Genomic DNA, 115343 nt, shown 5'->3' with positions numbered 1-115343 from the left:
CCGGCAGCGCCCCGGAATCGCATCCCGCCGTCATGATCCTGAACGGGTCCGGCGGCGGCATCAACGAACCGCGCGCGGCCCTGTACGCCTCGCGCGGTTACGCCGCCTTCGCGCTGGCGTACTTCAAGGCGCCGGGCCTGTCGGACTACATTTCCAACACACCGCTCGAATACTTCCAGACCGGCCTGCGTTGGCTGCGCAAGAAGGTCCAGCCCAAACACGACTTCGTCGCCATCAGCGGCCAGTCGCGCGGCGGCGAACTGGTGCTGCTGTTGGGCGCCACCTTCCCCAAGGAAGTGTCGGCGGTCGTGGCGTACGTGCCCGGCGCCGTCGTGCACAGCGGCCAGAATGCGTGCGACCCCAAGATCGGACGCGAAGGCCCCACGTGGCTGCTGGGCGGCAAGCCCATTCCCCACGTCTGGGAAAACAACCGCACCGCCACCTGGGCCCCGTTCGATGAAGGCCCCGCGCCGCATCGGCATGAGAAGGCCATCCTGACGGCCTTGCAAGACCCCGACGCCGTCGCCCGCGCCCGCATCCGCGTGGAAGACATCGAAGGCCCGGTCATGCTGCTGTCCGGCACCGACGACGGCTCGTGGCCGTCGAGTCTGTACTCGAAGATGGTGCAGGACAAGCTGGTCGACGTGCAGCACCCGTATCCGGTCAAGTGGCTGGATTACGAGAACGGCGGTCACTCGATCCTGTTCCCCTACGTGCCCACCACGCAGCTCGTGTATGCCCACCCGGTGTCGGGAAAGATCAGCACCAGCGGCGGCAATCCCAAGGACAACGCCCGCGCCGACCAGGAGTCCTGGGAAGGCGTGACGTCGTTCCTGGACGCAGCGGTAAAGGCCAAGGGCGCGGCGGGTGGGAAGCCGGCTTCGGCCGCGGACGATGCCGCAGGCATCGCGTCCAGCACGCCGCGCAACGCCGGCTGAAAGATACTTTCGGAGAATTCATCAATGGCACAACAACCCATCGTCTACGACATCACCAAAGACCTCGTCGACCAGCTCGTGGGCCTGACGCACGGCACGCAGACCTTTGACGTGCGCCACAAGCGCGACAAGGTCGCCGCCGCCACCCAAGGCAGCTACGACGCCCTGTTCGACCCGGCCCTGCCCGGCCTGTCGCTGGCCGACCGGCTGCTGGTCGCGCTGTATGCAACGCGCATCACCCCGTCGCCGCTGCTTGCTGCGCACTACCGCGCCCGCGCCGTGGAAGCTGGCGCTGCGGCGGCAGACATCGCCGTCGCCGAATCGGGCAAACCGGCTGATGCCGCCAACCCGCAACTGGCCGCCGTGCTGGAGTTCACGCGCAAGCTGATCGAAAAGCCTGTTGAAGGCGACGAGGCGGCGCTGAAGACGCTGCCGGCTGCGGGAGTTTCGACGCCTGCTGTTGTCACCTTGTCGCAGCTGATCGCGTTCCTGTCGTATCAGACGCGGCTGGTGGCTGGGTTGGTGGCGATGAAGGCGGCTGAAGGTCAAAGCGCCGGTTCTGCCGCCGCCGATGCGACCACCGTGGTCAACCCCGGCAACACCGAACCCGGCGACGTCATCAAGGCGCACGGCTTCACCAACGAAGTCCTGGAATGGAAGGCCTGGCTCGACGTCGTCAACGTCGACACCGCCACGTCCGAACAGATCGCCGTCCTGGAAGAAAGCCACCCCAAGGCCAAGGTCTCGGACTACTACCTGTTCCTGGTCCACCAGCCGGAAATCCTGCGCCAACGCTCCACGGCCTTCAACGCCATCATGTACGCCCCGGGCGGCATGTCGCGCGCCGAACGCGAACTGGGCGCCACCGTCGTGTCGCGCGTGAACGGCTGCGTGTACTGCGCGTCGGTGCATGCGCAGCGGTTCGAGCAACTGGCCAAGCGCAATGATGTGATTGGACAGGTGTTCGAGGATCCGATCACCGCTGGCACGACCAAGCGTGAGCAGGCCATCGGCAAGTTCTCGATCCAGATCACCGAGGCGCAGGCTGACGTGAATGCGGCCAGCATCCAGGCGTTGAAGGACGTTGGGCTGAATGATGGCGAGATCCTGGATCTGCTGCATTCGGACGCGATCTTTGCGTGGGCGAATCGGTTGATGCTGAATCTGGGTGAGCCGGTCCTCGTGACGGTCTGAGGCGCACCGTGGATCTGGGTGTCAGACACCGCCGGTAGGCGTCTGACACCCTGCGCTGACCCAGGTGTCTGCTGCGCTGACCTAGGTGTCTGACACCCCCACGAGACCGCCGTCGCATTGCGAGTCCATTCCCGGGGTGTCAGACACCGACCCACACCGCCTTCAAGGAGTGTCAGACACCGCCCCTAAGACGCCGCCGATGCAAAAGACAAGCACAGCCAACAACTAAAACAAATGCTTGATCCCCAAGGTCCCGCTCACAGCGCGCACCCCTGACGCGCTACCCAAGCCCCGTTCCGTGCTCACCTGAACATTCACGAACGTGGTCGAACCTGCTTGCCGTTCGTAGCCCACCCCAAGGCCCAGGCGCGAGCCCTCCAGCTCATTGTCAAAAGCGATATCGCCCTGCGTTAGCGACTCATACACGCTGCGGGATTTTCCCAGCGTGTGCCGATAGCTCAGTTTCAGCCAGCCCTGACTTGGCGTACCAGCTTGCCCACCCCACGCCTTTGACACCCTCAGGCTCACCCGCGAATGCAGTGCATTCACCGCCGGTAGCGTCACCCGTCCGATGCCATCATCGCCATGCCGAAGCCTGACGTGCTGGTACATCAGTTGCGCCTGGGGTTCGATGCGCAGCCCGCTGGACTCGTCGCCCATTGAGAAGGCCTTGCCCACTTCGCCCGACAGCGCGCCGCCCCACCCGGACGTTCGCATCGACACGCCTTCCGGACCGCTCGATTCGGTCTTGACGCCGTACCGGCTGAGCTGCGTCACGAAATCGGCATAGCCGCCCTTGCCATCCATCAGCGTGTAATAGGCGCCCAATCCATACATCGTCTGATCGCTGTGTCCGGCATCGACCGTCGAACGCGTCGACTCCCGATAATGGTCCACTGCATTTCGCGACGCCATTACCGTACCGAACACACCCACACTACGACGGCCGACGCCTTTATTGACCACGAACAGATCCGTTCCGGCCTGCACGCCGCCCAGCGTGGAATGCGAGGCGACCTGCGATTGCAGAACGCCTCGTTCGGCGCCGTCCCGGCTTTCAACGCCGCCCAGCGTCCTGGCCCAGACGTACGGATACACCTTTCGGGCCAGCGTTTCCGTGGCGCCCATCCGCTGGTTCAGTGTGCCCACGGACAGTTCGGATTGCCGCAACGATTGATTGCCCAATTGGGAATAGATGGACACCTCGGGACGAACTTCGCTGAGCAGATACCAGTTGTCGGCCAGTTCCGCCGCGCCGCTTCGCGCGCCGTGCGCCAGGTAATACTGGAACGCCCCGCCACGCGGCCGTTTCCCGCCCGTGAGTTGAAACGCGCCGTCGGTGCTGGCGCCAGCCTCGACCACCAACAATCCGTTTCCGGATAGCGGGTCCCCGTAGCCGCCAGGGGCATTGATGGACAGATTGGTCATCCCGGTGGCGCCGTTATGCAAGGTCACGTAATCCGAGAGCCCGTTGGTGGTGGCGATGGTGTGCAACTGCACCTCGCCCCCCGCGCCCAACAGATGGTTGGCCGTGAATGTCCGTCCGACGGCGTCGTTCTCCCAGACGGCAGGCGGGGCGAAGGCCGCGCTACCCGCAAGATGAAGCGCATTGACCGTACTGAAGTTGTTGGCGAGCGCAGGATTCGTGGCATCGGTCGCGACATTCCATCTGCTCGACGCATCAACCACCACGTTCGGACCGGCGATCCACCCGTCGAGCGTTGCCCCGTTGGCCAGGACCAGATGCGCATCGTCAGCGCCAACGACACGGGCACGCGCATGTTCCGCCTGCCCCAACGACGTTCCGTCGATCACCAACGCGCCCTGCTCAACCCGCGTGATGCCGGTATAGGAAAGCGGCCCCGTAAGCGTGGTCGTGCCCGACCCCACCTGCCACAACTCGCCGGTGCCGGAGATGGCGTGGGACATCGTGATGGGGTCCGCACGGTCTATGGCCAGAACCGCGTGGTTCTCGATCGCACCCGCGCCCAGCGTCCCCACGTTCTGTCCCGCACCCATCTGCAAGACGCCATCGTCAATGATCGTCGAGCCGAAATAGGCATTGTCGGCAGCCAGAATCAACGTCCCGGCGCCGGTTTTGGTCAGCGTGCCGGGCCCGCTGATGGATCCCTGCAATACCGATTCCGTGCCTTGCACCGTCCGGATCACGCCGTCCTTGCCAAGCAGCATGGCGCGCTGTGAGTTGATGTCGGCGTTCAGTTGCAGCCCACCCCCATTGAACGTCAACGTCGCATCTGCGTCGCCCAGGCTGGCGTCATCCGCGATCGCAAGCCACCCGCCGGACAACGTCCACGGCGTCAACGCCTGAGCCGGCGCGCCGGTCAGGGCCCACGTGCCAGCCGATGTCTTCTCGAATGCATTGAATCCCAGGTATTGCGCCTGCGCGCCGGTTCCGATCTTGCTGACATCGAACGCCAGCGCCGCGCCCCCATCCAGGACCAGCGTGTTCTTGCCGCCAGATTGTGTGGCATCGACAAGGCCGATGATCTGGCTGCCCTCCTGGAGCACCAACGTCGAATCGCTGGCGGTCGTCGCGTACTTGATGGCGGTGTTCTGGTTGACCGGTGCCTGCGAAATGGTCCCGGAATTGATGATCACGGAATTGGCGCCAGTGACGTAGACGCCAAGACCGCTGGAGCCCCCGGCGCCGCCGGCGCCGCCAGCGTGGTCGCCACGGGGGGCGCCAATGAAGTGGTTCGACCACCCCCATTGGCCGTCGCCACCAGCTCCGCCGGCCTCCCCACCTCTGCCACCATAGCCATTAATACCCACGAGGCACAACTCACATTCGGGCACTGTGATAGCAGTACCTCCAAACCCATCGACCCCCCCTTCGTATCCCGCGCCACCGTGGCCGCCAGGCTCGTTACTGCCTGCCGAGCTCCCTCCCCCTCCTCCCCCTCCCCCCCTGCCCCCGCCTTCGCCTCCCGCGCCGTCGCCGCCGCGGCCGCCGTCATTGACCGCGCTATGGGCCGTGCTAAGGCTAAAGGCTCCCCCGCCTCCGCCGCCGCCGGCCCCGCCACCTCCCCCTTTGCCGCCGCTGATGGTCCAACCTGCATTCCGCAGCACCACGCCCTCACCAGAGATGACGATGCCATGCCCTCCGTCTCCGCCTGCGCCACCTCGTCCGCCCACAGAATTGCCTTGACCGCCTTCACCGCCTCCACCACCCCCGCCGCCGCCGCCGGGTGCGCCTATGACGTCATCGTAGGTGATGTACGAGGACGAGAGATCCAGCGCCGCGTAGCCGTCCCCGCCGTCACCGCCATGTCCGCCGTTTGCCGCGCCGCCCGCACCGCCAACCCCGGCCTCCCCGACGATCACGCCCACGGCGGCGGGGTGATGCGACACGCCAACGGAAAGCAGCGTCAACCCCCAACACAACTTAAGTGCCACTTGCCGCGCCTTGCGTTTTTGCGTCAGCGCCAGATCCGCATGTCGCAATGCGGCGGGGACATCGGTTTGCATCATGATTTCATCCTGGGTGGCGGATCGGCACGCAATCCCAGGCGATCCGGCCTGACGCGGATGCACCGCGCCGACGGGTTCGACCGTTAGGTGCATTCAAGGCGTGAGCGTGCGTTGACGGATCCAATTGATCACGTTGCGCGACGAGGACTACGGACCCGGCCGCAAATGGATCAACCCCGTGTCTAGTCGGCGGAACTGATTGTCAGCAGCCACCGCGGTCTCACGACAGAGCACAATTACCCCGGGTCGCGCGGCTTTCGTGCCGGATCAATACCCGACATGAAATCGGACGAATCTCGCCGGACACAGCCGATGTCGGACGCTCAGCAGTCGGTGTCTGACACCCGCATAAGCTCGCGTGAACACCCTCGCCTGCCCATACGGGTGTCAGACACGCGGAGGGTTACACTGTCCCTTCCCGCTCCATTACGCGCCCCGCTACAGCGGGGCGCTTTGCCTTTCCCCATGTCCGAAAAAACTCACGACATCCGCCCGGGCCAGTCGATCGAACTGCTCAAGGCCCTGCACATCCTGACCCGCGACGGCAAGATGAACCAGGACAGCCGCCGCAAGCTCAAGCAGGTCTACCACCTGTTCCAGTTCATCGAGCCGCTGCTCAAGGATGTCCAAGCGCAACGCGGCGCCGTCACCCTCGCCGACCATGGCGCGGGCAAGTCGTATCTGGGATTCATCCTGTATGACCTGTTCTTCAAGGAGCAGCCCGAGGCGCTGAAGAACGGCTCGCATATCTACGGCATCGAAACGCGGGAAGAACTGGTGAAGTCGTCAGAGGAACTGGCCAAGCGGCTGGGCTTTGGCGGCATGTCGTTCTTGAATCTGTCGGTCGCAGAGTCCATCACCTCGGACAAGCTGCCCGCATCGATCGACGTCGTCACCGCTCTGCACGCCTGCAACACCGCTACCGACGACGCGATTCATTTTGCGTTGGAAAAAAAGGCCAAATACATCGTGGTCGTACCCTGCTGCCAGGCCGAAGTGGCGTCGGTGCTGCGAAAGAACAAGGCGAAGGCGTTGGCCGATCCGCTAGCCGAGATCTGGCGTCATCCGTTGCATACGCGCGAGTTTGGTAGCCAGATTACGAATGTGCTGCGGTGCCTGCAGCTTGAGGCGCATGGGTATCAGGTCAGCGTGACCGAACTGGTCGGCTGGGAGCATTCGATGAAGAATGAGCTGATCATTGCGCAACACAAGAATCTGCCGACTCGCAAGCCGGCTGAGCGATTGACGGAGATGTTGGAGCGGATTGGGTTGCAGGAGTTGAAGGATCGGTTTTTTGTACGGGAAGTGACAGACTAAAGCACTGTTTGAACGCGGCGGGACCGCCCTCATCGGAAACCGGAAATGCCGAGCATTAAGTCCTCGACCCGTTTCGTTCGCGTGAATTCTCTAGCCCTCGCCTTTCCTGCCAGGATACGGTCCGACGCGAATCGCATCGCCGCGCTTCTTCAACCGACCTTGACCGAAAGTCAAGGAATTCCGGTCAATGTGCAGGGCGAAGCGGTCGTCATTCCTTATCGAATCGGGCAAAGTTTCGATGAAAGGCTCTTCCGTGAACTGAACCACACACAGGCGCTGATGTACGCATGCATGCTTTCTCGGAGTCATGACGGAACAGTGCGAGAGCGACAGATCGAACGCTTGGTCAGGACCAATGAGCCGTGGGCTGCTCCATTCATCGCGCAGTTGAGTGGCGAATACGTGGTTGAGATTCTGGACACTATCGAGCGCAACTTGGGATTTATAGATCGAGAGATCTACGGTGACTTCTTTTCCCGCAACCCAGCGTATCTGGACTGGACCGAGCAAAGAATGGTCAGTTACTGGAACTGCAATTACCGTTGGCTGCGCAAAAATGAAGATGACTACGTCGGATTCAGACTATTCAAGCTGTTTCGCGACTGGCAGTTTTCTTACAGCGGGATTGATACAAAGTCACCACTGGGACCCGCTCGTACGGTCTAGTCAGCGACTGGCGGGAACGCCACCGGCAATCGAGGTCGTCGGCAGCACAGATGGGGGCCCACAAATAAATGCCTCCCGGCGTCTTCTCTTCACGGAACTGTTACGAGAAGGTCCACGTTCATAACCATCTGCATGGCAACGCCTTCGTAGAGACTCTGCTGTAGCGACGCCCACCGTTCCCCGGCGGGCGTCCTTGTCAGGCGCTTCGCCTGCCAGCCATCTATTAATTTCGTCCTCGCCCCAGATACTCTTTGCGACGGACACATGATCGCCCGCACCAAACGTCGAACCAAAGCCGCAGGTGGCCATCACTGCGTCAAAAACTTTGGAAGGCTTCAAGCTTTGGAACTCATGACGCGTGTAGACCTGGTCATAAATCCGGGATTGGATTTCGCTTGGCACCTGTAAGCGGGGCGCCATTGGCCTCGGGATCTTGGCATCTTCACGGCGGGTTCCGGCTTGACGATCTGCTGTCGCATCTTGGTATATGAACGCGCGAGCTGAGCAGAAATCAACAAGTTGCCGAAGTCCTGCCTCTTCGTCTGTCCAACCCGCTGCAGTCAGTTGATGCGACACCTCGCGAGATCTTTCGCAGCTTGCTTCGCCAAGCCCGTGCAAGCACTCCGCCTGTGAGCGGTTCATTGCTTGCAAAAGCAGCCGAGCCGACTCAGTGAAAGCCGGGCTGGCACTCGCCAAGTGGGATAGGCCGAACAGCACACAGGCTGAAAAAACAACGGGAAGTTTCATTGCAGTGATCGTTGACTCTGAGCGCCCGCGCTCATGACGAAGTTCTTCGATGGAACACACCAATGGCCTCAGGACACTGGGACGAATGTTTAGAAGTTATTCATGGCACGCTGCGGCAGAGCATATGCACCAGAATCACCACTCTAATAAATCAGCCAGAACCACGAGCGCTTTTCATCAAAATTCGCTGAGTATGTTTTGACTGGTTTTTGACAATAAGTTCTGCGCGATGTATGCGTGCTGCAGCCATAAGCGCCATCCAAGCGAACGGACCAAACCCTACCAGACAAAAGCTCAGCGCAACAACCACTTGGCCGGGCTCAGTTCCGAATAATGTCGGAGTTAACGCCGGCGATATTGCAAGAATTGCAAGAACAAGATAAACAAGAAAATAGCTTCCCTTTCTCCAATTTCTCGACCACGAATTCTTATACTTCCCTCTAAAACCCAACTGTAGATTTCCGGCACTTTGCAGGTGTTCCAGGTAATGTCTACCCAAGACGTAATCGCGTATCGCTCGATCAGGCTTCTGAAGCGACAAAAGGTATTCAATTTCAGATGCTGCCAAGCTACGATCACCTGCAATCGCTTGATAGCCCTTTTCTTTCAGGAAAGGATGAATTCTCGGATTTTCTTCAAGCGCATCCATGAATTCTTTCGCGAACCTGTATTCTTCGCGCAACCTTCCACGCCCACCAATCGAAAGCTCAATAATTACTTTCGCCGCCCCCACAACCGCAGCCACGGCAGCGGCCAATTTAAAAACAGTGTCAATTTCCATAAGTCAGGATCAAGCAGCACATATTATCTAGCAACGTTATTTCCAAAATCCCAGAACAATAGCCGCACCGACGATGTTTGGCCGCAGAATACGTTCGATTTCTGCGCCCAATTGGCAAATAAAGAGTCGCCCTCCCTAAATGTTAATTTCGCAAAGGTGATAAACGAAATTGAATCTCGAAGCAACTCATGATCAGGCCAAAAGAGCCCCGCCGAGCGACCCGCTCACATAAAGCTGTGCGACTTTTTGCAAAAGCCAGCAGCCTCAGCCTTGACGGCGGTCTCCTCAGTAGAGTTGACGAAGTCGACCAGTCTGAAACGGCAGGTTGAACCGTCCTGAATCCTCACCACCTCATAATTATGTCCTGGCTCCGGAGTGAAACTCCGGGCAAGAAAGCACTGTTCCCGTGCATACGCCGTAACGCGACCATTTCCGATGAAATCCAGCGTTAGCGGCTTACCCGCAGTTACCCGCACCTCGGTGTTGTAGAAATTCGATTTGGATATTGCCGTCGTCCATTTGCTGTCTGGCATCCGCATATCTTCGTCGTTCCTGTGGGCAAATCCGTCCTGGGCGGCTATGACTCCTGCACCGGGGATATACCAGTTGATGCAGTCGCTTTCAGGAACACCGCGCACCATCCCGTTCGTGATCACGCGCAAATTGGCTGTCTCGCCATCGGCCGGGCTTTCAAACTTGGTTGAAAACGACTTCACCGCTGCAATGTTCCCGCATCCCGCAAGCGCGATTACGGCAACAACACTGGCAATTCTGAAGCTCACAACCTATCTCCTGCTTTATGAGGGAAGACATCGCTTGGATACGCCTCCTATCGCGGGGACGGGAATGAAGCGACTGCTTATGACAATATATATCACTAGCATACCAAATGATACGATTCTAATCGCCTGATCTAGCGCAAGGAGGCGCTCGGTAACGCACATACCAGCCGCTGGAAGTCGGAAACGAACAGGCTCGCACTCTATCGGCTTCCAGTCGTATACAGAGTTTGATGAGTCTCCATCGACACACAAGCGAATCATGGAAAGGCTGAGTTCACCGGGTTGACTCCCCTAGCCAGCTTTGACGGTCCCACGCAACTGCCAATGGTCGACCACTCCTTTCGCGGGGATTCAGACACTCACATAAGCTCGCGTGAACACCCTCTCTGCGCATACGGGGGGTTAGACACTGGCAGGGTTACACTCCCCGCTCACACACTTCACGCGCCCCGCCACAACGGGGCGCGGTTTTCTTGCTGCAAGTTGCATAACAGTCAAAAAGGACTGCCTGCTGCATGAGTTTTCCCCACTACCTCGATAGGCTCCGTGCAATTTGCGACGCGCACGGGCATACGCTAAACCTCGAACCGGGTGCTCCGGAATCGCAGCTGAAAGCCGTGGAGTCGGAACTCGGCTTTCCCATCGCCGCGGACCTCAGGCAGGCTTGGCTACGGGCGAATGGGGCCGAGCGCGATGTCCCGGTATTCATGCGGCCGGGTTATCTGACGGCCTACGATTTTTTGAAGCTTGAAGCGGCAATGACCAAGCGAGCCGGTATGGCGGGTCGAGCGCCGCGATATGCGGGATACGATGAGCCGGAGCCGAGAGATGAGCGCATCAGGGAAGGCTGGTTTCACGAAGGCTGGCTCCCGTTCGCCAGCTTTGGCGGCGCAACGCTGCTGCTGATGGTCGACCATTCGCCGAGCGAGGCCGGCACCGCGGGCCAGATCATCGCATTCACCCATGACCCGGACCAAATCACGTGGGTGGCGCCGAGCTTTGAGGCGCTACTGGTGGCGTCAATCGCCGAGATCGAGGCCGACCCCGAAGAGTTTCTGGGGGAGTATTAAGACGGTGCATCAATGAGCCCCGACGAGACCGCGTGCGCGAAATGCTGATGATCCTTATCTTCCCCCTTGCATTCGTGTGCGTCCTGGCGATCTGGCTGGCGTGTGTTGCAAAGGGACGCTCGGTAAAAGCAGCGCCGCCCGCGCTTACCGCTGCTCTAGTGGCGTTGGTAGTTTGCTATGTCATGGGACTGCTGGTGATATCCATTGACCCATGGTTTGACGACAACGGCGTACCAGAATTCATCTCCTGGAAATATCGGTGGGCATGGGCGGCAGGACCTGCGGGGTGGCTCGCAATTGTCATCCTGCCTGCGGTTCTCGGACTTCGGGCAGCCTTCCTTTCGCGCGCTCGGCGTCAGGAAAGTCCCCGGTAACCAGCGCGGAGCAAACGTCTCCGTGCGTCTCTCATCGCAAGACGGATCGTTCTTTCCTGTCAGGCTGTTTGGGGCTGCACGCCGTCGGATCGGCTGCGGCTCTCCGCCAAATCGTTCAATTGGTCTTGAACCATGCCCATGGCAATGGGCGGAAACACGACACACCACATGTTGAACCGTTTCATGGATCGACGGCTGGACGGATCGCTTTGGGACAAGGCATCTCGTAAAGCTCTGCCCAGCGACCACAAGAGGAGAGGTGTAGACACCGGCGCCAGCAGGAAAAACAGCGCGGCAGCACGCGGGGTGAATAGTTTCGACGACGGGTGGACGAAAGCCATCTCGCCAAAAATCCGGTAGAACCAGCGGGTTGATGCGATCAAGCCCACGGCGAATGCGGCGGTCAGGCCAACTAGGACTAAGAAGAGCACCGGAAGGCCGAGTGCGATGAGAAAAATTTGTGGTGGCCAAATACTTCCTAAGACCATCCCGACACCCGCGGCCGACCAAAGCAAAATGCCAACCCACTTTACGCCTTTACCGCGACGATGTTCGGGCTTGAGCGGACGGTATCGCGCTTTCGGGGGAGCATCAAATCCAGTTCGAACTGTTATCAGCAGGACCAGTGCAATCCCCATTGCGATTGCGCTAACCAATACCCCATAGCCGGCGGAATTTAATTTGTAGACGAAATTCGTCTGACTGAGGCCTGCATAATAATGAATCATTTCACAAACCGACACCACGGCAAAGGCGCTTCCAAATGCATAGCGATCGACCGCTACGCTCGCAACCATTAGCGTAAGAGCAAATAAGAAAGCCGTTCTCACCATGCTCCCACTGAACTTCATGAGAGACAAAGTCAGAGCTTCGAGAAGGTTGTTAACCGGCGCATCCACGCTCAGCCAAACAGCCAGATAGCCGGCCACGCATATCGCGGACAGCAGGATCATGCGCGGTATCGTTCTGGTGCTCACGATCAGCATGCCGACCAGGAAACCGGAGATGGTTCCGGCTTGTGCCAACTGTTCCGCTGAGTCGGACGAGAAAAGCATTGCATAAGGGAAAGGTCGGAACCGAGGCGTCGATTCCATGAATACTCCGAACGCAAACGCCGTAAGCATCCAAACGCCAATTAATGCCCAAAAACGATATGCACTGGCGAGGTCCGCGAACGTCCAGCGAACGGAAACAGATTCTGATTGCATGAATGGCACAGGGTTGTTGTAAGAAGATGCCTGTATGAAACCACTGCGCCAGACACTGCGGAAATAAGGCACTTTCGAAAATGCTCGACGCTACCTTCAGATTGGGATGTCGGCGACGCGTGCTATTTGCCACTCGCGCCCCCCGATTGACAGCGGGGCGCGGGCTTTACGACAGAGGAAACCTGTTGCTAGGTGGCTTGTGGTGAAGATTCGGAATCAGAGTCGGCTTGGCCCTCTGCCAATTCATTCATCTGCTCCTGCACCATGCCCATGGCGACCGGCGGAAACAGGACGCACCACGCATTGAACCATCCCATGGATCGGCGGTTCGAAGAAGGTCGCTGCGCTCTGGCCTCACGAAGAACAACGCCCAGCGTCAACAGAAGGATGGGAGTGGCGAGCGGAACCAACAGGAAAAACACCAGCGCCGCTCTCGACGTGAACAGTTTCGAAGATTGGTAGATATACGCCACCTCGCCATGGATGCAGTAGATCCAGTAAGCTGACGCAACTAACCCAATCACCAATGCAACCGACAGTGGCGTGCTCCAGTATAAGAATGGGTTCAGGGGTATTGGCGCCAACACGCCCAGCCAGGTCACCGCACCAATGGCGAGCCAGGGCAAGGCAGTGAGCACCGATACGGTAGCCCCAACCCGCGTTTGCGGTTTGCGCGGCCGGTGCCGGATCGCGGGTGCTTCGTCGAACAGGCGGCAACGCGCCGATGCCAGAAATAACAACGCGAGCGTCAACGCCGCAATGCCCACCAGCATCGCAGTGCCATCGTTACCAATCGTGCTGACGATGCGCAAAGCGGCATGGGTAATTCCCGAGTCGTTAAACCTTTCGAATACGGTCAACAGAGCGAATGCGGCAGCAAACGCGAACCGGTCGGTCATCATCCCTGCAAGATAGACTGCTATTGAAAAGGCGAGAGCCGACCTGACGACTTGCCCGAAAAAAAGCAAAGCCATGCCCGCCCCGACTCCCAAACTCGGCAAGGCTAGCCAAGCAGCAACATGGCAGACCACACATACAGCAACCAGCGCAGCTAGACATTTTGTTGTCTTGGTGCGCACAAGCAACATGCCGAGCAGAAGTCCGAAGGCGTTTCCACTAAACCAAATGTGAAAATAGAAATCTTGCGGAATAAACGTCGCATCTTTGAATGATGGGATTGAAGGCAACGTGTAGATGAACATCGCCACCCCAAACGCCGCAGCAATGAGAGCGCCGACCAGTGCCCAAAATCGATATGTACTGGCAAGATCCGCGAACGTCCAGCGCATGGCAACAGGTTCTGACTGCATAAGTACCACCAAATTCGAAATTGAGAAAATGCCAAAAAAAAGGCCGTGACTTTCGCCACGGCCCTAGATAACGGCTAATCGCGTCACCCTACCTATGCCCCAACTTTCAACGCCAATTAGCCGCCGCTGTTTTATCCAAATTACTGGCCGCAGACCATCATGAACTCTGAAACTGCCGTTCTACAGCGAGCGCTCGCTGGAAACGGAATATGGATTTAGCAGCGATTCAACCTGCAGCACATCGAATGCTGCAGGCGTATGAAACCACCGCACCAAACATTACGGAAATAAGACTACTTCGAATCTCTTGAAAAAATTAACTGACTGGGCGTTAAAAGCGATCAGCTTCGGGCGATACACCGCTCGGTGCGAGCTTCAGAATGAGAGCATTTGGAAATTCTGGCCACCGCCCTGCCACGCAAATGATGCAGGAAAGACAGGCACCGGTTATCCGTTGACGCCGGCGCGTTCCAAGACGTCCCAAGAAGCTCCACCGCCCGCGCAGAGCAAGTGACCGTTGCCCCTGATCACTTAATTCCCGCTGCGTTCCTGCCGTAACCCATTCGGGCCAGCCGTGCCACCTCCCAGTCGGTGAGAGACAGCTGTTACTAAAGAGACCCGAAGCCGCTCCAGGTTCCAGGGAGTGTTCGGTCAACAAGAACCCGGGAAGCCGTTGTGTCAGATCGTGAACCCAAGCTCTACCCCGTAAACACCTTCCCGCGTCTCGCCATCGTGGCCGCTCTAGCAGCCGCCACGACGCCGGGCGCCAACACATGGGCTGCCCGGGACTGGTTCGACCCGCTCACGTGGAGCGGCGCCGTGCCGAGCGCCAGCGTCGATGCGTCTGTGCGCGGTAGCGAGGTAGTCATCCTCAACGGCGCGGGCATAGCGCGGAATGTGCACATCGCACAATCCCAGCTAGGCCTGCTCGACATCGCAGGCGCTGCGGCGCGGCTGGATACGGGCCAGATCCTTACCGGCTACAACGGCGGCGACGGCACACTGACTGTTCGCGATGGCGCTCACCTGGAAGCGACGAACATGGAGGCAGCCTCAACGGTCGGCTCCACGGCCCGGCTCGAGTTCGCGAACCGCGCCACGGTGAAGTCGACAGATTTCAGTCTGGCTGGCTCGGGGCTGGCAATCCTTTCGATCAGCGGCGCGTCCACGCTGTCGACCACCACGGCCGCCCTGGGCGAGTGGGGTTCGGGAGACGCGACCGTCACAATCGCCGGCCTTGGGTCTTCATGGACAAACACGGGCAACATGTACATCGGCGGGTACTCCCTGGCGAAGATGATCGTGTCCGGTGGCGGCGCACTCTACACCGATGCCGGCGTCACACTTGCCAGTAACCATTCAAACGCAAATGCAACCGTCAAACTGACAGGTGCCGGTAGCGAATGGCGTTCCGCTGGCGGCATTGTCGTGGGCGACATTGGAAAGGCAAGCGTCAGCGTGACGGACGGGGCCCGCTTATCGGCCCCCCGCGTTGTAATCGCGAAGTCGTACGGCTCGACGGGCACGCTTGTAGTCGGCGCGGACGATGCAACGCCCGCGAAGGGCGGTTTTCTGGACGTGGGTGCCATTGAGTTTGGCGCCGGCACCGGCAAAGTGCTCTTCAATTTCACCGGCCCTGCCGTCACGTATGCGGGCACGTTTTCGGGCGCCGGCGAAGTGCGCGTGACCGCCGGCGACGTGGTGTTGAACGGAAACAGCACCCGCAACGTGAACCCGCTGCTCAACGCGCGCACGTTCGTGGACGGCGGATCGCTAACCGTGAACGGCGTGCTTCCCGGCGCCGTCGCAGTGGCCAGCGGCGCGCGGCTGGGCGGCGGCGGCACGGTCGGCGCAACCATGTTGTCGAGCGACGCCATTCTCGCCCCCGGCGGCCTGCGCACGCTCACCGTCGACGGCGGCCTAACTTTCTCGCCCAGCTCCGTCCTGCAGGTAATGGTCGCGCCGGACGGCAAGAGCGACCGCGTGGTCGTCAACGGCCCCGCCATGTTGACGGGCGCCACCGTGCAGGTTGCGGCAGCACCCGGCAATTACGCCGAGTTCACGACCTACGACATTCTGCGTGCGAGTGGCACCTTCAACGGCACCCGCTTCACCGGCGTATCGGCCGACCTCGCCTACCTGGCGCCTTCGATCAGTTACGCCACCAATGACCAGGATGTCGAACTGACGTTGACACGCAAGCAGATCCCGCCCGGCACCAACCCTGTCCCGCCCACGCAGCCTGTCCAGCCCGTGCAACCGGAGCCTGGTGCCACGACTCCCCCGTCACCGTCGAACCCGATCGACGCCCAGCCTTCGCGGCCGATCCGCTTCGCCGATCTGGTCGCAGGCCGCAATGCCATCGCCATCGCCAATGCGATCGACAGCATGCCCGCGGACAACGAGGTCTACCGCCACGCGCTCAGCCTGCCCAACGGCGCACCGCAATCGTTCTTCTCCGCGCTCTCGGGCGAATCCCATGCCAGTGCCATCGGCGTATTGCAGGGAGCAGGCGGACAGGCGCGCAGCGTGCCGCTGGCGCACCTTCGCGCCAACCTCGGCGCCGGCATGCGCGCCGGCTCACCGACCGCATCCGTGGGTACGAGCGACGCGGCGCCCGCCTCGTCAGTCCTGCCTACATCCGCCGCGCAACCGGCGTGGGCCGAGCTGGTCGGCAACTGGCAGCGGCTGGGCGCCTCAAACGACACTTCGGAAGTTCGCGTGCACACGGGCGGGGTGTTCGCCGGCGCGGACGGTGCCGTCGGCGCCGGCTGGCGCCTGGGCGGCGCGCTCGGCTACACCGACAGCAGTCTGCGCACGAACGGTGTCGACAGCAAGACCGATATCTCGAGCTACAGCGCCATCGTTTACGGCGGCAAAGCCTTCGACGCCGGCGCGGGCAAGCTCAACCTGCTGCTGGGCGGCTCGTACACCTGGCACGACATCAACAGCAAACGCCGCATCGCCGTGGGCGGGCTCGATCAGACGCTAAGCGCCGACTACGGCGGCAACACCTCGCAGCTCTTCACGGAGTTGGGGTATGCCATGGCTGTGGGACAGTCGCTCTCCGTTGAGCCGTATGCGGGCTTGGCCTGGGCGAACCTTCGCAGCCGCGCGTTTCAGGAAAGCGGTGGCAGCGCCGCACTCTCGGGCGCCAGCCAGAACAACCAGACGACCACCACCACGCTGGGCGTGCGTGGCCGCCAGGTGCTGACGGTGAACACGTTCGAGGGTGTGCTCACCGCCGGCGCCGGCTGGCGCCATGCCTTTGGCGACCTGAACCCCACGACGAAGATGGCTTTCGACGCGGGCAACGCGTTCACGGTTGCCGGTACCCCGATCGCGCGCAACGCGGCGCTGCTTGAAGGCGGCTTGGAAACCTCGATGGGTCGCACCGGCACCGTTGGCCTGAGCTACGCCGGCCAGTTCGGCTCGGGCACCCAGGACCACAGCGCCACGCTGGCCGCCCGCTGGGCATTCTAGCGGCGCGGGGGCAATCCCCGCCGCCAGCGCCGGTCCGAGCCGCGCCGGCTCAGACTTCTTCAGAAGAGCGCCCGCAGCGAGGCGCTTACCGCGCGATCCGTTGCGCCGCTGCCGAACTGCCCGTCAAACGCCACACTTGCCGTGACGCGTGACGTGACATGCAGGTCCAGCCCCGCGCCGATCACCACGGCGTCCTTGCCTAGCGGCACGCCGCTGATGGTAAAGACGTCACCGCCCTGGAAAGACACACGGGACTGCGGCGTGATATCGCCGTAGGCTCGGCGCCATCCGACCAGACCGCGCAGTGTCGCATCAACAGAACCCGAGCCGATCTGCGTCGATCCTCGCAACCCCAGCGTGGAGAATGTCGTGGCGGTGTCGCCGCCGCGGCTGCGCAAAGCGGCCAAGCCACCTGTTTCAGTAAAGCCATCGGTGTGCAGATTGACGTAGGCCAGGTTGACGAAGGGCTCCAACGTCGCCCGGTCATCGCCCAGGCGATAGCCCAGTTCGGCGAAGGCCTGCGCGGTGCTGGCGCGATAGTCCGCTTTCATGCGCCCGCCCACCGCGGCCACGTTTACGTCGCGCGCGGAATCTATGTCGTGCCACGTGTAGACGCCACCCAGCCGCAAGGCAAGCCGATCCCATTGCGTGCCGCCATAGACGCCCAGATGGTAGTCGTCAGTGTCGCTGCGCGCATTCTGATCGTCGACCTTGTAGCGGCCACGGCTATAACCCGCCAGCACACCTACACGCCACGTGCCCGCAGGCACATCCACGCCCATCACGAAGCCCGCCGAATCGCGGTCGATACCGCCGGCATTGCCATTTCCGTTGGTGTGACCCCAGCCGCCCCAGGTCTGGCCCCAGGCGACTCGGCCGTTGGCGCAGGTGTCGCCGTTCGACCGGCCGTCACGCTCGCGCGGCTGGCCGGCGCCCTCGGTGCAGAAGGTATTGCGCAACCGGTCAATGGCCAGATCGCGCGAATACCGACTGTCGTACAACAGCGCTCCCTTGGCCGAGGCCAGGGCCGAGCCAGACAGCTGATCCAGCGCGCTGCGCGCCGCCTCGAAGCTGGGCGAATTGAGCAGCGCATCAGAGACCACGGTGTCCGTTGCTCCGCCGGCGGTGGCGTTCTGGTTCGGGGTCTCGACAGCGTCCTGCACGTCGCCCGTCTGCGTCACCGTCAGGTAGGCGCTGGTCGCGTCGTAGCGATCAACCAGGCTCAGAAACGGCGAAATCACCGTGTCGCCGCTGACCGCGTACGTACCGGACAATCCGTCCGTCGCGGTAAGCACCCGGTAGGACGTGCCCGCCTTGTAGAGTTCGGATCCAGATCTGACCACGGACATGGCTGCGCCGTCATCCAGCGTCGCGGTTCCGTCGACCGTGATCCGGTCCGACGCCCCGCCGCTGACCTCCACGATGTACGTAGAGTCAGCCTGCTGTTCATAGTTGCCGTTGATATGCAGCGTACCAACGGAATTGCCTGGGGCAATGGCGCCGCCAGACTGCACGGTGGTCGCCCCGACGGTGCCGTTTCCGCCCAATGTGGCGCTCGCGCCCACGGTGACTGCGGAGTTGGCGAAGGCGCCGTTGATGATCAGTGCGCCAGCTTGCACGCGCGTCGCGCCCGACATGGCGCCGCCGCCGTTGAGCACGACGCGGCCGTTCCCTTGCTTGGTCAGCGTGCCGAAGCCGTCAATGACTCGGCCATCGACCACGTCCGATTCCTGTGCCAGCACCAGCGCGCCATCATTGCGGATGTCGCCGCTGCCCAGATTGGCGAACGACGCCATGACCGTTCCGCCGGCGATATCGGTGCCGCCTGCATACGTGTTGGCGCCCGTCAGCGTCAGCGTCCCCGCGCCTGTCTTGGTCAGCTTGCCTGCGCCGCTGATCGCGCCGCTGCTTTGCAGATCGGCATCGGTCTGCAGGATGCCGCCGCCCGCGCCCAGTTGGATCTCGCGGGTCGTGTCCATGATTGTCGTCGTGTGCAAGGCGCCACCATCCAACGTCACCTTGCCATCGCTCGCGCCCAGGCTGGCGTCGCTGGCTATCGACAACGCGCCATTCCGGATGGTCCAGTTCGTGGTTTCGGACGTGATGCCCGTCAGCGTCCAGGCACTTGCGCCGTCTTTTTCGAACACGCCGAAACCCTGATAGGCGGCGGCGCTGCCGGCTGCCCCGAGATCGCCGACGTTGAAGGTGGCGTCATTGCCCCCACCCAGGCGCAAGGTGTCGGCGCGGCTGAATGCCACGGCGTCACCGTTGAGCACGGACCCGGCTCGCAACTCAAGCGTGTTGACGCCGCCGACGAACGACACGGCGGCGGCTTGCACGCGGGCAGGCGCGCCGGCTCCGGACCACGCGCCGCTCAGGGCGCCCGTGATGGTGCCTGCGTTGATGACCGTGACGTTGACGCCCTTGACGCCCGCACCGCCGGCACCCGTCTGGCCGCCGACCACACGGCCTGCGCCGCCCACGCCCCCGGTGATGGTGCCGCCGCTCAGATTCTCGACGGTGCCGCCGTGCGTCAGTTGCACACCGGCGCCGCCGCCTCCGCCGCCGTTCGCCGTGATCGTGCTTCCGGCACCGCCCGCGCCACCCACGATGGCGCCGCCATTGACCACGCTTGCGCCAGCCTTGAGCAGCACACCCATCGCCCCGCCGCCTGCTCCACCGGTCAGCGTCGCGCTGCCGCCCGCGCCGCCGATCACGGAGGCGCCGGTTGCCACATTGACCTGGGAATTGGAAAAGATGCCAACGCCGCCGCCGCCGCTGCCGGCATTGCCTTGTGCGCGTCCGGCGCCGCCTCGCACCGTGACCCCGCTCAGCACGGTCACGTCCGCCGAGGCTGACACACCTACACCGCCGCCTCCGCCGCCGCCTGCAGTGCTGACGTTGTTCTGCGGATTGGCGCCCGCTCCGCCCGTCCCGCCGGTTACGTTGGTGCCGATGGTGGCGGCGCTGGCGACGGTTTGACCGGTGGTCCCGATTGTGCCGGCCATGCCGGGTCCCTGCCCCAGGCCCGTACCAGAATCGCCCGGACCTCGTGCGCCGCCAGCGGCGCCGTTGCCGGTGTCAAGGTCCACCGCCCCGCCGCCGCCAGCGGAACCGGCGTTGCTGCCGATGCCGATGCTGCCCGGGCGTCCCGTGGCCTCGGCCGCCGTGCCGTCGACACCCCCCGCGCCGCCGGCGACCTGTGTCGGACCCGCGCCCACCGGACTGCCATAACCGCCGTCGGCTCGCGCCGCCGGGGTCGCCACGACCGCACTGAATGTGGCCGCTACCAGAACCGCCAATGTCTCAGGGCGCAAACGCTTTTTCTGGTTTTGTTGTTGACGTTTGTGATGCGACATTCGCGCGCCCCTTTGTTCGACTTGTAAAGGCTGCGAAGTGTAATAGGGCAGAATTTCGGCGCTGCGAATAACCTTTCGGACCGGTCAGGCGTTCGACGCTTTACGGCGATGTGCGGTATGCATCAATCTCCGGAGCTCCGGCGCAATCGATCGGACGACTCTTTATTCAAGCGCTTTGCTTCGTCTTCCGCGTAGTCTTCCTCGCCCGACTCGTATTGCCCTTCGTAATTGCAACTGCTGCGCAGCAATCCACACTCGCCGACGACTGAACATCCCGAACTGAGCGCGGCCAAAAACAACACGACACCGCACCGGCCTAAAGTTTGAACCGACATAACGCTCCTTATCTTTGCTTCGGTTTGAGTTGGCAGAACCGATAGCTTAGAGGGGATATGCCGGCCAACCGCGCCTAGCGGTGTATCAAGTTGTCTCGAGCTTGGTCGCACGCAGCGGTTATAGATGCCGATGGCTGCAGCCCATGACCTGCCCCGTCAGTTCTCCGATCAAGCCCGCCAGTCCTTCCGCACTCTCGCGATCCAGTCCTTCGCATCGCACCATCCGGAATCCCATCGCCATGGTGTAGTGCCAATCGAGTTCAAGAATCCGGTAACTGCGCCCGCTTTGTTCGCAATGCCATTGGGCGGCCGGGTTCTCGTAGGCTTCGCCGATGTAGTCGACGTCCGACTCGGCGGGCATCGGCGTGTCGGGTTCGTTAGACCCCGGCATGCTCGGGGCGGACAGGTTTTCGCCAACCATCACGCGGGGATTTGGTCCATCAAAAGCCAGCAGCATGATGGGAAAGTATCTGGGATCAGCGTCGTAGTCCTCTCTGACAGCGTCGCTCAAGTAAGGCCTTGCCGCCGGGCCGAGGCAGTAGTGGACGCTGTGCCATGACGCGTCGTCCTTGTCGAAGTTGTCGTCGTTCGTGGCGCGGTAGGGAATGGTGTCGCCATGCGCCGGCAAGACATACCCCCCTTCCAGCAGCCTCGCTTCCAATGCGAGCCAATCGGGCGGCGGCAGATGGAAGTCACGGGGGAAGATGAATTGGTGGTGTTCAGACATGAGCGGGAAATCCGAAGGCCGTGAGGGTTTGGCGACGTCAATTAATGGCGGGCGCGTGTTGAAGCGCTGATGCCGGAGTATTACAGAAACAGGTGTCCGGCAGTGTGTCGATCAAGCCGCCGCGCATTGGCCCTCACTTCACCGCCGAATTCCCGCCGTCTGCAAACAACGCAGACCCCGTGACGAAACTAGACATCGAACTCGCCAGGAACAACGCGGCGGTGGCAATCTCCTCGGGCCGCGCGATCCGCTTCATGGCATGCAGGCCCGCCGCCCATTCCTTCTGCGCGGTATTTCCGGCCATTGCCGTATCCACACCGCCCGGCATCAACGCATTGGCGCGGATGCCTTTGTCGCCATAATCCGCGGCGATTCCCTTGACCAGTCCCATCAACCCCGCCTTGGCCGCGCCGTACGCTGCCATGCCGGGTAGACCCACGCTGGTGCCGACAAAACTGGAGGTGAAGATTATTGCGCCGCCACCGCGCGCCAGCATGGCGGGGATCTGATGGGCGCTGCCCAGAAAGGCTGCATTGAGATTGACGGCGATGATTGCCTGCCAGTCGGCGTAGCTGATGTCGGCCAGCGGCCCGATCGGTCCAGTGGCGCCGGCGTTGTTGAAAGCGATGTCTAAACCGCCGAAGGCCTCGTGCGCTTCGGCAATCAAGCGCTCGTGCGTGCCGGGCTGGCTGGCGTCGCCCGCAACGATGCGCACTTGACCGCCCTGCGAGCGAATCCGGGCCGCCACGTCTTCTAGCGCCGCCTCGCCTCTGGCATTCAACACCACGTTCGCACCTTCAGCACTGAACAACAACGCAGCGGCGCGGCCGATTCCTGACGACGCGCCGGTGATGATGGCGACTTTTCCTTGCAAGAGGTTCATGAGAGATCTCCGATTTGAAGGGTTTGCCGACATTCTCGGGAGGGATCCTCGGGGCAGATATCCGGTTCTTGCGTTCTCGGCGCGGGCCTCGTTCGGCATGTGGCGTGTGGGTATGCGGATGCAGCGCTGCGGCAATAGGTCGGTGTCAGACACCCGTGAGAGAGTCGCCACAAACATGCCAGGCCGTCTCAGGGGTGTCAGACACCTGGGCAAGCATGCAGGGGGGCAGACACTTGGGCAAGCATGCAGGGGGGCAGACACTTGGGCACCGGGGTGTCAGACACCTGGGCAAGCATGGGTGTCTGACCACTGGCATGCAACTGGTAACGGTGCCGGAACGCCCCCGCATCTCATATGCGGCGCGCCCATAAAAGGTAGACAATGTTTGGCGGAGCGCTACCAAGATCGCCTGCCCTAGCAAACCCCAATCACGCACCGAATTCCCGCACACCCGATCGCCGAACGAATGGAGCGAATCCATGCGCGCTTTCGTACAAAAACCCAAGGCGGCTTCCCGCAACGCGTCGACGGCAAGCCGCGCAGGCGCGGCAGCGGGTAATCGTACGACGGGGAGTGAGGCTGCCGGAAAAGCCGCGAGCCCTCAGGATCGCCAGATTACGCCGCCTGCGCACGATCTGAACGCGATCACCGTACATCCACCCGAAGCCCGCCTTGCAATCACCCGTCCCGGCGATGCGTCAGAGCAGGAAGCTCATCAGGTGGCCGAACACGTGATGCGTATGCCGCTGCCCTTGGCCGATCTGCCGCGCGGCGATCCACCGCTGGGTTACTTGCCGCCAACCCTGAAGCCGATCGACACGAGAGGCGCGGCATCGGTGGCCGAGACTCCCCTCTTGACCAACGTTCTTGCGTCCCGCGGCTATCCGCTCGACGCCAACACGCGGGAATTCATGGAATCCCGATTTCGCAGAAACTTCGGCCACGTCCAACTGCATTCGGACATACGGGCCGAGGCATCAGCCAAGGCCATCCAGGCCCGCGCATTCACCGTCGGCCATCACGTCATCATGGGCGCAGGCGAATACGCCCCAGGCACCCCGGCAGGCCGGGCCCTGTTGGCGCACGAACTCGCGCATGTGGTTCAGCAGTCGACGATAGCCACGCACGGCCGGCGACTGATCCAGCGTGAATCCAGCGGGCCAACCTACGGGAATCTGTTCAGGGACGCGCCCGCCCCGGGATCCTGGCGTGACGTGGTCAAACTCAAGGAAGTCAACGGCACATGGCGGGAGGTGGGCGGACGCCATCCGGGGACGGCAAGCGGCAAGTACGACTTTGTCGTCAAGGACGGCGAGATATTTGCGGTCAAGGCCAAGACCACGCCGGGTGCGTTCGGGCATACCGAGGCGGCTCAAGGCGGTCGGGTCAGTTGGGCAGGAGAGGTGCGATTCAACAAGAAGGGCCAGCTTCTTTCCTGGAATGACGGCTCGGGCCATTACCGGTCCTTGTCAAGCATGCGAAGCCCCGCCGTCAATGCCGGGCTGCCAAGCGAGAAGGAAATTCCGGGAACTTCAGAAAAGAAGCAACTATTCATGCAGCACGAGCAAACCGCACCTCGGCCTCGTCCCAGAGATTCGCTGCCGCAGCTCCCCGTCGAACAACCCGCCACCAAGCCGCGCGTTCCCGGTGAACAGCCCAAGGTCCCCGCCGGCCCGCCACGGATGGAGGAATTCGAACAACGCTTCGGCAAGAAGGCCGCGACTGCTCCGGCCAGCACCACCGCCGCGCTGGCCGAGGAAGCCGGTTCGGTTCTCAAGGTCCAAGGCCGCGCGGCCTCGGCGCTTAGCAAAATCGGCAGCGCCGCCGGCTGGGTGGCCGACTTTCTGATGCCCGGCCCGCAGGACGCGATCATGCTGATGGTCCAGTTTGCGATGACTTACGCCGAGGCGCGGGAAGCGGCGCGCGCGGAAGGCATGCGCACGGGTTTCGGCCACGGCCTTGCCGCCGGATTGCTGCGCTTGAGCCGCGGCTGGATACGCGACAACCTCGCGCCGAAGGTCATCAGCCGCAGCGTTGCGAGCGAGGTGGCGGCGACCACTGGGTATCGCGAGAAAGGCGTGGTTCAGGGACTGGTGGCGGGCGTTTCCTTCGCCGAGCGGCTCAATGCCGATCAGCGCACGGCCCTGCTGAAAGAAGCGACGCGTGCCATGCGGGCCAAGGGTGATGACGTGACGTTGCGCGCACGCTGGGAACGCGGCTACACCGCCTATGACATCATCGACCTGTCCGTCGCGCTGGCGCCGCGGATCGACGAAATTCTGGAGGAAGCGCGCAAGAACGAGGAACTGCGCCAGGCGGCCGAAGAGTGGGAAAAGCTGAAGAAGTATGGGCCGCTTTTGCCACTGGCGCCGTTGTTCGAGCAGTAGCCGGTGTGGCATAGTCGCTGTGCCCTGCCCGACCGCTTCCCATCCATGCCCAACTCGCCCGATCCCTTCGCCCCACCTCGCAAACAGCGTGCTGCAAAATCCAATTCGCTGCTTTGGATCCTTGAACCGCTCGAGCGCGACGCAAGCTACACGCATCGCAAGATGTTCGGCGCCGACGCCGCGTATCTGGACGGCTTGCTGTATTTGATCGTCGCGGATCGGGACGACCCGTGGAACGGGGTGATGGTCTGCACTTCGCAAGAGCGCCACGCGGCGCTGCTGGCGGACATTCCCGATCTCATCCCGCATCCGGTGCTGGGCAAGTGGCTGTATCTGCCGCAGTCGAACGAATCTTTCGAATCGACCGCGGCGACGCTGGCGGCACTGGCCGTGGCGCGCGATCCGCGCCTGGGGGTGGCGCCCAAGCCGAGGGCGCGGCGCAGCAAGGCACGCACGATCGGCCAATAGGACGCCAGACCGCCAGTGCGTCAGTTGCCCACCCGCACCACCAGCTTTCCGAAGTTCTTCCCTTCGAGCAGACCGATCAGCGCTTCGGGCGCGTTTTCCAGACCGTCGACCACGTCCTCGCGCCAGCGCAGCTTGCCCTCGCGGATCCACTGACCGGCCACGCGCAGAAACTCGTCTTCCTGCTCCTTCGGGAAGTCGAACACGATGAACCCCTTCATGGTGATGCGACGGGAAAGGATCTCGCGCATGGTGGCCGGCAGGCGGTCGGGGCCGCCGCGGTCGGACGGGCCGTCGTTGTAATTGGCGATCAGGCCGCACACCGGTACGCGGGCGAAGTCGTTCAGCAGGGGCAAGACGGCGTCCCACACATGGCCGCTGACGTTCTCAAAGTAGACGTCAATGCCGTCGGGGCAGGCCTCGGCAAGCTTCTGCGCAAAATCCGGCGCGTGGTGGTCCACCACCACGTCAAAGCCCAGTTCTTCCTTCACGAAGGCGCACTTCTCCGGTCCGCCGGCAATGCCGACGACGCGAGCGCCCTTGATGCGCGCGATCTGGCCAACGACCGAACCCACCGCGCCGCTCGCGGCCGCGACGACGACGGTTTCACCCGGTTTGGGTTGGCCGATGTTCAGCAGGCCGACATAGGCCGTGAGGCCGGGCATGCCCAGCACGCCAAGGGCCGTCGAAGGCGGCGCATTGGCAGGATCGAGCCGACGCAAGCCAGTACCGTCGGACAGCGCGTAGCGTTGCCAGCCGGCAGACGACAGCACGATGTCGCCTTCACGCCAGTCGGGGTGGCGGGAGGTATGGACGCGCGCAACGGTGCCGCCGACCATCACGTCGCCGATTTCCATGGGCGTGGCGTAGGACTTTTCGTCGCTGACGCGCCAGCGCATGTACGGGTCCAGCGACAGCGTCTGGACTTCCAGCAACACCTGGCCGTCGGCCGGTTCGGGAATGGGCGCGCGCTCGACACGGAAATCGCTGGCTTTGGGGCGGCCGACGGGCCGGGAGGCGAGGACGACGCGCAGATTTTGGGGTTGAGTCATGGTGGATAGCTCCTTGAGTTGAGTCGGACATTTCGCGACAAGGGTCATCCTAGGCACGCGGCAGAGTTACAGCTAGACTGATATCTCGTAAACCAGATTTCAGGTATTGATAATGTCAGCTGATTTCGACCCCGCCCTGCTCCGCACTTTTGTCGCCGTCTGCCGTTACGGCAGCCTGAGCCGCGCAGCGGACCAAGCCGGCCGTGCGCAGTCGGCACTCAGCACCCAGATCCGCCGGCTGGAGGAGATGGTGGGCAAGCGGCTACTGCATCGCACGGGCCGCGGCATGGCGCCCACTACCGAAGGCGAGGTGCTGCTCAGTTACGCCAACCGCATCCTGGCGCTGGGCGAGGCCGCCGCAGCGCGGCTGCGCGAACGCGCGGTGGCGGGCAGCGTGCGCATCGGGCTGTCCGAAGACGTGGCGGTGGCCGCGTTGCCGGCGGCGCTGGGCCGGCTGCGGCGTTCGTGTCCTAATCTGCATCTGGACGTTGTCATCGACGACGGCGAGCGGCTTGCCGCGCGCTGGCAGGACGGCACGCTGGACGTGGCGGTGGGCGCCTGCGTGGGCTTTGTCGATGAACCCATCGAGTCGTGGACCGTGGATCTGCATTGGGCGTGCGGCATCGACGAAACCCTGGCCCCGGACCAGCCGCTGGACGTGATCGTGTATGCCGAACCGTGCTCGTGGCGCCGGCTGGCGTTCGATGCGTTGACGGCGTCGGGGCGGGATTTCCGGGTGTCGCTGACCAGTCACAACGTGGGCGCCACGATCGCGGCCGTCGAGAACGGTCTGGGCGTGGCCTTGCTGACGACCGAGTGCCTGCGGCCCGACACCATGCGCGTGATTTCCATCGGCGACGAAGGCGCGCTGCCGCTGAGCGCGCAATTTGGCCTGTACGCGGCGCATCGTCTGAACGAAAGCGGCCAGGCCGCCGTGTCGCTGCTGCGCGAAAGCCTGCACGGATGGTCCGCGCAGGCCATGCCTCGGGAGGCGGCACTGATCCCTGCCTGACGCGGAACGAACGGATCGCGCAGATCGTGCGGAACGCGTCGGGCCCACTTTCGCGCCAGATTTGTTACTCCTCCCCCGCCCCTCCCGGTGCCACACTGTTCCCATCCCCCCCCCCCGCCCGAACACGGGCGCGGGAATTGAAGACACCAGGAGGATCACCCCATGGCCACGCCCCCCGCATCCGCCGGCAACGGCGCCCACGCCGTCATGCAGACGCCCCCGGTCGTATCCGCTGAAGACTGGGAAGCCGCCCGCCAACAAATGCTCATCAAGGAAAAGGCCCACACCCGCGCCCGAGATGCGCTCGCCGCCGAGCGCCGCCGCATGCCCTGGACGGCGGTGGACAAGGAATACGTCTTTGACGGCCCGTCGGGCAAGGTCACGCTGCGCGACCTATTCGACGGCCGCCGCCAGCTCATCGTCTACCGCGCGTTTCACGAGCCGGGCGTGTTCGGCTGGCCGGATCACGCGTGCCGAGGCTGCTCGATGGTGGCGGACCAGGTCGCGCATCTGGCACACCTGAACGCCCGCGACACGACGCTGGTCTTCGTGTCCCGCGCGCCGCAGGCGGACATTGAACGGCTGAAGGCGCGCATGGGCTGGACGATGCCGTGGTTCACGCTGACCGACGGTTTCGACGCGGACTTCGGCGTGGACGAATGGCACGGCACCAACGTGTTCTTTCGCGACGGCGACCGCATTTATCGCACCTACTTCCTGAACAACCGTGGCGACGAGCAGATGGGCGGCACGTGGAACTACCTGGACATCACGCCGCTGGGACGGCAGGAGACCTGGGAGGATTCACCAAAGGGCTATCCGCAGACGCCTCCGTACAAGTGGTGGAACTGGCACGACAGCTATGTGCAGGACGCGCCGCCGGATCAGAAATGGGTGGAAGTATCGGACGCGGGCGAGAAGGCGTTCCGGAATCACTGCGATCCAAAGTAGGTAGGAGTCGCGGCAAGTCGTGTGCGGAGACGCTGCTTTAAGACGCTGCTTTAAGATACGTGCTCGCAAATTCTGCAGCGCGCGCCATGAAAATAGACCAAGGTCCCCACAACCTCCGTCAGCGTTTCTCAAGTCAGCCAGCATGAGCAGTGAGCTGGCTGACTGGAAACGCGCCCTCCTGCCTTGCCGCATTCCCGCAATTGCCGCGCTGGTGCTAGCCGGCATCGCCATCTACTGCTTCAACGCGGCAAAAGACGTCCGTCTGCCTTATGACCCTGCGAAGCTGAACACGATCAGTCTGCGGGTGGACAAGGTGGCAAGCTGCGACACCAAGGCGAAAATTCGCGGGCGGTGGGAGTCCTACGGTGCGCTCTGCGTGTATTCAGGCGACTACCCCTACATGGTGTTCAAGTTTTTTGAAGCGACCTACAGAGTCCCGTACACCGAGGGCGAGCGCGTGGAATTCACGGTGGTGGAAAACGACGCGCAGCTAACCGACAGCACGATTGCGCTTCAGTACAACATGGCCATTCCCGTCCGGGTCTATGGCGTGCGCAAGAACGGCGAAACGCTGGTCGATGCAAAGCTGGTGCACGACGCGAACTACGCACGCAAGATGAAGTTCAACATGAACGGCTGGATCGCATTGATTCTGGCGGCCGGGGCGGCGGTCATCACGTTCAAGCGCGCCCGGAAGATCCTGAACGAAGGAATGTGGTGAATCTCAGGCGCGCTGGCTTGCATCGTTGAAGACGCGGGTCCAGGCGTACAACAACGCGATCGCGTCGTCGTCGGACACATACTGCGGCGCGGCGCGCGCCATTGCGGCAAACAGCAGCGCATCGCAAGCCGCTTGCCACATCGGCTTCAACACCTGCTCGGTCTCGCCGTCTTCCTCGATCAAGGTGAACGCGTTGCCGCCGTCCAGTTGCTCCGCGCGCTGCCGCAATTGGCTGTGGATCAGCAGAAAGCCGGAATCAACCGGCGACCGAGCCTTGTCGCCGCGTCGCGTGGCGGCCAGCGCGCCGCGCCAATCGCCCTCGTCCTCCGCAGCCGGCTCGCCGTCCTCTTGCGACCAGCGCATCCAGGCGCGACTGTAGGCCATCCAGGCATCGTCCGGCAGGTTGTCGGCCAGCGCCTGTGCGTCCGTGCGTAACAGCGTGCTGATCTGCGCGATGATCTCCAGCACCGCCTCGCCCTTCGGACCGAACAGTACCGACAACGGCAATTCTTCCAGCAATTCGATGGCACTGGCGCGCCAATAGCCCGGCTGCGCCACCAGATCGGACATGTCGCCCTGCTTCTCGACGCGCACGCGCCAAAGCTTTCCGGGCCAGCGGCTGCCGATGACGATGGAGTCAAGCGATTGGTCTACCACGATCCACGGGGGTACTGGCTTGACCAGCGCCACGCGGTCCGGAGTTCTCATCAGCTTGAATGCGGGATCGGGTAGATCGAACCAGTACCCGACAGGCATCGCTTGCCGCACCGCCGCCAGGCCGGTTTCCGTCACGTCGCCGCCGCAATGCCGGCATACGCGCGCCTCTCGCAGAATGCGTTCGCCGCAATGCAGGCAATCGATATGCGGGGAAAGGAGCGGCTGGCTGGCAAGCGGCGACCGGTTGGGAATGCGCTTGAGGAAAATGGCCGCGACCGGCGCACTGATCAGGCCGGCAAGCAACGCCCACCCGATGCCATTGCGCCCGCGATTCTTGGCCATGAAGCCAACCATGATCGCGAGTGCGATCCAGAGAAAGATGATGAGAAGCATGGCGCGATGTTAAACCGGGGGGATTCGGTCTTGCGCTGACTGGATTCGACCGGCCGGAAGAACCGGGAGCCTGAAATGAATGCCCCGGCTCAAGGCCGGGGTGGGATTAGGTCTTACATGATGGGTCTTAGGCTTGCGCCCATTGGAAGCCATCACCAACCTTGAACGGATTTTATGCTTTCCCGCCGGGCACGGTCAAACCACGGCGGCAGTTCTTCCATTCAAGGTGCGTCGACATGCCCCACACCCTGCAATACCGTCCACTACTGATCGAAGCGCTCATCAGCAACGAGCGAATCAGCAGCTATCAATGCGTATTCCATCCCAAAAGCGATGTGGAGCTTATGGGCGTATATCTATGGAACGCATTTGTTTGCGGTGCGCTATACCCCCTGATGAGCGCCGTCGAAATTTCCTTGCGCAATGCGATCGACCAGGCGCTTGTCGCCGAACTAGGGCGGTTCTGGTGGGCGGGCGGGAAGCTCCGATACCGCTCATTCGCGCCCGGCGCAGATGCGCCGCATCCCGTGCTGGCTGTGCGTGAAAACTTCGCGAAAGCGACTCGCAGCCATGCCTCCGACCTGCGCCGCCGGCATGCCGTGCGTGGCAACGTAAGGCCCCAACATCACAGCATCATCGCAAAAACGGAATTCTCGACCTGGGAGTTCCTCCTGAACGACGAGTTCATGGGCCGCGGACTCATCTGGCCCAAGCATCTGTCCGCCGTGTTCCGTGGCCCATGGCCGGTGCACCGCGCCGGAGCAATGCTGGCACACGTACATGATTTGGTGGCTACGCTGCGCGACTTTCGAAATCGCCTGTTTCACCATGAACCGGCATGGAAGCGGTACGGCGTGTCAAGCGAGGCAGATGCCCTGCAACTCTTGCGCGAAAAGATCGGCAAGGTGGAAAGCCTGCTTGCCTTGATACACCCAGAGAACCTGCGGCTGTTGCAAGCCAACGGCCTGCTGCGCGACGCGCACCGCGCCTGCTCGTCAGCCGAGATTCGCCGCTTTCAGCATCTGGCGCACGTCCATCAGGTCACCTCGCTGGACGTATTGGCTGAGCTGGCAACCCGTTGCGCGCGGGACAACGAAATCTTGACGGCACAGACCCATCTGCACTCGCAGCAACGCTTCTTGATCCGGGCACCGTAAGCGCGCGATCGATCCGGAAGCAAACACTTTTTCACGTCCTACGATCTACACCCGTCGCCTGTCCACGCAAGCCGGGGTAATCTCCCGCCAGGAGATGAATTGTTGTGCATCGCTGGTCACCCACAAAAAGGAAGCGCAAATGCTTGATATCACTTCAAAATTCCGCAGGACCGCCGTTGCCGCCGTCACGTTGGGCATGGCCGGTTTTCTTTTTGCGGGCTGCACCACGACGGACTCGCGCGCCACGGCCAGCGCCGCCGAAAAGCGCCAGGAACTGGACGCCGCCACGGCGGCCACGCTGTCCAAACTGTATGAATCCTCACCGCAATCACGGCAACTGGTGGAGCGCGCTCGCGGCGTGCTGGTGTTTCCGGCAGTGCTGAGCGCCAGCTTCATCGTGGGCGCACAACACGGTACGGGCGTGCTGCAGGTCAGCGGCCAGGACAAGGGCTACTACAGCGTCACCGGCGGATCCATCGGCCTGCAGGCGGGCGCGCAGTCCAAAGCGATGGTGCTGCTTTTCATGACGGACGACGCGCTGGCCAAGTTCCGCGCCAGCAGCGGCTGGACCGTCGGCGCCGACGCCACCGTCGCCGTGGCTAATGTGGGTGTCAATGGCAGCATCGATTCCAACACCGCGCAGCAGCCCATCGTTGGCTTCGTGATGAACAACGGCGGCCTGATGGCGGGCGTGTCGGTGGATGGCAGCAAGATTTCGCCGCTGCTGCTGTAGCGGTAGCCGCCCTGCCGGCGCGGGAGGTCCGCGCCGGCCTCAATCTTTACAAGGAGATCACGCGTGATTACCGAAGAGGACAAGAAGCACCTAGCACGCTGCGTCGAGCTGGCCCGGCAGGCCCTTGATGCCGGCGACCAGCCGTTTGGATCGGTGCTGGTGTCGGGCGACGGGCGGGTGCTGTTTGAAGACCACAACCATGTCTCCAGCGGCGACCGCACGCGGCATCCGGAATTCGAGATTGCCCGCTGGGCCGCCAACAACGTTCCAGAACCGGAGCGCGCCGCCTGCACGGTATACACGTCCGGCGAGCACTGTTCGATGTGTTCCGCGGCGCACGGCTGGGTGGGACTCGGCCGGATCGTCTACGCCGTGTCGTCGGCCCAGTACGCCGAATGGATGCGCGGATGGGGCGTACCGCCCTCGGCCGTTCGGCCCCTGCCCATCTCCGAAGTGGTCAACGGCATCGAGGCCGAAGGGCCCGTGCCGGAATTCGTCGAACAGGTGCGCGCGCTTCATGAAGAGAATGTGCGGCGCAGGGCTTGACGGTCATCGGATTGCTGTGCGGTGAAGCATTCTGTTTTCCGGCTAACGAATGGATACAGCTGCGCTAGATACCGCAATTATTTGTGCGCACGGGCGTGATAATTTGGCGCCCGTGCCGTAATCGGGGTCAGGGTCGACGACCGGTCCCATCAAGACGAAAGACGGCGCATCCCTCTCCTCTCTTGATACAGACCATGCAAACTCACGTTGCCCGCGCCTCGGGAATCAAACGCAAGTCCGGAAATCTGCTTCTCGCGTTGGGCCTGGCATTTGCCTCTGCCCCCACCTTCGCGCAACAGGATCCTGGCGCGGCCATCCTGCCCCCGCGCGCCAACTCGGGCAATCAGGCGCCGGCCCCGCAGCAAGCCCCGGCCCAGCAGGCCCCCACACAGCAAGCCCCCGTGCAGCAAGCTCCGGTGCAACGGGCACCCGCGCAACAGGCTCCTGCTCAGCAAGCGCCCGCTCAGCAAACCAGCGGCGCTCTCGCGCAGGTGCAAAAGACGCAGATCAACGACCAGGTCGCCTACGAACGGCTCCTAAACAATAGCGGCGTCACGCTGCAATGGCTGTGGTCCGCCAAGCGCGGCAAGATGAACGCCATCGACGACAACGATGTGGTTCGCCTGGAAGGCACGCAGGCCAACCATGAAGGCACCCTGAAGGTCAAAGGCGAGGTCGTCTCCATCGGCCGCGACAGCTTCGTGCTGCGCGGCACGATCCTGATCCTGGACGCGCCGGACAAGGGCCGCCGCTGCGAGCGCACCGGCGACTACGAGTTCAAGGCGACTGGCAAGCGCAAATACTGGCGCCTGCAGCAGATGGAAGCGTGCGGCGGCCTGACCGATTACGTCGATATCTACTACTGACCTTTTAGAAGCGACCCGATCCCATGCCCCCCACCGCAATCAAATGGCTCGTCAGCATCGTCTTCGGATTGCTGATCGGTAGCGCCAGCTTTGGCATCACCAATCCGCTGTTGCTTGCGGTGTTCGGCCTGTTTCCGGACACGGGGGCAGCTACTGAGCCGCTGGATTCCGGGTCGCTGGACCGCGTCACGCTGATAAGTGTGATCCTGTATGGCTTGATCGCGGTGATTGCCGCCGTGGCGCTGGCGCGGATTGCCAATCTACGCCGCCTGTTCGGCTGGGGCTGCGCGACGCTGGGCGTGATGTTGCTGCTGACAGCGGCGATCGCCATGCTGCAGATCGATCCCGCGATGCACACCGGCGGCGGCGCGGATGCGCGGGATGCCAATACGGCGTTGTTCTTTACCCTGCTGATCTTTGGCTTGCCGTATATCGGCGGCGGTCTGGTGCTGACGATCGGCGGCGCGGTGCTGATTCGGAAGAATCGGGATGCGCGGAAGTCGCTGGACTAAGAATAGCGCCCCCGCCAGATTTCGCTCTAATCGCGCACGCCCCGCATTAGGCAGCCCACGCGCCGCCATTGCGTCTCGGCCCCTTGTCGACTGTGCGGACCGGCTTTTCCCAAAAATTCAGTTTGAAATGAAGCATTTGGCGTTGAAAGTAATGACGCCTGGCACTGCGGCCCCTATTTTCGAATATAGTTAGCCCTCACGACATATAGTTACATTGCCACCCATTTCGTCACCCAGCGGCGGGATTGGCATGCGTTGAGGAGGCGGGGATGGGAAGTGTTTTAGCTGCAATTGCTGCGGTGGCGCTTGTGTGCGCCGCATTTCAAAAGATCAAGCTGATCGGCACCATCGCTATGTTGATAGGCGGCGGCATTGGGTTTGCGATCGGTTCTGCCGCAGGTTCTGGCTGGGCGATTTTCGGCGCCATTCTGGGTGGACTGATCGGAATTGCCGCAGTCGAAAGCAATAGGACGGTGCGACATGACTAAGCACCGTAGTAACAGCCCAGAAGCTGAACTGAAACGAATGCAGCGGCAGGCGCTTGCCTGCCTACTGCTGGCCTCCATCATTTTTGTCGCCACATTGTTCCTTCCCCCGACGTTTCTCGTTCGCCTGTTGAAGGCCGGCGCTGAAGCGGCCATGGTCGGAGGTCTGGCGGATTGGTTCGCCGTCGTGGCTCTTTTTCGCCGCCCACTCGGGCTACCTATTCCGCACACCGCTATTGTTCCGAACAGCAAGGATCGAATTGCTGACAACCTCGCCGAGTTTGTGCGCGAGAAGTTCCTCGATCCCAAATCGCTGCTGGAACTGATCCAACGAAGCGATCCAGTTCAGCGAGTCGCAACGTGGCTGACGGAACCCGCGAACGCCGGGCGTCTAGGCAGACATGCGGCTAACGTCTTCAGTAAATCGCTCGACTGGGTTGATGACCGGCGAATCCAGGCCTTTATCAGCGACGCCGCCCGTACCGCGATAGGTAAGCTCGACTTTGCTCACGCGCTGGGTTCGGTTCTGAGTCTGCTCACAAAAGGTGGGCGACATCAACATCTGTTGGACACTGCCCTCGACCATCTCGCCGATGAGCTCCGCAAACCGGATGTGCGAAAAAGCATTGCTGATCGCGTAGTGGCGTGGATCAAATCCGAACACAAATGGAAGCAGATGGTTCTGCCCACAGAATGGCTTGGCGACAAGGCGGCTGAGGGGGCGAGCGAGGGATTGGACAAGTTGCTGGAAGAAATTGCGAATAGTCCAAACCATGAGCTGCGCAGGCACTTCGACAAGACGCTCCAGTCCCTTATTGCCAGACTCCAGACGGATGAAGCGTTCCGCCGTAAAGGAGAGGAAATCAGGGATTTCATTCAAAACGACCCGGCCTTGGCGGAGTACTTGCGCGGCCTCTGGGCGTCAGTCCGGGATTGGATTTCTCAGGATCTTGAAGGATCCTCCTCACAAATACAGCATCACATCCAAAGCATGGGGCTTTGGTTGGGACACAAGCTCGCCGAGGACGATGAGCTGAGGGCGTCCGTCAACGAGCACCTACAGGATGGCGTGAGCAGCGCAGCGCCGCAGTTCGCAGAATTTCTCACCCGCCATATCAGTGATACGGTCCGCAAGTGGAACCCCAGCGAAATGTCGCGTCAGATCGAACTAAGCATCGGTCCTGACCTGCAGTACATCCGCATCAGCGGAACGGCCGTGGGCTGCTGCATTGGCGTGGCGCTCTTTCTCATTTCCCACATACCCGAAATCATGCGCTGAAGCGCGCAAGCATGGTTTTGAAATGCGGCGGCTACATGCCTAGCTGCACAGTTACCGATAACGATTCGAACAGACACAGAGGACCGGCAAAATGGTATTACCGCTCATCCCCGCAGTTCTCGGAGTCAGCGCGCTGGCTTCCGCCGTGACCGGAATAAAAAAGGCTTGGGACGCCAAGCAGAACTTCTCCGCCGCAGACAGGAAGGTGAAAAGTTCGGAACGAGAATGGCGCGAGGCAGCATTGGCCTTGGAATCACGTCGCGAGGAAGTCTGCAGCGAGCTGAACGAATTGGGTTTACTTCGCGCACGGATCAAGAGCAAAAGTCTTTCGAAGTTCTCTCGCTTGGTGGATCAGGTTGCGGCGAGTGAGTTCGATGTGATCAACATAGTTGGGTACGAGCTACCAATTGATGTTGTTTCCATGCAAGAGATCGAACAGGCGACCTACGAAGCCACCGAGTTCTTGCGCCATGGCATTCAGAGCGCAATTTCCGGCGCCATGGTGGGAGCAGGCGTCGGACAGGCGGTAAGCATGTTTGGAGCGGCTTCCACAGGCGCGGCCATTTCAGGCCTTTCGGGCGCAGCCGCCACCAATGCCACGCTCGCCTGGCTGGGTGGAGGATCGCTCGCGACTGGGGGCTTGGGGATGGCGGGCGGAACGGCCGTTTTGGGGGGCGTCGTGGCCGGTCCGGTATTGATGGTAATGGGATACCTGGCGGCCGGTAAGTCCGAACAGGCGCTTACTCAAGCCACAAAACATTCTGCCGATATCGAAAAAGCGGCGGAACAACTGAAAGCGGCGAGCGTAGCGCTTGATGCACTAGACCTGCGCTCCAGGGAACTTGCCTGGGTGTTAGAGGCGTTGGATGAACGCTTCCACTCAGAGGCAAACCGCGTATCGCGCATGCTCGGACGCGTTCGGCGCAATCGGGAAGCACGTTATCTGGATGCCGGCAAACCAGTTCCGGCGAACCTCGCCAACCGGAAGATCGAATACGCCAAACTATCAGAGGATGAACAAGCCCGCTTCAACATGATGGTCGCCCTGGGCTCTACGCTGTACCAGGTAGCCAAGATCGAGATCCTTGATCGCAAAGGACGCCTTACGAAGAAAAGCGAGAAGGCGATTCAAGACGTACAAACGCTTTTGGAGGCGATATGACCAAACGCGGCGACCTGACAGCTGCCGTCACGCATGCGGTGTCGGGCAAAGTGGCGAAAGGCGCAAAAAAAGCCGTTCCCGGCGGTTCCTTGGTGGACGGAATCCAAAGGATGCACCAAGCTCACAGCGATTATCAAAAACTGCGCGAAGAGGAACGGACGAAGCGCCTGGCCATCCTTGCGGATCGCGACGTCACTATCGAGAGAATACGAGCGCAGCACGACACCATCAAAACGGCTTTGGCCGATACGTTCAATCTGCGCAAGACGGGCCTCGAAGCCCAGATCCGGGCAATGGACAAGGCGCTCGAAAGCGGCAACGTCGCCGCCCTTCATGTCGTGCTGGATGGAATGGTAAAGACCATCCAAAGTTCGCCCTTTAAAGATATCGCCGACATGCGCGAAAAGTTCTCGGACCAGGACTTTGTGCTTCGACTAAAGTAGCCCGCCCTTCGAGTGCGCCTAGGAGCGTGGGCAGGAGCCGCGTAACTCCTTGACCCTACGCCCCAGCTTGCGGCGCAGCAGCGTCCTTAACGTCGCGCCATCCTCATATCCAACCGCGGCGGCAATCGCGTCGACGTTCAAGCGGCTGGTGCGCAGCAGATGCACCGCGCGCTCGACGCGAAGATCCTGGAAGTAAGACAGCGGCGACTTGCCCAGCACGGCCTCGATACGGCGCTGCAAGGTGCGGGAGCTGGTCGCAAGCGCATCCGCAGCGTCGGCCAGCGAGAACCCCTGCGCCAGGCGCTCGCGGGCCCAGCGCTCAAAGCGCTCCACCAGCGGGTCGGCGCGCGCGAGGTGATCGGGGATCATGTACGGCGCCTGCGACGGGCGCGCGTCCACGAGCAGATAACGCACGACCACGGCGGCCAGCGCCGGACTGGCCTGGCCCAGCAGCCACAGGGCCAGATCCAGATGACCCATCGCCGCCCCCGCCGTGGTGAAGGGGCCCGACGGCACCATCATCCGCGCGCTGTCCAGCCGGATTTCCGGATAACGCTGGCGAAACAGCGGCGCCAGCCACCATGACGTCGTAGCTTCGTGTCCGTCGAGCAATCCGGATTCGGCCAGCACGAAGGTGCCGATGCACGCGGCAGCGATTCTGGCCCCGCCCGCGTGCGAATCCCGCAGCAGCGTCAGCGCGTCCTTGACGTCTCGGCGTTCCAGCGCCGGCAGGAGTTGCTCCGGCATCTTCGTGGCGATGGCGGGCAGCACCACCCAATCAGGGTTGCCCATCGCGCTGACGGGCTTGACCGGCACGCGCATGCCCAATCCCGTCCGCACCTCGCGCCGCATGCCGATGACGTCGATATCGAACTGCGGATTCTCGCCGGGCTGTTGCAGGGCGGCCAGTTCGTTGGCCGTCGTGAATGCGTCCAGGATGGCCGACAGGCCCGTGTCGAAGCAGCCGTCCAGCGCCAGCACCGAAATCTTCATGGCGGAAATGACTCCAATAATGTCACTTGCGACCATAGAGCGGCACCCTCTTCCTGTCTACATTGGCGCCACGCGCGCTTGGCGCGGATCGAAGGGAACAGGCATGGACCAACAAGCACATAGTCTCGACAACCCGATCTGGACGGCTCTCGTCACGGAACAGGCACATCTGGGGACCGGTGCGCAGCTTGCTCGCCGCTATCATCCCGATGTCGCGCCGTTCGCTGCGATGGTTTCCGATAATTTGCCCGAGGCTTGGGCCGCACTTGCCCAACTGCTGGCGCCGAGCGAGCAGGTGGCGTTGTTATCCTGCGACCCGCTCATCCCTCCTGCCCGGCTGCGTGCCCAGCCAGTCGGCGTGATCCATCAGATGGTTGCAACGCGGCGGGATGCCCGCGTCGCCGACTCCGCTGACAACGCCGACATCGTGGTGCTCGGCGCGGCCGATGCGGCCCAGATGCAGGACCTGGCTGCCAAAACCAAGCCCGGCCCATTCTGCCCGCGCACCCACGAGATGGGCCACTACATCGGGGTTCGCTGGCAGAGCCGCCTGATCGCGATGGCAGGCGAGCGGATGCATCCGGCAGGCCACGTCGAGATCAGCGCCGTCTGTGTCGACGCGGAATGGCGCGGTAAGGGACTGGCCCAACGGCTGGTGGAAAACCTTGAAGCGCGGATCTGGCGGCGGGGCGAATCGCCGTTCCTGCACGTGCTGGGTCAAAACGCAGGCGCTATTGCGTTGTACGAGCGGCTGGGGTTTCGGTTGCGGCAGCGCTTCCATTTGACGATGGTCGGACGCGCGCCGTCAGACGCGGACCTGAATTAGCAGGACGTCTGCGTCCTGAACATTGCAGTTTGAAACGTTTGGCCGCCTTTCGTCAAAATGGTCCCAGGAAAGACCCCAGTACAATCCTCGCGCTCTCCCCTATTCCTTCCCGGCAGTCCCATCCCATGTCCAACCTCATCGTCCACGGCGGCACGCCTTTGCGCGGCCGCGTCGTCCCTTCGGCCAACAAGAACGCGGTGCTGCCCATCCTGTGCGCCACGCTGCTGACCGATCAGCCGCTGACACTGCACGGGGTGCCGGACATCACTGATGTGCGCAAGATCCTGGACATCTTCCGCACGCTGGGCAGCGACGTCCGCCTGGACGATGCGACGCGCACGCTGGCGCTGCATCACAAGAACACGGTCTTCGACGCCGCAAACCACCGGCTGCCCGAGGAGATGCGTTCGTCGATCATGCTGGTGCCGCCGCTGCTGGCGCGCTTTGGCGTGGCGCGGCTGGAGGACAACGTCAAGGGATGCACGCTGGGAGTGCGTGAGATCGATCCGCACGTGGACATCTTCCGCTCGTTCGGCGGCCAGGTGGAACGCGCCAGCGGGTCGCTGCTGGTGCGCGCGAGCGGTCCGCTCAAGCCCACGCATCATTGGCTGGACTATGCGTCCGTGACCACGACCGAGAACTTTGTGTTGTGCGCGGCTGCGGCCGAAGGGGAGTCGTCGTTGACCAACGCGGCATCCGAGCCGCACGTGCAGGAGTTCTGCCGGTTCATGGCGATGATGGGCGCCGAGATCGACGGCATCGGCACGTCGCGGCTGGTGGTGCGCGGTGGCAAGCGTCTGGGCGGCGGCGAGTTCACGTTTGAAGAAGATTTCCACGAGATCACGACGTTCCTCGCGCTGGGTGCGATCACGGGCGGCGACGTGGTGGTGCGCAATCGCACGCCGGGCAATTTTCCGCTGATCGACCGCACGTTCGCCAAGTTCGGCGTGCGGATCGAGCACAACGACGGCTGGTCGCGCGCGCTGCGCGACGGCCCGCTGAAGGTGCAGACGCCCTTCACCAGCAACGTGCTGACCAAGGTCGAAGCGGCGCCCTGGCCTTACTTTCCGGTGGACCTGCTGCCGATCTTCATTGCGCTGGGCGTGTGCGCCGAGGGCAATGCGATGTTCTGGAACAAGGTCTACGACGGCGCGCTGGGCTGGACGGGCGAGTTGTCCAAATTTGGTGCGCACGTGTTCTCGTCGGACCCGCACCGCGTGGTGACGTTTGGCGGCAATCCGCTGACGCCGGGCGTGGTGGAAAGCCCCTACATCATCCGCGTGGCGATCGCGCTGTTCATGGTGGCCAGCAGCATCAAGGGCCGCTCCGAGATCCGCAACGCCACGCCGATCCGCCGTGCCCACCCGCACTTCGTCGAGAACCTGCGCAGTTTGGGCGTGCAGGTCGAGTGGGCGAACGACGAGTAAAACGAGGACTGATCAGCCGGGGCTGAATCGACCGAAGTTATAGCTACCGAAGTTATAGCGACCGAAGCAGTAGCGACCGAAGTCGAATCAACCGAAGTCGAATCAACCGAAGTCGAATCAACCGAAGTAAGGGCGTCCTGGCGACGCCCTTTTTTGCGCCCTCACCGGCCGACTTCCGATGCCGGCGATGTTGGCAGGAACGCTGCGCCAATCACGCGCGCGGTCAACCTGCCGCCGCCGCAACGGCAGGCGCAGGCGCCGGAGCGATCGGCGTCAGGCCGAACCGCTTCATCGTCTCCATCATCCGGGCCTTGTCCGGCGGACCGCCGCCGTTGATCAGCGCCGCCATCTCGCGAAAATAGTCCGCGCTGATTTCCGGCGTGTTGATCACGAGGGCCTTGGCCATGACCTCGTGCGGGTTGCTGAACGCATGCGCTACGCCGGTGGGCGTGGTCATCGAGTCGCCGGCACGCAGGTCGCGCGTTTCCGCGCCGACGGTAAAGCGCAGCGTGCCTTCAAGCACATAGATCAGTTCCTCGTTGTCGTGGCTATGCGGCGGCGGGACGTTCGAGCCCGGCGGCACACACAATTCAAACGCCCCGATCTGATTCCCGCGTCCACTGGGCTGGAGATAGCGGATTTCCAGCTGTCCCACTCGGATCACTTCGTCTGCATCGAATGCTTCGCCTTCGTTCATGGCATACTCCCGTGTAAAGTTACTTTACGCCTAAGTGTACAAATTTTTTACGCCATGTCCAGTAGAAAAAATAGCGCCGCATCCGAACCGCAAGCCGGCCTGCCGATGATCGGTTCCTTGCTGCGGCTGCCGCGCGAGCACGTGGTCGCGCGCATGCTGTCTACCGTCAATGCGCAGGGATTCGACGTGTCGTTGACCGAACTCGGCGTCTTCATGTATCCCGGTCCGCATGGCCGCCGGCCGATCGAGCTGGCCCGCCAATGCAATATGTCGCGCCAGGCGATGAACTACGTGCTGGCGGAACTGGAGCGGCGGGGCTATCTGCTGCGCCGACCGGGCGCCGCGTCGAATTCCACCGAATTGCAGCTCACTGACCGGGGTCAGCAGATGTACGCGCTGATGCGCAGCTGCGTGGCAGCCGTTGAACTGGAATGGAAGGATCACCTGGGCGAACAGCGCTTCAACGCGCTGCGCGAGACCTTGCAGGATCTGTCTGCGTGGCTGGGCAAGGTGGATTGATGCCATGGAACGATGCGTCACAAAGCGCTGCGGATTTTTGATTTAAGCCGCACTGCTGACACGGAACTGAATGTTATTGTCTTGTCTTTCCGGCACGCTGGCGGCCCGCCGCCGGCATGCTTGAACGCCATTCACAAGGAGCCGCAATGAAGTTGATCCCGTCCCTGCTGCTGGGCGCAAGTGCGCTGTCGATGACCTTTGCCGCGACCGGCGCGCCGGTCACCTATGACCTTGATCCCTCGCACACGTACCCCAGCTTCGAGGCCGATCACTTCGGCGGGTTGTCGACGTGGCGCGGCAAGTTCAATAAGTCCAGCGGCGTGGTCGTGCTGGATCGCGCGGCGCGTACGGGAACCTTGGACGTCACCGTGGACATCAAGTCGGTGGACTTCGGCCACGACGAGATGAACCAGCACGCGGTCGCGCCGGACATCTTCGATGCGGCCAAGTACCCCACTGCGACGTTCAAGGGCAAATTCACCAAGTTCGACGGCGACAAGCCGGAAGAAGCGACCGGCGACTTGACGCTGCGCGGCGTCACGCGTCAGGTGAAGCTCGACATCGACGACTTCAAGTGCATCGATCACCCGATGGTCAAGCGCGAGGTCTGCGGCGCCGATGTCTCCACGGAATTCAGCCGCAAGGATTTCGGGATGAATTTCGGGTTGGACATGGGGTTCAAGCCGGAGGTGAAGCTGAAGATCCAGGTCGAGGCGATCCGTCAGCAGTGATGATTGCTTGGGCGATGCAAGGGACCGGCGCCGGTCCCTTTTTTCATTGGCATGAGCCGTCTTCGCTTCGCTAGGTGTCAGACACCCTTGTGGCGCCTGATCAACTTGACGGGCGTTTCTGACGGGTGTCAGACACCTTGAATCCTGACACGGTGTCAGACACCTGATCAAATCGAGGTGTCTGACACCCGTGGAGCCGCTGTCACATGCTGACGACCCTCTTGCCCGGGTGTCTGACACCGGCCCGGCTGAGCCGCCGGCCCGCGCGGGATTTCTACTCTTCCCCGCCTCGGGTCCGGGCCAGAAAATCCAGCACCGCCCGGTACGATCCCTCATTCCCAGCCGCGTTGGCCGATGGCGTGCCGCCCGCATCCAGCAGCAGCCCCGACATCGCATGCGGTTTGTTGATCAGCGTAGCCGGCAGGCAGGGATAGTGGACATGGTGGCCCGCCCCTGCGCAGACGTAGTGGCGCGTCGGCAGATCAAATGCCTGACGTTGGCGCACCACCATTTCCGAATACGCAGTGCTAGGCCAGAAGCCGTCGTCCGATGCGCTGACCAGCATGACCGGTCCGGGATAGTTTTCGACGGGAATACGCGCGCGTTCGAAGGCCGAGGCATCGCGCGTGGCGCTCAGGAATGCCAGGGTCTGGCGGTACGGCGGCTCGGAGGCGTAGGCGGCGTTCCAGTCGGCCGTGGCGTTGTCTTGCCACAGGTGCGGCAAGGGCTCGCCATGCCGGGTCCAGACCTGCGCATCGCGTCCCGTGCCCGACGCGCCGGCGCTGACCACACCATGCATCACGGGCGACGGCACGTACGCGACGACGGCGCTGACCAGATCGGGGAAATGCGAGGCAACAAGCAATGATGTCTCGCCGCCCCGGCTGATGCCCGATACCGCCACGAAGCCGTCGCGCGGCTGCAGCGTTTTGCGGATCCATTTCAGCGCGGCTTCGAAGTATTCGAGCGGCATGTCGTTCAGGTACTTGGGCCGGCCGTCGTAGTTGAAGATCGCCAGCGCCAGGCATTGATAGCCGCGGGCGGCAAACAGCGCGGCGCGGGGCGCGTTGACGCCACCCGACGAGCCGTTCATGTAGACCACGACAGGATGCGGGCCTGGGCCGGCCGGCACGAACAGTTCGCCAGACACCGTCATGCCGTCCACCTCTTCGCGCACGGAGCGATGCGTGACACCATCGGCCAGGAAGTCCTGGACCAACGTGGCCTCGGCCGACAGCGCGCCATTCGTGGCGTGCAGGTGCACGGTCAGCGCATCGGTGCTGTCCGGCGGAAACACCACGCGATCCATGTCCTGGCACACCATCGACCAGACGATGCCCATGGCCGACGGCTCGGCATACGAGCCGGACACGGGGCTGTCGCGCCGCAGATCCAGGCGTCCGTCGTGGCCGGCCACGAACACGGCCTCCGAGCGCCACGCCGCGCCGCACATGTGCATGCTGGCCGTGACAGTGATGAAGGCGTAGGCCGGGAAGCCTTCGATGTGGATGTCGCGCTCGACGTCGATGAGCGCGCGTTCGGGCGTTACGGTGATACGGGGCTGTGTCACAGTCGTCTCTCCTTGCCGGTCGCGGCCTTATGCCTTCAGGTCGGTCTTGGGCACGCCGTTGGCCTTGATGACCTGCGCCCACATGGCGGATTCGTCGGCGATGACCTTGTCCAGGTCGGCGGAAGACGTGAACTCCACGGCCACGCCCTGCTCCGCGAATTGCTGGATCAGGCTGGGATCGCGCGTGCCTTCGCGCACGGCGTGCTCAAGCGTCTTCACGACGTCGGCAGGCATGGCGGCGGGACCGGAGATCATCATGCGGGTGTAGAGCTCGAAGTCGTCGACGCCCGCTTCCTTCATCGTGGGGACATCGGGCAGGCTGGACAGCCGCTTGTCCGCAGTGACGGCCAACACTTTCAGCTTGCCGGACTTGATGTTGGGCAGCGCCGAGGTCGGGAAGTCGAACGTGCTTTGCACGGTGCCCGCCATCAGGTCCAGCAGCGCCGGACCGCTGCCCTTGTAAGGCACGTCCTGAAACTGCGTGCCGGTCTTGGACTGGAAATGCAGCAGCGCCAGGTGGTTGATGACGCCGCGGCCGGCATGTGCGCAGGTGATGTCGTTGGGCTTTTTCTTGGCCAGGGCGATGAATTCCTGCACGGTGTTCACGCCCAGGTCGGGATGCACGATCAGCAGCATGGGCGATTTGCCCATGGACCCAAGCTGCTTGAAGTCCGACGGCTGGTACGGCAGGTTGTTGTAGAGCAACGGGTTGAGGATCATGCCGTTGGTGCCGGCAAAACCCAGCGTGTAGCCGTCGGGCTCGGCGCGCGCCACCGCGACGGTGGCAATGATGGCCTGCCCCCCCGGGCGGTTTTCAACGACGACGTTCTGCTTGAGCGTTTTGCCCATGCGGTCGGCCAGCGCGCGGGCGGCAATGTCGGTCAGCCCGCCGGGCGCAAAGCCGACCAGCAGGCGCACCGGTCGGGTCGGAAAGGCGTTTTGTTGGGCCCAGGCCGGGCGCGAGATCAACGGCAAGGCGGCAAGCGCGCCCAGGGCATGACGGCGGGTGAATCGCATACGGCTCTCCAGACAAAGGCACAGGCCAACGCGCGGCCAGCGAGGGCCGCGAGGCAAGACAATGAAAAGGGGAAGGACGTACAGGCCGCCGCCGATCGGCGACGGTCACAATGATCGTATGTTGTATGCAATACAACCGACGGGCTATCTAGGGATATCCCGGTAAACGCCTGAATGCGGGACGGGATGCAAGTTCCGATGTGGGACCCGATGTGGACCCCGGTTCGAAACCCAATAACGGCCCGCCGATCAGGCCTTCGTCATCAGCTTCTTCCACCCCTCCAGCCCAAGCTTGTTCATCGTGTCGATGTTCTTCTCGTAGATCTCGGCCGCGTCGGGGAACGACTCTACCGCGCGGTCGATGCTGTCTTCGCGCAGCAGGTGCAGGATGGGATACGGCGAGCGGTTGGTGAAGTTTTCGATGTCGTCCGGCTGCGTGTCGGCGAACTGGAATTGCGGATGGAACGTGGCGACCTGCAGTTCCCCCACCAGGCGCATGCGTTTGAGCAGGCGGTCGGACAGGTCTTCGAAGTCGTTGAACTCCATGAAGTCGTCGAGCGCATCGGGAATGATGAGCAGCGTGGTGTCGATCTTGTCGGGATCGGTTTCGGCCAGCAGCGCGAGTTCGTCCTGCAGGTCGGTCAGCACGCCCTCGGCGTCGGTGGCGTCGCTGACGGCAAAGCGGATCTGGTCCTTGACCTGCACCGCCTTGGCGAAGGGACAGAGGTTCAGGCCGATCACTGCCTGGTTCAGCCAGTGGCGGGTTTCTGCGACCACATTGGCGTAGGCGTCGGAATTGGAAATCATGGAATCAGTCCTGGAAATAGAAAGAGCGCAAGGCCGAAGGCCCCGCGCTCTGCGTGGCACGCGTACAGGTCAGGCGGCCGGCATGGCGGCCATGGTCTGAGCCACGGCAGCAGTCAGCTTCTTGCCGTACGGCACGTGCAGGAATTCGTTGGGGCCGTGGGCGTTGGACTTGGGACCCAGCACGCCGCAGACCATGAACTGCGCCTGCGGGAAGCCCTTTTGCAGGATGCTCATCAGCGGGATGGTGCCGCCTTGGCCGATGTAGCCGCACGGCGCGCCGTAGTATTGCTGCGAAGCGACGTCCAGGGCCTGGGTCAGCCACGGCACGGTGGCGGGCGCGTTCCAGCCGGTGGCGGCGCCTTCGTTGGCCTTGAAGATGACCTTGGCGTTGTAGGGCGCGTCGGCTTCGAGCAGTTCCTTGATTTCCTGCGAGGCGGCCACGGCGTCCACCAGCGGAGGCAAACGCAGCGACAGCTTGAACGCAGTGCGCGGGCGCAGCACGTTGCCGGCGCTGGACAGCGGCGGCAGGCCTTCGGCGCCGGTCACCGACAGCGTCGGACGCCACGTGCGGTTCAGCAGCGCCTGTTCGGGTTCGGTGGTCATGGGCAGCACGAAGCCGCCATCGGCGCCGCAGCTCCAGGGGAAACGGCGCCACACTTCGTCGCCCAGGATGCGCGCGGTGGCGCTGACCTGTTCGATGCGTTCGGCGGGGATTTCGCAGTGCAGGCTTTGCGGCAGCAGGCGGCCGGTGCCGCTGTCTTCCAGGCGGTCCAGCAGGTGCCGCAGGATGCGGAACGAAGACGGCACGACGCCGCTGGAGTCGCCCGAGTGAACGCCTTCGTCCAGGACCTGGACTTCCAGCGTGCCCGACACCATGCCGCGCAGCGACGTGGTCATCCAGAGCTGGTCGTAGTTGCCGGCGCCGGAGTCCAGGCACACCACGAGTGCCACGTTGCCCAGGCGGTCGCGCAGCGCGTCGACGTACGGCAGCAGATCGTAGCTGCCGGATTCTTCACAGGTCTCGACGATGCCGACGCAGCGCGGACGCGGGATGCCTTGCTTGTCGAGCGCCATGATGGCGGTGAGCGAGGCGTAGACGGCATAGCCATCGTCGGCGCCGCCGCGGCCGTAGAGCTTGCCGTCTTCGTACTTGGGCGTCCACGGACCGAGGCCGGCGCGCCAGCCCGAGAATTCGGGTTGCTTGTCCAGGTGGCCGTAGAGCAGCACGGTGTCGCCGTTGTCGCTGCGGGTGGCGGGCGCGTCAAAGAAGATGACGGGCGTGCGGCCCGGCAGGCGCACGACTTCCAGTTTCAGGCCAGAGACTTTTTGCGCTTCGACCCACTGCGCCGCATCGCGCACCACACGCTCGATGAACGCGTTTTTTTCCCAGTCGGCGTCAAAGGCCGGGCTCTTGGCGGGAATGGCGATGTAATCGGTCAGTGCGGGGATGATCTCGTTGTCCCACTTGTCGTCCACGAAGTCCTGGAGGGCTTTGGGATCAAGGGTGGGCGGCAATGCGTCTTCGGGGATGCGTGCGTTCATGGCGCTGGCTTCCTGTGTGCGGGAGAGGGGCAAACCGCTATTTTATGCCTGGGCGGCGGGGATGTTTTGGTGGGGGTGGCTTTTTTATGACGGTGTCAGACACCCCTCGGACGGGTGGCCGCATATTGGCGGCTGTCTTGTTGGGGTGTCAGACACCTGCACTGGGGGGTGTCAGACACCGGAACTGGTCTGATTTCTTAGGGGGTGTCTGACACCGGAACTGGTCTGATTTTCGGTGCCAAGGAGCGTTATTTCGCGGCGTAGGCCTCGATGCGGCTCCACACCTCGCGAGCCAGGGGCTTGGTGTTGCCGACCGATTGGTACAGGCGGATTTCCATGTGGATGTCGTTGCGGGCGCCGTCGGCGCGGACCAGGGTTCCGTTGCGCAGGTCGGGTTCGACCAGCGTATGCGGCAGCCACGCCAGGCCAAAGCCTTGGCGCGCCATGGCGTGCAGCGCGTCGGCCAGGTCGGACTCGTAGGTGGTCTGCAGCAGCGGCACCTCGCACAGGCCGCGCAGCTTGTCATGCAGGATGCGGCCCAGCGACATGCTGTCTGCGTAGGCCAGAAACGGCACGGGCGGGTCGGACGCCAGCTTGGGCACGGCGTGCCGGGGATGGCGTCCGCCGGGTGCGACGGGCGCGCTGACGGCCACCAGCTTGTCGGCGCCCACGCGCCGGCAGCGGTAGTTGGGATTGTCGATCTTGGCATACAGCGGTTCGTGCGCATGGCACAGCAGGAAATCGACCTCGCCGTCCTCCAGCATGTCCACGCCGTAGTTCAGCGTCGTGGTGATCACCTTCAATTGAAACGCGGGCAGGCTGCGCTGCACGCCGGCCATCAGCCCCGGCAGCACGGAGTGCGCCAGCGTCTTGCCTGACGCGATGGTGATCTTTCGGGCACGTTCCTGCTCGGGCTTTTGCAGCGTCTCGCGCGTCTCGTGCAGGATGTCCAGCACGTCGATGGCGGCGGCCAGCACGCTGCGCCCGGCGGCATTCAGGGTGGACACCTGGTGGCCGCGCTCGACCAGCGGCACGCCCGCCCAGTCCTCAAGCGCCTTGATGCGGCGCCCGAACGCGGGGTGCGTCACGTTGCGCGACTCCGCGGCCTGAAACAGGTTGCGCGACTTCGACAGCGCGACGAAGTCTTCCAGCCATTTGATGTCCATGCGTCTTCTCCTGCCCCGCCCCATGTCTGTCCGGGGCTGGAAGCGTGTTTGCCAGCGGCTCATCGACTGTGCCGCTTCGGCACAACGAGTGCGCATTTTGCACAAGACAGAAACACCTTGCAACTAATATCCCCGCATCCACTCCTGGAAAACCCTATGCCCGACACGACTGTCCAGCTCAAGTCCATCCGCAGCCACTATCTGGGCGGCGACGAAGTCGTGGCCGGCGGCCTGCCGATGCAACAGCAAAAGGTGGTCGGCAACGCGTCGCCCCGGCTGATCGACATGAACGGCGGCTACAGCGCCGGCCAGTTGTATGTGCAGGAGTACCGGCTGGCGCAGCCGACCCGGCCCTACCCTGTGCTGCTCTGGCACGGTGGCGGCATGACGGGTTCGCAGTGGGAAAGCACGCCGGACGGCCGCGACGGCTGGTTGTGGCGTCTGCTGCAGGCCGGCTACGACGTCTTCGTGTCCGACGCGCCGGAACGCGGCCGCGCCTCGTGGGCGATGTTTCCCGAGATCTACGGATCCGCCCCGATCTTTCGCTCCAAGGAAGAAGCGTGGCGGCTGTTCCGCATCGGCCCGGCTGCGGGCTATGCGCGTGCCGGCGAACCGCGCCAACCGTATCCGGGGCAGCAGTTTCCGGTCGATGCGTTCGACACTTTTTCCAAGCAGTTCGTGCCGCGCTGGCTGACGCACGGCGACATGGCGCTGGACGCCTATCGCGCGCTGCTCGACTTCGTGGGCCCCTGCATCCTGATGGGCCACAGTCAGGGCGGCGGCTTTGCCACGCAGCTTGCCCAGGAATATGCCGCGACCGTGCGCGCCGTCGTGGCGGTCGAGCCCACCGGCACCCCCGCCCAGGCCACCTGCGAGTTGCCGCCGCAACTGCTGGTCTGGGGCGATCACTTCACCGCGGACGACACCTGGCAGCGCTATCGCGCCCAGACGGACGCCTATTGGAACGCCCTGCGCGCGGCCGGCCAACGCGCCGACGTGCTGGACCTGCCCGCTGCCGGCATCGCCGGCAACTCGCACTTCTGCATGCTGGATCGCAACAGCGACCACATTGCCGGATTGATCGTCGATTGGCTCGATCGCAGCCTCGACTAACCTTCTCGTGGAGATACAGATGACCCTGAAGAAAACCACCATCGCCCTGGCGTTCCTGACCGGCGCCACGCTGGCGGCCGGCGCTTCGGCCCAGCAGTCCGACTACCCGAGCAAGCCCATCCGCATGATCGTGCCGTTCGCCCCGGGCGGCACCGCCGACATCATCGGCCGCGTCTTCGCCGCGCAACTGGGCACCGAACTCGGCGTCACGGTGGTGGTCGAGAACAAGGCCGGCGCCGGCGGTTCGATCGGCACGCGCTACGTCGCCGACGCCGCGCCCGACGGCTACACCATCCTCTTGGCCTCCTCCAGCACCCACGGCACGAACCCCGCCGTCTACAAGAACCTGACGTACGACGCGTCGCAGGACTTCACGGCCATCACGCAACTGGTCACCGTGCCGGGCGTGCTGAGCGTCACCAAGGACTTCCCCGCCGCCGACCTGAACGCGCTGATCGCGCAATCGAAGGCCAATCCGGACAAGTACACGTACGCGTCGTCCGGCGCGGGCGGCCTGGGCAACCTGGCGATGGAACTGATGAAGTCGATGACGGGTTCGCACCTGATGCACATCGCTTACCGCGGCGCGGGCCCCGCCTTCACCGACGTGATCAGCGGCCAGGTGTCGATGATCTGGGAACCGGTGCCGGCCTCGCTGCCGTACATCAAGAGCGGCCAGATCCGCCCGATCGCCATTGCCGCCGACGTGCGCTCGCCGGAACTGCCCGACACGCCGACCTTCAAGGAAGCCGGCCTGACGCGCTATGAAGCCAATGCGTGGAACGGCCTGCTGGCCCCGAAGAACCTGCCCGAAGCCGTGAAGACCAAGCTGCACGACGCCTCGGTCAAGGCGCTGAACACGCCGGAAGTGAAGGCCAAGATGGCCAGCCTGGGCGGCACCGTGGTGGCCGGCTCGTCGGACGCCTTCCAGCAAGTGATCGCCAGCGACGTGAAGAAGTGGAAGAACGTCGCCAACGACGCCAAGATCCAGCTCGACCAGTAATGCAAAAGGCCCCGGCGCGTTGCGTCGGGGCCTTTCGTGGTTCATGCAAGCCGGCCTTCGAGGCCGGCTTTTTTTGGGGCGTAACCTTGCCGGGCGGAATCAGGCGCCGATGAGCGCCGGTTCACCGCCGCGGTTGTCCAGCGCGGGGGCTTCAGCGTCGATCACCCGTCCGGATTGCAGCTTGAATACCGCAACCGCGTCGCGCAGGCGCTGCGCCTGCGTTTCCAGCGATGCGGCCGAGGCCGCGGCTTCTTCGACCAGCGCCGCGTTCTGCTGCGTCACGCTGTCCATCTGCGACACGGCCTGATTCACCTGCTCGATGCCCTGCGACTGCTCTTCAGAAGCGCTGGATATCTCGTTGATGATGTCCGCCACGCGGCGCACCGAGGTCACGATCTCCTGCATGGTGGCGCCGGCGGCCTCCACCTGGTCCGAACCCACCGACACCTTCTGCACGGAGTCGTCGATCAGACCCTTGATCTCCTTGGCCGCGGCCGCGCTGCGCTGCGCCAGCGCGCGCACTTCGCTGGCCACCACGGCGAAACCCTTGCCCTGCTCGCCGGCGCGCGCGGCTTCGACCGCAGCGTTCAGCGCCAGGATGTTGGTCTGGAAGGCGATGCCGTCGATGACGCCGACGATGTCGGAGATGCGGTGCGAGCTGTCGGCAATGCCGCGCATCGTGCCGACCACGTCGCCCACGGCCTGGCCGCCGCGCGTGGCCACTTCCGATGCCGCCATCGCCAATTGCGCCGCGCTGCGCGAGCTGTCGGCGTTGTTCTTCACGGTGGAGGACAGTTCGTCCATGCTGGCGGCGGTTTCTTCCAGCGACGCGGCCTGCTGCTCGGTGCGCGAGGACAGGTCGATGTTGCCCGCGGCGATTTCGCGCGAACCGGTGTGGATCTCTTCAACGCCCAGACGGACGGCCGACACCGTGCGCGCCAGGCTGTCCTGCATGCGCTTGACGGCGCCGTACAGGATGCCGATCTCGTTGTTGCCGCGCTGCTCAATGCGGTTGGTCAGGTCGCCGCTGGCGATGCGGTCGAACAGGCGTCCAGCTTCATGCAACGGACGGAAGACGGCACGGCCGAAGACCACATACAGGCCCACGACCAGCGCGGCCACCACGACCAGCAGACAGATCAGGAAGACGATCGCGGTATTGATGCGCGCGGACGAATCGCGCGCCACGCGCTGGCCGACTTCGTCGGCAAAGTCCACGTATTGCTGGTTGGCCTGGGTGAACTTGGTGCCCAGCGGGCTGACCTTTTCCTGATTGACGCGGCCGGCTTCCTTGGCGTCGCCGGCGCGAATGGCGGCGATCATAGGGCCGATCGCTTCGCGCACGTAGACGTCGTAGGCTGCCAACGCGGCCTCGAACAGGGGCTTGCCCTGCGGCGACGTTTCCGGCAGCTTGCGCGCGGCTTCGATCTGACTGGTGGCCTTGGTGACGTAGCTGTCCATGCGCTGCATGTTGCTGGCTGTCGTGTCCAGGCTCTTGCCTTCCAGCAGCGCGCTGTGCGCCGCCAGCAGCACCACGCGGGCGCGCAGCAGATCCGACGCGGCGTCGTCCAGTGAATTGGCGCGGACCAGGTTGGTGTCCAGCATCACCTCGATCGAGGTGCGGTTGGATGTCAGTTGCTGATAGACCGCGATGCCGGTCACCAGAAAGAGTGCAAAGAAGACGGCCAGGGCGGTCGTCAGGATTGCGCGGATACTTAAATTCTTGAACATTGAAAGCCACTCCGGGGGTTGCGTAACGCTTCCCCCTTAACGGCGCAATGCAATGAAAAGTTAAATATTTCACCGGGTTACACGCGCTGTGGCATCGCACGCGGTGCGAGGCATGCACACCCGCCACGCCCCCCCGCGACGACCGGCCGCAGCGGGTTCAACGCAAAACCGCCGCGGACGTGCCGCGGCGGTTTCGGTGGCTTTGACTTCCGGGGATCAACCCCGGACGCTTACTTCAGCCAAGCGCGCGCGTTGCGGAAGATGCGCATCCACGGGCTGTAGGCGCCGCCCGAGTCCGCATTGCCCCACTTCTCGGGCGCCCACGACATCATGACGTTGCGGGTCACGCGTTCCGGGTGCGGCATCATCACCGTGAAGCGGCCGTCGGCCGTGGTGACGGACGTGAGGCCGCCCGGGCTGCCGTTCGGGTTGAACGGATAGGTTTCGGTGGCCTGGCCGTAGTTGTCGATGAAGCGCGCGCCGGCCAGCACGCGGCTGGCGTCGCCCTGCTGCGAGAAGTCGGCAAAGCCTTCGCCGTGGGCCACGGCGACCGGCACGCGGGCGCCTTCCATGCCGGCAAAGAAGATCGACGGCGACTTGGCGATTTCCACCATCGACAGACGGGCTTCGTACTTTTCGGACTGGTTGCGCGTGAAGCGCGGCCAGTGCTCGGCGCCCGGGATCATGGGCGCCAGCGCGGCCATCATCTGGCAGCCGTTGCACACGCCCAGCGCGAAGGTGTCGGGACGCGCGAAGTACGCGGCGAACTGGTCCGACAGCTTGCTGTTGAAGCGGATGGTGCGTGCCCAGCCTTCGCCCGCGCCCAGCACGTCGCCGTAGCTGAAGCCGCCGACGGCGACCAGGCCCTGCATCTGAGCCAGATCCAGGCGGCCGGACAGGAGGTCGGTCATGTGGACGTCGATGGCCTCGAAGCCCGAGGTATCGAAGGCCCAGGCCATTTCGACCTGGCTGTTGCAGCCCTGCTCGCGCAGGATGGCCACGCGCGGGCGCTTGCCGGTATTGATGAACGGCGCGGCCACGTCTTCTTGCGGGTCGAAGGCCACGGTCGGGCTCATGCCCGGATCCTTGATGTCGTTCCAGACGTCCAGTTCAGCCTGAGCGCACGCGGGATTGTCGCGGCGCGCCATGATGCGGTGCGAAACTTCGGACCAGGCGCGGCCCAGATCGGCGCGCGGCTGGCCCCAGACCTTGCGGCCGTCGCGGTAGAACTCGACTTCGTCGGCGCCGTTCAGGCCGCCGATGACGTGCGAGTGGGCCGACAGACCCGCGCCGCGCAGCACCTGCATGACGGCGTCGCGCTGCGAAGCCGGCACCTGGATGACGGCGCCCGCTTCTTCCGAGAACAGGGCCTTGAGGGTGAGCTCGTCGCGCTGCACCGCGACCTGTTCCGGACGGATCTTGTAGTCGCCCCAATCCGCCGACTGCGGATCGAAGGTCAGCATGTCCAGGTTGACCGAAATACCGGTGCGGCCGGCGAAGGCCATTTCGACCAGCGTGGCGAACAGGCCGCCATCGGAACGGTCGTGATAGGACAGGATGGTGCCGGCTTCGGCCAGCGTGCGGATGGTGACGAAGAACGCGCGCAGGTCTTGCGGCGCGTCGATGTCCGGCACGGTCTGGCCGACCTGGTTGTAGGTCTGCGCCAGGATCGAGCCGCCCATGCGGTGACGGCCACGGCCCAGGTCGATCAGGATCAGGACGCTGTCGCCGGCGTCGGTGCGCAGTTGCGGCGTCAGGCTGGCGCGCACATCGGCAACGGGCGCGAACGCCGTGATGATCAGCGACACGGGCGCCACGACCTGGCGCTGCTCGCCGTCCTGTTCCCAGGACGTCTTCATGGACAGCGAGTCCTTGCCGACCGGGATGGACAGGCCGGTGGCCTGGCACAGTTCGCTGACGGCGGACACGGTGTCGTACAGCGCGGCATCCTGGCCGGCCACGCCGCAGGCGGCCATCCAGTTGGCCGACAGCTTGATGTCTTCAAGGCGCGCGACGTCGGCGGCGGCCAGGTTGGTCAGGGCTTCGGCAACGGCCATGCGGCCCGAGGCCGGGGCGTCCAGCATGGCGATGGGAGTGCGTTCGCCCATCGACATGGCTTCGCCGCGGAAGCCTTCGTAGTCGGCCAGCGTGACGGCGCAGTCGGCAACCGGCACTTGCCACGGACCAACCATCTGGTCGCGGCTGGACAGGCCACCAACGGTGCGGTCGCCGATGGTGATGAGGAAGGACTTGTTGGCCACGGTGGGGTGGCGCAGCACGCGGTACGCGGCTTCGGTCAGGTCGATGCCGGCCAGGTCCAGGGGCTCGGACACGCCGGGCAGGCGCGTCACGTCGCGCGTCATGCGCGGCGGCTTGCCCAGGATGACGTCGATGGGCACGTCCACGGGACGCACTTCGGCGTCGCCTTGCGGGCGGATCGAGTCCAGGCCGGGCAGGCCCTCGCCGTCCACCACGCGCAGCTGGCGCTCTTCGGTGGCCACGCCCACCACCGCGTACGGGCAGCGTTCGCGGCGGGCGATGGCGTCAAAGCGTTCGAGGTCCTGCGGGAGGATCGACAGGACGTAGCGTTCCTGCGATTCGTTGCTCCAGATTTCGGCGGGCGACAGGCCCGATTCTTCGAGAGGCACGCGCTTCAGGTCGAAGATGGCGCCGCGGCCGGCGTCGTTGACGAGTTCGGGGAATGCGTTGGACAGGCCGCCCGCGCCCACGTCGTGGATGGCGATGATGGGGTTGTTCTCGGCCTGCTGCCAGCAGCGGTCGATGACCTCTTGGGCGCGGCGTTCGATTTCCGGGTTGCCGCGCTGGACGGAGTCGAAGTCCAGTTCAGCCGAGTTGCTGCCCATGCTGATGCTGGAGGCGGCGCCGCCGCCCATGCCGATGCGGAAGCCCGGGCCGCCCAGTTGGATCAGCAGCGCGCCGGGAGGAATCACATCCTTGTGCGTGAGACCGGCGTCGATGCTGCCCAAGCCGCCCGCGATCATGATGGGCTTGTGATAGCCCCAGCGCGTGCCGCCGGCGGTCTGCTCGAACGAGCGGAAGTAGCCCAGCAGGTTGGGACGGCCGAATTCGTTGTTGAACGCGGCGCCGCCGATGGGGCCGTCGATCATGATGGACAGCGGCGAAGCGATGCGATCCGGCAGGCCGTGGTGGTCGGCTTCCCAGGGTTGCAGCGCGTCGTCAAAGCGCAGGTGCGACACGGTGAAACCCGTGAGGCCCGCCTTGGGCTTGGAGCCGCGACCGGTGGCGCCTTCGTCGCGGATTTCGCCGCCGTTGCCGGTGGACGCACCGGGGAACGGGGCAATCGCGGTCGGGTGGTTGTGCGTCTCCACCTTCATGAGCGTATGCACGGTGGTGTCGCGGCGAATGTACTTGGCGCTGTCGGCGCCCTCGCCTGCCAGGCCCGGCACGCCGGCCTGGAAGCGCTGCGCGGGGCCGCCTTCCATGATGGCGGCGTTGTCCGAGTAGGCGACCACGGTGCCTTGCGGCTGCGCCTTGTGCGTGGCGCGGATCATGCCGAACAGCGTGTTGGGCTGCGACTGGCCGTCGATGACCCATTCGGCGTTGAAGATCTTGTGGCGGCAGTGTTCGCTGTTGGCCTGCGCGAACATCATCAGTTCGACGTCGGTGGGATCGCGGCCCAGGTCGGTGAAGGACTTGGCCAGGTATTCGATCTCGTCGTCGGACAGGGCCAGGCCGAGCGTGGTGTTGGCTTCGACCAGGGCATCGGCGCCGCGCGTCTGGACATCGACCGTGCGCATGGGCTTGCCGGCCAGCGGCTGGAACAGGGCCTGGCCGTCGAAGCTGGCGTCGACCACGGTTTCGGTCATGCGGTCGTGCAGGCAGTCGGCCGCGCGCGCCAGCATGGCTTCGTCGAGCGACTTGGCGCCAAGCAGTCCGCGTTCGGGCGTAATGACATAGCGCACGCCGCGTTCGATGCGGTGCACCGACGACAGGCCGCAGTTGTGGGCGATGTCGGTGGCCTTGCTGGCCCAGGGGGAGATCGTGCCGAGGCGCGGAATCACCAGCAGGGACACGCTCTTGGCGGGCGCGTCGCCCGTGGCGGGCGTGCCGTAGTCGAGCAGTTGCGTAAGTTGCTGCTGCTGTTCGGCCGTCAGGGCGGCGTCGGTGCTGACGAAGTGCTCGTAGCGGGCGGATATGTCGGCCACCGGCAGGCCGGCTTCCTTCAATTGCGCCAGGAGGCGGTCACGTCGAAAGGAGGACAGGACGGAGGAACCAGGCAGATGCTGAACTAGGGACACGATGCGGGCGCCGTATAAAGAGGGGTGCAAAGAAGGGATTTTACCCGTTTAAGGGGTTTTCCCGGAGCCGAAGTTCACGCCGGGTGCCCGCAGTCCGATTCGGCCATTGTTACAAAAGAATTCCGCAGGCCGCGCACTGCGATGGTGCACAGCAATATCGGCGGCGACACGGGACGGATGGCAGCGCTTTTGCCCTCCCGGCGGCATTCCTGCCCGGCAGCTTGACGCAGCGCAGCATGTTGCTTCGGCCCCGCATTGCGGGAAAACACGAAGACCTGCCTCGGCAGTGCGACGGTAGGATGCAGCGACCCTTCCAACAAGAAAAGCGCCTCTCCCGCGCCCGCTGGCCGCTGCCTCACATGTCCCGCCCCGAAGCCCCCGCCGAGCCCGTAGAACCGATCATCCCCGTAGAAGCAGACCCCGCCGTGAAGGTGCCGCTGGCCGTCGAGGACTGGCTGGCCGTGATCCTGCTGGCGACCCTGGCCATCATCACCTTCCTGAATGTGCTGGTGCGCTACTTCACCGATCAATCGTTCGCCTGGACGGAAGAGATTTCCGTGTTCCTCCTGATCGTGCTGACGATGGCAGGCGGCAGCGTCGCGTTCGTGCGCAATCATCACATCCGCATCGAGATCCTGGCGGACTCGGGCTCGCCTCGGCGCCAGCGCATCATGGCGCTGATCTCGAACGGCTGCGTACTGGGGTTCTTCGTGCTGCTGACCGTGCTGTCGGTCAAGCTGGTTTATGACGAGTACATCTACGAGGAAACCTCGCCGGCCATCGGCGTGCCGACCTGGTGGTATTCGATCTGGCTGCCGGTCATGGCCGCCGCGATTTCGCTGCGCACACTGGGCACCCTGCGCCGCATTGCGCGCGCCCCGGGCCAGGAAGCGCAACGATGATCGCCGCCATCCTCTTTACCGTCTTCATCGTCCTGATGATCATCGGCGTGCCCGTCGGGGTGGCGCTGGGCATCGGCGGCACGGTGGCGATCGTGCTGACCAACCTGGACACGCCCTGGTATGGCCTGCTGACGGTGCCGCAGAATTTCTACGCCGGGCTGGCCAAGTACCCGCTGCTGGCGATTCCGATGTTCGTGCTGGTTGGCTCCATCTTCGACCGCTCGGGCGTGGCCAAGCGGCTGGTGGACTTTGCGATCGCCATCGTCGGACGCGGTCCGGGCATGCTGCCGCTGGTGTCGATTGCGGTGGCGATGTTTCTGGGCGGCATCTCGGGTTCGGGACCGGCCTGCGCCGCGGCCGTGGGCGCGGTGATGATCACCGCAATGTCGCGCGCCGGCTATCCGGGGTCGTTCTCGGCGTCCGTGGTGGCCGCCGGCGCCGCCACCGACATCCTGATTCCGCCGTCCGTGGCCTTCATCATCTATTCCGTGCTGGTGCCGGGCGCATCGGTGCCCGCGCTGTTTGCCGCCGGCATGATCCCGGGCATTCTGGCCGGCTTTGCGCTGATCATTCCGGCCGTGTGGCTGAGCCGCAAATACAAGATGGGCGCGCTGGAAGCGCACCTGCCCCGCCCGCCCTTCTGGAAAAGCCTGCGCGAGGCGTCGTGGGGGCTGGCGGCGCCAGTGCTGATCCTGGGCGGCATGCGGATGGGTTGGTTCACGCCGACCGAAGCCGCCGTCGTCGCGGTGTTCTATGGCCTATTCGTCGGCGGCTTCATCCACCGCACCATCAAGTTCCGCGACCTGTACAAAATCTTGCGCGAAGCCGCCGAGCTGTCCGCCGTGATCATGCTGGTGGTGACGCTAGCCGGGATCTTTGCGTGGGCGCTGTCCACGCTGAGCGTGATCGACCCGATCACGCACGCCATCGTCAATTCGGGCCTGGGCGAATGGGGCGTGCTGGCGCTGCTGATCCTGCTGCTGATGACCGTGGGCATGTTCCTGGACGGCATCTCGATCTTTCTAATTTTCGTGCCGCTGCTCATGCCGATCGCCAATGCCTATGGCTGGGATCCGGTGTGGTTCGGCGTGATTCTGACCTTGAAGGTGGCGCTGGGCCAGTTCACCCCGCCGCTGGCCGTGAACCTGATGGTGTCGTGCCGCATCGCGCGCGTGCCGATGGAATCGACCGTGCGCTGGGTGGTGTGGCTGCTGGGCGCGATGTTCATGGTGCTGGTGGCGGTGCTGGTTTTTCCCGAACTGGCGCTGTGGCTGCCGCGCAAGCTGGGTTATTGAGAGAGGCTGGACGGGGCCGGCCCGGCAAGGGTTCTCGGCCATGGATGACAACAACAGAAAGACTCGCAGAGAGAGGAGACGCAACATGAAATTCCGCAACCTGATCGGCGCGGCGCTGTGCGCGGCGGCCGTGGTGGGCATGGCGCCCGCGCATGCGCAGAACTACAAGCCCGAGTACAAGCTCTCCATCGTCGTGGGCACCACGTTCCCGTGGGGCCAGGGCGCCGAGATCTGGTCGAACCTGGTGCGCGAGCGCACCGAAGGCCGCATCAACATCAAGGTCTACCCCGGCACCTCGCTGGTCCAGGGCGACCAGACCCGCGAGTTCACGGCGATCCGCCAGGGCGTGATCGACATGGCGGTGGGCTCGACCATCAACTGGTCGCCGCAGGTCAAGCAGCTGAACCTGTTCTCCCTGCCCTTCCTGATGCCCGACTACGCCGCCATCGACGCGCTGGTGCAGGGCGACGTGGGCAAGGACATGTTCAAGCTCATCGAGAAGGCCGGTGTGGTGCCGCTGGCCTGGGGCGAGAACGGCTACCGCCAGGTCAGCAACTCCAAGCGCGAGATCAAGCGGCCCGAGGACATGAAGGGCATGAAGCTGCGCGTGGTGGGCTCGCCACTGTACATCGACACGTTCACCGCGCTGGGCGCCAACCCCACGCAGATGAGCTGGGCGGACGCGCAACCCGCGCTGGCCAGCGGCGCGGTCGACGGGCAGGAAAATCCGCTGTCGATCTATACGGGCTCCAAGCTCTACACCGTGGGCCAGAAGTACCTGACGTTGTGGAATTACGTGGCCGATCCGCTGATCTTCGTGGTCAATCGCGAAGTCTGGAATTCCTGGTCGGAAAAGGACCGCGACATCGTGCGCCAGGCCGCGCTGGACGCCGGCAAGCAGCAGATCGTGATCGCGCGCAAAGGCGTCACGCCGGAAGATCCGTCGCTGCTCAAGGAAATCGCCGGCCACGGCGTGACCGTGACCACGCTGTCGCAGGCTGATCACGACGCGTTCGTGATGGCCACCAAGCCGGTCTATGAAAAGTGGAAGAAGCAGATCGGCGAGGACCTGGTCAACAAGGCCGAAAAGTCGATCGCAGAACGCAAGAAGTAACCCGCAAGAAGCAAACCGCGAAAAGTTCGCAGCAAGCCCCAGGGGAACCGGCGGCGCAAGCCGCCAACCGAGGCAGGGACGCTAGAATCCCGCCCACCAAACGGGCGCCGGCCACAAACCGGCGCCCGTTATCTTTTGGGGCGTCTAACGCCATTGTTCTATTGGGTGTCTGACACCCAACAGGCACTCGTTCAGATTCGAGGCCATCGCTTCAGGGTGTCAGACACCTAGGCCGGACTGATACGGTGTATGCGTAAAACACCCAGGCAGACTGGACGCAGCGTAGGTGTCTGACACCCCTGACGCATTCGCGCCAACTTGAGGCCGTCTCACCCGGGTGTCTGACACCGGGGACGATCGGTGTCTGATACCCGCCCTATTCCGGATAGCTGACTTCCAGAATATCCAGCTCATCGATGCCGGCCGGTGTGCGCAGCACCACCGTGTCGCCCACCCGCGCCTTGATCAGCGCGCGCGCCACCGGCGAGATCCAGCTGATCTTGCCGGCCAGGGGTTCGGCCTCGTCCACGCCGACGATGGTGACGGTGTGCTCCTCGCCGGCCTTGTCCACGTAGACGATCGTGGCGCCAAAGAACGCCTGGTCGCGGTTGGGTTGGGCCTTGGGGTCCACGACTTCGGCGATGTCCAGCCGCTTGGTCAGAAAGCGCATGCGGCGGTCTATCTCGCGCAGGCGCTTCTTGCCGTAGAGATAGTCGCCGTTTTCCGAGCGGTCGCCGTTGGAGGCGGCCCACGACACCACCTGCACGACCGCCGGACGCTCCACGTTCATGAGCTGCGTCAGCTCGCCGCGCAGGCGCTCGTAGCCCTCGGGCGTCATGTAGTTCTTGGTGCCGGCCGGCAGCGCCTGGGCCTGCGGCAGATCGTCGTCGTCCTCGTGGTCGGACTCTTTAACAAAGGCTTTATTCATGGCGGTTGCATCGCGATGGCGCGATCACTGTCGAAGCTTTCGGAATGAGCGGCGCGGGCCGCCCGCGTCAGAACCAGTCGTGCCAGACCGGCTTCAAGTCGGATGGCAGAGGCGGCAGGCGGCCCAGGTCCATCCGGCTTTCCTTGGGACTGTGGAAGTCCGAACCGCGCGAGGCCAGAAAGCCGTAGCGGCGCGCCACCTCGGCGTACTGGCGGGCTTCTTCCACGGTGTGGCTGCCCGTGTTGACCTCGATGCCCACGCCGCCCAGTTGCAGGAATTCGTCGAACAGCGCGGCAAACTGCAGCGGGGTGTATTTGTAGCGGCCGGGGTGGGCGATGACGGCCTGGCCGCCCGCGCCGCGGATCCAGCCCACGGCGTCAGCCAGCGTGGCCCATTGCATGGGCACATGGCCCGGGCAATCGTCGCCCAGATGCTTGTTGAAGACGGTCTGCACGTCGGGGCAGTAACCGGCTTGCACCAGGTATCGCGCAAAATGCGTGCGGCTGATCAGTTCGGGGTTGCCGGCAAACGGCAGCGCGCCTTCGTAGGCACCGGGCATGCCCATGTCCGCCAGGCGGTCGCCGATGCGCTTGGCGCGCTCGGCGCGTCCCGAGCGGGTTTTACGCAGGCCTTCGACCAGCGCGGTGTTCTGCGGATCGAAGCGCAGGCCGACGATATGCACGGTCAGGCCCGCCCACGTGACCGAAACCTCGACGCCGGTGGCAAAGCGCATGCCCAGTTCCTGGGCGGTGGCGGCGGCTTCGGCGATGCCGCCCACTTCATCGTGGTCGGTCAGCGCCCAGACATCGACCCCGTTGGCGAACGCCCGCTGCGCCACGTCCCGGGGCGAGAGCGCGCCGTCGGAAACGGTGGAATGGCAATGCAGGTCGATGTTCAGGGTGGGCGATTTCATGCGGCTATTGTAGAGAAGCCCCGGCGGACCGCCTAGCGCGGTGCCGTCCCCACATAGCCGCCCGTCCGGTCAGGACAGCAGAAAATCCGCCACCGGGTTCACCTGATCGTCCGAGATCAGCGTGGGTGCATGGCCCACGCCCGGCACCTCAAGCGACCGGGCGCGCGGATTGCGTTTGAGCATTTCGTCGACCGTGGCGCGCGTCAGCAGGTCGGACAATTCGCCGCGGACGATCAGGACCGGGCAATCGAGCGCGTCATACGACCGCCACAGGATCTGCTCGCCTGCCGCCAGTTCTTCGGGCGTCTGGGCCGCCAACGCCTGGGCGATGGCCAGGTCGTAATGCTTGACCCATTTGGCGCCCTGCTGCGGGTAAAGGTATTTGGCCAGCTCGGCCCACTGGGCGTCCGTGTGCGGGCCGAAGGTTTCCGAATTGGCGCGCATCGTCGCCACGGCCTCTTCGAAGGTGGCGAACTCACCAGGCGCGCCGACGTATTGGCCGATGCGCGACAAGGCGCCATTTTCCAGGCGCGGCCCCACGTCGTTAAGCACCAGTTTCTCCAGGCGCAGGCCCTGGTCGGGCGGCAGCATCCCGGCATGCGGGCGCATCGCCAGCATGGCCTTGGCGAACGCGGCGGCGCCTGACAACGCCATGCCGATGAGCCCGCCCATCGACGTGCCCACCCACGACAGGCTGCCCGGGTGCAGGCGCGCGATGAGCGTCACCATGTCGGACACGTACTGGGGCACCGTGTAGAACGCCGGATTGACCAGCCAATCCGACCGGCCGCGGCCGGCCACGTCGGGGCAGACCACTCGGTAAGTGCCTGCCAGCCGGCGCGCCAGCGCGTCGAAGTCGCGTCCGCTGCGGGTCAGACCATGCACGCAAAGCAGCACGCGGTCATTGGCGGGACCGCCCCATTCCCAATAGGCCATGCGGTGCAGGCCGGCCGGGCTGGCGCACGTGACGAATTCCAAACGGGGTTCCAGGCTGGCATCCACTTCGATAGGCTCCACGATCGGCGCGCGCCGGCACGGCCGCGCCACTTTGGCCGCTATCTTATCGGTTATGCAACGCCGGTGCGCCCTGCTCTGGACTATCGCGGCCGTCGTGGCTACGATCCTTGCATCCTGTGAGCGCCCCCCGCGTGTTCCGGCGCGCCGGACATTGCCGTTGGCTATGGGCCCGATGCATTCATTAAATTGGAGTTGCACACCTTTCAAGGCGCAAAGTAAAAAGTTTCAGGCATTGCCAGATCAGTCATCCCAAAATTGATATGGAGTCCGTATGCAGCAAAGCAGTCCCATCACCCCGCTGACCGAGCAGCCTGCCGGTCAAACCAGCGTCATTTCCCCTCCCCCCGCCCCCCCAAAAATCCTGCAGGACCTGATGGCGCGCGCCGACGTGCAGATCAACGGCTCGCGGCCCTGGGACATGCAGGTGCATGACAAGCATATGTACGAGCGGGTGTTCGCCAGCTGGTCGTTGGGGCTGGGCGAGTCGTACATGGACGGCGAGTGGGACTGCGACCAACTGGACGAGCTCTTCACCCGCCTGCTGCGTGCCGACATGGGATCGGCGGCGCTGGGCGTGGCGCGCATCAAACTGATCGCCGAGCACCTGCGCCACAAACTGTTCAATCTTCAGTCCAAGCATCGGGCGTTTGAAGTCGGCGAACAGCACTATGACGCGGGCAACGACGTGTTCGAGGCCATGCTGGACAGCCGGATGATCTACTCCTGCGCGTACTGGGAGCACGCCCAGACGCTGGAGGAGGCGCAGGTCGCCAAGCTGGACATGATCTGCCGCAAGCTGCAACTGAAAGAAGGCGAGACGCTGCTGGACATCGGCTGCGGCTGGGGCGGACTGGCCAAGTTCGCGGCCGAGCGCTATGGCGTCAAGGTCACCGGCGTGACCGTGTCCAAGGAGCAACTGGCCCTGGCGCAGGAACGCGTCAAAGGCCTGCCCGTGGAGCTGCTGCTGCAGGACTACCGCGACCTGCAGGGCCGCTTCGACAAGGTGGTGTCGGTCGGCATGTTCGAGCACGTCGGGCCGAAGAACTACGACACCTACTTCACCAACGTGCAGCGGCTGATGGCGCCCGAAGGCATTTTCCTGCTGCACACGATCGGTATCGCGGCCACCAGCCAGAGCACCGATCCGTGGATCGACCGCTACGTGTTTCCCAACGGCAAACTGCCGTCGGCGCGCGAAGTTGCGACGGCCGTCGAAGGCCGCTTCATCGTCGAAGACTGGCACAACTTCGGGGCCGATTACGACCGCACGCTGATGGCGTGGTGGGACCGCTTCGAGCAGGCTTGGCCCACGCTGGAGTCGCGCTACGGCACCCGGTTTTACCGGATGTGGAAGTATTACCTGATGTGCTGCGCGGGCTTCTTCCGGTCGCGCGAAGGGCAGCTTTGGCAGGTGATACTGACGCATCCGCAGCGGCAGGAGACGTATCGGTCGCTGCGCTGAAACCGCAGCAGTTGCGCGAGTTCAGGCAAGCCGCCCCTGACCGGGCGGCTTGTTTCATTGGCGCACGGTTATCGCGCCGCCCCCGCCCCTGCTTCATCCCGGATCATGTCGGCCGCCCGCTCGGCAATCATGATCGTCGGCGAATTGGTGTTGCCCGACGTGATGCGCGGCATGATCGACGCGTCGGCGATGCGCAGGCCCTGCAGTCCATGCACGCGCAGTTGCGCATCCACCACCGCCCCGCTGTCGGCGTCCCGGCCCATCGCGCAGGTGCCCACCGGGTGAAAGATGGTGGTGCCGATCTTGCCGGCCGCCTGGCGCAGCTCTTCTTCGGTCTGGAACGCCGGACCGGGCAGCCATTCATCAGGCCGATAACGCTGCAAGGCCGGCGCGGCGGCGATGCGGCGCACGAGTCGGATCGAATCGGCGGCAACGCGCAGGTCGTCGTCGGTGCTCAGGTAGTTGGGCCGGATGACGGGCGCTTCGCAGCCTTTTTGCCCGGCCGGACCTTGTGCATGAATGCTGCCGCGCGACGAGGGGCGCAGGTTGCAGACGCTGGCGGTGAACGCGTCGAAACCATGCAGGGGTTCGCCGAATGCGCCCAACGACAGCGGCTGTACGTGGAATTCGACGTTGGCGCGGTCCTGGCCGGGATCGGATTTGGCGAACAGGCCCAGTTGCGAGGGCGCCATGCTCATCGGACCGCTGCGGCTCACCAGATATTCCAGCCCGATGCCCGCGCGGCCCAGCCACGTGGACGCGATCCGGTTCAGCGTCTTGACGCCGTTCACCTTGATGATGACGCGCAATTGCAGATGGTCCTGCAGGTTCTCGCCAACACCCGGCAAGGCGTGGCGCAGCGCGATGCCGGCTTCGCGCAGTCGCGCGGGCTCGCCGATGCCGGAGACTTCCAGCAGGTGCGGTGAATTCACGGCGCCGGCCGCCAGCACCACCTCGCGCCGCGCGCGCAGCGACATCGTGCGGCCGTTCTGGTTGACGCGCACGCCGACGCAGCGCTTTTCGTCAATTTCAAGCTGTTCGGCCAGCGCGCCGGTCATCACGTGCAGGTTCGGGCGCTTGCGCACCGGCCGCAGGAATGCCTTGGACGTATTCCAGCGCCAGCCGCTGCGCTGGTTGACCTCGAAGTAGCCGCTGCCGAAGTTGTCGCCGCGGTTGAAGTCCTGCACGCGCGGGATCCCTTCCTGTTCGGCGGCTGAGGCGAACGCTTCCAGAATGTCCCAGCGCAGGCGCTGCGATTCCACGCGCCATTCGCCGCCCGCGCCGTGGAAGTCGTCGGCGCCGCGGTGGTAGTCCTCGCTGCGTTTGAAGACCGGCAGCACCTGATCCCAGCTCCAGGCCGCGTCGCCCGACAGCGCGGCCCAGTCCTCGTAGTCCTGCTTCTGGCCGCGCATGTAGATCATGCCGTTGATCGAAGAACACCCGCCCAGCACGCGGCCGCGCGGATAGATGAGCGAGCGCCCGCCCAGCCCCGGCTCCTCGGCCGTTCGGTACATCCAGTCCGTGCGCGGGTTGCCGATGCAGTGCAAGTAACCGACGGGGATGTGAATCCAGTGATAGTTGTCGCGCCCGCCGGCTTCCAGCAGCAGCACCTGCACGGCGGGATCGCGGCTCAGGCGGTTGGCCAGCACGCAGCCGGCCGAACCCGCGCCCACGATGATGTAGTCGTATGTCTCCATAAGCTCTTCTTATCAAGTCGCGGGCCCGAAACGGACGCCGGCACGGTGAGCCGCCCCAGCTACGACGTTGGACGCGCGCCAGGAATCTGGCAAGACTCTGGCGCAGGTCGGGGCGGCTGTCCAATGAAATGTTGAAAAGGGGATTATTAGCGTCTCTAATATTGCTCGGGTGATTTCTGAGTTGGGTCGAGGTGTCTGACACCCGTGCGAGACAGTCGTCTAGCCGGCACACCGCCGCAGGGGTGTCAGACACCGGCGGCATGCCACGAAAGGCGCCCATGGCTTTGTAGGACTAAATGAGGTGTCTGACACCCTCTAACCCGATTTCCGGAAGCATCCATGGACCTGAAGCACATCCGCACATTTGCCGCCGTCGCGCGGGAAGGCAATTTGACGCGCGCGGCCGAGCATCTGCATTTGACGCAGCCTGCGCTTAGCCTGCAGCTCAAGAACTTTCAGGAGTCGCTGGACCTGACGCTGTTTTCGCGCTCGGCGCAAGGGTTGGCGCCCAACGCGGACGGTCGGGCGTTGTTGCCGGCGGCGCAGCGGGTGCTGGATGCGCTGGATGACTTTCAGCGTGCCATCGGGGCGTTGCGCGATACCGTTCAGGGCGAATTGCGCATCGGGACGATCCTGGACCCGGAATTCCTGCGGCTGGGCGCCACGCTGCAGTATCTGGTCGAGCATTACCCGAAGATCCGCCCCACCCTGCGGCACGGCATGTCGGGATCGGTCGGCCGCCAGGTTCGTGCCGGGGAACTGGACGTGGGGTTCTTTCTGGGGCCGCAAACCCGGGACGGCAGCCAGCCTTCGGGCCTGCACGCCCAACCGCTCGCTTCCTTTTCCTATTACGTCGTCGCCCCAAAAAGCTGGAGCGCGCAGGTCGCCGGCCGGGACTGGGCGGAGATTGCGGCGCTGCCCTGGATCTGGACCCCGCCGGATTCGGTCCATCACCGCCTGCTGTCCGACAAGTTCGACGCGCTGGGCATCACGCCCCACGCGGTCGCCGAGGTGGACCAGGAAGCCTCCATGCTGGATCTGGTCCGCTCCGGCGTGGGCCTGTCTCTCGCACGCGACGCCATCGCGCTGCGCGAATCGCAGTCCAGCGGCCTGCAGCTCGTGAAGGGCCTGTCGATCCAGGCCGAACTGTCGTTCATCACCCAGGCCGCGCGACGCGACCATCCGCTGGTGGCCGCCGCTTTCGCCGCGGTGCGGGCGGCATTCGCCTGAATCCGCTGTCAGCGATCGGCTAGCGGCGATGGGCTCGGCCATCGGCCGCCAGCCCCTGACGTTGTCGCCGCCATCGCGATCGTGGCACCCACCGCATTGCCGTCGCCATTCCGGTCGCCATTGCCATTGCCATCGCCGTCGCCGTCGCCCTCACCATCGCCATCCCCAACCCCCATCGTCATCGCCCACAGCGTCGTCGTCGCCATCCTCGCCGCTATCGCCAACCACGACCACCGCCGCCACCCAACCATGTTGCACTGCGCCAAACAGGTGCAGTCCGCACGCAGATATGCACCGATACGAAGCATGCGCGCGAATCCCCGCGATCCGGCCGCTCCCCCTCATCTCCCCTTCAAACCGCCCTCCTTCCCTATGACTAGCAAGGGAATCCCCCCCGACACATCGCTCCTCGACATACCTGGCATGGACTTTGCTTAATTGCCTATGTGCGGGTGCAGACCCGGCAAGACAACGTGAGCAATACCGGCAATGGCGCCCCGACCGCAAGGTCCAGGGCGCCGTTTGTCTTTTGAAATCCGAAAATCCAAGCCTGGGGAAATCCCATGAATGCAGCGGCCACATCCGATTCCTTGCAGACGCTGGTTGTCATCGGCAACGGCATGGTGGGTCATCATTGCGTCGAGCAATTGATCGCCCGCGGCGCTCTCGAGCGCTATCGCATCACCATCTTCGGCGAGGAAACCCGCCGCGCTTATGACCGCGTCCATCTTTCCGAATACCTGAACGGGCGGGATGCCGAGTCGATGGCGCTGGGCGAGGCCTCGCTTTATGAGCACGACGGCGTGTCGCTGCGACTGGGCGAGCCCGTGCTGGACATCGACAGCCACGCCCGGGAAGTCATCACCGCCAATGGCCGCTACGCCTACGACAAGCTGGTGCTGGCGACCGGCTCCTATCCCTTCGTGCCGCCCATCGCGGGCGCCGAGGGCAATTCGCGCCTGGTGTACCGCAGCATCGACGACCTGGACCTGATCCGCGAAGCCGCCAGCGGCGCGCGGCGCGGGGTGGTCGTGGGCGGCGGCCTGTTGGGACTGGAAGCGGCCAACGCGCTCAAATCCCTGAATCTGGAAGCCCATGTCGTGGAATTCGCGCCACGCCTGATGCCGGTGCAGCTGGACGAGGCTGGCGGCGCGGCGCTGAAGGCGCGCATCGAGTCGCTGGGCGTGGGCGTGCACCTGTCGCGCGCAACGCAGGACATCAAGCCGGGCACGCAATACCGCTACCGCATGCGCTTTGCCGAAGGCGCGCCGCTGGAAACGGACCTGATCGTGTTTTCGGCCGGCATCCGTCCGCAGGTGTTCCTGGCGCGCAAGGCCGGGCTGGCGCTGGCAGAACGCGGCGGCGTCGCCATCGACGACCGCTGCCGCAGCAGCGATGAGAACATCTACGCCATCGGCGAATGCGCGTCGTGGAACGGCACGGTGTTCGGCCTGGTCGCCCCCGGCTACCAAATGGCCCGCATCGTCGCCGCCGAACTCTGCGGCGCACCGGAACAGGCGTTTTCGGGCGCCGACATGTCCACGAAGCTCAAGCTCTTGGGCGTGGACGTGGGATCGATCGGCGACGCGCACGGCGCCACGCCCGGCTCGCGCAGCTACCGGTTCATCGACGAGGCCGGCTCCAGCTACCGCCGACTGGTGATTTCCGAAGACGGCAAGCGCGTGCTGGGAGCGGTTCTGGTGGGCGACAACAGCTACTACGACACGCTGCTGCAATACGCGCAGAATGGCATCGCGCCACCCGCCGATCCGTCCAGCCTGATCCTGCCGCAGGGCCAGGCCGCCCCGCTGCTGGGCGTGGACGCCCTGCCCGCCACCGCCACGATCTGCTCCTGCCACAACGTCAGCAAGGGCGCGGTCTGCGACGCCATCGACGGCGGCTGTACGGACCTGGCCGGCGTCAAGGCCTGCACCAAGGCGGCCTCGGGCTGCGGCGGCTGCGCGGGCCTGCTCAAGCAGGTGGTCGAACACGAACTCGCCAGCCGCGGCGTCGTGGTGGACAAGAGCCTGTGCGAGCACTTTGCCTACACCCGCCAGGAGCTGTACGCGATCGTGCGCGTGAGCGGCGCCGAGACCTTTGAGGAAGTCCTGGCCAGCCACGGCCGGGGCCACGTCGGCTGCGAGATCTGCAAGCCCGCCATCGGCTCGATCCTGGCGTCCTGCTGGAACCGTCCGATTCAGGACCCGCACCTGGTGCCGCTGCAGGACACCAACGACACCTTCATGGCCAACATGCAGAAGAACGGCACCTATTCGGTGGTGCCGCGCATGCCGGCCGGCGAAGTCACGCCGGATGGCCTGATCGCCGTCGGCATGGTCGCCAAGAAATACAACCTGTACGTCAAGGTGACGGGGGGCCAGCGCATCGATCTGTTCGGCGCGCAACTGCACGAGCTGCCCGGCATCTGGTCCGAACTGATCGCCGCCGGCTTCGAGACGGGCCACGCCTACGGCAAGTCCACCCGCACCGTGAAATCCTGCGTGGGCAGCACCTGGTGCCGCTTCGGCGTGCAGGACAGCGTGAAGATGGCGCTGGACATCGAGCACCGCTACAAGGGCCTGCGCGCGCCGCACAAGCTGAAGTTCGCCGTGTCCGGCTGCACCCGCGAATGCGCCGAGGCGCAAAGCAAGGACATCGGCGTGATCGCCACCGAGAACGGCTGGAACCTGTACGTGTGCGGCAACGGCGGCATGCGGCCGCGCCACGCCGAACTCTTCGCCACGGACCTGGACGACGCCACCCTCATCCGCTACATCGACCGCTTGCTGATGTTCTACATCCGCACGGCCGACAAGCTGCAGCGCACGTCGGTGTGGCGCGAATCGCTGGAAGGCGGCCTGGACTACCTGAAGGCGGTCGTGATCGACGACAGCCTGGGTCTGGGCGCCGAGCTTGAAGCGCAGATGCAACTGGTGGTGGACCGCTACGAATGCGAGTGGGCCAACGCCATCAGCGACCCCGAAAAGCTCAAGCGCTTCCGTACGTTCGTGAACGACAGCCAGGGCGATCCCGACATCCAGTTCGTGCAGGAACGCGGCCAGCCCCGCCCGGCCCCGGCGCGCGCCGCTCAGCGCGTCATCCCGATTGCCGAGGAGATCGTCTGATGGCCGCCCTGCCCAACCCGCAACCCACCTGGCGCCACGCGTGCGTCCGCCAGGACCTCGTCGCCAACTCGGGCGTCGTCGCGCTGGTCGACGGCGCGCAGGTCGCGCTGTTCTACCTGCCCGACGCCGCGGACCAGACTTTGTACGCCGTGTCGAACCGCGATCCGAAGTCCGGCGCCAACGTCATCGGCCGGGGCATCGTGGGCCAGCTGGCCGGCGACCTGGTGGTGGCGTCCCCCCTCTACAAGCAGCACTTCCGGCTGGCGGACGGCAGCTGCGTGCAATTTCCCGAACAACGCCTGCAGACCTGGCAGGCGCGCTTCAACGGCGACGCGGTCGAAATCGCCTGACGGCCGCCGCACACGTATTCAACACATCAGCACAGCAACAGGAAACTTCATGTCCTACCTAGCTCCCTCCGAGTTCGTCACCAAGATGGTGGATGCCGGCGAATCGAAGCTCTACATGGCGACCCGCGACGTCCTGATCCGCGCCTTCATGGCCGGCGCCATCCTCGCGATCGCCGCGGTCTTCGCCGTCACCGTCACGGTGCAGACCGGCTCGCCCATCCTCGGCGCCGCGCTCTTTCCGGTCGGCTTCTGCATCCTGTACCTGATGGGCTTCGACCTTCTGACGGGCGTCTTCGTGCTGACCCCGCTGGCGCTCTTCGACAAGCGGCCCGGCGTCACGATGGGCGGCATCCTCAAGCACTGGGGCAAGGTCTTCGTGGGCAACTTCCTGGGCGCGCTGACCGTCGCCGTGCTGATGGCCATCGTCTTCACCTACGGCTTTTCGGTGCCGCCCAACAAGGTCGGCCAGGTCATCTCGCACATCGGCGAAGACCGCACGCTGGGCTACAAGGAATATGGCGCGGGCGGCATGCTGACGATCTTCATCCGCGGCGTGCTGTGCAACTGGATGGTGTCGCTGGGCGTCGTGGGCGCCATGATCTCGACCACCGTCAGCGGCAAGGTCATCGCCATGTGGATGCCCGTCATGCTGTTCTTCGCCATGGGCTTCGAGCACTCCATCGTCAACATGTTCCTGTTCCCGTCGGCCATGATCATGGGCGGCAACTTCTCGATCATGGACTACATGATCTGGAACGAAATCCCGGTGGTGCTGGGCAACCTGATCGGCGGCATTTCGCTGACGGGCCTGACGCTCTACACCACGCACATGAAGACCGCGCCCAAGCGCCGCTTCAACTGATACGCCCCGGCATGGACAGCTTCACACCCGGCGCGCCCGCCGCCTCGCTGAAAGTGGCGGTGGGCCAGCACACGGATCCCGGCGTCAAGTCCGTCAACCAGGACTTTCACGGGCTGTGCGTGCCGGGCGAGCCGTTGCTGGGCGCCAAGGGCATCGCCATCGCGCTGGCCGACGGCATCAGCAGCAGCAACGTCAGCCACATCGCCAGCGAAACGGCGGTGGCCAGCTTTCTGGAAGACTATTACTGCACGCCCGAAACCTGGTCGGTGAAGAAGTCGGCCCAGAAGGTGCTCAGCGCCGCCAACGCGTGGCTGCATTCGCAGAGCCGCCAGCGCCACGGGCAGGATCAGGACAGCGGCTACGTCTGCACGCTGACCGTGATGGTGCTCAAGGGCGCCACCGCGCACATCCTGCATATCGGCGACGCGCGCATCTATCGTCTGCGGGACGGCGTAGTCGAGCAGCTGACCGAGGACCACCGCGTCTGGGTCGCGCACGACAAAAGCTATCTGGGCCGCGCGCTGGGCCTGGCGCCGCACCTGGAAATCGACTATCACACCCAGGCCGTGGAACCAGGCGACGTGTTCCTGCTGGCGACCGATGGCGTCTACGAGCATGTCGCCGACGACGATCTGCGCGAGGCCGTGGCCGCCCACACCGGCGACCTGGACGCCGCCGCGCGCGCATTGGTCGCGCTGGCGCTTGCCCGCGGCAGCGACGACAACCTGACCATGCAGATCGTGCGCGTCGACGCGCTGCCCACGCGCCAGGCGGCCGAAATGGCCCAATACTCCGGCAGCCTGCCCTGTCCGCCGCTGCTGGACGTGGGTCAGACGTTCGAAGGCTTTCGCATCACGGACGAGCTGCGCGCCAGCAGCCGCAGCCACGTCTACCTAGCCGAAGACATCGACAGCGGCGACACCGTCGTCATCAAGATCCCGTCACTGGACCTGCGGCACGACCCCGCGTATCTCGAACGCCTGCTGACCGAGGAATGGCTGGCGCGCCGCATCGACAGCCGCCACGTCGTCCGGGCATGGCCCCGCACGCGCCAGCGCCGCTCGCTCTACACCGTCAGCGAATACATCGAAGGCCGCACGTTGACGCAATGGATGGCCGCCAACCCACGCCCGGCCCTGGAACCGGCGGTCGCCATCATCGAGCAGATCGCGCGTGGCCTGCAGGCGTTTCACCGGCTGGAGATCGTGCATCAGGATCTGCGGCCGGACAACATCCTCATCACGCCGGACGGCACCGCAAAGATCATCGATCTGGGCTCGGCTCGCACCGCCGGCATCCAGGAACTCGGCGCCGATGCCGACGACGCCATGCCGGTGCTAGGCACCGCCCAATACGCGGCGCCCGAATACTTCCTGGGCGAAGCCGGCACGGCGCGGTCCGACATCTATTCGCTGGCCGCGATCCTGTACCAGATGCTGTCCGGCCGCCTGCCCTACGGCGCCGAAGTGGCCCGCTCGCGCAGCCGCGCCGCGCAACTGCGGCTGACCTACGTGTCCGTGCTGGACCGGGAACGCGAAATCCCGGCCTGGATCGACAGCGTGCTCAGCCGCGCCCTGCATCCCGATCCGCAGCACCGCACGACCGAGCTGTCCGAATTCACGCACGCGCTGCGCAATCCGCCCGACGTGCGCGGCGGTGAACGCCTGCCCCTGCTGGAACGCAATCCGGTGGCTTTCTGGAAAGGCCTGTGCCTTGTCCTGGCCATCGTGATCGTGATCCAGGCCCTGAACTCCTGAAACGAGACGACCATGCCCGCCACGAATCCCTCCGTGTCCCTGATCGGCGCCGGCCCCGGCGACCCCGAGCTGCTGACCTTGAAAGCCGTCAAGGCGCTGGCCCGGGCCGACGTGGTCCTGGTCGACGACCTGGTCAACCCCGAGATCCTGGAGCACTGCCCCCAAGCGCGCATCGTGCGCGTGGGCAAGCGTGGGGGCTGCCGCTCCACGCCGCAGGACTTCATTCAGCGCCTGATGCTGCGCTATGCCCGCCAGGGCCTGCGCGTGGCGCGGCTGAAGGGTGGCGACCCCTGCATCTTCGGCCGCGGCGGCGAAGAAGCGCAGTGGCTCAGCGACCACGGTGTGGCCTGCGAGATCGTGAACGGCATCACCGCCGGGCTGGCCGCGGCCACGTCCGCCGGCATCCCGCTGACGCAACGCGGCATGGCCCAGGGCGTTACACTCATCACCGCGCATTCGCAGGACGGCGCAACGCCCGATTGGTCCGGGTTGGCGCGCAGCGGCACGACGCTGGTGGTCTACATGGGCGTGGCAAAGGTGCACGACATGACTCGCCAGTTGCTGGACGCCGGCATGGCCCCGGAGACGCCGGTGGCGATGATCGAGCGCGCGTCGCTTCCCGGCCAGCGGGTTTGTGCGTCGACACTGGCCGGCATGGCGTCCGATGCCCAGGCCTTCCGGTTACGCAGTCCTGCCGTGCTGGTCATTGGCGAAGTTGCCGCCTGCCGGATGTACGGCGTGCTGGACGACGCGGCCGGCACCATTGCGCCGCAAAGACTATTGGCCTGATTTCCGCGAAGACACCGCGCCTTACCCCGCATAGAGATTCCGATGGCCGAACGCCACATGCCGCCGCCGCTGCGCTTTCTGCTCGCCGCCCGCCGCAGCGAGCTCCAGGGACTGGAAGTCCTGGCCGCCACCTGTGACCTGGTGCTGCGCATCAGCGCGCTGGTGCACGCGCTGCAAAAAGAGCGCGGCTATTCCAACCTGACCCTGTGCAGCGCAGCGGACCGGTTGCAGCCGGCGCTGGCCGGCCTGTCGAGCGACGCGCAGGCCGTGGAAACCGATGTGCGCGCGTTCCTGGACGGCCTGGAGGCCGACACGGCGGCCGGCAGCAGCCGCGCGCGTCTGCTCAATTGCATTGCGTACGCCCTCTTCCGTCTGGACGAATTGCCGGCCTTGCGCCGAGAGGTCCGCGACCGCCGCATTCAGGTGGAAGACGCCGATACCCGCTTCACCCAGGTGATCGGCAGCCTGCTGGCGGTCGTCTTCGAAGCCGCCGACTCTTCGCTGGACCCGGACGTGACGCGCCTCTTGGTGGCGCTGCTTAATTTCATGCAAGGCAAGGAGCTGAGCGGCCAGGAGCGCGCCTGCGGCGTCATGGGCTTTACGGCCGGCTGGTTCGACGACGCCCGCAAGGCGCGCATGCTGGGCCTGGCGGCCAACCAGGCGCGCAGCTTCGGCGTCTACACGCAGTACGCGCAGGGCGCGCCGTTGCAGGCGTGGGACCAGGTTCAGCAGCAGGCGCAGCCGGTGCAACGCATGCGCGACATGGCGCAGCACACCTCGGACGCGCAGCGTGTCGACAGCGGTCTGGCTGAGTTGTGGTTCGACCTGTGCACCGCGCGCATCGACGCCATGCGCCACGTCGAAACGCAGTTGGCGCAGGAACTGGCGCAGCAATGCGCCCGGCGCATCGCCGACACCCGCCAGGAACTGGACGACCGCCGCCTCTTGCTCAGCCGCTACACCGATCACGCCAGCGGCCGCGCCCCCAGCATGGTGTTCAGTGTGCAGAGCCGCATTCTGGACGTGCCGCCCGAAGACGGCGTGGGCAGCGAGCTGGAACGGTCGATTCTGGACATGATGCGCGAGCAGACGCTGCGCATGCAGCATGCCGACGATGCGCTGACCAGCGTGCGTGGCGCGCTGGACGACAGAAAACGCATCGACCGCGCCAAGCTGCTGCTGATCAGCCGCTACGGCCTGACCGAGCAGGCGGCGCATGAGCGCCTGCAACGCGCGGCGATGGACGGTGGCCTGTCGCTGGCGGACGTGGCGCGGCAGATCATCGCGCAGCTGGGCGGCAACTGAATCGCCGGGTTAAAGGGTAAATGCCCTAGCGGAATACGCGCTGGACCAAACTGACGGCCGCCGCCGCCAGCGCCACCCCCGCCACGATTTGGAAATGATCCAGGCTGGCCAGCAGCACCGACTGCTGGTTCAGCAGTTGCGCAATCTGCGCCGTGGCAAGCTGCTGCGCCTCTGCCGGCCCCGCCGCTGCAGTGAAATAGGCGGTCAGCTGCGCCATCGCCGCTTCAAACTGCGCATTGCCTGTCGCGATGCTTTCCTGCAGCACCGTGTAGTGCCGCGACGTGAACCACTGCTGGCCGACGGTGGCCAGCATGATGCCCAGCGCCTGGCCGATCTGCGCCAGCATGTTCTTGACCTGCTGCGCATGGGCAAACACGGCCGGATCGCCCGTCAGGCCGGTGAAGGTCTGCATCGCGGTCGTGGGCATGAGGGTCATGATGAACATGCCGTAGCAGGCCAGCGCGGGAAACACGTCGGTCCACATGTTGGCCGTGGGCGTCAGGCGCGACATCAACACCCCGAACCCCGCCAGCGCAAGAAACCCGGTCACGAAAAACTTGCGCGGCGACGGCCAGCGCGGCAGCAATTGCGACATCACCACCCAGGTCAGCACGCCCGCCCCCAGCCCCATCGCGAAGAACTCGCCCGCAGTGATCCACGCCTGCCCCAGCGCACGTTGCAGCATCAGGGGCACCAGGTAGCCGTTGGCGCCAAGCATCACGTAGCAGACCATGAAGAGGCCAAGCCCGCACAGGAACCGCACCTCCTTCATGCCGCCCAGCCTGAGCAGCGGCGCGCCGTTGCGCGTCTCCGACCACACGAAGTAACCCAGCGCGCCCACGCCCGCCGCGGCCGACAGCGCCAGGAAATTGCCCTGGCTGAAGAAGTCGTAATAGGCGCGCTGCAAGGCATGCAGCACCAGAAAACTGCCCGCGCCCAGCGCGGCGATCGGCAGCAGGCGCACGTTGCCGGCCAGCACCGAACCCGCCCCGCGGCCCGGCATGGCCAGCATGACCGGCGCCATCGCCAGCAACGACAGCGCCGCAATCAACCAGAACATCAACGGCCAGCCATCGTGCTCGACCGCCATCGCGGCCAGCCAGGGCGCCAGCGCCGTGCCCACGCACAGGCCGGTGGCCAGCGCCTTGATGCCCAGAAACCGCGCCGGACTGGGCGGAATCAGGTTCACGGTCAGCCGGGACGACGTGAGCATCGCCGCGCAGCCCATCGCCATCAGCACCCGCCCCAGCAGGAACCCGGCCTGGTCCTCTGCCAACGCGCACACGGCCGCGCCCACGCCCGCGGCCGCCAGCGACGCCAGCAGGTAGACCCGCAGACCCAGCCGGTGCGTCAGCCAGCCCTGCAACGCGATCATCATCACCGCCACGCAGGCGTAGATGAGCGCGATGTGCGTGTATTCCTCGGGGCTGGCGCCGATCTCGCCCATGATGGGTGCGGCGCCAAACGTGGCCATGCCGTTCTGCAGGAAGTCGATGAACGTCAGTGCGCCGATGACCAGCAGCAGCGAGACCGGGGGCTTGGGTTGGGACATGATGCGCCGCCGGGTCAGAGGTTGGCGTCGATGATGGCGCGCACCTGGGCGTCGGCCTGGGCCAGTTCGTCGGCATACACCGCCGTCGTGTAGGCCTGCGCCTGCCCTTGCGCCGCGACCAGGCGTTTGCCGTCGCGCGCCTCGGTATCCACCTCAACCCGCATCGACAGGCCAAGCTGCAGCGGCTGCGCGGCGACCTCGGCCGGGTCCAGCGCGATGCGCACCGGCACGCGCTGCACCACCTTGATCCAGTTGCCGGTGGCGTTCTGCGCCGGCAGCAGCGAAAACGCGCTGCCCGTGCCCGCCTCCTGGCCCAGCACGCGGCCGTGATAGACCACGCCGCCGCCGTACAGGTCGGTGGTCAGCTTGACGGGCTGCCCGACGCGCACATGGCGCAACTGCGATTCCTTCAGGTTGGCCGTGACCCACAGCTGATCCAGCGGCACCACCGACATCAGCGGCGCGCCGGCCGCCACGCGCTGCCCGACCTGCACGCCGCGCTTGGTGACCACGCCGCCCACGGGCGCCGGGACCTTGGTCCGCGCAAGCGCCACGCTGGCGTTGCGCAGTTGCACGGCCGCGGCCTGCACGTCCGGGTGCGATTCGACCGTGGTGCCGTCGATCAGTGCGTGGTTGCGCTTGAGCTGTTCGTTCGCAACGTCCAGCGCGGCGCGGGCCGTGCGCACGGCCTGTTGCGCATGGACCAGTTCCTCGCCGGGGATGGCGCCTATCTTCGCCAGCGCAGTCCGCCGCGCCACGTCTTCCCGCGCGCGGGCCAGGTCGACCTTGCGCAGCGCCACGGTGGCGCCATCCTGCCCGGCCATTGCGAACTGACCGCGCACCTGACGCACGCTGCGCGCCAGATTCGCGCGCGCGGCGTCCAGCGCCAGTTGCGCGTCCACGCCGTTCAGTTCGATCAGCACCGCGCCCGCCGCGACCCGGTCGGTGTTGTCCGCGCGGATCGCGGTCACCACGCCGCCGATCTGCGGCGTCACCTGCACGACGTTGCCCTCGACATAGGCGTCTTCCGTCGAAACCCAACGGCCGTCGGAGTATTCGGCATAGGCGCCGGCCAGCACGGCGACGGCCAGAATCGCGGCGCCGCTGACCGCTATTTTGCGTGCCAGGCTGCCGCGCGGGCGGCGTGATGAGGACGGCGGGTTCGGGGTGGTTTCGGGCTTCATGGCTTGCGGGGAATCAGTATGGGAAGGAACGGATGGATGGGGATGGCGGTTCATGTCTCGGGCACATACCCCCCGCCCAGCGCCCGGATCAGTTCCAGATGCAGCGCGCGGTTGCGCGTGTCCAGTTCGATCAGCAACTGCTTCTGCTGCAGCACCTGGCCTTCGGCGGACAGCACCTGCAGATAGCTGCCCACGCCGCTGCGATAGCGCGCGGACGCCATGTCGTAGGCTTCCTGCGTCAGCCGCAGCGCTTCGTGCTGTTGCGTTGACCGCTCGGCCTGCCAGCGCAGCGACACAAGCTGGTCCACCACGTCGTGCAGCGCCGTGACCAGCGTGCCGTTGTATTGCTCGACCGCCACGTCGTACTCGGCCTGCCGCGCGCCCAGGTTGCCGCGCAGACGGCCGCCGTCAAAGACCGGCAGCGAAATCGCCGGGCCGATGCCCAGCACGCGGCTGCCGGCATCGAGCAGGTCCGACAGACCCAGGCTCTGCAGGCCGGCAAACGCCGTCAGGCTGACGTTGGGGTAGAACTGCGCGCGGGCAACCTTGATCTCGGCGCCGGCCGCTTCCACGCGCCAGCGCTGCGCCACCACGTCGGGACGGCGGCCGATCAGTTCGGCAGGCACCGTCGTGGGGATCGCTTCGGCGAAACCGCCGCGCAGTGCCGGCCGGCGCACCTGAATGCCCGCGTCCGGGCCGCGACCCACCAATGCCGCCACCTGATTGCGCGTCAGGGCGATCTGTTCGTTCAACGCGGCGATGCGCTCACGCGTCGCGGGCAGCGCGGCTTCGGCCTGCTTCATGTCCAGACGCGAATCCAGTTGCGCGTCGACGCGGCGCTGGGTCAGTTTCAGCGTGTCCTCGCGCTGGCGCAGGGTCTCTTCGGCCAGATCGCGCAGCAGAAAGGCGGTGTCCAGCTTCAGGTACGCGCGGACCAGCGACGTCGTCAGCATCAGCTCGGCGGCATGGCGGTCCACCTCGGCGGCCTGCGCGCGCTGCAGGGCGGCGTCCAGCGCGGCCCGGTTCTTGCCCCAAAAGTCGATCTCGTAGCCCACGCCTGCCTGCAGGTCAGCGGTCCAATCCCACGAGCCGGCCAAAGGCTGCGGCGTGGTGCTGTTTTCGCTGAACCGCTGGCGCGTCGCGCGGCCGTTCAGATTGCCCTGCGGCGACAGCGGCGCCCCCGCGACGCTGGCCAGCGCATCCGCCTGCCGCACGCGCGCGGCCGCGACCCGCAGGCTGGGCTGCTCGGCCAGCGCGGCCTGCACAAGCTGATTCAACTGCGCGTCGCCGAAGCTCTCCCACCACGCCCCGGTCGGCCATGCAGCGGGGGACACCGGCGTCGCTTGCAGTGTCGTGGCGGCCGCGAGTTCGTTCGCGCTGCCCACGGTCGAATGGGTATGCAAATCGCCCGTGCCGGCGCATCCGGCAAGCAGCACCGCGCACAACGTAAGCCCCAGGACGCGCCCGGCGCGCTGCGGGCTGAGAAGAAATCGGTTGAGGACTTGCATGATGACTCAGGCCTTTCTTTTGCCCAGGCTGTATATGCCTAGGCAGATAAATAGATAAAAAAATCGGCGGACCCGCCGAAAGCTAGTCCGCCCGCGCGTTGATCAAAATGCGCGACAGCAGCTTTTGCAGCAGTTCCGCTTCCGCTTCGGAAAACCCGCCCAGCAATCGGCGAAACGCCACCTCGGTGACCTGCCGCGCCTGCGGGAACGCCGCCTTGCCCTGCTCCGTCAGCTCGATCAGCGAACTGCGGCGGTCGGCTTCGTTTTCCACCCGGCGGATAAATCCCTTGGCGGCGATCCGGTCCAGCAGCCGGGTCATCGCGCCCGAGTCATACGCCAGCACCCTGCAGAAGTCGCTGAGCGTGCGGCCCCACCCTTTGACCAGGCAGTTGAGCACCACGTACTGCTGAACGGTGATCTGCAGCGGTGCGAGCTCGCGGTCCAGGTTTTCGTGAATGCCGTTGCGCACGGATGTCACCAGGAACCCCAGCTCGCCGGTGCACAGTTCGTCCAGAACGGAAGGTTTTGCGTTGCTCATGAGGGGCCTGGCGCGCAGCCGTGGAATCAACGGATGGATATTAGCTGCCTAGGCAGTTACTTAGCAAGAGGAATCTGACGGTGCGTGGCGGATTTCGTACGCCGGTGCTTTCCGCCGCCCGCTAGGCATCACCCGATTCCTATCCGCCGCGCGCCCTCGCGGAACAGGGCCTGCGTGTCCGGTTCCAGCCGGAACGACGCCAGAAAGTCGTCGACGCGGTAGGACGCCTGCGCCTTGCGGATGGCGGGCAAAAAGCCCAGCGCCTCGTCGGTCCTGCCGGCCAGCGACAGACAGCACGCGGCAATCGCCAGGATGTGCACATGCGCGTTGGGTCGCGCGGCCGCCTTGATCGCCCATCCGGCCGCCTCCTCGATCCGGCCCAGCCGCACCAGCGCCAGCGCGCGCACCGCCAGCATGCCAAAGAGCAGCGGGTCGAAGGGGCTCAGATGGCGGGAATGGTCGGATGCGCCGATGGCGGCTTGCGCGTCGCCCATCTGGCAGTCGACAAAGCCCAGCGTGTAATGGCCCAGCGCGAAGTTCGGGCTGAGATCCACGGCGATCTGCAGTTCGCTGACCGACTGGTCCTGGCTGCCGCGCAGCCACAGCGCCCGCCCCATCGCCCAATGCGCCGCCGGATCCCGGTCATCGGCGATGAGACTTTGCCCGGCGGTTTCGAACGCACGGTCGATGGCGTCGCCCTGCTCGTCCCAGCGCTGAAACGCCGTCTGCCAATGCGTGAACGACAAGCCCGCGTAGGCCCGCGAAAACGTCGGATCCAGCCGCACCGCCATCTCGAAGAAATGCCGCGCCTGCTCGTTATCGGTGCGGTTGAACCGGTACATGTGCCACAGGCCGCGGTGATGCGCCTGCCACGCGTCCAGCGAATTGGGCGGCGTCAGGATCGCGCGGTTGCGCTCGGCGGCCTCGATCTCGATATCGACGGACGCCACGATCCGGTTGCCGATCTCGTCCAGCGCCAGCAGCGCGTCGTCGAACGGATGATCGAGGACATCGGCCCAGACGATGCGCGCCGTACGCGAGTCGACCAGTTGCACGTCCACGGCCAGGCGCTGGCCGTGACGCCGCAGCGAGCCGCTGACGACGTAGTCGACGTTGAGCGTGCGGCCCGCTTCCTCCGGTCCCACGCTGCGCTGATCCAGCGCAAACACGGTGCCTTGCGCGATGACGAACAGGCTGCGCAGCTTTGCCAGCCGCGCGATCACGTCAAAGGCCAGGCCGTCCGCCAAGCCGCCCCGCACGCCGGCTTGCGCGGACCGGTCCACAAACGGCATGACCGCGATTGATGCTCGTCCGCGCCGGTCCGGGAGGGGGTCGGATAGGCGGGAAAGCGAATCCGCTTCGGGCGGCGGCTGGAACGGTGGGACGGCCGTGATCTGCGCGGCTGGATTTGCCGTGATCGTCGCCGCCGCCCCTCCAGACCACGGCGCCACCGCAAGAGCCGGATCCGTAGCTTGACCCAAGACCTGCCCAGACGCCTGCACGCCGCCGGCCCGTCGGGCGCGCACGTCGCGCCACGCCTCGCGCAACGGCCGCCCATCCAGCCCCTCGGCCTCAAAAGCCCGCACGGCCGCGGCCAGATGTTCTTCGCCTTCGCGCCATTGCCCGCGCAGTCCCAGCGCGTCCAGCATCAGTTCGTGCGCCTGCGAATCGAACGGGGCCAGTTGCAGCCATTTGTCCAGGCAGGCGAAACGCTCCTGCGCGCCCGCCGGCAGGCTCGCGGCCTGGTGCGCCAGCACGGCCGCATGGCAGGCACGCAGCCGTCGCCGCTGGGCGGTCAGCCAGCTATGAAAGAACGGGCTGCGGCCGATCTCCAGCCCTTCCAGGAAATCGCCCTTGAACAGCGCCGACAGGGCGCGCAGCCCTTCTGGGCTTGCCTTGTCGATGCCCGCCTGCATCGCCGCGCCGATGTCGATGACATCCACGCGGCAATCGGACAGCTCCAGCCGCACGGCGTCCTGCACCGTCTCGACCCGGCGGTGGCCCGGCTCGTCCAGGAGGCCGCGCGCCTTGCTCAGGCACCAGCGCAACTCCCCACGCGGATCGTTCGGAATGTCCCACAGCAATTCGCACAGGTGCGAGCGCATCACGGCGTTGGGGGCCAGCGCCAGGTAGGCGATCAGCCCCCGCAGCTTGCGCGACGGCGGCAACGCCAGCTGCGCGCCGCCGCGGCTGATCGCCATCGGCCCGAGCATTCGCACGTGGATGCCGGCGCCGGTCGAATCCACGGCAGATTCCACGCCCGCTACCACGCTCGCCTCCACGCCCGGTTTTTATCGTTGGTTCCGGGGCGCACGGCACGCGAATTCCTTCGCGGCGCTGGTTGCACTACCCCGGCGCGCTGGCAATGGATGCCGTCGCGCACCCCACGCAATAACGGAGACTCACCATGTCCATTTCCTCCCTTGCCACCAGTGACGTGCGCGAAACCGCACAGCCCGATCTGGCCGCCTTGAAGACCCGCCAGCAGGGCACCTGGTCCTCCGGGGACTACGCCGTCGTCGGCACCACGCTGCAGATTGTGGGAGAACAGCTTTGCGAAGCCCTTGATGTCCGCGCCGGCCAGAAGGTGCTGGACGTTGCCGCCGGCAACGGCAACGCCACGCTGGCCGCCGCCCGCCGCTGGTGCGATGTCACGTCGACCGACTACGTGCCCGCGCTGCTCAGCCGCGGCCGCGAACGCGCCGCCGCGGAACGCCTGAAGATCGAATTCCAGGAGGCCGACGCCGAGGCGCTGCCCTTCCCCGACGCCGCGTTCGACGTCGTCATGTCGACCTTCGGGGTGATGTTCACGGCAGACCAGGACAAAGCCGCGTCCGAACTGATGCGCGTGTGCAAGCACGGCGGCAAGATCGGCCTGGCCAACTGGACGCCCGACGGCTTCATCGGCCAGATCTTCAAGACCATCGGCAAGCACCTGCCCCCGCCCGCCGGCGTCAAGTCCCCCGCGCTGTGGGGCACCAAGGCGCGCATCGAAGAGATGTTCGGATCGCAAGCCGCGTCGATTCAGTGCGAACCGCGCCACTTCGTGTTCCGCTACCGTTCGCCCGAGCACTGGATGCAGGTCTTCAAGACCTACTACGGTCCGCTGCTCAAGGCCTTCGGCGCGCTGGAACCCGCGGCGCAGACGGCGCTGACGGCCGACATCACCGCGCAGATCGAACGCTTCAACCGCTCCGGCGATTCGGCGGTCGTGGTGCCCAGCGAGTACATGGAAATCGTGGTCACCCGCCGGTGATCGCGCGGCAAACCCCGCCACGGAAAAGGCGGGGTTTGCCCGAAGGTCGGCTGTGTGGTCCATGGCGCAACGCCTTCACGGCCGTCCGCCGGCAAGCGCCGAGCAACCGTTGTAGAGGAACCATCCGTTGAAGTAGGCAGCGGCATGCCCCGCCGCTGCCGCACTGGGCGCGAGCCCATAGCCGAAATAATACGCCCGCGATTCGCCGATTGGCGCAAATGCGGGCGCGCTTCAATCCGTCGTGTAGGACTGAATGAGGTGTCAGTCACCGGCCAGAACGTAGGACTAAATGAGGTGTCTGACACCCTGGGGAGACAGTCGTCATGCCAAGGACGTGCCCCAAGGGTGTCAGACACCGGGGCCACAGCCACGCCGCCGCCAGATGAGGTGTCTGACACCCTGCCGAGACAGTCGTCATGCCAAGGACTTGCCTCAAGGGTGCCAGACACCGGGGCCACATGCAGGATGTCAGACACCGGACCCCAGGCAAGCCGCCGCCCCTACGGCAGGTTCTCCCGGAATATCACCTGGCTACGCGCCAATTCCACCCCGTTCATCGCGCTGCGCTTGTCCCGCAGATTGCTGAAAATGCGCACGCAGCTCATCAGCGCTTCCATCGGGCTCTGCGTGATCACGGCATCCATCGTGCCGTCGATCAGCAACGACCGCGTATCGGGCGTCAAGCCATGCCCGATGAAAACAACCCGGTGCTGCTGCCCTGCCTCTTTCAACGCACGAGCCACGCCATCAGACGCACCGCCGATGTTGTAAATCCCGGCCAACTGCGGATATTGCTCCAGCAGTTGCCGCGTCTGCTCGTAATTGCGCTGCGCATCGTCATAGCCTTCGCGCAAGTCCACGACCTGCATCGCCTGAAACTGTTCGGCGTACAACTGCAGGAACCCGCTCTCGCGTTCTTCATGCGCACGGTAATGCCGTGACCCGGCAATCAACGCGACATGCGCCGCCCGCAACCCGATGAAGCGGGCGATCAAATAGCCGGCCGTCCGCCCCGCGGCGCGGTTGTCCAACCCCACGTAAGCCGTGCGCGCGCTGTTGGCGATGTCCGAGATCAGCGTCACCGTCGGCACGCCCTGCTGCGCCAGCGCGTTCACGGCCTCGCGCACCACCGGGTGCTCCAGCGCCATGAACGCAATTCCGTCGGCCCGCTTGCCATGCTTGACCAGCGCCTGAGCCAGCGCGTCGGGATTGAAGCTTTCCACATACTCGACGTGGCACTTGGCATTGAGCGGCGCGAAGTGCTCGTGCGCGAAGCTGACCGTGTCGCCCAGCATACGCAAATAGCGGTTGCTGCCGCGAGGCAGCAGGAACACCAGCCGCATCGGCTCGGGCGCGGGGGCCGCGTACACCTCGTCGTCCGGCAGGTAGTCCAGATCGATGGCGGCCTTGAAGACTTTTTGCGCCGTGGCCGGGCGCACGCCAGGGCGGCGGTTCAGCACGCGATCGGCCGTCGCGGTCGACACGCCAGCACGGGCGGCCACATCCGCCAGCCGGGCAAGTCCACGAGAGGATGCACTTTTATTCACATCAAAAACCATCATGAATAAGATTTGACGATGATAGCGCCTATTCACTATTGTCCACAGTGCCGCACGGCTCAGGCGGTTTTGTGGCACATCAAAAAACATCATAAGCAAGACAACGGAGACAACCATGAAGCTGCTTACTCGCCGCAGTGCCCTGCGCCGCCTTTGCGCGGTTCCCGCCCTCGCCGTCGCCGGCACCGGCTTTCCGCTGATCGCCCGCGCCGCCGATTACTCGCTCAAGTACGGCAACAACCTGCCGGTGACGCATCCGCTGAACATCCGTGCACAGGAAGCGGCAGAACGCATCCTCAAGGAAAGCAACGGCCGCGTCGACATCAAGATCTTCCCGAACAACCAGCTCGGCGGCGACACCGACATGCTGGCCCAGGTGCGTTCGGGCGGCATCGACTTCTTCACGCCGTCCGCCCTGGTGATCGCCACGCTGGTGCCGGTGGCCGCCATCAACGCCGTCGGCTTCGCGTTCAAGGACTACGACCAGGTCTGGAACGCCATGGACGGCGCGCTGGGCGCCCATGTGCGCGCCGCCATCGCGCAGCGCAAGCTCTACGCCTTTGAAAAGATGTGGGACAACGGCTTTCGCCAGACCACCAGCAGCAAGGGCCCGGTCAACACGGCCGCCGACATGGACGGCCTGAAGATCCGCGTGCCGGTGAGCTCGCTGCCGATCTCCATGTTCAAGGGCCTGGGCGCCGCGCCCGCCAGCCTGCAGTTCAGCGAGGTCTACTCGTCGCTGCAGACCAAGGTGGTGGACGCGCAGGAAAACCCCCTGCCCATCATCCAGGTCGCCAAGCTGTACGAAGTGCAGAAATACTGCTCGCTGACCAAGCACATCTGGGACGGCTACTGGTTCATCGCCAACGGCCGCATGTGGGAAGGCCTGCCCGCCGACCTGAAGACGGTTGTGGCACGCGGCATCAATGAAGCCGGCCTGGCCCAGCGCGAAGACATCAAGAAGCTCAACGCCTCGGTGCAGGCAGACCTTGAAGCCAAGGGCCTGGTGTTCAACCAGCCGTCCGCCGACAGCTTCCGCGAACAGCTGCGCACCGCCGGTTTCTACAAGGAATGGCAAGGCCGGTTCGGCAATGAGGCCTGGGGCCTGCTGGAGCAGTCCGTCGGCAAGCTGGCCTGAGGTCGCGCGCCATGTCCTCCCTGTCCGCTCCCCACGCCGCGGCGCCCGCGCTGCCGGCCAATCCCCTGCGCCGGGCGGCCGGCGCGCTCGACAGCGTGCTGGGCACCGTGGTCGAACACGTTGCCGCAGCCATCGTGCTGGTCGAGATCATCGTCCTGTTTGCCGGCGTGGTGGCGCGGTATGCGTTTCACAGCCCGCTGGTCTGGTCCGACGAACTGGCGTCCATCCTATTCCTCTGGCTGTCCATGCTGGGCGCCGTCGTGGCGTTGCGGCGCGGCGAGCACATGCGCATGACCGCGCTGGTGAACAACGTCAGCCCCGCTCGGCGCGCGCAGCTGGAAACCGCGGCGCTGGCGGCCTCGCTGGCCTTCCTGGTGCTGATCCTGGCGCCCGCCATCGAATACGCGCATGAAGAGCACTTCATCATCACGCCCGCGCTGGAACTGAGCAACGCCTGGCGCGCCTCGGCGATTCCGGTGGGCATGGGGCTGATGGGCATCATCGCGCTGCTGCGCCTGCTGCGCACGCAGCCGCTGCCGCAGGTCGCAATGGCGCTGGCTGGCGTGGCGGCGGTCGTCGGGCTCTTCTGGATGGCGCAGCCGCTGTTCGCGGGCCTGGGCAAGCTGAATCTGGTGATCTTCTTCGTGGGCATCGTCGCCGCCACCGTGTTTTCGGGCGTGCCGATTGCCTTCTCGTTCGCGCTGGCCACCTTCTCGTATCTGGCGCTGACCACCAACACGCCGATGGTCGTCATGGTGGGCCGGCTGGACGAAGGCATGTCGCACCTGATGCTGCTCGCGGTGCCGCTCTTCATCTTCCTGGGCTCGCTGATCGAAATGACCGGCATGGCGCGCGCCATGATCCAGTTCCTGGCCAGCCTGCTTGGCCACGTACGCGGCGGGCTGTCGTATGTGCTGATCGGCGCCATGTACCTGGTGTCCGGCATCTCGGGCTCCAAGATCGCCGACATGGCGGCCATCGCGCCCGTCCTGTTCCCCGAAATGAAAAAGCGCGGCGCCAAGCCCGGCGACCTGGTCGCTCTGCTGTCCGCCACCGGCGCGCAGACTGAAACGATTCCGCCGTCCATCGTGCTCATCACCATCGGTTCGGTGACGGGCGTATCGATCGCCGCGCTGTTCACGGGCGGCCTGCTGCCCGCCGTCGTGCTGGGCCTGGCCCTATGCGCCGTGGTCTGGTGGCGCTACCGCAAGGAAGACCTGAGCCTCGTCCAGCGCTTCACCTTCAAGGAGATCGGCCGCTTCTTCATGATCGCGCTGCCCGCCGTGGCCCTGCCGTTCGTGATCCGCGCCGCCGTCGTCGAAGGCGTGGCGACGGCCACCGAGGTCTCCACCATCGGCATCGTGTACTCCGTCGTCGTGGGCCTTGTGATCTACCGCTGCTTCGACTGGGCGCGTGTGAAGCCCATGCTGATCGAGACCGCCTCCCTGTCCGGCGCCATCATGCTGATCGTGGGCTGCGCCACCGCCATGGCGTGGGCGCTGACGCAATCGGGCTTCTCGGGCGATCTGGCCAAGCTGATGGCCGGCATGCCCGGCGGCAGCTACGGCTTCCTGGCCGTCTCCATCGTGGCCTTCATCATCCTGGGCAGCGTGCTGGAAGGCATTCCCGCCATCGTCCTGTTCGGTCCGCTGCTGTTCCCGATCGCGGTGCAGGCCGGCGTGCATGAAGTCCATTACGCGATGGTCGTGATCTTCGCCATGGGCATTGGCCTGTTCGCACCGCCCTTCGGCGTCGGCTACTACGGCGCCTGCGCCATCAGCCGCGTCGATCCCAACGAAGGCATCCGCCCGATCTGGGGCTACATCGGCGCACTGCTGATCGGCCTGATCGTCGTGGCAGCCTTCCCCTGGTTCTCCATCGGTTTCCTGTGACGCGACGCGGCCCCTTGCGGGCCGCGTCCTCCCCGTCTCTCAGCCACCCTTTTATAAAGATCCAACATGAGTCGTTTCCTGGGCGAGATCCGCCAACTCGGTTATGTCGTGCACGACATCGAAGCCGCCATGGACTACTGGAGCACCAAGCTCGGCGTGGGCCCCTGGTACTACAACCCGCGCGTGCCCATCGTCAACTACCAATACGACGGCGTGGGATATGAACCGCACAACTCCGTCGCTCTGGCCAACTCCGGCTATGTGCAGGTCGAACTGATCCAGACCCGCAACGACGTGCCCTCCATGTACCGCGATTTCCTGCAAGCCGGCCGCACCGGCCTGCAGCACGTCGCCTACTGGACCGAAAGCTACGACGCCGACCTGGAACGCCTGCTGGCGCAGGGCTTCAAGCCCAAGATGAGCGGCGAAGTCGGCGAGAAAGGCCGCTTCATCTATTTCGACACCGAATACCACCCCGGCACCGTCATCGAGCTGTCCGAAGTGGCCGGTCCCAAAGGCCGCCTCTTCGACCTGATCCGCGAAAGCTCGGTGAACTGGGACGGCAAAGACCCCGTCCGCGCCTTCCCCGACCTGAGCCGCCTCTGATACACCCTGCTGCACTCCGCCACCATGAATTCCCAATCGTTTACCGCCACCTACCTGATTGAAACCCCCGTCGACCCCGCCAAGGTTGCGGAGGTCATGGCCGGCGAGCAGTCCTGCGGCACCTTCACGCGCGTCCAGGGCGAAACGGACGAGTTGCGCGCACGCGCCCGCGCCCGAATCGAATCCATCGAAACGCTGGAAGCGGTCGACACGCCCAGCCTGCCCAACGCGTACCTGGCGCGCCAGCCCGGCGGCATGCCAGCCAAGTTCCAGCGCGCGCGGATTCGCATCGCGTTTCCCGTCGCCAACGTGGGCGCCAACCTGCCCACGCTCGCGGCCACCGTCGGCGGCAACCTGTACGACCTGGGCGAGGTCACCGGCCTGCGCCTCGAAAGCATGGAGTTGCCCGCCAACTACCGCGCCCAGTTCGACCTGCCGCAGGTCGGCATCGCCGGCACGCGCGCGCTGACCGGCGTGGACAAGGGACCGCTGGTCGGCACCATCATCAAGCCCAACGTCGGCCTCTCGCCCGAGCAGACCGCGCATCTCGTGGCGCAGCTTTGCGCGGCCGGCGTGGACTTCATCAAGGACGACGAAGTGTGCGCCAACCCGGCCCACGCCCCGCTCGCCCAGCGCGTGGCCGCCGTGATGGCAGTGGTGCGCGCGCACCGCGAACGCACCGGCCGCAACGTGATGGTCGCGTTCAACATCACCGACGAAACCGACGCCATGCGCCGCCACGCCGACCTGATCGAACGCGAAGGCGGCGCCTGCGTCATGGCCAGCCTAAACTGGTGCGGCTACTCAGCCATCCAGACCCTGCGGCGCAGCACGCCGCTGGCGTTGCACGGTCATCGCAACGGGTTTGGCGCGCTGTCGCGCCATCCGCTGCTGGGCATGGGGTTTCAGGCTTATCAGACGCTGTGGCGGCTGGCCGGCGTGGATCACATGCACGTGCATGGGTTGCAAGGCAAGTTCTCGCAGGAGGACAGCGAAGTTGTGGACTCCGCGCGCGACTGCCTGGCGTCGCTGACCCCGGGGATTGACGACGCCGTCATGCCGGCATTCTCGTCGGGTCAGTGGGCCGGGACCGTGCCCGCCACGTGGGCTGCCGTGCGCAGCGACGATCTGCTGTTCATGTCCGGCGGGGGCATCCTGGCGCACCCGGATGGTCCGGCCGCCGGCGTGCAAAGCATCCGGCAGGCATGGCACGCCGTGCGAGACAACCAGCGGCTGGAAGACTACGCCCGCAACGCGCCCGAGCTGCAGCGCGCGCTCGACTTCTTCGGCAACCGCGCATGACGATCGACGCGCGCAGCGTGCCCACGCCGCAGGTGTGCTGGTATGGCGACGACTTCACCGGCGCCACCGACACGCTCGCCGAGGTCTCCCGGGCGGGCCTGCGCAGCCTGCTGTTTTTGGGCGTGCCCACGCCCGCACAATTGCGCCGCGCCGGCCCGCTGGACGCCATCGGCATCGCCGGCGCCGCGCGCGGCATGACGCCCGCCGAGATGGAACCCGAACTGGATGCCGTGGGCCGATTCATGGCGAGCACCGGCGCACGCGTGCTGCATTACAAATGCTGTTCCACCTTCGACAGCGCGCCGCATGTTGGCAGCATCGGCGCCGCCGTCCGCACGTTGCGACGCCACCTGCCCAATCCGCTGGTGCCCATCGTCGGCGGACAGCCCAGCATCGGGCGCTATTGCAGCTTTTCACAACTCTTTGCGCGCGCGGGTGCCGCGCCAGAGATCCACCGCATCGACCGCCACCCGGTCATGAGCGTGCATCCCGTCACGCCAATGCACGAGGCCGACCTGCGGCTGCACCTGCACGCGCAGGGGCTCTCCGGCATCCACGCCGTGCCGCACATTGCCTATCCGCCCGCAGCGGATACGCCCGCGCTCGACGCGTGGATCGACCACGTGGTCGATACCACCGACGGCCCCCTGCTGCTGGACCTGGTGGACGAGACACAGCTAACCGTCATCGGCCGCCTGATCCGCCGCGCGGCGGCGCGCGCGCCGCTCCTGGCCGTGGGGCCGAGCAGCGTGCAGCAGGCGCTGGCCCGCGCCGCCACGCTCGCCCCCGGAGACAGCGCGCAGGCAGCGCCCCTGGGCTCCGCCGCCGGACCTGTGCTGGTAGTGGCGGGAAGCCTGTCCCCGGTCACCGCGCGGCAAATCGCCGCCTGCGAGCATTACGTTCGCCAGCCGCTGCAGGTCGACCGGCTGCGCACGGATGCCGCCTACGCGGCCGAGCAGGCGCAATTGGCGGCCGCCACACTGGCCCGGGGCCGCAATGTGCTCGCGCATACGGACAAGCCGTCCGGCCCGGTCAGTGCGCAGGACACCGCCGCCACCGCCCGCGCCACCGGCCGCCTCGTGGCGGACATCGTGCAAGCCAGCGGTCAAGCCGGCAGACGCTTGTCACGCATCGGTATCGCCGGCGGCGACACCTCCAGCCAAGCCACGCTGGCGCTGGGGTTGTGGGGGTTGGCATTCAGATGTGTGCTGGCGCCGGGCGTCACCGTCAGCGTCGCCCGCAGCGACGATCCCCTGACCGACGGCATCGAGCTGATGCTCAAGGGCGGGCAGATGGGCGGGGATCGGTTGTTTGATCAGTTGGCGACAGGCAACCGCTGAGACGCCTGCGGTCGCTAGCGACCCTGCCAATACCGCCCCGCTCGCTGCCGCTGTCCCCACACTTCCAACCCATCCGGTCCCGACTCCGCCATCACCGCGCCGTCCCGGTCGCTGCGCCAGAACCTGCTGCCGGCCCGCATCCACCGCAACTCCACCGCCCGCGCCGGATGCTTGAACCGATTCAGATGTCCCGCCTGCGCGATCACGTGCTTCGCCTGCGAAGCCCCCACCAATTCACGGCTGGACGACGACGACGAACCGTGATGCGGCGCCAGGACGACGTCGGCATCCGCCAGCCCATGCTCGACCAGCGCCCGCTCTTGCGCCAGCCCCACATCTCCCGTCAGCAACACAGAATGGTCTTTACCCTCCACGCGAAGCACACAACTGTCGGCATTGCGGTCATCGGCCTTGGCGCTGCGTTCTGACGGCCCTGGATGCAGGAAAGTGAACACCACCCCGTCCGCTTCCCATCGCAGTCCGCGTTCACACCGCAACATCTCATCTGGCAATACCGGCTGCGCATTGCCCACGTCCGGCCACATGCGGGCGTCCCGCCTTACGTAGGCCGGCAGATCGAAGGACGTATAACTTCGCGCGACCGGCACCGACGCCAGCACAGCGCGCGTGCCGCCGACGTGGTCCATGTCCGCATGCGACAGCACCAACACATCCAGCCGTCCGATCCCCCGCGACTGCAAGAACGGCGCGACCACCCGTTCGCCCGCATCGCTGCCGCCGTAGCTGCGTGGCCCGGCGTCGAACAGCAGCGATTGATTGGCCGTCTCCACCAGGATCGCGCTGCCCTGCCCTACGTCCATCGCGCTCATTCGCCAATAGCCGGATTCCAGCTTGTCCGGCCGCCAGAACAGCAACGGCAACATGCAGGCCCACCCCAGATGACGCCCCGGCCAGCCGCGCGTTTGAAGCGCCCACGCCATGCCCGCCACCGCCAGCAGCAGCCACATCCAACCCGCCGCCGCAACCGGCACGCTGGCCCAGCTTGCGTTGCCCACCCACGCCACCGGCACCATGGTGAGGTCGAAGGAGTCCAGCCCTGCCTGACCCGCCCACGCCGCCAACGTTTCCGCCCCGGGCACGCACGACAGCGCCGCACACAGCAACGCCAGCGGCGTCACGATGAACGTCACGACCGGTATCGCCACAGCGTTGGCCAATGGAGAGCCCAACGACACCTGATGCACCAGAAAGGCGAGCAGCGGCATCAGCCCCACGGTCACCATCAATTGCACGCGCACGGCCTGTCCCAGCCGCGTCGCGCACCGCGCGCGCCAGCCGGCATCGACATCGATCGGCGCGGCAGCAATGCGCAACAGCACCGCCACCGCGCCGAACGACAACCAGAAGCCCGCAGCCACCGGCGCCCACGGATCCAGCGCCACGACGGCGGCCGCTGCGCAGGCCAGCACCCGGCCTCCCGACAGCGGCAGCCGAGACAACGCCGCCGCCAACACCACCAGCAGCATGAAGAACGTACGGCGTGCAGGCACGCCCCACCCGGCAAGCAGGCAATACAGCAGTGCGACCAGCGCCGCCACTGCCCCGCCCGCGATACGCGCAGGCACGCGCTCCGCCAGCCCCACGCCGCGCCATCGCAGGCGTCGCCACAGCGCCGACGCGAGCAGTCCGCCAATGCCTGCAATCGACGTCACATGCATGCCGCTGATCGACACCAGATGCGTGATGCCGCTGCGGTTGAAGATCCGCCAGTCGTCGCGCGACACGCCGGCCTGGTCCCCAATCGCCAACGCAATCATCACAGGCGCATAACGATGCTCGCCCAGCGCGGCGCGCATGCCTTCGCGCACGTGGTGCCTCGCGCGTTCGATGGCGATGCCGGGTGACGCCCAAGGCCGGTCGTCCAGCAGCACGGGTTGTCCGCGCACGGTGCCGGTGGCCCGCACGCCATGCGCGAACATGCGCCCCTCCGTGTCCGGTCCCGCGGGATTTAGCAGGCCATGCGGCCTGCGCAGCACCACGGCCATGCGCCAAATCTGACCCGGCAGCACCTGCGGCACAGTCTGATTGGCGCCGGCCCCCGCCTGCCAGGTGACCTGTATGTGCGACGGAATACCGGAGCGCACAGGCGGCTCAAGCTCCGCTATGAAGCGCAGCCGGTTCGCGTCGCCATCGGGCAATCCCACCACTCGCACCACCAACCGCGAGACCTGATCCTGGTGCTCGTCGGCCAGCGCGTCGTTCAGGCGGTGTTGCGCTTGCAGGGCCGCGTTGACAAGACCGGCGCAAGCGCCCAGCGCCAAGGCCGCCAGCACACGCGACAAAGGATGCCGGGCGCGCGCCCATGCCACGCAGGACGCGACGCCAATGGCGGCAAGCAGCCACAGCACGAGCGCACTGGGCAGGCGCGGCGACATCTGCACCAGCCCCGCGCCAGCCACGAACGCAAGGCAGAAAGATCGGCCCGTGATGGCTTTCTCCTGAAAAGAGAAAGCGTAGGAGGCTCCAGGATCGGCGGACGATTCAATGAACGGATTGATCCACGTCGGCTAACCGCCATTGTCCGGGCGCGCGAAGTACAGTAGCGCCACGTCAGCGCCGAATCAGCGCCAAATCAGCCCCAAACCCAGCACCCAGTTCGCGCCCCGCATGAAAGGCACCCGCAATTCCCTCTCTTCCCTGCGCATCTTCCTGACCGCCGCCGAAACCCTGAATTTCAGCCGCGCAGGCGAGGCGTTGAATCTGACCCAAAGCGCGGTCAGCAAACACGTCGCGGCACTTGAGGACCGTCTGGGCACCGCCCTCTTCAAACGCATGCCCGCCGGCCTGCGGCTGACCTACGCCGGCGCCCTGTATCTGGAACGCATCAGCGCGGCGGTGCGCCTCATCGACGAGGCGGACGCGCTGGTCGCCAATCCCGCCTCACGCGTCGCCCTGAACGTGGCAGTGTCGCCGTCCTTTGCGCAATTTTTCCTGCTGCCCAGGTTGTCGGAATTCTTCGAACTACACCCCGAGATCCGCGTCAACATCCGTCCTCGCCTGCTGCACGCGCGCGACCGCTCTGAACGGTTCGACGCGGAGATCCAGCTTCATACGGGCTATGTGTCCGGCATGAGCGCGCAGTACCTCTGCGGCCGTGAGATGACGCTGGTCGCGGCGCCGTCGCTGCTGGATCGCCATCCCGTGAAGTCGGTGGATGACATCACCCGATTGCCGCTGCTCAAGCGTGCCCAGCGCGGTTACGGCTGGGACGAATGGCGAGCCGACGTCGCTCCGCTGTGGTCCGGTCCTGCCGCCACGGCGCCGGAGTACGAAGGTTTTTCGATCCTGCTGCCTGCCGTGCTGAACGGATTGGGAGCGGGCATCATGCCGTTGTGCATGGTGCTGGACCATCTGGAATCCGGACAGTTGGTCCGGCCGTTCGGAGAGACGGTGGAAGGCCGCTACGGCTATCACCTCATGCAGCCCCGGCCCAACGTCGGCGGGCCGTACTGTCAGGCGTTCTGCGATTGGGTCATCGCCCAAGGCCAGGCGCTCAATGACAAAACGCGACGCTACGCGGGATTGACGTGAAGACCTGAGTCTTCGAGGCTCAAAGCCCTGCGCGCACGCGGTATTCCGGTTTGGAATATCCCATGCGCATACTTCCTTTGCCCGTGGAAAATGCAGCCACCACAATGACGTGAATTATTCATGGACCATAAAAATCATGTTCAAGTGGAAAAAACTGCTGGCTGCCCTCGCCATCCCCACGGCCCTCGCCGCCGCCCAAACGGCATCCGCCGCCTATCCCGATAAACCCGTCAAGATCGTCGTGCCGTATTCGGCGGGCGGCAGCTCGGATGTGGTCGCCCGCGCCATCAGCGATCAATTGAGCGCCCAACTTGGGCAGTCGGTCATCGTCGAGAACCGCGCTGGCGCGGGGTCGATGCTCGGAACCGCCTATGTGGCCACCGAGGCGCCCGACGGCTACACGCTGCTGCTGGCCGATGTGCCCTTCACCATCGTTCCCGCCCTGTACAAGGATCGCGTGAAGTACGACGCGAAAAAGGACTTCGCGCCGATCACCCTGCTGGGCCTGTCGCCCATGTACCTGTTCGTGAATCCCGGGTTCGAGGCGCAGGACGTCCCGACGCTGGTGAAGACCGCCGCCGGCAAGCCGGACACCGTCTCCATCGGCTCGGGCGGCAACGGCTCGCTGACCCATCTGATGGCCGAGCTGTTCATGCAGAACACCAAGATCAAGCTCGCGCACATCCCCTATAAGGGCGCATCCGCATCGGTCAATGACCTGGCTGGCCGTCAAATCGATACCAGCTTCACCACCATGGCCTCGGCCGTGGCCCTCTTCCAGAGCGGCAAGATCAAACCGATCGCGGTGTCCTCGCCCGCACGGCAGGCTGACACGCCGGATGTGCCGACGTTTCAGGAACTCGGCTATCCGGGACTGACCGTGCAAAGCTGGTGGGGACTCGTCGCGCCGGCCGGGACGCCTGAACCTGTGCGCCAGAAGCTGTCGGAAGCCATGGCCAAGGTCATGCAGTCCGACCCCGTCAAGCAACGGCTGGCGAGTGTCGGCATGAACCTTCCGCCGGATACCAGCGCCACCGCGCTGAACGCGTTGCTGGCGCAGGACTTTGCGCGCTGGGCCGACCTCGTGCAACGCGCCAACATCACCTTCGAATAACAACGTTGCAGCGCCGCGCGGCATGCGCGCGGCGCCGGAGACATCAATGACGACACCCTGGCAACAGGCGGCCGCCGACGACGCGGCCTTGATGAGCGATTTCCAGACCATTTGCGGCTTCGGCGGACGCCTGTCCGGCACCGGCCAGGACGAGGCTGCAATGAACTGGGCGCTGGATCGCCTTCGTGAGATCGGGTCCGACGTGCGTCGCGTGCCGGTGCCCTACGACGGGTGGCGCTGCCTCGCCAGCCGTCTGACGCTGCTGGGCGACACGCCCATCGACATGGAATGCGTTCCCCTGCTGCGCTCCGCGTCCACAGATGGACAGGGCCTGGAAGGCGTGGTCCTCGATCTTGGGGCGGGCCGTCCGGAGGACTTTGAACGCGCCGGCGACTCCGTGCGCGGGAAGGTCGTGCTCGTGCGCCATGAGTATCCGTTCTCGCAGACGCATATTCACCGACGCCGCAAATACGACATGGCGGTGGCGCAAGGGGCCGCCGCCTTCCTCATCGCCAACCCGCTGCCCGGCGCCGGCCCCTTGTCCGGTTCCTCTGGCCGTCCTCGTGACGGCGCGGGCATCCCCGCGGCCTACATCGGCCACGAAGCGGCATCGGCGTTGACGGCGGAAGCTGGCGCGCGCATCCGGCTGCATATCCAGGGAGAAGAGCTACGCGATTCGATGGCCTGCGCCGGCGTCCTGGACCTGCCTGGCGGCCGCGAAAGCCGGATCGTCATCAGCGCCCACATGGACGGTCACGATCTGGGCCAAAGTGCGCTGGACAATGCCACGGGCGTCGCCGTCGCGCTGGCTGCGGCGCGGCTGCTCGCAAAGCAATTGGGTCCGGACACGCCCGGGCTGCGCATCTGCTTCTTCACCGCCGAGGAATGGGCGCTGGCCGGTTCAGCCCGCTATCTGGCCGACATGCCCGTTGCGGAGCGTGAACGCCTGAAGTTCGACATCAATCTGGACACCGTGGCAGGCGACGACAGCCTCTGCGCGCTGATCAGCGACTATCCGGCGCTGGCGGGCGTGGTCGAGGACACGGCAACGCGTGCTGGCGTGCCGGTGTCGCACTGGCTGCCCTTCATGCCGAACTCCGACCACGCCAACTTCGCCAAGCACGGCATCCCCGCCCTGCGACTGGTGGCCGGATTCGAAAAGCCCGACTCGCGCGTGCGCCATATCCTGTCGCGCGGCGACGTGCCGGACATCATTCTGGAAGACGAAATGCGCAACGCCCTGGCGGTCACGTGTGCGATGGCGTCGCTGGCGCTGGAGATGACCGACGAGGAACTGGATGCGCTGAAAGCCGGATCCACGTGCCCGCGCGTCTAGCGCGATAAAGACGATCACACAGGCGATCACCCAAACGATTACGCCGGCCACTGCCCACCCAGGCACGCCACTTGCTGAGTCTCCTATTCCCAGGCGGCCCTTACCGCCTGTTCCTTCCAAACCAAGGAGACCAACATGGCCGAACATGTAATCAAGGTGCTGAACAATCTGATCGAAACGTCGAAGAACGGCGAAAAGGGCTTTGCCGCGGCGGCTGAAGACGCGAAGGCGCCCGAGATGCAGGAACTGTTTCGCAACCGTTCGCGCGACTGCGCGGCCGGCGCCACGGAGTTGCAGACCCTGGTGACGCAACTGGGCGGCGAGCCCGAGGACAGCGGCACGGTGGCCGGCGCCATGCATCGTGGCTGGACGAACATCAAGGCGGCGGTATCCAGCCGCACCGACCTGACGCTGCTCGAGGAATGCGAAAAAGGCGAGGACGTGGCCAAGGCGGACTACGAAAAGGCGCTCAAGGAAACGCTGCCTGACAACGTGCGCGCGGTTGTCGAGCGCCAGTATCAAGGCGTGCTGCGCAACCACGACCAGATCCGCGATCTGCGTAACCGCTTCCGCGCAGCGACGTAAACGCTTCAAGCGCACCACGCGTTGTATTGAAGCCGCCCGCCCGACGCACCCTGCGCCGGGCGGGCGTTGTTTTGCATGAATTTTCTTCAATCTGCCCGCAAACCCAATTCACGCTATATCGCCTATAAACCCGGGTCCGCTTTTTACGCCTTTCCCGTCCGGAGTCCGCATGTCCATCCTGTTGCCCACCACGCTCGTCGGCTCGTATGCCCAACCCGATTGGCTGATCGATCGCAAGCGTCTTGGCGATCGCTTCCCGCCGCGGGTGCGCGCCAAGGAACTGTGGCGCGTCGCGCCGGAATGGCTGGAGCAGGCGCAGGATGACGCCACGCTGCTCGCGATCCGCGATCAGGAAAACGCGGGCATCGACATCATCACCGACGGCGAAGTTCGCCGTGAAAGCTATTCCAACCGCTTTGCCACGGCACTCGAAGGCGTGGATCTGGACAACCCCGGCGAGGCCCTGGACCGCAGCGGTCATCCCAACCCCGTGCCGCGCGTCGTGGGCAAGATCCGCCGCAAACACGCCGTGCAGGTGCGCGATGTGCAATTCCTGCGCGTGAACACCGACCGCCAGATCAAGATCACGGTGCCGGGTCCCTTCACCATGGCGCAGCAGGCCCAGAACGATTTCTACAAGTCGGAGGCCGAAATGGCCTACGACTATGCCCAAGCCGTCAACGAAGAAATCCGCGACCTGTTCGCCGCCGGCGCCGACGTGGTGCAGATCGACGAGCCCTACATGCAGGCACGCCCCGAAAAGGCCCGCGAGTACGGCGTCGAGGTGCTGAACCGCGCGCTGGAAGGCGTGACGGGCCGCACCGCGGTGCACATCTGCTTCGGCTACGCCGCCGTGATCCACGCGCGTCCGAATGGCTATTCGTTCCTGCCGGAGCTGTGCGGCTGCTCCGCGCACCAGATCTCGATCGAGACCGCGCAATCGAATCTGGACTGCGCCGTGCTGGACAGCCTGTCCAACAAGGAAATCATGCTGGGCGTGCTGGACCTGTCCACCAACGAGATCGAGCATCCCGAGGTGGTCGCAGCCCGCATCCGCCGCGCGCTGCCGCACGTGTCGCCCGAGCGTTTGATCATCGCGCCCGACTGCGGCCTGAAATATCTGCCGCGCGATGTAGCCTACGGCAAGATGAAGGCCATGGTCGAAGGCGCCGCGATCGTGCGCGCCGAGTTGGCCGAGCGCGCCTGAGCGCCCGCCGCTGCCCCCGGGGACTTCCATGTTGCGCAAACTGATCGCCCTTTCCTTCTCGCTGCTCGCGCCACTGGCCGCCGCGCAGGATTTTCCGACGCACCCGATCACGATCGTGGTGCCGGTGCCGCCCGGCGGCATCGTGGACCTGGCCGCGCGCCTGGCGGGCGAGCCGCTTGCGACGGGCCTGGGCCAACCCACCGTCATCGACAACCGCGCCGGCGCCAGCGGCAACATCGCCTATGGCGTCGTGGCGGGCGCGCGCCCGGACGGCTACACGCTGCTGGCCTCGTACTCGATGTACCACGCCGGCAATCCGTCGATGTTCACCGGCTTGCGCTGGAGCGCCGAGTCCTTCAAGCCGGTCGGCATGATTGCCGTGTCACCGCACGTGGTGACGGTGCATCCGTCGCTGCCCGTGCATAACCTGAAGGAACTGGTCGCCTACGCCAAGGCGCATCCGGGCGAGATCAACTACGCCTCGCAAGGCAGCGGTTCGGTACCGCACGTCGGCACGGAACTCTTCAAGCAGATGACGGGGACCGACATGGTTCACGTGCCGTACAAGGGTTCCGGTCCGGCCATCCAGGACGTGCTGTCCGGCCGCGTGCAGCTCTTCGTGACCACGCCGCCGTCGGTGATCGGCCACGTGCAGATGGGCAAACTGCGGGCGATCGCCATCGCCGGGGCCGCGCGCCACCCGATGATTCCGGACGTGCCGACAGCCGCCGAACAGGGCTTTCCCGGGTTCGAGCTGGACGCTTGGGTCTCGCTGTTTGCACCGGCGGGCACGCCCGACGCGGTGGTGCAGAAGATCAGCGTCGCGCTGGAAGCGGGCCTGAAAAAACCCGAGCTCATCAAGACCGCCAATGAAGCGGGCGTGCGGGCGAATTACCAGAACCCCGAGGAACTGGGCCGCACCGTCGCGCAGGACACGGCGCATTGGTCGCAAGTGATCAAGTCAGCGAACATCACGGTCAATTGAGGGGCCGCCTGGCTCCATTTGCTATCCGGGCGCCGGCGCAGGATCTGGCCGGCGCGCCGCTGCGCCTTTATCGCATCAGCTCGGCATAGATCTGCTTGAACAGGGCAAAGCGCTCCTTCAGACCAACCAGCCCGCCGTTTATCCGCCGCGTGATCCTGGCGAAATCCTCCAGGTCGTCGTCATGCGTGCGGTCATTCGCCAGCTCGTTCAGCCCGCGCGACTGCCAATACCACCCGGCGCTCAGCGCGGCCCATTTCGGGTCGGACAGTAACTCGGGCGCCTCCAGCAAATCGACGCCCATGGCGTCACCGGCCGAATCGTAATTGCTGCGTCCCGTCAGCTGGATGATCCCTCTTCCCCGATACCGGAAACCGTCGTTGCTTTGCGCATCCCCATTGCCCATCCGGTTCGCATAAACCAGATTCGCCAATCCTTGCGGATTGTTCACATACGGCATGGCCGACGCCTCAGTGGGAAATCGCTTTGGCCACACCTTGGACAAGCGGGCGGCAGTTGAGTAATTGAGGTTTTCTTCGATCCGGTTGTATTGGGCGGATTCATAACCCGTCTGCGCCAGAAAGCTTGCGATGCGATCCGGGGTTTCGATTTCGTATTTCTGGAATGTGGGCGCCAACGCATCGGCCCACGCGGCGGGGGCCTTGCAGTTGGGAAATATGCGTTGGAGTTTTTCGGCACTCAGCATGGCGGTTCCCCTGCTTGCTTATGGAGTCATGGCGCCCCGGCGATACCGTCGCGTGACCATTCATCACGGCGATCAACGGCGGGTCAATGATTGTGAACCAGGCGTAACCGCCGCCCATACCTCAAATTGAGTATGCGGAGTGTTCCGGCACCAATTGGTGGCTTGACACCTCCCCGGTTCCGCCGGGAACATACGCCATCCATGACGCATCCCGACCTGCATTCCCTCGCCCACCAGTCCCAAGACCTCCTCGCCGCCGTCCGCCGCGACGCGCCGCTGGTGCAGTGCCTGACCAATTTCGTCTCCATGAACTACGCGGCCAACGCGGTGCTCGCCATCGGCGCATCCCCAGCCATGGTGCATGCCGAAGAAGAGGCTCCCGAGTTCGCACGCTTTGCCGGCGCGGTGGTCATCAACATCGGCACGCTGTCTTCCCCCTGGCTGCGCAGCATGCTCCTGACCGCGCAAGCCGCGGCAGAGGCCGGCACGCCCTGGGTGCTGGATCCCGTGGCGCATCACGCCACCGCCTTTCGCCGCGACGCCATCCAGCGGCTGCTCGACCTTGAACCGGCCATCATCCGGGGCAATGCATCGGAGATCATCGCCTTGGCCGGCGGCCACAGCACCGGCAAGGGCGTGGACGCCCGCGACGCCGTGGCGCAGGCCGAGCAGTCGGCCCACGACATCGCCACACGCCACAAGACCGTGGTGGCGGTTACCGGCGAAGTCGATTACGTCACGGACGGCACGCGCGCGGTACGCATTGCGGGCGGTTCGCCGTTGATGCCGCGCGTGACGGCCACCGGCTGCGCGCTCAGCGCGGTGGTCGGCGCCTTTGCGGCCGTATCGAAAGACGATACGTATGCTGCGGCGGTGGCCGCCCTGTCGTGTTTCGGCATCGCGGGCGAGCGCGCCGCGGTACACGCCGACGGGCCGGGCTCTTTCGCATGGCGGTTCCTCGACGCGCTAGCCGCACTGGACGCGGATTGCCTAACCCGCGAGTCCCCGTTGCGTTGATTTGACCCCGCGCATGTCACGGGTAGGTCACACACCGTCCCCAAAATTATTTCCTTCAACACGGAGGAAAGACGGTGAAGCCAAACCTACGCAAGATCTTTGCAGTGACCGCCAGCTTTGCACTGGTGGCCGGCCTGTCCGCCTGCGGCGGCGATGACGATGACGACGACACCGCCGCGCCCGAGACCCCGCCGCAGGCCAGCGTGCCCCAAGGCACGACGCTGGACCTCGCGATCCTGGGCACGACCGACCTGCACGCCAATGTGCTGGGCTACGACTACTACAAGCTCGCCGAAGACAAGAGCTACGGCATGGACCGCACGGCCACGCTGATCGCCAATGCACGCAAGCAGTATCCGAACTCGCTGCTGCTCGACAACGGCGACACGGTGCAGGGCACGGCGCTGTCGGACTACCAGGCGCTGGTGTCGCCGGTGCAGTGTTCCGACATGATCGCGATCTACAAGCAGATGAAGCTGCTGTCGTACGACGCGGCCACGATGGGCAACCACGAATTCAACTACGGCCTGCCCTATCTATCGCAGATCACCAACGTGGACTTCGGGCTGGCCGGCATCACCAAGGGCACGGCGCAGACCAACCCGGCGGGCGCCAAGGATTGCGCGGCCCCGGCGTTCCCGTTCGTGTCGGCCAACGTCGTGTCGGCGGCCTCCAAGCAGCCGATCTTCAAGCCTTATGTGCTGCTTGAAAAAACCTTCACGGCCACCGACGCCAGCGGAAAATCCATCGACGTGCCGCTCAAGGTGGGCGTGATCGGTTTTGCGCCGCCGCCCATCATGCAGTGGGACAAGGCGAATCTGGAAGGCCATGTGGAAGTCACGGGCTGGAAGGAAACCGCGGCGCGCTACGTGCCGGAGATGAAGGCAGCGGGCGCGGACCTGGTGGTGGCGCTGGCGCACGGCGGCATCGACCTGGCCACGCCCTACAGCCCGGACATGGAAAACGGCGCGGGCTATCTGAGCCAGGTGCCCGGCATCGATGCGCTCATCACGGGCCACCAGCATCTGCTCTTTCCCGACACGAATGCCAAGTCGCAGTTTGCCGGGCAGCCGGGCGTCGAACTGGAGAAGGGCCTGATCAATGGCGTGCCGACCGTGCAGGCCGGCCAATGGGGCAACAACCTTGGCCAGATCACGCTGAAGCTGGCGTATGACCAGGGTTGGAAGGTGCAGAAGGATGCGACGCAGGTGCAGCGCATCTCCACGCGCCTGACGGCACAAAGCGGCTCCACGCCGGCGACCTACGTGGCGCCCGACGCGGCATCGCAGCAACTGGTTCAAGCCGACCACGCCGCGACGATCGACTACGTCAAGACGCCGATCGGGCAGAGCCAGTTCGACATGGCCACGTACTACGCGCTGGCCGGCGACGTGTCCGCGCTGCAGATCGTGAACATGGCGCAGATCGACTACCTGACGGACTACATCGCCAAGAACAGCCCGTCGTATGCCGGCCTGCCGATCCTGTCGGCCGCCGCGCCGTTCAAGGGCGGGCGCAACGGTCCCGGCGACTTCACGTATGTGAAGCAAGGCAACGTCGCCATCAACAACGCGGCCGACCTGTACCTGTACCCCAACACGCTGCAAGTCGTGCGGGTCAGCGGCGACATCGTGCGCCAGTGGCTGGAAAAGACGGCCGAGCAGTTCAAGCAGATCGACCCCGCACAGGTCGCGCCGCAGGATCTGATCGACACCGGCTTTCCGACGTTCAACTTCGACGTGCTGTATGCGGCGGGCAATGCGCTGCAGTATGAAATCGACGTGACCAAGCCGAAGGGCTCGCGCATCACGACGCTGACGTACAACGGCACGCCGCTGGATCTGAACGCGCAATTCCTGGTGGTGACCAACAACTACCGCGCCAGCGGTGGCGGCGACTTCCCCGGCCTGGCCGGCGGCAAGGGCGACATCGTGCTGCAGGCCCCGGACGCCAGCCGCGACGTGTTGATCAGCTACATCAAGAAGAATCCCACGCTCGACCTGGCCACGTTCGGCCTGGATCGCAGCTGGCGCTTCGCGCAGGTCAGTTCGCTGGCCGGACCGGTGGTGTTTTCGTCGGTGCCTGGCACGCTGGCGATGGCCTCGGCACATGATGTGACCAACGTCTCGGTGTTTGACGCCACGCCCGATCCCGTGACCCAGCTGTCGCGCTACGCGATCGATCTGACGCAGTAAGCGGATCGATCCGGCGGGCGCCCTGCAATGGGGCGCCCCGCCGTGGGGCGTCTCACCGTGGGACGCCTCGCCTCAGCGGTAATACACGCAGATGCGTTTTCCGCCGATCTCATGCACGTCGATCGGCAGTTCATACAGCTCGCTCAGCACGTCCGGCAGGATCAGTTCGGCCGGCGTGCCGTGCCGGGCGATACGCCCCTGCCGCATCGCGACAATCCGGTCCGAATAGCTGGACGCAAAGTTGATGTCGTGCAGCACCAGCACCACCGTCTTGCCCAGTTCATCCGCCGCGCGCCGCAAGGTGCCCATCATGGCGACGGCATGCTTCATGTCCAGGCTGTTCAACGGCTCGTCCAGCAGCACGTAGCGCGTGTCCTGACACAGCACCATGGCAACGAACGCGCGCTGGCGCTGGCCGCCGGACATCTCGTCCAGATAGCGGTCCGCCAGCGGCTCCAGGTTCAGATAGGCAATGGCCTGATCGATGTGGACCTTGTCATCCATCGTCAGCCGCCCGCCCGTGTGCGGGTAGCGCCCGAACGCCACCAGGTCCTTCACCGTCAGCCGCAGCGGCAAGTGGTTGTCCTGCCGCAGGATGGCCAGGCGACGCGCCAGTTCGCGGCTGTCGGCGCGCGTGACGTCCAGGCCTTCCACCATGACGCGCCCTGCACTCATCGGCAGCAGCCGGCTGACCATGGACAGCAACGTCGACTTGCCCGCCCCGTTCGGCCCGATGATGGCGGTGACGCCGCCGGCCGGCAGGTCCAGGCTGACGTCGTCGATCACGACGGTGTCGCCGTACTGCTTGCTGACGTTCTGGATTTCTATCATCGGCGCCCCCTGCGCAAGATCAGGACGAGGAACATCACGCCGCCCACGAATTCAATCACCACGCTCACCGTGGTGTTCAGCCCCAGCACACGCTCCAGCAGCGTCTGGCCACCCACCAGGAAAATGACGCTGAGCAGCGTCGCGGCCGGCACGGTGTACCGGTGCCTGTCCGAGCCCATCGCTTGATATGCCAGATTGCTGACCAGCAAACCGAAGAACGTCACGGGACCGACCAGCGCCGTCGACACGGACACCAGCACCGCAATCGCCGCCAGTGTCACCAACAACGTGCGGCGATAATCCACGCCCAGATTCAATGCAATATCGCGGCCCAGCGCCAGCACGTCGTAGCGCCGGCGCATGCGCCAGACGAAGAACGACGCGGTGCACACGGCGCCGAAAGCGATCGGCAGCAGTTCGACGCGTACCGAATTGAAGCTGGCGAACATGCGGTCCTGCAGCACCAGGAATTCATTTGGGTCGATCAGCCGCACCACGAAGCTGGACAGGCTGCGAAACAGCAGTCCGAAGATGATGCCCACCAGCATCATCAAATGCAGGCTGCGCACGGCGTCGGAAAACAGCCAGCGGAACAGCAGGCACGCGAACGCCGTCATCGCGCACACTTCCAGCAGGAAGGCCGCGACAGGATGACTGGCGGTGGCCGCCGCCTGCCCGAAGCCGAAGACCACCACCGCCTGGATCAGCAGGTACAGGGCATCGAAGCCCATGATGGCGGGCGTAAGGATCCGGTTGTGCGTGATGGTCTGGAACAGCACGGACGACACCGCCACCGCGTACGCCACCAGCAGCATGGCCAGCAGCTTGCCGCCGCGAAAGGGAATGACGAACGACCACTGGCCATTCGCGCCCAGCGTCATGAAAGCGGCGACGCAGAACAGCGCGCAGGCGCCCAGCGCGGCAAGACGCCACGTCTGCGGCGCGCGCGGGGCCATGCGGGAAATCGAGACGGTTTCAGCCAAGGCGGTTCCTCCGCGTGCGCAGCAGCCACAGGAACAGGATGCTGCCCAGCACGCCGACCACCGTTCCGATGGGAATTTCGTAGGGGTGGATGACCAGCCGGCCGACGATGTCGCAGGCCAGCACGAACACGCCGCCCAGCAACGCGACCCACGGAATGGCGCGGCGCATGTTGTCGCCCAGCACCAGGCTGACGGCATTGGGCACGATGAGGCCCAGGAACGGGATGCTGCCGGCGGTCACGACCACCACGGCCGATATCGCGGAAACGATCAACAGGCCGACCAGCGTCAGCCGTGCATGATTCAACCCCAGGTTGGACGCGAACTCGCGGCCCATGCCCGCCACCGTGTAGCGGTCGGCGGCGGCATAGGCGGCGCAGGCCAGCGCAAAGCCGATCCACAGCAGTTCATAGCGGCCGCGCAGCACGCCGGAGAAGTCGCCGGTGGTCCACGCATGCAGGGACTGCAACAGATCGAAGCGGTACGCCATGAAGGTCGTGACCGCCTGGATCACGCCCCCCAGGATCAGCCCGATCAGCGGCACGATGAACGGCGTGCGCAGCGGCACGCGGCGCAGCAGGGCCAGAAACAGCAAGGTGCCCGCCAGCGCAAAGCCCGTGGCGGTCACCATCTTGCCGATCACGGACGTATCGGGCGCCAGCAAGGTGACGACCAGGATGCCGAGGGTGGCGGATTCGACGGTGCCGGCCGTCGTGGGCTCGACAAAGCGGTTGCGCACCAGCATCTGCATGATGAGGCCGGCAACGGCCAGCGCCGTCCCTGCCAACAGCAGCGCGAGGGTGCGCGGGATGCGGCTGACCAGCAGCAGCCGCCACGCGCGCTCGCCGTCTTCGCCGCCATTCCACAGCGCGGCCCACGGCATCTGGCCCGCGCCCAGGCTGATGCTGGCCACGCACAACAGCAGCAACACCACCACCACGGCCGTCAGGCCGCCCCATCCGCTGATTGCGCGCCGCCAGTTCACCGGCAGCCCTTCCCGTCTTGCATGCTGACTACTTTCCTTGCGACAAGGCCGCCGCGATCTGATCCACGTTCTGCTGCATGGCCGTCAGGCCGGCGCTCCCGAGCAGATACCAGTTGAAGCCGTTCAGGTAGACCACGCGCTGGTTCTTCCACGCCTTGGTCGGACGCACCAGCTCGTTGTCCAGCATGCGCTGCGCCGACACACCTTCGCGGCCGATGGCGGCGTCGCGGTCAATCACGAACAGCCAGTCCGGATCGGTCTGGGCGATGAATTCGAACGAAATCGCCTGGCCGTGGTTGGACACGTTCAGGCCCGTCGCGGCAGGCTTGATGCCGAAGGCGTCGTGGATCACGCCAAAGCGTGAGCCTGGACCGTAGGCGCTCATCTTGCCGCCGGTCGTCAGCACGATCAACGCGTTGCCGGCGTTGGCTGCCTTGCCTTTCAGCGACGCGATGGAAGCGTCCAACGCGGCCAGCTTTTCCTTGGCCTCGCCCTGTTTGCCGTAAAGCGCGGCCAGCGTTTCGGTGTTGCGCCGGACGCTGCCGACCAGGTCCTTTGCATCAACCGTCAGGTCCACGGTGGGCGCAATCTTGGACAGCTCGTCATACTTGGGCGCCGAGCGGCCGGCCACTAAGATGACTTGCGGCGCGGCGGCGTGGATGACCTCGTAGTTGGGCTCGAACATCGTGCCCGCCTTCAGGTAACGCTTGTCGGCAAACTGGCTCAGCTGCGGCGGCAGCTTGGCGGCGCTGGGCACGCCCACGGGGTCCACGCCGAGCGTGTGCAGGGTGTCCAGCACGGCCAGGTCCAGCACGATCGTCTTGGACGGATTGGACGGCACGGCGGTTTCGCCGCGCGCATGCTTGACCGGCGTCGTGGACTGCGCGGCGCACACGGCAGCCGCGGCGCTCAGCGCCAGGGCCACGCCTGCCCGGGTTGCCCAGCGGCGGGCAGCGCCCGCCTGTTTTCCATTGTTCATGCAAACCTCTCTGTAATGGGGCGCCAGGCGCCCCGTCATTCTCAGAACTTCACGCCCACGCCCAGCCAGTAGCGGCGGCCGTCTTCGACGTAGCCGAAGTCGTCGTAGGCGACCTGCTTGTCGAACAGGTTGTAGATGCCCGCGTAGACCGACACGGTCTTGTTGACGGCATACGAACCGCCCAGGTCCACGAACGTGTAGGACGGCGCGACCAGCGCGCTGGTGGACGGGCCCGTCGTCGGCTGGCTTTCGCGGCCGCGGTAGTTGATGCGCGCCCACGCTTGCAACGCGTCGGAGGGCTGCCAATTTACCGTGGTGGTGAACAGGTGCTTGGGCAACTGGTTCAGCGGCTCGCCCTTGTACTGGCCGGACTTCTGCTCCGACTTCGTGAAGGTGTAGCTGCTGGTCATCGACCAGTCGGCGGCCAGCGGCAGCTTCAGGCTGGCTTCCACGCCGCGCGACACGGCCTTGTCCACGTTCATGTACGTGGTGGGATCGGAACCGAACTGGTTGGGGCCGTCCGTGCACTGCGTCAAGGGGCAAGCCACGCGGGTGATCTTGTCCTTGAAGTCGTTGTTGAACAGCGTGACGCCGGCGCTCATGCCTTCGCCGTCGTCATACAGCAGGCCGATTTCCTGGGTCACCGACTTCTCGGGCGTCAGGTCCGGATTGCCGTACATGTTGCCGCCGCGGCTGGTCTGGCCCCAGCCGGCCACGGTCTGGCGCAGGTCGGGCGCACGGAAACCGGTGGACACGCCGCCCTTCAGGGTCCAGCGTTCGGCCATGTGCCAGACGCCGTACAGGCGCGGGCTGAAGTGGTTGCCGAAGTTCTCGTCCTCGTCCATGCGCAGGCCGGTGGTGAGGGCAAAGCTTTCGGTCAGCCGCCATTCGTCTTCGGCGAACAAGGCCCACTGATACCGTTCCACGTTGTTGGGGCCGGCGGGCAGCTGGTTGCCGTTTTTGTCATCCAGACGTTGATTGAGATAGCTGCCACCCAGGGTCAGCATGTGCGAACCCAGCGGCAGCGACCAGCTCGTCTGCAGGTCCAGGTTCTTGATCTTCATCTGGCGCGAGCGGTTGTCGAACTCTTCCTGCTGCACGTAGCTGTCGGACACGCCCCAGCCCCAGCGGCCAGTGTGCGACAACGCCCACTTGCTGCTGCGGTAATCGGTTTCCGACGACGCCGGGCAGCCGGTGCGCGGGCACGCGGTGCCGGGCGGCAGCGGCGCGACGCTCTTGCCCAGCGTGTCCGCGAACTTCTGGCGCATCGTGGTCGCTTCCAGCACGATGTCGTGATCGCGGTTGGGCGTGAGCGCCAGCTTGGCGGTCACGCTTTCGGCGTTGCGCTTGCGGTAGCCGTTGTAGATGTTGTCTTCGTCGCGCTGCGTGGCCTGGCCGTAGATCTGCAGGCCCAGCAGGTCGTTCTTGATCGGGCCGGCCAGGTAGAAGTTGCCCTGGTAGATGTCGCCCGACTTGCTGCTCTCCTGGATCGTCGTATCCATGCGGATTTCGCCGTGCCATTCGTCAGGCACCTTGCGCGTGATGATGTTGATCACCCCGCCCATGGCGTCCGACCCGTACAGCGACGACATCGGGCCGCGCACCACTTCGATGCGCTCGATGGCCGACAGCGGCGGCGTCCAGCCGCCCTCCACGCCCGTCGAGTCCGAATTGGTGCGGGTTTCGCGCGAGTTCTGGCGCTTGCCGTCGATCAGGATCAACGTGTACTTCGGTCCCATGCCGCGCAGGCTGATGTCCTGGCGGTCGCCGCCGCCCGTAACGATGACGCCCGGCACTTCCACCAGCGCGTCGTTCAGGTCACGGTAGAACTTCTTGTCCAGGTCTTCACGCGTGATGACGCTGATCGAGGCGGGCGCATCCTGGATGCGTTGCTCGAAACCGCTGGCCGTGACGACAACCGTATCCATCGTCGTTGTGGCGTCCGCGGCTTGCGCCCAGACGGCTGACGGCCCCAGGCCGAAACCCGCGGCGCACAAGGCGGCGGCCAATTGCGTGCGCGACGCGGCGATGCGCTGGCGTGCGGCCAGATCTTTCCTGCTCATGATTCCAACTTCTCCCGTCCCCGGTTTGCGCCACGCCCCACGCGCGGCACTGCCCGGCTCCCACTTATTAATGAAAACCATTCTCATATTAGAATTGGGGCTTGCAGCACGCCGCAACACGCTTTCCGCAACTTTTATCTTCTTTGCACTTCTTGACACTCCGGCGCGCAGCGTTCGGCCACACTGCCGGATGCTCGACGCCCAACACGCATGCCTTTCACTCATTCAGCGGTGGCCCGCCGCATCCTGCTGATCGACGACGACGTCGAGCTGGCGCAGATGCTGCGCGAATACCTGGAACCCCATCAATGCCAGCTGACGCTGGCGCACACCGGCGCGCAAGGCTTGTCTTTGCTGGCGCAGGACGATTTCGACCTGGTGCTGCTGGACCTGATGCTGCCCGACGGCAACGGGCTGGATCTGCTCAAGCACTATCGGCAGCGCTCGCGCCGCCCGGTCATCATGTTCACCGCGCACGGCGGCGAGACCGACCGTGTACTGGGGCTGGAGTTCGGCGCCGACGATTACCTGGCCAAGCCCTTCAGTCCGCGTGAGCTCAAGGCCCGCGTCACGGCCGTGCTGCGCCGCTTTGAAGAAACGCCCGTCCCCGCCAGTCCGTCGCTCAGCCTGGGCGCCCTGTCGCTCGACCCGGCCACCGGCCGCGCGCGCATGGGCGCGGACGAAGTCATGCTGACCGGCGCGGAGCAGCGCATCCTGGAGATCCTGATGCGCGCCCCCGGCCAGGTGATCGCGCGCGACCAGATCGGTTTGTACGCGCTGGGCCGCGCGCCGGACCGCTACGACCGCAGCATCGACACGCACATCAGCAGCCTGCGCAAGAAGCTGCGCCTGGATCAACACGCCGACACGCTGTCCATCCGCAACCTGCGAGGCCTGGGCTACGTGCTGGCGGGCGCCGCGTGATGACGTTGTTGCCTGCACGTTCGCTCTTCTGGCGCGCGTTCCTGACGTTCTGGGGCGCGATGGCGGTCATCCTGGTCTGCGGCATGGTGCTGACGGCGTCGGTGGCCTGGTACCGCTTCAACTCGCTGGATGGGCTGAATCCCGGCAACCTCACGCGCGACGCCGCGCAGGTCGCGCGCACGCAGGGCCTGGACGGCCTGGAGCGCTGGGTGCGCGCCATGGACGACAACTACTCGGCGCTGAAGATCTATGTCATGGATGCGCAGGACCAGGAGATCCTGGGCCGGCGACTGCCCACGCGCCTGCATGACTGGCTGGTCGCGTACCGCGCCGCGCCCGACCGGTTGCCGCAGTCCGACAATGTGCCGGCCGATCCCGCGGGCGAACGCGTGTCGTGGTGGGAACCCCAGATCCTGATCCTGCCGGACGGCTCGGAACTGCTGATGCTGTTCCTGCCCTTTGATTCGTCGCGCTGGGAGGTCCTGGCGCTGTCGCCCGTCGCGCTGGCGCTGCTGCTGTTCGCGCTGGCGGTGACCGCCCCGTTCTGCTGGGCGTTGACGCGCCACATCACCGCGCCCCTGGCGCAATTGCGCCAGACCACGCACGCGTTGGCGGCCGGGCAACTGGACACGCAGACACCGTCGAAACTCGCCACGCGCCAGGACGAACTTGGCCTGCTGGCGCGCGATTTCGATGCGATGGCCGTGCGCCTGAAAGCGCTGGTCGACACGCGCGAGCAACTGCTGCACAACGTGGCGCATGAACTGAGGTCGCCGCTCGCGCGCCTGCGCCTGGCCTCTGAACTGGCGCGGCGCAACGACGAACGGCGCGATCTGCAGCTGGACCGCATCGAACGTGAATGCGAGCGGCTGGACGCCTTGGTGGGCAACACGCTGCGCCTTGCCCGCGTGGGCGCCCTGCCCGTGCCGACCGATCCGCTGGACCTGTCGGACGTCGTGGCCGGCGTGGTGGACGACGCCCGCTACGAGGCCGAAGGCCGCCACCTGCGCATTGATTGGGATACCCCAGCGCCCGTCCTCATCGCAGGTGATCGCGCCAGCCTGGCCAGCGCCATCGAGAACGTGCTGCGCAACGCCCTGCGTTTTGCGCCCGCGCACAGCGTTATCCGCGTGCGGCTCTTGACCAGCGCCAGCGAAGCCAGCCTGGAGATCGAAGACCGCGGCCCCGGCGTCGCCACGCAGGAGTTGGCATCGCTTTTCGAGCCGTTCTATCGCGCGGGCTCCGCCGGCGCCGCCAGCACGCCGGGCGGCGGCGCGGGGCTGGGACTGTCCATCGCGCAGGCCGCGGTTGCCGCGCACAAAGGGTCGATATCGGCCCGCAACGTCGCCCCGAACGGCTTGAGCGTGCGCATGGACCTGCCGCTGTTGTCCGCCGCCGTGGCGCGTCCCGCTGCGGGATGACGCCACGGACGGCGCGCGGCATCAGAACGTGATGTTCGCCGACATCCACAGGCGGCGGCCTTCAAGCACCTGCCGGTACGAATTGCTCCAGCTGGCGTTGGCCGCAGGCGCCGTGGCGCCCGTCTTGGCCGGACCGTAGTCCACGAAGTTCTTGTCGAACAGATTCAGCACCAAGGCCGACAACGTCACGTTCTTGCTGACCACGTACGAGCCGCCCATGCTGGCCAGCCAGTACGGGCTGTAGAACACCTGCTTTTTCTCCCAGTTCATGTCGTTGAACTGACCCGCGCGGTACTCGCCGCGGACCCAGGTGTTGAACTGATCGTTGATGCGCCAGTTCAGCCCCAGATTCACCGCATGACGCGGCTGGGAACCCAGGGGCTGGCCGCGCCGGGCGCCGGACGTGACCTCGCTGGCGGTCAGCGTGTAATTGCCGGTGAACGACAGCCCCGCGTACAGCGGAATCCGGCCGCCCAGCTCAAAGCCCTGGATGGTGGCCGAATCGATGTTCACGCGTTGCGAGAAATTGGCCACGGGCACGCCGTTGCGTTCCCACACGCCCAGATCCAGGCAGCCCGGCACGGGGCCGCCCGCCGCCAGGCAATTGGGCACGCTCTGGCTGTCGATCTTGTCCTTGAACTTGGTGTGAAAGGCGGTCAGGTTGCCGGACAGCCCTTCTCCATCGTCGAACAGCACGCCCAATTCCGACGAGGTGCTGGTTTCCGGCTTGAGTTGCGCATTGCCCAGCAGCGGCATGGTGCCTTGCGCGCCCAGGCCGATGATGCCGTCCGTCATGAGGTTGATGTCTGGCGTCTTGTAGCCCTTGCTGACGCCGCCTTTGAACGTCCACGTGGGCGTTGCGTTCCAGACCAGGTAGCCGCGCGGACTCCACTTGCCGCCGAACTGCTCGTTGCGGTCGTAACGCGCGCCGGCGGTCAGCGCCACGCTATCCACGATGCGCCATTCGTCTTCGGCAAACAGCGCCCATTGGTACTGCCGCAGGTTCAGCGGCGCCGACACCAGCGTGTCCTTGAACTGCTGTTCGCGCCACTGGCCGCCCAAGGTCAGGTTGTGGCGGTCGTTGAACAGCGGCATCGTCCACTTGGTGTCGAACACCCAGTTGTCGTATTCCAGATCGCGGCTGGCCCCGTCGGTGGGCTGGCGCGGCGTGCTCATCGGATTCGTGCGGCCGATGGTCTCGGTGGTGTCGTAGACCAGGCTGGTGTCCGAGCTGACTGAGGCACCGTATCTACCCAGATGCGTCACCGCGTAGCGCTGCCGGTTGAACTTCATTTCGGGCTCATAGCCGCCGCCCTGGCGATTGGGCGCCACGTTGGCGTTCAACGTGCCAAGCTCGCCGTTGCTGTTGTCGAAGGTCTGCCAGTTGCTGTCCACGTCGAACAGGATGTCGTGGTTGCGGTTAGGCGTCAGCGACAGGCGCAGGCCCACGTTCTGCTGTGTGCTGTCGCCCAGTCCGCTGAAGCTCGCAATGTCGCCGGAGTAGTCGCCGCTGTCGTAGTCGGCTTGAGTGGCGGGATAACTGCCGGTCGCGCTCAGGCGCCGGTAGTGGCCGCCGCGCAGGCTCAGGCCAAGCTTGTCGGTCTTCAGCGGGCCGCTCAGGTAGAAGCCCGCGCCGTAGGTATTGCCGAAGCGATTGTCGCCCTGCAGCGTGCTGTCCAGCGTCAGCTGGCCTGTCCATTCTTGGGCGACCTTGCGCGTGATGATGTTGATGACGCCGCCCATTGCATCCGAGCCGTACAGCGTGGACATCGGGCCTCGCACCACCTCGATGCGCTCGATTGCGGCCATCGGCGGAATGAAGTTGGTGTCGACGTCGCCGAAACCGTTGGCGCGCGCCCCCGAGCTGTTCTGGTTCATGCGCTTGCCGTCCACCAGCACCAGCGTGTAGTCGCTGGGCATACCGCGGATGCTGATGTTCATGCCGCCGGCCTTGCCGCCGCGCTCCACCGACACGCCCTCGACGTCGCGCACCGCGTCGGCCAGGTTATGGAAAGGCCGCGCCTCCAGCTGTTCACGCGTGATGACCGAAATGGACGCGGGCGCGTTGCGGATCTCCTGCTCAAACCCCGACGCCGTGACCACGACGGTGTCCAACTGCGTCACGCCCATCGTGTCTTCCAATCCGGCCGTGCCGGTCTGCGCCTGGACGTTTGCCGCGGCGAGCGCCAGCACGATCGGCAAAAGACGGAATCGCGCGCAGGGAGATGAAGCGGCTCGCGCGGAGCCGTTAAAGCATTTCTGAGTCGACATGGGAATCAAATGAAAAACCGCCCGATCCAGGGTCAAGGCGGCGCGCGCTGTGCGCTGATTGACGTGCTAACGAACGCCAATGATAGGTATTCCCATTACTTCAACTCAATGCCACGAACGCGTTTTCGAAGAATCGTTAGAAGCGTTGAAAGACGTTTCGGACGGGTCCGACGGACGCAGCGATCCCGCACGACAACATCGTCATCGTGCGCACATCATCGACTTCCGAAAGGCTCAGTCCGCGTCGGCCAGAATCGCTGCCGGCAACCTCGGCAACACCCGCATCGCATTCGCGGTGGTGGCGTGCGCCACCTGCGCCGGCGTGATGCCGCGCAATTCCGCCAGCACTTGCGCGATGCGCGCCAATTCGCCGGGACGATTGCGCCGATCGGGTTCGTGCAGCCAGGCGGGCGGAATGTCCGGCGCGTCGGTCTCCAGCACCAGATGCTCCAGGCCGACGTCCACCGCATGGCGGCGAATCTGCAGCGCCCGCTCGAACGTCATCGCGCCACCCATCCCCAGCGCAAAGCCATGCTCGATGAAGGCCTGCGCCTGCTGCGCGCTGCCATTGAACGCGTGCGCGATGCCGCCGATGCGCGGATGGCGGCGCAGGTACTTCAGCAGGATGTCCTGGGATTTGCGCACGTGCAGCAGCACGGGCA

General features: G+C 64.9%; 94 protein-coding genes (1 of these 94 running past the window's edge). 55 read left to right on the top strand and 39 right to left on the bottom strand.

Translation table 11 applies throughout. The features are described 5' to 3' along the window. Both RT697_RS05080 and RT697_RS05075 read left to right on the top strand, forming a co-directional pair. On the top strand, positions 1-938 hold part of the coding region annotated (locus tag RT697_RS05080; RefSeq protein ID WP_313697279.1) for an acyl-CoA thioester hydrolase/BAAT C-terminal domain-containing protein (this coding region is incomplete at its 5' end). 364 nt of the annotated region lie to the left of the window's left edge; 938 of 1302 annotated nt are visible. A gap of 24 nt (positions 939-962) precedes the next feature. Further along, entirely contained in the window at positions 963-2132 is a 1170-nt protein-coding gene (locus tag RT697_RS05075) for a peroxidase-related enzyme (protein WP_313697278.1), read from the top strand. Between the two features lie 225 nt (positions 2133-2357). Here RT697_RS05075 and RT697_RS05070 read toward each other — a convergent pair whose 3' ends face one another. Continuing rightward, positions 2358-4751, bottom strand: a complete 2394-nt coding sequence (locus RT697_RS05070; protein WP_313697277.1) for an autotransporter outer membrane beta-barrel domain-containing protein — start codon at positions 4749-4751, stop codon at positions 2358-2360. Positions 4752-5297: 546 nt separating this feature from the next. On the opposite strand from RT697_RS05070, the gene RT697_RS05065 reads away from it, so the two are divergent. The 3 genes from RT697_RS05065 (at position 5298) to RT697_RS05055 (ending at position 7607) form a co-directional block, all read left to right on the top strand. Then, positions 5298-5711 (top strand): hypothetical protein, encoded by a 414-nt coding sequence (locus tag RT697_RS05065; RefSeq protein WP_313697276.1) that lies wholly within the window; start codon positions 5298-5300, stop codon positions 5709-5711. A gap of 378 nt (positions 5712-6089) precedes the next feature. After that, positions 6090-6941, top strand: a complete 852-nt coding sequence (locus tag RT697_RS05060) for an SAM-dependent methyltransferase (protein WP_313697275.1) — start codon at positions 6090-6092, stop codon at positions 6939-6941. A 45-nt stretch (positions 6942-6986) separates the two neighbouring features. Next, positions 6987-7607, top strand: coding sequence for a hypothetical protein (locus RT697_RS05055; protein ID WP_313697274.1), 621 nt, complete (start codon positions 6987-6989; stop codon positions 7605-7607). Here RT697_RS05055 and RT697_RS05050 read toward each other — a convergent pair whose 3' ends face one another. The 3 genes from RT697_RS05050 to RT697_RS05040 all read right to left on the bottom strand — a co-directional run bounded on the left by RT697_RS05050 (position 7608) and on the right by RT697_RS05040 (position 9917). Beyond that, positions 7608-8354: a hypothetical protein gene (locus RT697_RS05050; RefSeq protein WP_313697273.1), complete on the bottom strand. Its 747-nt coding sequence runs from the start codon at positions 8352-8354 to the stop codon at positions 7608-7610. 151 nt (positions 8355-8505) lie between these two features. Then, positions 8506-9135 carry a hypothetical protein gene (locus RT697_RS05045; protein ID WP_313697272.1) on the bottom strand — a complete coding sequence of 210 codons (630 nt, stop codon included), beginning with the start codon at positions 9133-9135 and terminating at the stop codon, positions 8506-8508. A gap of 224 nt (positions 9136-9359) precedes the next feature. Continuing rightward, positions 9360-9917 (bottom strand): hypothetical protein, encoded by a 558-nt coding sequence (locus RT697_RS05040; protein ID WP_313697271.1) that lies wholly within the window; start codon positions 9915-9917, stop codon positions 9360-9362. A 515-nt stretch (positions 9918-10432) separates the two neighbouring features. Between RT697_RS05040 and RT697_RS05035 the strand changes: the two genes are divergently transcribed. Next, entirely contained in the window at positions 10433-10987 is a 555-nt protein-coding gene (locus RT697_RS05035; protein ID WP_313697270.1) for an SMI1/KNR4 family protein, read from the top strand. A gap of 32 nt (positions 10988-11019) precedes the next feature. Then, positions 11020-11361, top strand: a complete 342-nt coding sequence (locus RT697_RS05030; RefSeq protein ID WP_313697269.1) for a hypothetical protein — start codon at positions 11020-11022, stop codon at positions 11359-11361. A gap of 59 nt (positions 11362-11420) precedes the next feature. Here the strand turns inward: RT697_RS05030 and RT697_RS05025 are convergent, their stop codons facing one another. Together RT697_RS05025 and RT697_RS05020 are read right to left on the bottom strand one after the other, a co-directional pair. Then, positions 11421-12455, bottom strand: coding sequence for a hypothetical protein (locus RT697_RS05025; RefSeq protein ID WP_313697268.1), 1035 nt, complete (start codon positions 12453-12455; stop codon positions 11421-11423). 302 nt (positions 12456-12757) lie between these two features. Continuing rightward, positions 12758-13858 carry a hypothetical protein gene (locus RT697_RS05020; RefSeq protein ID WP_313697267.1) on the bottom strand — a complete coding sequence of 367 codons (1101 nt, stop codon included), beginning with the start codon at positions 13856-13858 and terminating at the stop codon, positions 12758-12760. Between the two features lie 696 nt (positions 13859-14554). Between RT697_RS05020 and RT697_RS05015 the strand changes: the two genes are divergently transcribed. After that, positions 14555-17362: an autotransporter domain-containing protein gene (locus RT697_RS05015; protein ID WP_313697266.1), complete on the top strand. Its 2808-nt coding sequence runs from the start codon at positions 14555-14557 to the stop codon at positions 17360-17362. A 59-nt stretch (positions 17363-17421) separates the two neighbouring features. Here RT697_RS05015 and RT697_RS05010 read toward each other — a convergent pair whose 3' ends face one another. The 3 genes from RT697_RS05010 to RT697_RS04995 form a co-directional block, all read right to left on the bottom strand. Then, the gene (locus RT697_RS05010; protein WP_313697265.1) at positions 17422-20628 is read right to left on the bottom strand and encodes an autotransporter domain-containing protein; all 3207 of its coding nucleotides are present in this window, start codon (positions 20626-20628) and stop codon (positions 17422-17424) included. Between the two features lie 546 nt (positions 20629-21174). Then, positions 21175-21783, bottom strand: a complete 609-nt coding sequence (locus tag RT697_RS05000) for a hypothetical protein (protein ID WP_313697263.1) — start codon at positions 21781-21783, stop codon at positions 21175-21177. 133 nt (positions 21784-21916) lie between these two features. Continuing rightward, positions 21917-22666 (bottom strand): SDR family oxidoreductase, encoded by a 750-nt coding sequence (locus RT697_RS04995; protein WP_313697262.1) that lies wholly within the window; start codon positions 22664-22666, stop codon positions 21917-21919. 479 nt (positions 22667-23145) lie between these two features. Between RT697_RS04995 and RT697_RS04990 the strand changes: the two genes are divergently transcribed. Next, positions 23146-25053 carry a DUF4157 domain-containing protein gene (locus tag RT697_RS04990; protein WP_313697261.1) on the top strand — a complete coding sequence of 636 codons (1908 nt, stop codon included), beginning with the start codon at positions 23146-23148 and terminating at the stop codon, positions 25051-25053. Between the two features lie 45 nt (positions 25054-25098). Continuing rightward, positions 25099-25521: a hypothetical protein gene (locus tag RT697_RS04985; protein WP_313697260.1), complete on the top strand. Its 423-nt coding sequence runs from the start codon at positions 25099-25101 to the stop codon at positions 25519-25521. 20 nt (positions 25522-25541) lie between these two features. On the opposite strand, the gene RT697_RS04980 is transcribed toward RT697_RS04985, so the two are convergent. Beyond that, a complete protein-coding gene (locus tag RT697_RS04980) occupies positions 25542-26570 on the bottom strand; it encodes an NADP-dependent oxidoreductase (protein ID WP_313697259.1) in 1029 nt (342 codons plus the stop codon). A 112-nt stretch (positions 26571-26682) separates the two neighbouring features. Here RT697_RS04980 and RT697_RS04975 point away from each other — a divergent pair, with 112 nt between their 5' ends. From RT697_RS04975 to RT697_RS04965, 3 genes are all read left to right on the top strand, one after another. After that, the gene (locus tag RT697_RS04975) at positions 26683-27582 is read left to right on the top strand and encodes a LysR family transcriptional regulator (RefSeq protein WP_313697258.1); all 900 of its coding nucleotides are present in this window, start codon (positions 26683-26685) and stop codon (positions 27580-27582) included. A 207-nt stretch (positions 27583-27789) separates the two neighbouring features. Further along, a complete protein-coding gene (locus RT697_RS04970) occupies positions 27790-28533 on the top strand; it encodes a DUF899 domain-containing protein (protein ID WP_313697282.1) in 744 nt (247 codons plus the stop codon). A gap of 142 nt (positions 28534-28675) precedes the next feature. Then, positions 28676-29254: a hypothetical protein gene (locus RT697_RS04965; protein ID WP_313697257.1), complete on the top strand. Its 579-nt coding sequence runs from the start codon at positions 28676-28678 to the stop codon at positions 29252-29254. Positions 29255-29257: 3 nt separating this feature from the next. Here the strand turns inward: RT697_RS04965 and RT697_RS04960 are convergent, their stop codons facing one another. After that, the gene (locus RT697_RS04960; RefSeq protein ID WP_313697256.1) at positions 29258-30304 is read right to left on the bottom strand and encodes a hypothetical protein; all 1047 of its coding nucleotides are present in this window, start codon (positions 30302-30304) and stop codon (positions 29258-29260) included. A 236-nt stretch (positions 30305-30540) separates the two neighbouring features. Here RT697_RS04960 and RT697_RS04955 point away from each other — a divergent pair, with 236 nt between their 5' ends. The 9 genes from RT697_RS04955 (at position 30541) to RT697_RS04915 (ending at position 37487) form a co-directional block, all read left to right on the top strand. Next, positions 30541-31461 (top strand): CAAX protease, encoded by a 921-nt coding sequence (locus tag RT697_RS04955; protein WP_313697255.1) that lies wholly within the window; start codon positions 30541-30543, stop codon positions 31459-31461. 139 nt (positions 31462-31600) lie between these two features. Beyond that, positions 31601-32194 carry a YSC84-related protein gene (locus RT697_RS04950; RefSeq protein ID WP_056566652.1) on the top strand — a complete coding sequence of 198 codons (594 nt, stop codon included), beginning with the start codon at positions 31601-31603 and terminating at the stop codon, positions 32192-32194. A 63-nt stretch (positions 32195-32257) separates the two neighbouring features. Continuing rightward, positions 32258-32740, top strand: a complete 483-nt coding sequence (locus RT697_RS04945; protein ID WP_313697254.1) for a nucleoside deaminase — start codon at positions 32258-32260, stop codon at positions 32738-32740. A 194-nt stretch (positions 32741-32934) separates the two neighbouring features. After that, a complete protein-coding gene (locus RT697_RS04940; RefSeq protein ID WP_313697253.1) occupies positions 32935-33606 on the top strand; it encodes a hypothetical protein in 672 nt (223 codons plus the stop codon). Between the two features lie 23 nt (positions 33607-33629). Beyond that, complete coding sequence (locus RT697_RS04935) at positions 33630-34118, top strand: hypothetical protein (protein ID WP_313697252.1); 489 nt, start codon at positions 33630-33632, stop codon at positions 34116-34118. A 269-nt stretch (positions 34119-34387) separates the two neighbouring features. Then, positions 34388-34606 carry a hypothetical protein gene (locus tag RT697_RS04930; RefSeq protein ID WP_313697251.1) on the top strand — a complete coding sequence of 73 codons (219 nt, stop codon included), beginning with the start codon at positions 34388-34390 and terminating at the stop codon, positions 34604-34606. After that, the gene (locus RT697_RS04925) at positions 34599-35882 is read left to right on the top strand and encodes a DUF445 domain-containing protein (RefSeq protein ID WP_313697250.1); all 1284 of its coding nucleotides are present in this window, start codon (positions 34599-34601) and stop codon (positions 35880-35882) included. Before RT697_RS04930 ends, RT697_RS04925 begins: the two co-directional genes overlap by 8 nt. A gap of 91 nt (positions 35883-35973) precedes the next feature. Further along, positions 35974-37044: a hypothetical protein gene (locus RT697_RS04920; protein WP_313697249.1), complete on the top strand. Its 1071-nt coding sequence runs from the start codon at positions 35974-35976 to the stop codon at positions 37042-37044. Next, a complete protein-coding gene (locus RT697_RS04915) occupies positions 37041-37487 on the top strand; it encodes a hypothetical protein (protein WP_313697248.1) in 447 nt (148 codons plus the stop codon). The genes RT697_RS04920 and RT697_RS04915 overlap by 4 nt, the downstream gene beginning before the upstream one ends. Before the next feature lie 18 nt (positions 37488-37505). Here RT697_RS04915 and RT697_RS04910 read toward each other — a convergent pair whose 3' ends face one another. Further along, a complete protein-coding gene (locus tag RT697_RS04910; RefSeq protein ID WP_313697247.1) occupies positions 37506-38480 on the bottom strand; it encodes a helix-turn-helix domain-containing protein in 975 nt (324 codons plus the stop codon). Positions 38481-38583: 103 nt separating this feature from the next. On the opposite strand from RT697_RS04910, the gene RT697_RS04905 reads away from it, so the two are divergent. Together RT697_RS04905 and RT697_RS04900 are read left to right on the top strand one after the other, a co-directional pair. After that, complete coding sequence (locus RT697_RS04905; RefSeq protein ID WP_313697246.1) at positions 38584-39306, top strand: GNAT family N-acetyltransferase; 723 nt, start codon at positions 38584-38586, stop codon at positions 39304-39306. Positions 39307-39431: 125 nt separating this feature from the next. Then, positions 39432-40733, top strand: coding sequence for a UDP-N-acetylglucosamine 1-carboxyvinyltransferase (locus RT697_RS04900; protein WP_313697245.1), 1302 nt, complete (start codon positions 39432-39434; stop codon positions 40731-40733). A 223-nt stretch (positions 40734-40956) separates the two neighbouring features. On the opposite strand, the gene RT697_RS04895 is transcribed toward RT697_RS04900, so the two are convergent. After that, positions 40957-41430: a cupin domain-containing protein gene (locus RT697_RS04895; RefSeq protein WP_313697244.1), complete on the bottom strand. Its 474-nt coding sequence runs from the start codon at positions 41428-41430 to the stop codon at positions 40957-40959. A 54-nt stretch (positions 41431-41484) separates the two neighbouring features. Between RT697_RS04895 and RT697_RS04890 the strand changes: the two genes are divergently transcribed. Continuing rightward, positions 41485-41949: a MarR family transcriptional regulator gene (locus RT697_RS04890; protein WP_313697243.1), complete on the top strand. Its 465-nt coding sequence runs from the start codon at positions 41485-41487 to the stop codon at positions 41947-41949. 146 nt (positions 41950-42095) lie between these two features. Further along, a complete protein-coding gene (locus RT697_RS04885; protein ID WP_313697242.1) occupies positions 42096-42680 on the top strand; it encodes a YceI family protein in 585 nt (194 codons plus the stop codon). A gap of 274 nt (positions 42681-42954) precedes the next feature. Here the strand turns inward: RT697_RS04885 and RT697_RS04880 are convergent, their stop codons facing one another. The 5 genes from RT697_RS04880 to RT697_RS04860 all read right to left on the bottom strand — a co-directional run bounded on the left by RT697_RS04880 (position 42955) and on the right by RT697_RS04860 (position 48782). Beyond that, positions 42955-44250 (bottom strand): alpha/beta fold hydrolase, encoded by a 1296-nt coding sequence (locus tag RT697_RS04880; protein WP_313697241.1) that lies wholly within the window; start codon positions 44248-44250, stop codon positions 42955-42957. A 27-nt stretch (positions 44251-44277) separates the two neighbouring features. Next, the gene (locus RT697_RS04875) at positions 44278-45267 is read right to left on the bottom strand and encodes a Bug family tripartite tricarboxylate transporter substrate binding protein (protein ID WP_056319078.1); all 990 of its coding nucleotides are present in this window, start codon (positions 45265-45267) and stop codon (positions 44278-44280) included. 249 nt (positions 45268-45516) lie between these two features. Beyond that, positions 45517-46074, bottom strand: coding sequence for a DUF1415 domain-containing protein (locus tag RT697_RS04870; protein WP_313697240.1), 558 nt, complete (start codon positions 46072-46074; stop codon positions 45517-45519). 69 nt (positions 46075-46143) lie between these two features. Next, the gene (locus RT697_RS04865) at positions 46144-47616 is read right to left on the bottom strand and encodes a M20 family metallopeptidase (RefSeq protein ID WP_313697239.1); all 1473 of its coding nucleotides are present in this window, start codon (positions 47614-47616) and stop codon (positions 46144-46146) included. A 248-nt stretch (positions 47617-47864) separates the two neighbouring features. Continuing rightward, positions 47865-48782 carry a LysR family transcriptional regulator gene (locus tag RT697_RS04860; protein WP_312428320.1) on the bottom strand — a complete coding sequence of 306 codons (918 nt, stop codon included), beginning with the start codon at positions 48780-48782 and terminating at the stop codon, positions 47865-47867. 156 nt (positions 48783-48938) lie between these two features. Between RT697_RS04860 and RT697_RS04855 the strand changes: the two genes are divergently transcribed. Together RT697_RS04855 and RT697_RS04850 are read left to right on the top strand one after the other, a co-directional pair. Further along, a complete protein-coding gene (locus RT697_RS04855; RefSeq protein ID WP_313697238.1) occupies positions 48939-49895 on the top strand; it encodes an alpha/beta fold hydrolase in 957 nt (318 codons plus the stop codon). A 19-nt stretch (positions 49896-49914) separates the two neighbouring features. Beyond that, on the top strand, positions 49915-50898 hold the full coding sequence (locus tag RT697_RS04850) for a tripartite tricarboxylate transporter substrate binding protein BugE (protein WP_313697237.1): 984 nt from the start codon (positions 49915-49917) through the stop codon (positions 50896-50898). A 99-nt stretch (positions 50899-50997) separates the two neighbouring features. On the opposite strand, the gene RT697_RS04845 is transcribed toward RT697_RS04850, so the two are convergent. Further along, on the bottom strand, positions 50998-52629 hold the full coding sequence (locus RT697_RS04845; protein ID WP_313697236.1) for a methyl-accepting chemotaxis protein: 1632 nt from the start codon (positions 52627-52629) through the stop codon (positions 50998-51000). Positions 52630-52859: 230 nt separating this feature from the next. After that, entirely contained in the window at positions 52860-56909 is a 4050-nt protein-coding gene (gene purL / locus RT697_RS04840) for a phosphoribosylformylglycinamidine synthase (protein WP_313697235.1), read from the bottom strand. Positions 56910-57268: 359 nt separating this feature from the next. Between purL and RT697_RS04835 the strand changes: the two genes are divergently transcribed. The 3 genes from RT697_RS04835 (at position 57269) to RT697_RS04825 (ending at position 60220) form a co-directional block, all read left to right on the top strand. After that, positions 57269-57811 carry a TRAP transporter small permease gene (locus RT697_RS04835; RefSeq protein ID WP_056562215.1) on the top strand — a complete coding sequence of 181 codons (543 nt, stop codon included), beginning with the start codon at positions 57269-57271 and terminating at the stop codon, positions 57809-57811. Then, positions 57808-59106 (top strand): TRAP transporter large permease, encoded by a 1299-nt coding sequence (locus RT697_RS04830; protein WP_056562218.1) that lies wholly within the window; start codon positions 57808-57810, stop codon positions 59104-59106. The genes RT697_RS04835 and RT697_RS04830 overlap by 4 nt, the downstream gene beginning before the upstream one ends. Positions 59107-59191: 85 nt before the next feature. Next, positions 59192-60220 carry a DctP family TRAP transporter solute-binding subunit gene (locus tag RT697_RS04825; protein WP_313697234.1) on the top strand — a complete coding sequence of 343 codons (1029 nt, stop codon included), beginning with the start codon at positions 59192-59194 and terminating at the stop codon, positions 60218-60220. A 376-nt stretch (positions 60221-60596) separates the two neighbouring features. Here the strand turns inward: RT697_RS04825 and greB are convergent, their stop codons facing one another. The 3 genes from greB to RT697_RS04810 form a co-directional block, all read right to left on the bottom strand. Then, positions 60597-61148: a transcription elongation factor GreB gene (gene greB / locus RT697_RS04820; protein WP_313697233.1), complete on the bottom strand. Its 552-nt coding sequence runs from the start codon at positions 61146-61148 to the stop codon at positions 60597-60599. Between the two features lie 67 nt (positions 61149-61215). After that, entirely contained in the window at positions 61216-62061 is an 846-nt protein-coding gene (locus RT697_RS04815) for a 3',5'-nucleoside bisphosphate phosphatase (RefSeq protein ID WP_313697232.1), read from the bottom strand. Between the two features lie 69 nt (positions 62062-62130). Then, positions 62131-63063: an alpha/beta fold hydrolase gene (locus RT697_RS04810; protein ID WP_409517401.1), complete on the bottom strand. Its 933-nt coding sequence runs from the start codon at positions 63061-63063 to the stop codon at positions 62131-62133. Positions 63064-63349: 286 nt separating this feature from the next. Here RT697_RS04810 and cfa point away from each other — a divergent pair, with 286 nt between their 5' ends. Then, positions 63350-64540 carry a cyclopropane fatty acyl phospholipid synthase gene (gene cfa, locus RT697_RS04805; RefSeq protein WP_313697231.1) on the top strand — a complete coding sequence of 397 codons (1191 nt, stop codon included), beginning with the start codon at positions 63350-63352 and terminating at the stop codon, positions 64538-64540. 68 nt (positions 64541-64608) lie between these two features. Here cfa and RT697_RS04800 read toward each other — a convergent pair whose 3' ends face one another. After that, a complete protein-coding gene (locus RT697_RS04800; RefSeq protein ID WP_313697230.1) occupies positions 64609-66237 on the bottom strand; it encodes a GMC family oxidoreductase in 1629 nt (542 codons plus the stop codon). Between the two features lie 339 nt (positions 66238-66576). Between RT697_RS04800 and RT697_RS04795 the strand changes: the two genes are divergently transcribed. The 7 genes from RT697_RS04795 to RT697_RS04765 all read left to right on the top strand — a co-directional run bounded on the left by RT697_RS04795 (position 66577) and on the right by RT697_RS04765 (position 75655). Continuing rightward, a complete protein-coding gene (locus RT697_RS04795; protein WP_313697229.1) occupies positions 66577-67467 on the top strand; it encodes a LysR family transcriptional regulator in 891 nt (296 codons plus the stop codon). Between the two features lie 563 nt (positions 67468-68030). Next, positions 68031-70592, top strand: coding sequence for a nitrite reductase large subunit NirB (gene nirB / locus RT697_RS04790; RefSeq protein WP_313697228.1), 2562 nt, complete (start codon positions 68031-68033; stop codon positions 70590-70592). After that, a complete protein-coding gene (gene nirD, locus RT697_RS04785) occupies positions 70592-70942 on the top strand; it encodes a nitrite reductase small subunit NirD (RefSeq protein ID WP_313697227.1) in 351 nt (116 codons plus the stop codon). The genes nirB and nirD overlap by 1 nt, the downstream gene beginning before the upstream one ends. A gap of 49 nt (positions 70943-70991) precedes the next feature. Beyond that, the gene (locus RT697_RS04780; RefSeq protein ID WP_056562246.1) at positions 70992-71804 is read left to right on the top strand and encodes a formate/nitrite transporter family protein; all 813 of its coding nucleotides are present in this window, start codon (positions 70992-70994) and stop codon (positions 71802-71804) included. A gap of 11 nt (positions 71805-71815) precedes the next feature. Further along, positions 71816-73561, top strand: a complete 1746-nt coding sequence (locus RT697_RS04775) for a bifunctional protein-serine/threonine kinase/phosphatase (RefSeq protein WP_313697226.1) — start codon at positions 71816-71818, stop codon at positions 73559-73561. Between the two features lie 12 nt (positions 73562-73573). Next, a complete protein-coding gene (gene cobA, locus RT697_RS04770) occupies positions 73574-74350 on the top strand; it encodes a uroporphyrinogen-III C-methyltransferase (RefSeq protein WP_313697225.1) in 777 nt (258 codons plus the stop codon). Positions 74351-74392: 42 nt separating this feature from the next. Then, positions 74393-75655, top strand: a complete 1263-nt coding sequence (locus RT697_RS04765; RefSeq protein ID WP_313697224.1) for a nitrate- and nitrite sensing domain-containing protein — start codon at positions 74393-74395, stop codon at positions 75653-75655. 25 nt (positions 75656-75680) lie between these two features. On the opposite strand, the gene RT697_RS04760 is transcribed toward RT697_RS04765, so the two are convergent. The 5 genes from RT697_RS04760 to RT697_RS04740 all read right to left on the bottom strand — a co-directional run bounded on the left by RT697_RS04760 (position 75681) and on the right by RT697_RS04740 (position 82683). Continuing rightward, positions 75681-77207, bottom strand: a complete 1527-nt coding sequence (locus RT697_RS04760) for an MFS transporter (protein WP_313697223.1) — start codon at positions 77205-77207, stop codon at positions 75681-75683. Positions 77208-77221: 14 nt separating this feature from the next. Further along, complete coding sequence (locus RT697_RS04755) at positions 77222-78391, bottom strand: efflux RND transporter periplasmic adaptor subunit (protein WP_313697222.1); 1170 nt, start codon at positions 78389-78391, stop codon at positions 77222-77224. Positions 78392-78441: 50 nt separating this feature from the next. Continuing rightward, positions 78442-79899, bottom strand: coding sequence for an efflux transporter outer membrane subunit (locus tag RT697_RS04750; RefSeq protein WP_313697221.1), 1458 nt, complete (start codon positions 79897-79899; stop codon positions 78442-78444). A gap of 82 nt (positions 79900-79981) precedes the next feature. Next, complete coding sequence (locus tag RT697_RS04745; RefSeq protein ID WP_313697220.1) at positions 79982-80437, bottom strand: MarR family transcriptional regulator; 456 nt, start codon at positions 80435-80437, stop codon at positions 79982-79984. 128 nt (positions 80438-80565) lie between these two features. Continuing rightward, complete coding sequence (locus tag RT697_RS04740; RefSeq protein ID WP_313697219.1) at positions 80566-82683, bottom strand: transcriptional regulator; 2118 nt, start codon at positions 82681-82683, stop codon at positions 80566-80568. A 161-nt stretch (positions 82684-82844) separates the two neighbouring features. On the opposite strand from RT697_RS04740, the gene RT697_RS04735 reads away from it, so the two are divergent. After that, positions 82845-83693 (top strand): class I SAM-dependent methyltransferase, encoded by an 849-nt coding sequence (locus RT697_RS04735; RefSeq protein ID WP_313697218.1) that lies wholly within the window; start codon positions 82845-82847, stop codon positions 83691-83693. 500 nt (positions 83694-84193) lie between these two features. Here the strand turns inward: RT697_RS04735 and RT697_RS04730 are convergent, their stop codons facing one another. Then, a complete protein-coding gene (locus RT697_RS04730; RefSeq protein ID WP_313697280.1) occupies positions 84194-85255 on the bottom strand; it encodes a LacI family DNA-binding transcriptional regulator in 1062 nt (353 codons plus the stop codon). A 112-nt stretch (positions 85256-85367) separates the two neighbouring features. Here RT697_RS04730 and RT697_RS04725 point away from each other — a divergent pair, with 112 nt between their 5' ends. From RT697_RS04725 to RT697_RS04705, 5 genes are all read left to right on the top strand, one after another. Further along, the gene (locus tag RT697_RS04725) at positions 85368-86390 is read left to right on the top strand and encodes a TRAP transporter substrate-binding protein (protein ID WP_056319004.1); all 1023 of its coding nucleotides are present in this window, start codon (positions 85368-85370) and stop codon (positions 86388-86390) included. Positions 86391-86401: 11 nt separating this feature from the next. Then, positions 86402-88282: a TRAP transporter large permease subunit gene (locus RT697_RS04720; RefSeq protein ID WP_313697217.1), complete on the top strand. Its 1881-nt coding sequence runs from the start codon at positions 86402-86404 to the stop codon at positions 88280-88282. Positions 88283-88348: 66 nt separating this feature from the next. Next, positions 88349-88888 (top strand): VOC family protein, encoded by a 540-nt coding sequence (locus RT697_RS04715; protein ID WP_105239376.1) that lies wholly within the window; start codon positions 88349-88351, stop codon positions 88886-88888. Positions 88889-88912: 24 nt separating this feature from the next. Then, positions 88913-90190: a ribulose-bisphosphate carboxylase large subunit family protein gene (locus RT697_RS04710; protein WP_313697216.1), complete on the top strand. Its 1278-nt coding sequence runs from the start codon at positions 88913-88915 to the stop codon at positions 90188-90190. Further along, positions 90187-91530 carry a four-carbon acid sugar kinase family protein gene (locus RT697_RS04705; protein WP_313697215.1) on the top strand — a complete coding sequence of 448 codons (1344 nt, stop codon included), beginning with the start codon at positions 90187-90189 and terminating at the stop codon, positions 91528-91530. The genes RT697_RS04710 and RT697_RS04705 overlap by 4 nt, the downstream gene beginning before the upstream one ends. Positions 91531-91544: 14 nt before the next feature. Here the strand turns inward: RT697_RS04705 and RT697_RS04700 are convergent, their stop codons facing one another. Further along, the gene (locus tag RT697_RS04700; protein ID WP_313697214.1) at positions 91545-93926 is read right to left on the bottom strand and encodes a DNA internalization-related competence protein ComEC/Rec2; all 2382 of its coding nucleotides are present in this window, start codon (positions 93924-93926) and stop codon (positions 91545-91547) included. Positions 93927-94158: 232 nt separating this feature from the next. Between RT697_RS04700 and RT697_RS04695 the strand changes: the two genes are divergently transcribed. From RT697_RS04695 to RT697_RS04670, 6 genes are all read left to right on the top strand, one after another. Then, positions 94159-95082 (top strand): LysR substrate-binding domain-containing protein, encoded by a 924-nt coding sequence (locus RT697_RS04695; RefSeq protein ID WP_313697213.1) that lies wholly within the window; start codon positions 94159-94161, stop codon positions 95080-95082. A 136-nt stretch (positions 95083-95218) separates the two neighbouring features. Then, positions 95219-96196 (top strand): tripartite tricarboxylate transporter substrate binding protein, encoded by a 978-nt coding sequence (locus RT697_RS04690; protein WP_312428381.1) that lies wholly within the window; start codon positions 95219-95221, stop codon positions 96194-96196. Positions 96197-96242: 46 nt separating this feature from the next. Beyond that, entirely contained in the window at positions 96243-97532 is a 1290-nt protein-coding gene (locus RT697_RS04685) for a M28 family peptidase (RefSeq protein ID WP_313697212.1), read from the top strand. A gap of 135 nt (positions 97533-97667) precedes the next feature. Beyond that, positions 97668-98117 (top strand): PA2169 family four-helix-bundle protein, encoded by a 450-nt coding sequence (locus RT697_RS04680; RefSeq protein WP_175138322.1) that lies wholly within the window; start codon positions 97668-97670, stop codon positions 98115-98117. A gap of 169 nt (positions 98118-98286) precedes the next feature. After that, positions 98287-99324: a uroporphyrinogen decarboxylase family protein gene (locus RT697_RS04675; RefSeq protein ID WP_313697211.1), complete on the top strand. Its 1038-nt coding sequence runs from the start codon at positions 98287-98289 to the stop codon at positions 99322-99324. 28 nt (positions 99325-99352) lie between these two features. Beyond that, the gene (locus RT697_RS04670) at positions 99353-100309 is read left to right on the top strand and encodes a tripartite tricarboxylate transporter substrate binding protein (protein ID WP_313697210.1); all 957 of its coding nucleotides are present in this window, start codon (positions 99353-99355) and stop codon (positions 100307-100309) included. Between the two features lie 67 nt (positions 100310-100376). Here the strand turns inward: RT697_RS04670 and RT697_RS04665 are convergent, their stop codons facing one another. Next, a complete protein-coding gene (locus RT697_RS04665; RefSeq protein WP_313697209.1) occupies positions 100377-101012 on the bottom strand; it encodes a glycoside hydrolase family 19 protein in 636 nt (211 codons plus the stop codon). Between the two features lie 201 nt (positions 101013-101213). On the opposite strand from RT697_RS04665, the gene thiM reads away from it, so the two are divergent. Continuing rightward, on the top strand, positions 101214-102029 hold the full coding sequence (gene thiM / locus RT697_RS04660) for a hydroxyethylthiazole kinase (protein ID WP_313697208.1): 816 nt from the start codon (positions 101214-101216) through the stop codon (positions 102027-102029). 74 nt (positions 102030-102103) lie between these two features. Further along, a complete protein-coding gene (locus tag RT697_RS04655; protein ID WP_313697207.1) occupies positions 102104-104224 on the top strand; it encodes a 5'-nucleotidase C-terminal domain-containing protein in 2121 nt (706 codons plus the stop codon). A gap of 72 nt (positions 104225-104296) precedes the next feature. On the opposite strand, the gene RT697_RS04650 is transcribed toward RT697_RS04655, so the two are convergent. From RT697_RS04650 to RT697_RS04630, 5 genes are read right to left on the bottom strand one after another with little or no spacing between them, the layout of a single operon-like run. After that, on the bottom strand, positions 104297-105055 hold the full coding sequence (locus tag RT697_RS04650; RefSeq protein WP_313697206.1) for an ABC transporter ATP-binding protein: 759 nt from the start codon (positions 105053-105055) through the stop codon (positions 104297-104299). Further along, positions 105052-106011, bottom strand: coding sequence for an iron chelate uptake ABC transporter family permease subunit (locus RT697_RS04645; RefSeq protein WP_409517400.1), 960 nt, complete (start codon positions 106009-106011; stop codon positions 105052-105054). The genes RT697_RS04650 and RT697_RS04645 overlap by 4 nt, the downstream gene beginning before the upstream one ends. A 19-nt stretch (positions 106012-106030) precedes the next feature. Further along, complete coding sequence (locus RT697_RS04640; RefSeq protein ID WP_313697204.1) at positions 106031-107023, bottom strand: iron chelate uptake ABC transporter family permease subunit; 993 nt, start codon at positions 107021-107023, stop codon at positions 106031-106033. 28 nt (positions 107024-107051) lie between these two features. Next, positions 107052-108002 carry a siderophore ABC transporter substrate-binding protein gene (locus tag RT697_RS04635; RefSeq protein WP_313697203.1) on the bottom strand — a complete coding sequence of 317 codons (951 nt, stop codon included), beginning with the start codon at positions 108000-108002 and terminating at the stop codon, positions 107052-107054. A 41-nt stretch (positions 108003-108043) separates the two neighbouring features. Continuing rightward, entirely contained in the window at positions 108044-110065 is a 2022-nt protein-coding gene (locus RT697_RS04630; RefSeq protein WP_313697202.1) for a ligand-gated channel protein, read from the bottom strand. A 210-nt stretch (positions 110066-110275) separates the two neighbouring features. Here RT697_RS04630 and RT697_RS04625 point away from each other — a divergent pair, with 210 nt between their 5' ends. Together RT697_RS04625 and RT697_RS04620 are read left to right on the top strand one after the other, a co-directional pair. Further along, entirely contained in the window at positions 110276-110989 is a 714-nt protein-coding gene (locus RT697_RS04625; RefSeq protein WP_313697201.1) for a response regulator transcription factor, read from the top strand. Then, entirely contained in the window at positions 110989-112410 is a 1422-nt protein-coding gene (locus RT697_RS04620; protein WP_313697200.1) for an ATP-binding protein, read from the top strand. Before RT697_RS04625 ends, RT697_RS04620 begins: the two co-directional genes overlap by 1 nt. A gap of 21 nt (positions 112411-112431) precedes the next feature. On the opposite strand, the gene RT697_RS04615 is transcribed toward RT697_RS04620, so the two are convergent. Further along, positions 112432-114681 (bottom strand): TonB-dependent receptor domain-containing protein, encoded by a 2250-nt coding sequence (locus tag RT697_RS04615; RefSeq protein ID WP_313697199.1) that lies wholly within the window; start codon positions 114679-114681, stop codon positions 112432-112434. A 234-nt stretch (positions 114682-114915) separates the two neighbouring features. Then, positions 114916-115343, bottom strand: a 428-nt coding sequence (locus RT697_RS04610) for a TatD family hydrolase (RefSeq protein ID WP_313697198.1), incomplete at its 5' end; no start/stop codon positions are given.

It is taken from the genome of Achromobacter sp., assembly GCF_032113835.1.
In the GTDB taxonomy this organism is placed as follows: Bacteria; Pseudomonadota; Gammaproteobacteria; order Burkholderiales; family Burkholderiaceae_B; genus Achromobacter.
This window is presented reverse-complemented; position numbering and strand designations above follow the sequence as displayed.

Coding starts and splice junctions, on each gene's coding strand:
- RT697_RS04850 (WP_313697237.1), top strand. CDS start 49,915: ATGACCCTGAAGAAAACCACCATCGCCCTGGCGTTCCTGACCGGCGCC.
- RT697_RS04900 (WP_313697245.1), top strand. CDS start 39,432: ATGTCCAACCTCATCGTCCACGGCGGCACGCCTTTGCGCGGCCGCGTC.
- RT697_RS04675 (WP_313697211.1), top strand. CDS start 98,287: ATGTCCATCCTGTTGCCCACCACGCTCGTCGGCTCGTATGCCCAACCC.
- RT697_RS04845 (WP_313697236.1), bottom strand. CDS start 52,629: ATGTTCAAGAATTTAAGTATCCGCGCAATCCTGACGACCGCCCTGGCC.
- RT697_RS04985 (WP_313697260.1), top strand. CDS start 25,099: ATGCCCAACTCGCCCGATCCCTTCGCCCCACCTCGCAAACAGCGTGCT.
- RT697_RS04960 (WP_313697256.1), bottom strand. CDS start 30,304: ATGCTTCTCATCATCTTTCTCTGGATCGCACTCGCGATCATGGTTGGC.
- RT697_RS04895 (WP_313697244.1), bottom strand. CDS start 41,430: ATGAACGAAGGCGAAGCATTCGATGCAGACGAAGTGATCCGAGTGGGA.
- RT697_RS04755 (WP_313697222.1), bottom strand. CDS start 78,391: ATGAAGCCCGAAACCACCCCGAACCCGCCGTCCTCATCACGCCGCCCG.
- RT697_RS04905 (WP_313697246.1), top strand. CDS start 38,584: ATGGACCAACAAGCACATAGTCTCGACAACCCGATCTGGACGGCTCTC.
- RT697_RS04815 (WP_313697232.1), bottom strand. CDS start 62,061: ATGAAATCGCCCACCCTGAACATCGACCTGCATTGCCATTCCACCGTT.
- RT697_RS04825 (WP_313697234.1), top strand. CDS start 59,192: ATGAAATTCCGCAACCTGATCGGCGCGGCGCTGTGCGCGGCGGCCGTG.
- RT697_RS04725 (WP_056319004.1), top strand. CDS start 85,368: ATGAAGCTGCTTACTCGCCGCAGTGCCCTGCGCCGCCTTTGCGCGGTT.
- RT697_RS04635 (WP_313697203.1), bottom strand. CDS start 108,002: ATGAACAATGGAAAACAGGCGGGCGCTGCCCGCCGCTGGGCAACCCGG.
- nirB (WP_313697228.1), top strand. CDS start 68,031: ATGAATGCAGCGGCCACATCCGATTCCTTGCAGACGCTGGTTGTCATC.
- RT697_RS04990 (WP_313697261.1), top strand. CDS start 23,146: ATGCGCGCTTTCGTACAAAAACCCAAGGCGGCTTCCCGCAACGCGTCG.
- thiM (WP_313697208.1), top strand. CDS start 101,214: ATGACGCATCCCGACCTGCATTCCCTCGCCCACCAGTCCCAAGACCTC.
- RT697_RS04745 (WP_313697220.1), bottom strand. CDS start 80,437: ATGAGCAACGCAAAACCTTCCGTTCTGGACGAACTGTGCACCGGCGAG.
- RT697_RS04765 (WP_313697224.1), top strand. CDS start 74,393: ATGGCCGAACGCCACATGCCGCCGCCGCTGCGCTTTCTGCTCGCCGCC.
- RT697_RS05075 (WP_313697278.1), top strand. CDS start 963: ATGGCACAACAACCCATCGTCTACGACATCACCAAAGACCTCGTCGAC.
- RT697_RS04730 (WP_313697280.1), bottom strand. CDS start 85,255: ATGATGGTTTTTGATGTGAATAAAAGTGCATCCTCTCGTGGACTTGCC.
- RT697_RS04970 (WP_313697282.1), top strand. CDS start 27,790: ATGCAGACGCCCCCGGTCGTATCCGCTGAAGACTGGGAAGCCGCCCGC.
- greB (WP_313697233.1), bottom strand. CDS start 61,148: ATGAATAAAGCCTTTGTTAAAGAGTCCGACCACGAGGACGACGACGAT.
- cobA (WP_313697225.1), top strand. CDS start 73,574: ATGCCCGCCACGAATCCCTCCGTGTCCCTGATCGGCGCCGGCCCCGGC.
- RT697_RS04645 (WP_409517400.1), bottom strand. CDS start 106,011: ATGGCCCCGCGCGCGCCGCAGACGTGGCGTCTTGCCGCGCTGGGCGCC.
- RT697_RS04910 (WP_313697247.1), bottom strand. CDS start 38,480: ATGAAGATTTCGGTGCTGGCGCTGGACGGCTGCTTCGACACGGGCCTG.
- RT697_RS05025 (WP_313697268.1), bottom strand. CDS start 12,455: ATGGAATCGACGCCTCGGTTCCGACCTTTCCCTTATGCAATGCTTTTC.
- RT697_RS04975 (WP_313697258.1), top strand. CDS start 26,683: ATGTCAGCTGATTTCGACCCCGCCCTGCTCCGCACTTTTGTCGCCGTC.
- RT697_RS04670 (WP_313697210.1), top strand. CDS start 99,353: ATGTTGCGCAAACTGATCGCCCTTTCCTTCTCGCTGCTCGCGCCACTG.
- nirD (WP_313697227.1), top strand. CDS start 70,592: ATGGCCGCCCTGCCCAACCCGCAACCCACCTGGCGCCACGCGTGCGTC.
- RT697_RS04875 (WP_056319078.1), bottom strand. CDS start 45,267: ATGCGATTCACCCGCCGTCATGCCCTGGGCGCGCTTGCCGCCTTGCCG.
- RT697_RS05060 (WP_313697275.1), top strand. CDS start 6,090: ATGTCCGAAAAAACTCACGACATCCGCCCGGGCCAGTCGATCGAACTG.
- RT697_RS04695 (WP_313697213.1), top strand. CDS start 94,159: ATGAAAGGCACCCGCAATTCCCTCTCTTCCCTGCGCATCTTCCTGACC.
- RT697_RS04680 (WP_175138322.1), top strand. CDS start 97,668: ATGGCCGAACATGTAATCAAGGTGCTGAACAATCTGATCGAAACGTCG.
- RT697_RS05020 (WP_313697267.1), bottom strand. CDS start 13,858: ATGCGCTGGACGTTCGCGGATCTTGCCAGTACATATCGATTTTGGGCA.
- RT697_RS04855 (WP_313697238.1), top strand. CDS start 48,939: ATGCCCGACACGACTGTCCAGCTCAAGTCCATCCGCAGCCACTATCTG.
- RT697_RS04685 (WP_313697212.1), top strand. CDS start 96,243: ATGACGACACCCTGGCAACAGGCGGCCGCCGACGACGCGGCCTTGATG.
- RT697_RS04690 (WP_312428381.1), top strand. CDS start 95,219: ATGTTCAAGTGGAAAAAACTGCTGGCTGCCCTCGCCATCCCCACGGCC.
- RT697_RS04620 (WP_313697200.1), top strand. CDS start 110,989: ATGACGTTGTTGCCTGCACGTTCGCTCTTCTGGCGCGCGTTCCTGACG.
- RT697_RS04700 (WP_313697214.1), bottom strand. CDS start 93,926: ATGTCGCCGCGCCTGCCCAGTGCGCTCGTGCTGTGGCTGCTTGCCGCC.
- RT697_RS04780 (WP_056562246.1), top strand. CDS start 70,992: ATGTCCTACCTAGCTCCCTCCGAGTTCGTCACCAAGATGGTGGATGCC.
- RT697_RS04940 (WP_313697253.1), top strand. CDS start 32,935: ATGCAAACTCACGTTGCCCGCGCCTCGGGAATCAAACGCAAGTCCGGA.
- RT697_RS04750 (WP_313697221.1), bottom strand. CDS start 79,899: ATGCAAGTCCTCAACCGATTTCTTCTCAGCCCGCAGCGCGCCGGGCGC.
- RT697_RS04760 (WP_313697223.1), bottom strand. CDS start 77,207: ATGTCCCAACCCAAGCCCCCGGTCTCGCTGCTGCTGGTCATCGGCGCA.
- RT697_RS04865 (WP_313697239.1), bottom strand. CDS start 47,616: ATGAACGCACGCATCCCCGAAGACGCATTGCCGCCCACCCTTGATCCC.
- RT697_RS04885 (WP_313697242.1), top strand. CDS start 42,096: ATGAAGTTGATCCCGTCCCTGCTGCTGGGCGCAAGTGCGCTGTCGATG.
- RT697_RS05045 (WP_313697272.1), bottom strand. CDS start 9,135: ATGGAAATTGACACTGTTTTTAAATTGGCCGCTGCCGTGGCTGCGGTT.
- RT697_RS04915 (WP_313697248.1), top strand. CDS start 37,041: ATGACCAAACGCGGCGACCTGACAGCTGCCGTCACGCATGCGGTGTCG.
- RT697_RS05050 (WP_313697273.1), bottom strand. CDS start 8,354: ATGAAACTTCCCGTTGTTTTTTCAGCCTGTGTGCTGTTCGGCCTATCC.
- RT697_RS04965 (WP_313697257.1), top strand. CDS start 28,676: ATGAGCAGTGAGCTGGCTGACTGGAAACGCGCCCTCCTGCCTTGCCGC.
- cfa (WP_313697231.1), top strand. CDS start 63,350: ATGCAGCAAAGCAGTCCCATCACCCCGCTGACCGAGCAGCCTGCCGGT.
- RT697_RS05000 (WP_313697263.1), bottom strand. CDS start 21,783: ATGTCTGAACACCACCAATTCATCTTCCCCCGTGACTTCCATCTGCCG.
- RT697_RS04665 (WP_313697209.1), bottom strand. CDS start 101,012: ATGCTGAGTGCCGAAAAACTCCAACGCATATTTCCCAACTGCAAGGCC.
- RT697_RS04995 (WP_313697262.1), bottom strand. CDS start 22,666: ATGAACCTCTTGCAAGGAAAAGTCGCCATCATCACCGGCGCGTCGTCA.
- RT697_RS04890 (WP_313697243.1), top strand. CDS start 41,485: ATGTCCAGTAGAAAAAATAGCGCCGCATCCGAACCGCAAGCCGGCCTG.
- RT697_RS04800 (WP_313697230.1), bottom strand. CDS start 66,237: ATGGAGACATACGACTACATCATCGTGGGCGCGGGTTCGGCCGGCTGC.
- RT697_RS04720 (WP_313697217.1), top strand. CDS start 86,402: ATGTCCTCCCTGTCCGCTCCCCACGCCGCGGCGCCCGCGCTGCCGGCC.
- RT697_RS05035 (WP_313697270.1), top strand. CDS start 10,433: ATGAGTTTTCCCCACTACCTCGATAGGCTCCGTGCAATTTGCGACGCG.
- RT697_RS04830 (WP_056562218.1), top strand. CDS start 57,808: ATGATCGCCGCCATCCTCTTTACCGTCTTCATCGTCCTGATGATCATC.
- RT697_RS04860 (WP_312428320.1), bottom strand. CDS start 48,782: ATGGACATCAAATGGCTGGAAGACTTCGTCGCGCTGTCGAAGTCGCGC.
- RT697_RS04935 (WP_313697252.1), top strand. CDS start 33,630: ATGCCCCCCACCGCAATCAAATGGCTCGTCAGCATCGTCTTCGGATTG.
- RT697_RS04795 (WP_313697229.1), top strand. CDS start 66,577: ATGGACCTGAAGCACATCCGCACATTTGCCGCCGTCGCGCGGGAAGGC.
- RT697_RS04715 (WP_105239376.1), top strand. CDS start 88,349: ATGAGTCGTTTCCTGGGCGAGATCCGCCAACTCGGTTATGTCGTGCAC.
- RT697_RS04980 (WP_313697259.1), bottom strand. CDS start 26,570: ATGACTCAACCCCAAAATCTGCGCGTCGTCCTCGCCTCCCGGCCCGTC.
- RT697_RS04735 (WP_313697218.1), top strand. CDS start 82,845: ATGTCCATTTCCTCCCTTGCCACCAGTGACGTGCGCGAAACCGCACAG.
- RT697_RS04625 (WP_313697201.1), top strand. CDS start 110,276: ATGCCTTTCACTCATTCAGCGGTGGCCCGCCGCATCCTGCTGATCGAC.
- RT697_RS05055 (WP_313697274.1), top strand. CDS start 6,987: ATGCCGAGCATTAAGTCCTCGACCCGTTTCGTTCGCGTGAATTCTCTA.
- RT697_RS04650 (WP_313697206.1), bottom strand. CDS start 105,055: ATGATAGAAATCCAGAACGTCAGCAAGCAGTACGGCGACACCGTCGTG.
- RT697_RS04630 (WP_313697202.1), bottom strand. CDS start 110,065: ATGAGCAGGAAAGATCTGGCCGCACGCCAGCGCATCGCCGCGTCGCGC.
- RT697_RS04925 (WP_313697250.1), top strand. CDS start 34,599: ATGACTAAGCACCGTAGTAACAGCCCAGAAGCTGAACTGAAACGAATG.
- RT697_RS04870 (WP_313697240.1), bottom strand. CDS start 46,074: ATGATTTCCAATTCCGACGCCTACGCCAATGTGGTCGCAGAAACCCGC.
- RT697_RS04775 (WP_313697226.1), top strand. CDS start 71,816: ATGGACAGCTTCACACCCGGCGCGCCCGCCGCCTCGCTGAAAGTGGCG.
- RT697_RS04710 (WP_313697216.1), top strand. CDS start 88,913: ATGAATTCCCAATCGTTTACCGCCACCTACCTGATTGAAACCCCCGTC.
- RT697_RS04930 (WP_313697251.1), top strand. CDS start 34,388: ATGGGAAGTGTTTTAGCTGCAATTGCTGCGGTGGCGCTTGTGTGCGCC.
- RT697_RS04955 (WP_313697255.1), top strand. CDS start 30,541: ATGCCCCACACCCTGCAATACCGTCCACTACTGATCGAAGCGCTCATC.
- RT697_RS04920 (WP_313697249.1), top strand. CDS start 35,974: ATGGTATTACCGCTCATCCCCGCAGTTCTCGGAGTCAGCGCGCTGGCT.
- RT697_RS04950 (WP_056566652.1), top strand. CDS start 31,601: ATGCTTGATATCACTTCAAAATTCCGCAGGACCGCCGTTGCCGCCGTC.
- RT697_RS04705 (WP_313697215.1), top strand. CDS start 90,187: ATGACGATCGACGCGCGCAGCGTGCCCACGCCGCAGGTGTGCTGGTAT.
- RT697_RS04615 (WP_313697199.1), bottom strand. CDS start 114,681: ATGTCGACTCAGAAATGCTTTAACGGCTCCGCGCGAGCCGCTTCATCT.
- RT697_RS04835 (WP_056562215.1), top strand. CDS start 57,269: ATGTCCCGCCCCGAAGCCCCCGCCGAGCCCGTAGAACCGATCATCCCC.